Origin of the sequence: Stenotrophomonas terrae (assembly GCF_001431465.1) — a bacterium.
Lineage (GTDB): Bacteria > Pseudomonadota > Gammaproteobacteria > Xanthomonadales > Xanthomonadaceae > Stenotrophomonas > Stenotrophomonas terrae.
On sequence record NZ_LDJJ01000036.1, the window covers coordinates 1 to 115343 of the forward strand.

87 protein-coding genes, 1 tRNA gene and 3 pseudogenes (1 of these 91 running past the window's edge) are annotated in these 115343 nt (G+C 65.3%); 67 read left to right on the top strand and 24 right to left on the bottom strand.

Translation table 11 applies throughout. From position 1 onward, the window contains the following. Positions 1-218: 218 nt before the first annotated feature. The gene (locus ABB27_RS11055) at positions 219-1103 is read right to left on the bottom strand and encodes an outer membrane protein assembly factor BamD (protein WP_057628762.1); all 885 of its coding nucleotides are present in this window, start codon (positions 1101-1103) and stop codon (positions 219-221) included. Positions 1104-1220: 117 nt separating this feature from the next. On the opposite strand from ABB27_RS11055, the gene rluD reads away from it, so the two are divergent. The 4 genes from rluD to ABB27_RS11075 are packed head-to-tail and all read left to right on the top strand — an operon-like array spanning position 1221 to position 3919. Further along, positions 1221-2210 carry a 23S rRNA pseudouridine(1911/1915/1917) synthase RluD gene (rluD, locus tag ABB27_RS11060; RefSeq protein ID WP_057628763.1) on the top strand — a complete coding sequence of 330 codons (990 nt, stop codon included), beginning with the start codon at positions 1221-1223 and terminating at the stop codon, positions 2208-2210. Continuing rightward, positions 2210-2989: a peptidoglycan editing factor PgeF gene (gene pgeF / locus ABB27_RS11065; RefSeq protein ID WP_057628764.1), complete on the top strand. Its 780-nt coding sequence runs from the start codon at positions 2210-2212 to the stop codon at positions 2987-2989. Before rluD ends, pgeF begins: the two co-directional genes overlap by 1 nt. Then, entirely contained in the window at positions 2986-3525 is a 540-nt protein-coding gene (locus tag ABB27_RS11070) for a DUF4166 domain-containing protein (RefSeq protein ID WP_057628765.1), read from the top strand. The genes pgeF and ABB27_RS11070 overlap by 4 nt, the downstream gene beginning before the upstream one ends. Next, positions 3488-3919 (top strand): thiol-disulfide oxidoreductase DCC family protein, encoded by a 432-nt coding sequence (locus tag ABB27_RS11075; RefSeq protein WP_057628766.1) that lies wholly within the window; start codon positions 3488-3490, stop codon positions 3917-3919. Before ABB27_RS11070 ends, ABB27_RS11075 begins: the two co-directional genes overlap by 38 nt. A 165-nt stretch (positions 3920-4084) precedes the next feature. Here ABB27_RS11075 and otsA read toward each other — a convergent pair whose 3' ends face one another. The 5 genes and pseudogenes from otsA to ABB27_RS11100 all read right to left on the bottom strand — a co-directional run bounded on the left by otsA (position 4085) and on the right by ABB27_RS11100 (position 12370). Continuing rightward, positions 4085-5452 (bottom strand): alpha,alpha-trehalose-phosphate synthase (UDP-forming), encoded by a 1368-nt coding sequence (otsA, locus tag ABB27_RS11080; protein ID WP_057628767.1) that lies wholly within the window; start codon positions 5450-5452, stop codon positions 4085-4087. Beyond that, a pseudogene (locus ABB27_RS11085) lies at positions 5449-7254 on the bottom strand (glycoside hydrolase family 15 protein); the annotation flags it as partial. The pseudogene ABB27_RS11085 and the gene otsA, both read right to left, overlap by 4 nt. A gap of 27 nt (positions 7255-7281) precedes the next feature. After that, a complete protein-coding gene (gene otsB / locus ABB27_RS11090; protein ID WP_057628769.1) occupies positions 7282-8034 on the bottom strand; it encodes a trehalose-phosphatase in 753 nt (250 codons plus the stop codon). Positions 8035-8345: 311 nt separating this feature from the next. Further along, a complete protein-coding gene (locus ABB27_RS11095) occupies positions 8346-9677 on the bottom strand; it encodes an OmpA family protein (protein ID WP_057628770.1) in 1332 nt (443 codons plus the stop codon). Positions 9678-9937: 260 nt separating this feature from the next. After that, positions 9938-12370 carry a TonB-dependent receptor plug domain-containing protein gene (locus ABB27_RS11100; RefSeq protein ID WP_057628771.1) on the bottom strand — a complete coding sequence of 811 codons (2433 nt, stop codon included), beginning with the start codon at positions 12368-12370 and terminating at the stop codon, positions 9938-9940. 183 nt (positions 12371-12553) lie between these two features. On the opposite strand from ABB27_RS11100, the gene ABB27_RS11105 reads away from it, so the two are divergent. The 6 genes from ABB27_RS11105 (at position 12554) to ABB27_RS11130 (ending at position 20862) form a co-directional block, all read left to right on the top strand. After that, complete coding sequence (locus tag ABB27_RS11105; RefSeq protein ID WP_057628772.1) at positions 12554-13027, top strand: DUF3574 domain-containing protein; 474 nt, start codon at positions 12554-12556, stop codon at positions 13025-13027. A 55-nt stretch (positions 13028-13082) separates the two neighbouring features. Then, on the top strand, positions 13083-13976 hold the full coding sequence (locus tag ABB27_RS11110) for an XAC2610-related protein (protein ID WP_152984540.1): 894 nt from the start codon (positions 13083-13085) through the stop codon (positions 13974-13976). A 64-nt stretch (positions 13977-14040) separates the two neighbouring features. Further along, positions 14041-15618, top strand: coding sequence for a hypothetical protein (locus ABB27_RS11115; protein WP_057628774.1), 1578 nt, complete (start codon positions 14041-14043; stop codon positions 15616-15618). 109 nt (positions 15619-15727) lie between these two features. After that, positions 15728-16540 (top strand): DUF3014 domain-containing protein, encoded by an 813-nt coding sequence (locus ABB27_RS11120; protein ID WP_057628842.1) that lies wholly within the window; start codon positions 15728-15730, stop codon positions 16538-16540. Between the two features lie 177 nt (positions 16541-16717). Further along, a complete protein-coding gene (gene clpB, locus ABB27_RS11125) occupies positions 16718-19306 on the top strand; it encodes an ATP-dependent chaperone ClpB (protein WP_057628775.1) in 2589 nt (862 codons plus the stop codon). Positions 19307-19575: 269 nt separating this feature from the next. After that, positions 19576-20862, top strand: a complete 1287-nt coding sequence (locus tag ABB27_RS11130; RefSeq protein WP_057628776.1) for an O-acetylhomoserine aminocarboxypropyltransferase/cysteine synthase family protein — start codon at positions 19576-19578, stop codon at positions 20860-20862. A gap of 157 nt (positions 20863-21019) precedes the next feature. On the opposite strand, the gene ABB27_RS11135 is transcribed toward ABB27_RS11130, so the two are convergent. Continuing rightward, positions 21020-21670 (bottom strand): NAD(P)-dependent oxidoreductase, encoded by a 651-nt coding sequence (locus tag ABB27_RS11135; protein ID WP_057628843.1) that lies wholly within the window; start codon positions 21668-21670, stop codon positions 21020-21022. Positions 21671-21791: 121 nt separating this feature from the next. On the opposite strand from ABB27_RS11135, the gene ABB27_RS11140 reads away from it, so the two are divergent. Then, the gene (locus ABB27_RS11140; RefSeq protein ID WP_057628777.1) at positions 21792-22718 is read left to right on the top strand and encodes a LysR family transcriptional regulator; all 927 of its coding nucleotides are present in this window, start codon (positions 21792-21794) and stop codon (positions 22716-22718) included. Between the two features lie 43 nt (positions 22719-22761). Then, a complete protein-coding gene (locus ABB27_RS11145) occupies positions 22762-23640 on the top strand; it encodes an AraC family transcriptional regulator (protein WP_057628778.1) in 879 nt (292 codons plus the stop codon). Here the strand turns inward: ABB27_RS11145 and ybaL are convergent. Further along, positions 23616-25328, bottom strand: coding sequence for a YbaL family putative K(+) efflux transporter (gene ybaL / locus ABB27_RS11150; RefSeq protein ID WP_057628779.1), 1713 nt, complete (start codon positions 25326-25328; stop codon positions 23616-23618). The two genes, ABB27_RS11145 and ybaL, sit on opposite strands and share 25 nt — an antisense overlap. 514 nt (positions 25329-25842) lie before the next feature. Continuing rightward, a complete protein-coding gene (locus ABB27_RS11155) occupies positions 25843-28221 on the bottom strand; it encodes a TonB-dependent receptor plug domain-containing protein (protein WP_057628844.1) in 2379 nt (792 codons plus the stop codon). Positions 28222-28533: 312 nt separating this feature from the next. On the opposite strand from ABB27_RS11155, the gene ABB27_RS11160 reads away from it, so the two are divergent. Continuing rightward, on the top strand, positions 28534-30408 hold the full coding sequence (locus ABB27_RS11160) for an ABC-F family ATP-binding cassette domain-containing protein (RefSeq protein ID WP_057628780.1): 1875 nt from the start codon (positions 28534-28536) through the stop codon (positions 30406-30408). A 436-nt stretch (positions 30409-30844) separates the two neighbouring features. Here the strand turns inward: ABB27_RS11160 and ABB27_RS11165 are convergent, their stop codons facing one another. Next, positions 30845-31720 (bottom strand): LysR family transcriptional regulator, encoded by an 876-nt coding sequence (locus ABB27_RS11165; protein ID WP_057628845.1) that lies wholly within the window; start codon positions 31718-31720, stop codon positions 30845-30847. A gap of 183 nt (positions 31721-31903) precedes the next feature. Between ABB27_RS11165 and blaCESS the strand changes: the two genes are divergently transcribed. The 4 genes from blaCESS (at position 31904) to ABB27_RS11185 (ending at position 37507) form a co-directional block, all read left to right on the top strand. Beyond that, the gene (gene blaCESS / locus ABB27_RS11170) at positions 31904-32797 is read left to right on the top strand and encodes a CESS family extended-spectrum class A beta-lactamase (protein WP_057628781.1); all 894 of its coding nucleotides are present in this window, start codon (positions 31904-31906) and stop codon (positions 32795-32797) included. A gap of 73 nt (positions 32798-32870) precedes the next feature. Beyond that, entirely contained in the window at positions 32871-34118 is a 1248-nt protein-coding gene (locus tag ABB27_RS11175) for a cation:proton antiporter (RefSeq protein ID WP_057628846.1), read from the top strand. A 66-nt stretch (positions 34119-34184) separates the two neighbouring features. Beyond that, positions 34185-36833, top strand: a complete 2649-nt coding sequence (locus tag ABB27_RS11180) for a protein kinase domain-containing protein (RefSeq protein ID WP_057628782.1) — start codon at positions 34185-34187, stop codon at positions 36831-36833. Positions 36834-36934: 101 nt separating this feature from the next. Beyond that, positions 36935-37507, top strand: coding sequence for a hypothetical protein (locus tag ABB27_RS11185; RefSeq protein WP_057628783.1), 573 nt, complete (start codon positions 36935-36937; stop codon positions 37505-37507). A gap of 51 nt (positions 37508-37558) precedes the next feature. Here ABB27_RS11185 and ABB27_RS11190 read toward each other — a convergent pair whose 3' ends face one another. Continuing rightward, a complete protein-coding gene (locus ABB27_RS11190) occupies positions 37559-38545 on the bottom strand; it encodes a DUF3011 domain-containing protein (protein ID WP_057628784.1) in 987 nt (328 codons plus the stop codon). Positions 38546-38700: 155 nt separating this feature from the next. Between ABB27_RS11190 and aspS the strand changes: the two genes are divergently transcribed. From aspS to ABB27_RS19955, 3 genes are all read left to right on the top strand, one after another. Continuing rightward, positions 38701-40452 (top strand): aspartate--tRNA ligase, encoded by a 1752-nt coding sequence (aspS, locus tag ABB27_RS11195; RefSeq protein WP_057628785.1) that lies wholly within the window; start codon positions 38701-38703, stop codon positions 40450-40452. 132 nt (positions 40453-40584) lie between these two features. Beyond that, positions 40585-41100: a GNAT family N-acetyltransferase gene (locus ABB27_RS11200; RefSeq protein ID WP_057628786.1), complete on the top strand. Its 516-nt coding sequence runs from the start codon at positions 40585-40587 to the stop codon at positions 41098-41100. Between the two features lie 327 nt (positions 41101-41427). Beyond that, positions 41428-41691 carry a transposase gene (locus ABB27_RS19955; protein WP_057628787.1) on the top strand — a complete coding sequence of 88 codons (264 nt, stop codon included), beginning with the start codon at positions 41428-41430 and terminating at the stop codon, positions 41689-41691. A 39-nt stretch (positions 41692-41730) separates the two neighbouring features. Here ABB27_RS19955 and ABB27_RS11210 read toward each other — a convergent pair whose 3' ends face one another. Next, complete coding sequence (locus tag ABB27_RS11210; RefSeq protein WP_083491272.1) at positions 41731-42741, bottom strand: FecR family protein; 1011 nt, start codon at positions 42739-42741, stop codon at positions 41731-41733. After that, positions 42738-43220 carry an RNA polymerase sigma factor gene (locus ABB27_RS11215; protein ID WP_161809644.1) on the bottom strand — a complete coding sequence of 161 codons (483 nt, stop codon included), beginning with the start codon at positions 43218-43220 and terminating at the stop codon, positions 42738-42740. Before ABB27_RS11215 ends, ABB27_RS11210 begins: the two co-directional genes overlap by 4 nt. Positions 43221-43421: 201 nt before the next feature. On the opposite strand from ABB27_RS11215, the gene ABB27_RS11220 reads away from it, so the two are divergent. The 17 genes from ABB27_RS11220 to ABB27_RS11300 all read left to right on the top strand — a co-directional run bounded on the left by ABB27_RS11220 (position 43422) and on the right by ABB27_RS11300 (position 59444). Beyond that, positions 43422-46472: a TonB-dependent receptor gene (locus tag ABB27_RS11220; protein ID WP_057628790.1), complete on the top strand. Its 3051-nt coding sequence runs from the start codon at positions 43422-43424 to the stop codon at positions 46470-46472. Between the two features lie 54 nt (positions 46473-46526). After that, positions 46527-47174, top strand: a complete 648-nt coding sequence (locus tag ABB27_RS11225) for an esterase/lipase family protein (RefSeq protein WP_057628847.1) — start codon at positions 46527-46529, stop codon at positions 47172-47174. 67 nt (positions 47175-47241) lie between these two features. Beyond that, a complete protein-coding gene (locus ABB27_RS11230; RefSeq protein ID WP_057628791.1) occupies positions 47242-47973 on the top strand; it encodes a YebC/PmpR family DNA-binding transcriptional regulator in 732 nt (243 codons plus the stop codon). Between the two features lie 73 nt (positions 47974-48046). Next, a complete protein-coding gene (ruvC, locus tag ABB27_RS11235; RefSeq protein WP_057628792.1) occupies positions 48047-48568 on the top strand; it encodes a crossover junction endodeoxyribonuclease RuvC in 522 nt (173 codons plus the stop codon). Positions 48569-48578: 10 nt separating this feature from the next. Next, the gene (ruvA, locus tag ABB27_RS11240; protein WP_057628793.1) at positions 48579-49166 is read left to right on the top strand and encodes a Holliday junction branch migration protein RuvA; all 588 of its coding nucleotides are present in this window, start codon (positions 48579-48581) and stop codon (positions 49164-49166) included. A 35-nt stretch (positions 49167-49201) separates the two neighbouring features. Then, on the top strand, positions 49202-51127 hold the full coding sequence (locus tag ABB27_RS11245) for a potassium transporter Kup (RefSeq protein ID WP_057628794.1): 1926 nt from the start codon (positions 49202-49204) through the stop codon (positions 51125-51127). Between the two features lie 33 nt (positions 51128-51160). Next, positions 51161-52207: a Holliday junction branch migration DNA helicase RuvB gene (gene ruvB, locus ABB27_RS11250; protein ID WP_057628795.1), complete on the top strand. Its 1047-nt coding sequence runs from the start codon at positions 51161-51163 to the stop codon at positions 52205-52207. Next, a complete protein-coding gene (gene ybgC, locus ABB27_RS11255; RefSeq protein WP_057628796.1) occupies positions 52197-52622 on the top strand; it encodes a tol-pal system-associated acyl-CoA thioesterase in 426 nt (141 codons plus the stop codon). The genes ruvB and ybgC overlap by 11 nt, the downstream gene beginning before the upstream one ends. A 20-nt stretch (positions 52623-52642) precedes the next feature. Further along, the gene (tolQ, locus tag ABB27_RS11260; protein ID WP_057628797.1) at positions 52643-53425 is read left to right on the top strand and encodes a protein TolQ; all 783 of its coding nucleotides are present in this window, start codon (positions 52643-52645) and stop codon (positions 53423-53425) included. A 38-nt stretch (positions 53426-53463) separates the two neighbouring features. Beyond that, complete coding sequence (gene tolR / locus ABB27_RS11265) at positions 53464-53892, top strand: protein TolR (protein WP_057628798.1); 429 nt, start codon at positions 53464-53466, stop codon at positions 53890-53892. After that, positions 53882-54955: a cell envelope integrity protein TolA gene (gene tolA / locus ABB27_RS11270; protein ID WP_057628799.1), complete on the top strand. Its 1074-nt coding sequence runs from the start codon at positions 53882-53884 to the stop codon at positions 54953-54955. Before tolR ends, tolA begins: the two co-directional genes overlap by 11 nt. 167 nt (positions 54956-55122) lie before the next feature. Continuing rightward, on the top strand, positions 55123-56442 hold the full coding sequence (gene tolB / locus ABB27_RS11275; protein WP_057628848.1) for a Tol-Pal system beta propeller repeat protein TolB: 1320 nt from the start codon (positions 55123-55125) through the stop codon (positions 56440-56442). Between the two features lie 61 nt (positions 56443-56503). Continuing rightward, entirely contained in the window at positions 56504-57022 is a 519-nt protein-coding gene (gene pal, locus ABB27_RS11280) for a peptidoglycan-associated lipoprotein Pal (RefSeq protein ID WP_057628800.1), read from the top strand. 3 nt (positions 57023-57025) lie between these two features. Continuing rightward, positions 57026-57835 carry a tol-pal system protein YbgF gene (gene ybgF / locus ABB27_RS11285; RefSeq protein WP_057628801.1) on the top strand — a complete coding sequence of 270 codons (810 nt, stop codon included), beginning with the start codon at positions 57026-57028 and terminating at the stop codon, positions 57833-57835. A 33-nt stretch (positions 57836-57868) separates the two neighbouring features. Continuing rightward, positions 57869-58558 (top strand): 7-carboxy-7-deazaguanine synthase QueE, encoded by a 690-nt coding sequence (gene queE, locus ABB27_RS11290; protein ID WP_057628802.1) that lies wholly within the window; start codon positions 57869-57871, stop codon positions 58556-58558. Positions 58559-58636: 78 nt separating this feature from the next. Beyond that, positions 58637-59308: a 7-cyano-7-deazaguanine synthase QueC gene (queC, locus tag ABB27_RS11295; protein ID WP_057628803.1), complete on the top strand. Its 672-nt coding sequence runs from the start codon at positions 58637-58639 to the stop codon at positions 59306-59308. Between the two features lie 60 nt (positions 59309-59368). Continuing rightward, positions 59369-59444, top strand: a tRNA-Lys gene (locus ABB27_RS11300). A gap of 252 nt (positions 59445-59696) precedes the next feature. Here the strand turns inward: ABB27_RS11300 and ABB27_RS11305 are convergent. Continuing rightward, positions 59697-60797, bottom strand: a complete 1101-nt coding sequence (locus tag ABB27_RS11305; RefSeq protein ID WP_244479215.1) for a DUF5694 domain-containing protein — start codon at positions 60795-60797, stop codon at positions 59697-59699. A gap of 376 nt (positions 60798-61173) precedes the next feature. Here ABB27_RS11305 and ABB27_RS11310 point away from each other — a divergent pair, with 376 nt between their 5' ends. Then, a complete protein-coding gene (locus ABB27_RS11310) occupies positions 61174-61725 on the top strand; it encodes an ECF-type sigma factor (RefSeq protein WP_152984543.1) in 552 nt (183 codons plus the stop codon). A 23-nt stretch (positions 61726-61748) separates the two neighbouring features. Continuing rightward, a complete protein-coding gene (locus ABB27_RS11315; protein WP_057628805.1) occupies positions 61749-64502 on the top strand; it encodes a protein kinase domain-containing protein in 2754 nt (917 codons plus the stop codon). Positions 64503-64525: 23 nt separating this feature from the next. Here the strand turns inward: ABB27_RS11315 and recQ are convergent, their stop codons facing one another. Both recQ and ABB27_RS11325 read right to left on the bottom strand, forming a co-directional pair. Beyond that, positions 64526-66328: a DNA helicase RecQ gene (gene recQ / locus ABB27_RS11320; protein WP_057628806.1), complete on the bottom strand. Its 1803-nt coding sequence runs from the start codon at positions 66326-66328 to the stop codon at positions 64526-64528. A gap of 557 nt (positions 66329-66885) precedes the next feature. Beyond that, entirely contained in the window at positions 66886-67401 is a 516-nt protein-coding gene (locus tag ABB27_RS11325; RefSeq protein WP_152984545.1) for a Dps family protein, read from the bottom strand. Positions 67402-67570: 169 nt separating this feature from the next. Here ABB27_RS11325 and hrpA point away from each other — a divergent pair. Then, a pseudogene (gene hrpA / locus ABB27_RS20520) lies at positions 67571-69446 on the top strand (ATP-dependent RNA helicase HrpA); the annotation flags it as partial. 236 nt (positions 69447-69682) lie between these two features. Further along, positions 69683-71773: pseudogene (locus ABB27_RS20525) on the top strand (DUF3418 domain-containing protein); the annotation flags it as partial. A gap of 9 nt (positions 71774-71782) precedes the next feature. Here ABB27_RS20525 and ABB27_RS11335 read toward each other — a convergent pair. After that, positions 71783-72316, bottom strand: a complete 534-nt coding sequence (locus ABB27_RS11335; RefSeq protein WP_057628809.1) for a DUF4124 domain-containing protein — start codon at positions 72314-72316, stop codon at positions 71783-71785. A gap of 87 nt (positions 72317-72403) precedes the next feature. Continuing rightward, on the bottom strand, positions 72404-72919 hold the full coding sequence (locus tag ABB27_RS11340) for a hypothetical protein (RefSeq protein WP_057628810.1): 516 nt from the start codon (positions 72917-72919) through the stop codon (positions 72404-72406). 52 nt (positions 72920-72971) lie between these two features. Here ABB27_RS11340 and ABB27_RS11345 point away from each other — a divergent pair, with 52 nt between their 5' ends. Both ABB27_RS11345 and ABB27_RS11350 read left to right on the top strand, forming a co-directional pair. Further along, positions 72972-75137: a RelA/SpoT family protein gene (locus ABB27_RS11345; RefSeq protein ID WP_425477533.1), complete on the top strand. Its 2166-nt coding sequence runs from the start codon at positions 72972-72974 to the stop codon at positions 75135-75137. A 13-nt stretch (positions 75138-75150) separates the two neighbouring features. Further along, positions 75151-76698 carry a hypothetical protein gene (locus tag ABB27_RS11350; protein WP_244479216.1) on the top strand — a complete coding sequence of 516 codons (1548 nt, stop codon included), beginning with the start codon at positions 75151-75153 and terminating at the stop codon, positions 76696-76698. A 161-nt stretch (positions 76699-76859) separates the two neighbouring features. Here the strand turns inward: ABB27_RS11350 and ABB27_RS11355 are convergent, their stop codons facing one another. After that, positions 76860-78962, bottom strand: a complete 2103-nt coding sequence (locus ABB27_RS11355; RefSeq protein WP_057628812.1) for a glycosyltransferase — start codon at positions 78960-78962, stop codon at positions 76860-76862. A gap of 96 nt (positions 78963-79058) precedes the next feature. Between ABB27_RS11355 and mrcB the strand changes: the two genes are divergently transcribed. The 4 genes from mrcB to tsaB all read left to right on the top strand — a co-directional run bounded on the left by mrcB (position 79059) and on the right by tsaB (position 85003). Beyond that, positions 79059-81485: a penicillin-binding protein 1B gene (gene mrcB, locus ABB27_RS11360; RefSeq protein ID WP_057628813.1), complete on the top strand. Its 2427-nt coding sequence runs from the start codon at positions 79059-79061 to the stop codon at positions 81483-81485. An 8-nt stretch (positions 81486-81493) separates the two neighbouring features. Then, positions 81494-82027 carry a hypothetical protein gene (locus tag ABB27_RS11365; RefSeq protein ID WP_057628814.1) on the top strand — a complete coding sequence of 178 codons (534 nt, stop codon included), beginning with the start codon at positions 81494-81496 and terminating at the stop codon, positions 82025-82027. A 148-nt stretch (positions 82028-82175) separates the two neighbouring features. Beyond that, positions 82176-84287, top strand: coding sequence for a DNA repair helicase YoaA (gene yoaA, locus ABB27_RS11370; protein WP_057628815.1), 2112 nt, complete (start codon positions 82176-82178; stop codon positions 84285-84287). 8 nt (positions 84288-84295) lie between these two features. After that, the gene (gene tsaB, locus ABB27_RS11375) at positions 84296-85003 is read left to right on the top strand and encodes a tRNA (adenosine(37)-N6)-threonylcarbamoyltransferase complex dimerization subunit type 1 TsaB (protein WP_057628816.1); all 708 of its coding nucleotides are present in this window, start codon (positions 84296-84298) and stop codon (positions 85001-85003) included. 265 nt (positions 85004-85268) lie between these two features. Here the strand turns inward: tsaB and ABB27_RS11380 are convergent, their stop codons facing one another. Together ABB27_RS11380 and gshB are read right to left on the bottom strand one after the other, a co-directional pair. Continuing rightward, positions 85269-86159: an energy transducer TonB family protein gene (locus tag ABB27_RS11380; protein ID WP_057628817.1), complete on the bottom strand. Its 891-nt coding sequence runs from the start codon at positions 86157-86159 to the stop codon at positions 85269-85271. Further along, complete coding sequence (gene gshB / locus ABB27_RS11385; protein WP_057628818.1) at positions 86159-87106, bottom strand: glutathione synthase; 948 nt, start codon at positions 87104-87106, stop codon at positions 86159-86161. The genes ABB27_RS11380 and gshB overlap by 1 nt, the downstream gene beginning before the upstream one ends. A gap of 241 nt (positions 87107-87347) precedes the next feature. Between gshB and pilG the strand changes: the two genes are divergently transcribed. The 7 genes from pilG to ABB27_RS11420 all read left to right on the top strand — a co-directional run bounded on the left by pilG (position 87348) and on the right by ABB27_RS11420 (position 99594). Then, positions 87348-87749: a twitching motility response regulator PilG gene (pilG, locus tag ABB27_RS11390; protein ID WP_057628851.1), complete on the top strand. Its 402-nt coding sequence runs from the start codon at positions 87348-87350 to the stop codon at positions 87747-87749. A 19-nt stretch (positions 87750-87768) separates the two neighbouring features. Beyond that, complete coding sequence (locus tag ABB27_RS11395; protein WP_057628819.1) at positions 87769-88131, top strand: response regulator; 363 nt, start codon at positions 87769-87771, stop codon at positions 88129-88131. Next, the gene (locus tag ABB27_RS11400; RefSeq protein ID WP_057628820.1) at positions 88131-88661 is read left to right on the top strand and encodes a chemotaxis protein CheW; all 531 of its coding nucleotides are present in this window, start codon (positions 88131-88133) and stop codon (positions 88659-88661) included. The genes ABB27_RS11395 and ABB27_RS11400 overlap by 1 nt, the downstream gene beginning before the upstream one ends. 41 nt (positions 88662-88702) lie before the next feature. Then, entirely contained in the window at positions 88703-90739 is a 2037-nt protein-coding gene (locus tag ABB27_RS11405; protein WP_057628821.1) for a methyl-accepting chemotaxis protein, read from the top strand. A 108-nt stretch (positions 90740-90847) separates the two neighbouring features. Continuing rightward, positions 90848-97768 carry an Hpt domain-containing protein gene (locus ABB27_RS11410; protein ID WP_057628822.1) on the top strand — a complete coding sequence of 2307 codons (6921 nt, stop codon included), beginning with the start codon at positions 90848-90850 and terminating at the stop codon, positions 97766-97768. Then, complete coding sequence (locus tag ABB27_RS11415; protein ID WP_152984544.1) at positions 97755-99092, top strand: chemotaxis protein CheB; 1338 nt, start codon at positions 97755-97757, stop codon at positions 99090-99092. The genes ABB27_RS11410 and ABB27_RS11415 overlap by 14 nt, the downstream gene beginning before the upstream one ends. Before the next feature lie 25 nt (positions 99093-99117). Beyond that, complete coding sequence (locus tag ABB27_RS11420) at positions 99118-99594, top strand: chemotaxis protein CheW (protein WP_057628824.1); 477 nt, start codon at positions 99118-99120, stop codon at positions 99592-99594. 240 nt (positions 99595-99834) lie between these two features. Here ABB27_RS11420 and ABB27_RS11425 read toward each other — a convergent pair whose 3' ends face one another. Continuing rightward, the gene (locus ABB27_RS11425; protein ID WP_057628825.1) at positions 99835-100569 is read right to left on the bottom strand and encodes a 16S rRNA (uracil(1498)-N(3))-methyltransferase; all 735 of its coding nucleotides are present in this window, start codon (positions 100567-100569) and stop codon (positions 99835-99837) included. A 124-nt stretch (positions 100570-100693) separates the two neighbouring features. On the opposite strand from ABB27_RS11425, the gene nudE reads away from it, so the two are divergent. The 10 genes from nudE to ABB27_RS11475 all read left to right on the top strand — a co-directional run bounded on the left by nudE (position 100694) and on the right by ABB27_RS11475 (position 108157). Further along, the gene (gene nudE, locus ABB27_RS11430; RefSeq protein WP_057628826.1) at positions 100694-101242 is read left to right on the top strand and encodes an ADP compounds hydrolase NudE; all 549 of its coding nucleotides are present in this window, start codon (positions 100694-100696) and stop codon (positions 101240-101242) included. Next, on the top strand, positions 101239-102048 hold the full coding sequence (gene cysQ, locus ABB27_RS11435) for a 3'(2'),5'-bisphosphate nucleotidase CysQ (RefSeq protein ID WP_057628827.1): 810 nt from the start codon (positions 101239-101241) through the stop codon (positions 102046-102048). Before nudE ends, cysQ begins: the two co-directional genes overlap by 4 nt. Before the next feature lie 78 nt (positions 102049-102126). Further along, positions 102127-102948, top strand: coding sequence for a nucleoside triphosphate pyrophosphohydrolase (gene mazG / locus ABB27_RS11440; protein ID WP_057628828.1), 822 nt, complete (start codon positions 102127-102129; stop codon positions 102946-102948). Further along, entirely contained in the window at positions 102945-103268 is a 324-nt protein-coding gene (locus ABB27_RS11445; protein ID WP_057628829.1) for a YnfA family protein, read from the top strand. The genes mazG and ABB27_RS11445 overlap by 4 nt, the downstream gene beginning before the upstream one ends. Positions 103269-103307: 39 nt before the next feature. Further along, entirely contained in the window at positions 103308-103610 is a 303-nt protein-coding gene (locus tag ABB27_RS11450) for an Mpo1-like protein (protein WP_057628830.1), read from the top strand. Between the two features lie 66 nt (positions 103611-103676). Beyond that, positions 103677-104645 (top strand): SPFH domain-containing protein, encoded by a 969-nt coding sequence (locus tag ABB27_RS11455; protein ID WP_057628831.1) that lies wholly within the window; start codon positions 103677-103679, stop codon positions 104643-104645. Between the two features lie 3 nt (positions 104646-104648). Next, positions 104649-105080, top strand: a complete 432-nt coding sequence (locus ABB27_RS11460; RefSeq protein WP_057628832.1) for an NfeD family protein — start codon at positions 104649-104651, stop codon at positions 105078-105080. 88 nt (positions 105081-105168) lie between these two features. Beyond that, the gene (gene gcvT / locus ABB27_RS11465; RefSeq protein ID WP_057628833.1) at positions 105169-106290 is read left to right on the top strand and encodes a glycine cleavage system aminomethyltransferase GcvT; all 1122 of its coding nucleotides are present in this window, start codon (positions 105169-105171) and stop codon (positions 106288-106290) included. Positions 106291-106376: 86 nt separating this feature from the next. Then, a complete protein-coding gene (gene gcvH / locus ABB27_RS11470; protein ID WP_057628834.1) occupies positions 106377-106772 on the top strand; it encodes a glycine cleavage system protein GcvH in 396 nt (131 codons plus the stop codon). A 791-nt stretch (positions 106773-107563) separates the two neighbouring features. Beyond that, positions 107564-108157 carry a hypothetical protein gene (locus ABB27_RS11475; protein ID WP_057628835.1) on the top strand — a complete coding sequence of 198 codons (594 nt, stop codon included), beginning with the start codon at positions 107564-107566 and terminating at the stop codon, positions 108155-108157. 790 nt (positions 108158-108947) lie between these two features. On the opposite strand, the gene ABB27_RS11480 is transcribed toward ABB27_RS11475, so the two are convergent. Continuing rightward, positions 108948-110363: a serine hydrolase domain-containing protein gene (locus ABB27_RS11480; RefSeq protein WP_057628836.1), complete on the bottom strand. Its 1416-nt coding sequence runs from the start codon at positions 110361-110363 to the stop codon at positions 108948-108950. Between the two features lie 79 nt (positions 110364-110442). Here ABB27_RS11480 and ABB27_RS11485 point away from each other — a divergent pair, with 79 nt between their 5' ends. Together ABB27_RS11485 and ABB27_RS11490 are read left to right on the top strand one after the other, a co-directional pair. Beyond that, entirely contained in the window at positions 110443-111048 is a 606-nt protein-coding gene (locus ABB27_RS11485; RefSeq protein ID WP_057628837.1) for a LemA family protein, read from the top strand. A gap of 30 nt (positions 111049-111078) precedes the next feature. Beyond that, the gene (locus ABB27_RS11490; RefSeq protein ID WP_057628838.1) at positions 111079-113007 is read left to right on the top strand and encodes a M48 family metallopeptidase; all 1929 of its coding nucleotides are present in this window, start codon (positions 111079-111081) and stop codon (positions 113005-113007) included. Between the two features lie 100 nt (positions 113008-113107). Here ABB27_RS11490 and ABB27_RS11495 read toward each other — a convergent pair whose 3' ends face one another. Next, positions 113108-114709 carry a GMC family oxidoreductase gene (locus ABB27_RS11495; RefSeq protein ID WP_057628839.1) on the bottom strand — a complete coding sequence of 534 codons (1602 nt, stop codon included), beginning with the start codon at positions 114707-114709 and terminating at the stop codon, positions 113108-113110. Between the two features lie 147 nt (positions 114710-114856). On the opposite strand from ABB27_RS11495, the gene ABB27_RS11500 reads away from it, so the two are divergent. Further along, positions 114857-115343 carry the beginning of an NTP/NDP exchange transporter gene (locus tag ABB27_RS11500; RefSeq protein WP_057628840.1) on the top strand. 839 nt of this gene lie beyond the right edge of the window, so 487 of the gene's 1326 nt are visible here — the first part of the coding sequence; its start codon is at positions 114857-114859; its stop codon lies off the right edge, out of view.

A 115343-nucleotide genomic window follows, 5' to 3' on the forward strand; every position in this document is an offset into this window, starting at 1 on the left:
CCAAGGCCCCAAGCTCCAAAGCCCAAAGCCCAAAGCCCAAAGCCCAAAGCCCAAAGCTCCCCCCATCCGCCCTTCGGGCACCTCCCCCCGCAGGCGGGAGAAGGGAATGCCCAAGCAAGAGCCCAACAAGAGCTCAAGCTCAAACCCAGAGCCAAAACCCCGGAAACAAGAAAGGGGCCCAAAGGCCCCTTTCCACTCACCAGCAATGTCGCAACCGCTTACTTGCCGCGGTTCATCGTGGCGTTGCTCTGGCCGGTGGCCACCGAACGCTCACCAGCAAACGGGTTGAGCTTGCGGATCATCCACGGGTACTTCGGCCAGTTGCCGGCCAGCCACGGGTGCTCCGGTTGGTTCAGCTGCAGCACGCGGCGGGCGTCGTCGGCCAGGGTCTTGTTGCCCAGGTGGGTATAGGCCTCGCCCAGCAGCGCTACCGCGTCGTACTGGAAAGCACTCTGCGGGTAGGTCTCCAGCAGGTAGTTGGCGCGGCCAACCACGGACACCCAGGCGCCACGGCGGGCGTAGTACAGAGCATCGTCCAGCTCATGCTGGGCGAAGATGTCGCGCAGTTCGACCATGCGCTGGCGCGCATCGGCGGCGTAGCGGCTGTTCGGGTAGCGCTCGGTGACGATGTTGAAATCGGCATAGGCCTGGCGCGGGGTCGACAGATCGCGGCGGCTCGGGTCCAGCGACCATACGCGACGGAGGAAAACCGTATCGCGATTGCCGTTGGCCAGACCACGCAGGTAGTACAGGTAGGCGATGTTGCGGTGGGTCGGGTAGGTGCGGATGAAGCGGTCGATGCTCGACACGGCGTCATCGTTCTTGCCGGCCTTGTACTGGGCATAGGCGCTTTCGATCATCGCCTGCTCGGTGTACGGGCCGTACGGATACTGCGCAATCAAGCGCTTGAAGCTGTTTTCGGCGCCGGACCAGTTGCCGCCCTCCATCAGCTTGTGGCTCTTTTCGAACAGTTGTTCGACCGGCGCGCCTTCGTCGGCGTCCTTCTTGGCGCCGCGGTGGCAGCCAGTGGCGACGAAGACCAAAACCAGCAGCAGGGCGGTGAGGCGGACGGGCGCGGACAGCAGCGAGGAGCGTCGGATCATGGGTTCAGGGCAGGACGCGGCAGGAATACGAAGGGGCGATGATAGCCTAGTGGCCTGTCCTGCGACTGACTGTTGTCGTTTGGACCCCATAATTTCGTCTTTAGCCGGTCTTTGCCCATGTCCGAGAACACCTCTTCCAGCCCGCGCCACGCGCAGGTTCCCGATTCCGCCGCCGGTCGTCGCTTCGACGCGGTCCTGGCCGAATTGTTCCCCGAATTCTCCCGCTCACGCCTGACCGAATGGATCAAATCCGGCGCAGTTCTGCTCGATGGCGAGCCGGTACGGCCCCGTGACCCGGTCCGTGGCGGCGAGATCGCCACCCTGAATGCAGTGCTGGAGGTCGAAGTCCATGCCCTGCCCGAGGACATCCCGCTGTCGGTCCTGTACGAGGACGAGCATGTCTTCGTGATCGACAAGCCGGCCGGCCTGGTGGTCCACCCGGGCGCCGGCAACCCCAGCGGCACCCTGCTCAACGCGCTGCTGTTCCGTGACCCGGAGATCGCCAAGGTGCCGCGCGCTGGCGTGGTCCACCGCCTGGACAAGGACACCAGCGGGGTGATGGTGGTGGCGCGTACGGTGCAGGCGCAGACCGCATTGGTCGAGCAGCTGTCCGCACGTGAAGTGCACCGCCAGTACCTGGCGGTGGTGGTGGGCGCGCTGGTCGCCGGTGGCACGGCTGACGCCCCGATCGACCGCCATGCGCGCGACCGCCTGAAGATGGGCGTGCGCGAGGACGGCAAGGAGGCGGTCACCCATTACCGTCTGCGCGAGCGTTTCCGCGCCCATACCGCACTGGAATGCCGCCTGGAAACCGGCCGTACCCACCAGATCCGCGTGCACATGGCGCACCTCAAGCACGCCATCGTCGGTGACCCGCTGTACGGCGGCTCGCTGAAGCTGCCCAAGGGCGCCACCGATGAGCTGGTCGCGCAGCTGCGCGGCTTCAAGCGGCAGGCCCTGCACGCCGAGACGCTGGAGTTCCAGCACCCGATCACCGGCGAGACCATCAGCAATACCGCGCCGGTGCCGGCCGACCTGCTGGCGCTGATGAAGGCGCTGCGCGAGGACTCCAAGGCCTTCGCCGAGCGCGAACGAGGCCGCTGGTAATGGCGCAGGCGGGTCCGTTGTGGCTGGCCGACTGGCCCGCACCCCCGGGGGTGCAGGCCTTCACCACCACGCGCTACGGCGCCGGCGGCTCGCAGCCCCCGTTTGACAGTTTCAACCTGGGCAACCGGACCGCCGCCGATGGCGACGATCCAGCCCAGGTGCAGCGCAACCGCGATGAACTGCAGCAGTTGGCAGACCTGCCATCGGCTGCGCATTGGCTGCGCCAGGTGCACAGCAGCGACGTCGTACGCTTCGATGCGCCGCCGCAGGCCCAGGGGCTGGACGCTGAGCTGACCGCCGATGCGGCGGTGACCTCGGTGCCGGGGGTGGTCCTGGCCATCCTCACCGCGGATTGCCTGCCGGTGGTGTTCGCCGCCCGTGACGGCAGCGAGGTAGCCGCTGCGCATGCGGGCTGGGGCGGGCTGGCGCGCGGCATGCTGGAAAACACCCTGGCTGCCATGCACACGCCTGCTGAGGCGCTGGTGGCATGGATAGGCCCTGCGGCCGGGCCAGCCCTGTACGAGGTCGGCGTGGACGTGCGCGAGGCCTTCCTGGCGCATTCCAGCGCCGCTGAGCAGCATTTCGTCGCCACCCGGCCCGGTCACTGGAAGGTGGACCTGCCCGGGCTGGCCCGGCAGCGGCTGGTGGCAGCTGGCATGCGGCCGGCGGCAATCCACGGCGGCGACCTGTGCACCATGGCCGATCCGCAGCGCTGGTTCTCGCACCGGCGTGATCGCCGCAGCGGGCGCATCGCCACCCTGGTGTGGATGGCGCCATGAGCACGCCGCTGTTCGCGCAGGTGCTTGGCCCTGCGTTTGAACAGTTGGCCCCGCAGGTTCGTGCGCTGCACTCGATTCCGGCACGGCAACATTGGAGCGGGCAGGGTGAGGTTCTGCGCGGTACGCATTGGCTGGTAGCGCCCTGCGCCTGGCTGGCGCGGCTGCCGCCCAGCTCAAGCGTGCCGGTGACGGTGGAATTCGTGGTTGACGCCAATGGCGAACGTTGGAACCGGCAGTTCGGCCTTGCGCGCATGGCCTCGCGGCTGTGGCAGCGTGAGGGCCGCCTGTTCGAGCAACTGGGCGCGCTGCGTTTCCGCTTTGGCCTGCGCGAAGAAGACGGGCAGATCCTGTGGCGGGCGGAACGTGCCTGGGCGTTCGGGGTGTTGCCGTTGCCGGCGCGCTGGTTGGCGCAGGTGCACTGCCGCGAGCGCGAACATGCCGGCCGCTATGAATTTCTGGTGGACGTGTCGATGCCCTTGATCGGGCGGCTGATCCGTTATGAAGGCTGGCTGCTGCCGGAGCCGCCGCATGGCTGAGCCGGCGGTGATCGTGTTTGATGGCGTCTGCGCGCTGTGCAGCCGCTGGGTGCATTTCCTGCTGCGCTTTGATCGGGCAGGGCGCTACCGGTTCGCGGCAATGCAGGGCGGGCAGGGGCGTGCGCTGTTGGCCACGCACGGGTTGGACCTGGATGACCCGTTGTCGTTCCTGTTGGTGGCCGAGGGTGTGGCGTATACCGACACGGACGCGATCCTGCGGGTGGTGACAGGCTTGGGCGGGGCTTGGCGTTTGGCGTGGCTTGCGCGGGTGTTGCCGGCTTCGCTGCGGGATTCGGCCTATCGCTGGTTGGCGCGGAACCGGTATCGCTGGTTTGGGCGGCATGACAGCTGTTTTCTGCCTACGGCGGAGCAGCGCGGGCGGTTTTTGGATTGAGTGGGGTGGTTTGGGGTTTGCTTGTTTGAAGCCTCCCCTCACCCCAACCCCTCTCCCGTGAACGGGAGAGGGGCTAGTGCATAGCGAGCGCAAGCAATCCGAGCCCCTCTCCCGCACGCGGGAGAGGGGTTGGGGTGAGGGCAAGCTCTTGCCGTTGCTTTCGCTCTAAGCCCCCTCCAACGCCAACAGATAATCCCGCCGCCAGCGATGAATATCGTGCGTACGCAGGTGCTCCATCATCGCCCGCCAACGCTCGATGCGTTCCGCGCGCGGCATGTTGGCGGCTGTCGCAATCGCGTCGGCTACGCCATCCAGGTCATGCGGATTGACCAGCAGCGCCTGCTTCAACTCATCGGCCGCGCCGGCCAACAGCGATAGCACCAACATGCCCGGGTTCTCCGGATCCTGCGCAGCAATGTATTCCTTGGCAACCAGGTTCATGCCGTCGCGCAACGGTGTCACCAGACCCACCGCTGCCTGCCGATAGAACCCGGTCAGCGTGCTGTGGGCGTAGTTCTGGTTGACGTAGCGCAGCGGTGTCCAGTCGGCCTCGGCATGACCGCCGTTGATGTGCCCGGCCAGCCGCTCCAGGTCGCCGCGCAGCTTGCGGTACTCGTTGACGCTGCCACGTGATACCGGCGCGATCTGCAGGAAGGTCATGTCGCCTTTCTGCTGCGGATAGCGCTGCAGATAACGCTCGAAACCGTGGAAGCGTTCCGGCAGACCCTTGGAGTAGTCCAGCCGGTCCACGCCGATGGCCAGCTTGCGGTGCTGCAGGCTTTGCCGCAGGTCGCGCACGGCCTTGTTGCTTGCCGCGCTGCGGGCCTGGCGGGCGATGTGTTCGGTATCGATACCGATGGGGAAGGCGGCGGTGCGTACACGGCGGCCATCCGGTGTGCGGATCCAGTCGCCGTCGATCAGTTGGCCGCCGCCGAACAGACGCACGTATGACTGGAAGCGGTCCACGTCGCGGCGGGTCTGGAAACCAAGCAGGTCGTAGGAATACAGCGCCGAAAACAAGGAACGATGATCGGGCAATGCCTGCATCAGGTCAGCCGAGGGCACCGGCACGTGCAGGAAGAAACCAATCCGGCAGCCGACGCCGCGTTCGCGCAGCAAGGCCGCCAGCGGAATCAGGTGATAGTCATGGATCCAGACCGTGTCGTCGTCGCGCAGCAACGGCGCCAGCGTGTCGGCGAACAAGCTGTTGACCTTCCAATAGCCCTCACGCTTGCGCCGGTCATAGTCGACCAGGTCCAGGCGGAAATGCAGCAGCGGCCACAGCGCCCGGTTGGCGAAGCCGTTGTAGTAATTGTCCAGATCGGTCTTGGACAGATCCATGGTCAGGTAGCGGATGGCGCCGTCCTGCGCCTCATGCAGCGCGCCGCTGTCACCGCCCACGCTGCGCCCGCTCCAGCCAAACCACAGGCCGCCACGTTCGCTCAGTGCCGCCAGCAGACCGGTTGCCAGGCCGCCGGCGCGGGTTTCGCCAGGCAGGGCGACCCGGTTGGAGACCACAACCAATCGGCTCACGAGGCCTCCTGCCAGCTGCGCGACAAGCGCATCGCGGCAATCACCAGCCCAACATGCGAATAGGTCTGCGGGAAGTTGCCCCAGGCTTGCCCGTCGAAGCTGAGGTCTTCGGACAGCAGGCCCAGATGATTGCGTTGCTTGAGCAGGGTCTCGAACATCTCGCGGGCTTCGTCCATGCGCCCGATCGCGGCCAGCGCGTCGATGTACCAGAACGTGCAGATGGTGAAGCTGGTCTCCGGTGTGCCGAAATCATCCGGGGCGGTATAGCGGTACAAAGCGTTGCCATGCTTCAGGTCGCGGCCGATGGCTTCGACCGTGGCGATGAAGCGCGCATTGTTGGCGTCGATCAGGCCGATGTCGGCGAGCAGCAGCAGCGAGGCATCCAGCCGGTGACCGGCGAAGGTATCGGTGAAGTGGCCGAGCTGTTCGCTCCAGGATTCGTGCATGATCCGCGCGTGGATCTGGTTGGCGCGTTCGCGCCAGTAGATCGCCCTGCCATCGAGCTTCAGGCGTGTCGCAATCTTGGACAGCCGATCACAGGCGGCCCAGCACATCGCACTGGTATAGGTGTGCACCTCCGTGCGGCCACGGAATTCCCACAGCCCGGCATCGGGTACATCGTGCAGGGCGAAGGCCTGTTCGCCCAGCGGCTCCAACCGCGCGAAGGTATGCGCATCGCCCGGGTCCTGCAGGCGCTGGTCGAAGAACAACTGGGTGGATGCCAGTACCACGCTGCCATAGACATCGTGCTGGCGCTGCACCCAGGCGAGGTTGCCGCGTCGTACCGGGCCCATCCCGCAGTAGCCGGACAGCGTGGCGACCTCGTCCTCGTCCAGCTTGGCCTCGAAACCGATGCCGTACAGCGGTTGCAGGCTGCCATCGTGGGTGGCCAGATTGAAGATATAGCCCAGGAACTGTTCCATCGTACGGGTAGCACCGAGCCGGTTGAGCGCGCGCACCACGAAGGCGGCATCGCGCAGCCAGCAGTAACGGTAGTCCCAATTGCGGCTGCTGCCGGGTGCCTCCGGAATGGAGGTGGTCATTGCCGCGATGATGGCGCCGCTGTCTTCGTACTGACACAGCTTCAAGGTGATGGCACTGCGGATCACCGCGTCCTGCCACTCCAGCGGTACCGACAGATAGCGCACCCATTCGCGCCAGTAGTCGCGGGTGCGCTGCATGGCTTCCTGCACGTAGCCATTGAGCGAACGGTTGAGCGACTCGTCCACGCCCAGTACCAGATGCACGCGATGATTCAGCACGAAGGGCAGGGCATCGCGGACGAAGCGTACCGGTACATCGGTGGTCAGGCGCAGGACCAGGTCCGGCAACAGCCAGCGGATGTGGTTGCTGCCCCAGGTGGTTTCCGGTTGCCGCGCGCCCCATTCGGCCAGTGGCCGTGCGCGCACCACGATACGTGGGTTGCCCGATAGCGGCGTGACCTGGCGGATCAGGCTGACCGGCCGATAGAAACGACCGTTCTGGCGCCAGCGCGGGGCGAAATCGATGATCTCCACCGCACCGCCATGCGTGTCACGCAGTACCGTGCGCAGGATGGCGGTATTGGTCAGGTAGGACTGCTCGCTGTCGAGGAAATCCTCCAACTCGATGCCGAAGTCCCCTCCGGGGTGCTGGTTGGGGTTGAGCAGGGCGCAGAAGGCCGGGTCGCCATCGAAGCTGGGCAGGCAGCTCCAGACCACACGTGCCTGTTTGTCGATCAGTGCGCCGAAACTGCCGTTGCCAACTACGCCAAGGTCGAGGGTGGCGTCTTGCATTGCGTTCTCCTTGTTGCGCGAACGCCACTGGCGCCGCTGTTTCCTCCGGGTGGGTCAGGTAATGGCTGCACGCAGCCAAGCATGTACGGCGTTGATGTCGGGCAGGGCACAGTTGGCCTGGCTGTTTTCGCGCTGGCCGACCAGTACGCCGATACCGCCGAGTTGCTGGGCGGCAGCAAAGCCATGCTCATCGGTGAGGTCGTCGCCGACAAACAAAGGGCGGCGGCCCTTGAACGGCGCCCGCTGCATCAGTGTTTGAAGAGCGCGGCCCTTGTCGTGGCCGCTGCCGACAAATTCGATGACATGGTTGCCCGGCTGCAGGCGTACGCCAGACAGCTGCGGCAACTGTGCCTTGGCAAATGCGATCACGGCCTGCCCAGCTTGCGGCGCGTTGCGCCAGTGCAGGGCCAGCGCCTGGCCCTTGTTTTCGATCAGTACGCCAGGATGCGCATGTAGCAGCTGCATCGCGCGCTGATGCAGTGCATGCAACCAGACAGCGGTGTCGGAGTCAGAGTCGGCGAACTGCGCATTGGGCGTGGCCAACAGCTGCGCACCATGCAGGCCCGCCATCGGCAGGCGCAGCGGTGCGAACATGGCTTGCAGTTGGCTGACGGGGCGGCCGCTGAGCAGCGCCAGGGCACCATCAAGGCGTTGCTGCACGCTGGCCAGCAGCGTGAGCAGGGACGGGTCGGGCGCTACCTTGTCCGGGTGGTCGGCAAAGGCAAGCAGGGTGCCATCAACGTCGAGAAACAGTGCGTCGTCAGCTGCCAGCGCCGGAGGTGGCGGTCGCTGTAGGTCATCAAGCATGCGGCCACTATGCCGCAGGGATTGTTAGAGGAAAGTCATTTGGGGTGAAGCGTTTGGGTGTATGTGCTTTTGGGTTTACTTGCTTCAGAGCTGCCCTCACCCCAACCCCCGCTCCGCGCCCCGGCCCTTGCGCCGGCGCAAGGGTGCTCGAGTGAGCGCGAACCAATGGTTCGCAAGCGCTCGCTCTCCCCCCGTAAAGGGAGAGGGGCTCACATTGCTTGCGCTCGTAGTGCACTAGCCCCTCTCCCGCGTGCGGGAGAGGGGTTGGGGTGAGGGCGCTCTGAAAGCAAGCAACCCCACCCGCGCAAACATCACTTGCTAACCGAAAACTCAATCCGACGGTTCTGCGCACGGCCTTCGTCGGTGTCATTGCTGGCACGCGGCTTTTCCTGGCCATAGCCCTTGCTCGTCAGTCCATCGGCAGCAACGCCCAGCTCCGTCAGTTTGGCAACCACCGCATCGGCACGTTGCTGGCTCAAGGTCACGTTGGCAGCGGCGTCACCGGTGTTGTCGGTGTGCCCGCCCACTTCGATCTTTGTCCCTGCAGGTGCCTGCTTGATCGCATTGGCGGCGCTGGTCAGTGTTTCCATGCTGTCGCGGGTGATGGTGGCCGAGCCTGTGTCGAAGTAGATGTTCATCAGGTTCAAGGCCTTGACCAGGTCATCGCCGCTGAAGCCGGCTTCGAGTCCTGACAATGCCGCTGCCGCCCGATCCCACAGACCGCTGATTTCAAAGCCACCGAACAGGCTGCGCAGTTTGTCACTGACGCTGAAGCGATCCGCTTCGGACATGCCGCTGGTGTCGACGCTGAGCTTGTCGCCATCGAAGCCGAACTTCAGGCCCTTGGCCTTCAGCTCCGGCAGCGCGGCGATCAGCTTGTCCATCCAGCCTGCCGGCAGGGTTGCCGCATCAACATTGATGTTGCCGGACAGATTGCTTTCACCGAAGTTGGCTTTCAGTGCATCCCATAGACGGGTCTTGTCGGCGTCGGTGGCAACTTGGCCGCTGACGGTGACCTTGCCGTCCACGTTCTCGAAGCCGAAGCGCGGATTGGCCTGGGCCACCGGTGCTGCCGGTTGCATGGTGGTGGCTGGTTGCGTTGGCGCCGGAGCGACCGCTTCTTCCTTCTTGCAGCTGCGGAACAGCAGGAATGCGGCAAGCAGCAGAATCAGCGGAATCAGCCATTTCCAGAAACCGCCCGAGGCCTTGGCCGGCACCGTGCTGCCACCGCTGTATCCGGCAGTGGGGGTGGTGGTGCCGAACCAGCGCTCGTAGTCGGCAGGGCGGGTGGTGGGTATGCGACCGCCCGGCGTCAGTTGGCCGATGATCTTGGGCAGCAGCCACGCGCCGGCCATGTTGACCGCTGCTGCGGGGATGCCGAGTTTGCTGGCAATACCGCCGGCGAGGTTCTGGCCGAAGCCGGCACTGAATTGATCTGGTTGCAGGACATTGTCACCGGGCGTGCTGCCTATCCATGAAGAAAACAGGCTGTCGAGTCCGGCATCGGCAAAGCGTTTTTGCAGGCCGGCGAAGCCGCCGGTAGCTGAATCGAAAATGACATCGACAAGCTGGCGCACGAGGCGCCCAGCGTTGTCGCCGAGGTGAAAGCGGGTGGCCGCTTCGCGAATCAACGACTCGAACATATACGCCTCCGCAAGGGATGAACCGGGCTGGAATGAGCCGGCAGGCGTAAGGAGCGCCTAGCGCTGTTAAAGCTGGATGAATTCGGGGTTTTGGGGGGCTACTAGCGAGGAGCTTCCCCTCACCCCAACCCCTCTCCCGTGAACGGGAGAGGGGCTCGTATCGCTAGCGCTCGTAGTGAATTAGCCCCTCTCCCGTTCACGGGAGAGGGGTTGGGGTGAGGGCAAGCTCTAAGCAAGCAATCCCCCCGAAAAACACCAAATCAGAACGTAAACCGCACCCGCCCGTACCAATACGCGCCGTTGCTGCCAATCGGCGACAGCACGTCATAGGGCAGGTTGCCGAAGTAGTAGATGTCCTCGTTCGACTTGTCCGGGTAGTTGTCGGTCAGGTTCTGGCCACCGACGGCAACACTCCACTGCGGGGTGATGCGGTATTCCACTTCTGCATCCAGCTGCCATTCGGCCTGGTAGGTCTGGGTGGGCACATAGCCGTCGCCGAAATCGAACACGCGCTTGGCGCTGCCGTGGCGGCTGAGCCGGCTGCTCAACGACCAGTCGTCATTGGCCCAGCTGGCGGCAAACTGCGCACGCGTGCGCGGTGCCGCATCGGTCAGCGTATTGCTCTCTTCCACCCCGAACAGCACGTAGTCCGGGTCCAATGCCAGCAGCTGCGCCGGGGTTGCCAGCACATTCTTCAGCTCGGTCTTGGCGTAGCTCCAGGTGCCGGTCAGCAGCAGTTCGCCATCGCCCAGTGATTGCCGCCAGTTGCCGACAAACTCGGCGCCACGGGTGCGGGTGTCGGCAGCGTTGACGAAGTAATGCGCGCTCTCCAGCCCGCTGACGCCGAACTGCTGCTGCACGAAGTCGGTCAGCGCGTCGCCGGTGATGCTCTCCGACAAGGCGATGCGGTCATCGATATCGATCTGGAACAGGTCCAGCGACAGATCGAAGTGGCTGCCGATCTGGCTGGTGAAGCCCAGGCTGTAGTTGATCGACTTTTCCGGCTTCAGGTCGGTGGCGCCGAGGGCACGCGCGATCGGATTGTTGACCGACAGCAGACGCCCCTGCACCAGCTGGCCGCCCGCGGTGTAACCGGTCGAGGTGGACTCGTAGCCGATCTGGCTCAGCGACGGCGCGTGGAAGTTGTTGGAGATCGAGCCACGCAGGGCGAAGGCCGGCGCAAACGCGTAGCGCGCGCCGATCTTGCCGGTCAGCTCACCGCCGAAATCCTGGTAGTGCTCGTAGCGTGCGGCGATATCGGTGGAGAATTTCTCGCCGAAAGTGGAAGACAGGCTGGTGTAAGCACTGATCACATCGCGCGACAGATCGGCCTCGTCCTGCGGGGTCAAACCACCACCGGCCTGCGAGCCGGTCGGGCGGTCGGTATACGGCCCTGCAGCGTAGCTGGCCGGGTCGCCGGCACGGGTTTCATAGCGCTCGTGGCGGCCTTCAATGCCGAAGCCCAGGCTGTGGCTGTCGTTCTCGCGGACGAAGATGCGGCCGACGTCGAGGTTGGCCACGGTCTGGGCGAAGCTGAAATCACCGGTCTTGAAGCGGGTAGGGCTGGTCGGGCCCAGCGAGGCATTGAGCGAGTCGCGCAGGCGGTAGGTGAACTCATTGCGTCCGTGGTCGAGGCTGGCGTCGTAGTTCCATTCGGCCCATTGGCCACGCGCGCCGGCAACCAGTTGCACGTCCAGGTTCTCGCCTTCGGAAATCGGGCGGTAGCCGTTGGGATACAGCGCCGTCCAGTTGGCCTCGCCATCGGGGTAGCGGAAGTAGTTGGCGCCTTCGGTATCCCGCTGGTTGTAGGTGCCGAAGGCATAGGCCTTGGAGGTTGCGCCGAACGGAATCTCGGCATTGAACCAGGCATTGAGGTCCTTGCTGGCGCCATCGCCCAGCGAGTAATTGCGCTTGCCGGCCAGCGCCAGATTGTCCGGGGTCTGCGCTTCCCACGGCGGGATCTGGTCGAAACCGGCGCGATTGGTGGCTTCGCGGTTCTTCAGTTCCAGGCCGACGCGCAGGAAGCCGCCCTCGTCGCTCAGGGCGGTGCCCACCTTGGCGCTGAAGTAGCTGGTCTGGCCATCGGTGAGAGTGCGATCGATCGGCTTGAGGTCGGTGTGGTGTGCGCCAAAGCTGGCCTCGATGGCGCCGCCTTCCGGCGCGTCGTCGAGGATCACGTTGATCACCCCAGCCACTGCATCGGAGCCATACAGCGCACCGGCGCCGTCGCGCAGCACTTCGATGCGCTTGATCGCGCTGACCGGGATGGCATTGAAATCGACCGGCGTGGTGCCCTTGCCGATCTTGCTGTCGGTATTGACCAGCGCGCTGTTGTGGCGGCGCTTGCCGTTGATCAGCACCAGCACCTGGTCCGGCGACAGGCCGCGCAGCTGCGCGGCGCGCACGTGGTCGGCGCCGCCGGAGTTGGACTGACGCGGGAAGTTGAACGAGGGCAGCAAGGCCTGCAGCGCGCTGCCGAGCTCACCGTTGACCACGCCGGCCTTGCGGATGTCCTCGGCGCTGAGCACGTCCACCGGCGCGGTGGATTCCAGCACGGTGCGGTCGACGGCGCGGGTGCCGGTGACGATCACCGTGTCCAGGTTGGTTGCCTGCGGGGTGTCCTGGGCAAAGGCGGGGGAAGACAGCGCCAGCGCGATGGCCAGGCCGAGCGGGGCCGAGGTGGGGCGGGACATGGAAGCTCCGGAACAGATAGGGGGGAGGAGGTTGCACTTACATCCATCCGGATGAAGCGATATATTATCTTCGCGTTAACACCGCTGCCGGCGCAAGTCCTGCTGGCAATCGGCTGATAACCAAACGCGATATCCCCTGCGGTGCCTTGGATGCCACCGTGTTGCCTTGCCCGGAGGTTTTCCATGAAGTTGCACGCTGTCCTGTTGCCCCTGCTGTTTGCCGTTGCCGCCAGCGTCCACGCTGCCCCGCCTGCCTCCGAACCGGCGCCCAGTGCGCAGCTGCACGGCGATGCCGCGCGCCCGGCCGAAGCCGGTGGCTGGGTGCGCAGCGAGCTGTATTTCGGGGTGGGCGAAGAGAGCGGCCCGTCGGCGCGCGCGCAGACCGACGTGATCAGTGAGGCGCAGTGGCGCGCCTTTCTCGACAAGGAAGTGACGCCGCGCTTTCCGGATGGCCTGACCGTGTTCGACGCCTACGGCCAGTGGCTGTTCCGTGGCGCGCCCGAGCCGAACCGGCTGCGCACCAAGGTGCTGGTGATCCTGCATGAGGATAGCCCGCAGCGCCGCAACGATATCGAAGCCATCCGCCTAGCCTGGAAGCAGGCCACCAGGCACCAATCAGTGCTGTGGTCGCGGCAGCCGGTCGAGGTTTCGTTCTGAGCAGCGTGGGATCGGCTAGCCTGCGGGCAGCTTCCAACCGCAGATGAGCTTCTCGATGATGTCAGTGATATCCACCTCCCGCTGCCGTTTTGCCGCCCATGGCTTGCTGATTGCAGTGGTTTCGCTGCTGGCAGCGCCGGCATTTGCGGCAGATGACAGCCAGATCCGCTTCGAGGTCGCAGCCGGCGTGAGCGCGCATGCGCGGTTGCTGGGCGACGGCAGCGTGGAGGTGGGCACCAGCCGCTCACCAGCCCGGCAGGTGCTGCCGGCGTCCACGGACGAGGACGGTGGCGGCACGCGTCTTGGCCACGCCGACTACAACTTCGACGGTTACCAGGACCTGGATACCAGTGCGACGCTGGGCCAGGTCAACGAATCTGTCACGGTTTATCTGTACGAGCCGGCCAGTGGCCAGTTCCGTGCGTTGGCCGCACCCGAGGCCCCGGAGATCAGCTGCGAAGGTTTCTGGTCACTGACCCCGGACCCGGCCACACGGACGTTGAGCAGCAGCTGCCGCAGTGGGCCCATGTGGTACAGCGATGTCTATCGCTTTGCGGGCGACAGGGTCTACCTGTACCGGTCGATGCGCGGTGCGTTGCTCGAAACCGCAAATCTGGCGCGGATTCTGGACCTCGGGCTATCCGAGGATTCGGAGATCCTCGCTGTCTGGAGCACCTGGGACATTGCAGGCAAACGTCTTGAGACCGCCATCTGGAATGCCTTCGATCCACCACTGAGGGATGCCCTGATGCCGGGCCGCAGCGCATCGGTGGTGCCGGAAAAACTGCTGCTGTACAGCAAGGCCGGTGACACTTCGACCAAGCGCTACCTGCTCAAGGGCGACCGCGTCGAGCTGCTGGACGAAGCCGATGGCTGGTTGCAGTTGCGTTACCGCAATCCCAGTCGTGGTCCGGTGCTGGGCTGGGTGAGGCTGCCCACGAACGAATGATCTGTTCTACTCGCACGCATTTTCCCGGCGTTACCATCGCCCCGCTTTCCTGACGATACTCCCCATGAATTCTTCCGCTTCACCCTCACAACCGCGCTGGTTCGTTGCCGGCGATCTCAATGGCTTCTTCGGTCTGGTGGTCGACAACCTGTCGATCCTGGGCTTCATCGCGATGGCCTTGATCGGCATCTTCCAGTTTCCGGCCGAGGTGGTGTTTGGGCGCATGTTCCCCGGCACCGCTTTTGGCGTGCTGATCGGCAACCTGATGTACACCGTGATGGCGCGGCGCCTGGCCGCACGCACTGGCCGCGATGACGTCACCGCGATGCCGCTGGGCCTGGATGCACCGACCAGCATCGGCATGGCGCTGCTGGTATTGGGCCCGGCCTTCGTCGGCTTCAAGCAGCTGGGCATGGACCCGCAGGCAGCGGCGATGGCCACCTGGAAGCTGGGCATGGCCTCGCTGGTGGTAATGGGCCTGCTCAAGCTGGTGCTGTCCTTCGTCGGCGATGCGGTCACCCGCCACGTGCCGCGTGCGGCGCTGCTGGGTTCCATCGGCGGCGCGGCGCTGACCCTGCTGGGCTTCCTGCCGCTGATCGAAAGCATGCGCCAGCCGCTGGTCGGCCTGGTCACGGTGGGGGTGCTGCTGTACGTGTTGGTCGCGCGCGGCGTGGTGCCGCTGCGCTTGCCGGGCGTGCTGTTCGCGCTGTTGGTGGGCGTTGCGTTGTATTACGGGTTGGGCGCTGCAGGTGCTTTGACCGGCTTCCAATGGCCGCCGGCGATTTCCTTTGCGGTGGCCCTGCCGCTGCCGTCGCTGGGCTTTGTCGAAGGCCTGCCGCTGACCGTGCCGTATCTGTCGCTGCTGCTGCCGTTCGGCCTGCTGATGATCGTCGGCGGCATCAATGTGGCGGAAAGCGCACGCGCTGCCGGTGACGACTACCGCACCCGCGACATCCTGCTGGTCGAGGCCATCGCCACGCTGGTGGCTGGCGTCTGCGGCGGTGTGGCACAGACCACGCCGTATATCGGCCAGCCGGCTTACAAGCGGCTGGGTGCACGCACCGGTTACACGCTGCTGACCGGCCTGTTCATCGGCATCGGCGGCATGCTTGGCGTGGTTGCCGGGCTGGTGCAGTGGCTGCCGGTGGCAGTGCTGGCGCCGATCATCGTTTTCGTGGGCCTGGACATCACCGTGCAGGCCTTCCAGCAGACCAAGCGCGAGCATGCCATCGCGGTGGCGCTGGCCTTCCTGCCGGCCATCGCATACCTGATCAACATCAAGTTCGGTACCTGGGTGGCGCCGGATGCCGCAGCGGCGCTGTATGCCGCTGTCGACGGCCATGGCCTGTCGGATGTGGCCACGCTGCAGCTGCTGGGCAATGGCTTCATCATCACCGCGATGTTGTGGGCAGCGGCGCTGGTGGCCTTGATCGAGCGTCGCCCCGGTGTGGCGGTGGGCCTGCTGTTTGTGGCCGCGGCGCTGAGCGCCTTTGGCGTGATCCACTCCACCGATCCGCGCGGTGGCATCTATCTGCCGTGGCAGCTGGAAGGCCTGCGCCAGGCAATCACCCTGCAGGTGACGGCGGCCTATGCGGTGCTGGCGGTGGTGATCGGCCTGATGTCGCTGCAGAAACAGCGTTGATGTAGCGGGCCCGGCTTTAGCGAGCCCGGTTTTAGCGAGCTTGAACCGGCAGGGGAACCTGCCGGGATTGTCGGGGTCACACCATCACATGCAATTGAAGGTGCAAGTGATGCAGAAGCGCAAAGCAGTGTGGCCCTGGGTAGTGGTTGGCGTCGTCGCGGTTGGCGGCGCTGGCTGGTGGTTGTTCGCAGATGAGGTGGCGCAGCTGCGTCAGCCCGCGCCGGCAGCCATAGCGCCGGCTGACGCCGTCCCGGCGCCGGCCATCCAGCCGCCAGCGGCGGCGGAACAGGCCGCCCCGGCGAAGTATCCGCTGGCCGCTGCCGCCGATCCGGCCTTGCCGGCATTGGCCGACAGCGACGAGGCCGGCTGGCAGGCCTTGAGCGGTTTGTTCCCCGCACAAACCCTGACGCTGTTGCTGCGTGAGCATCTGATCCAGCGCGCGGTGGTGCACGTGGACAACCTCACCCAGCCCAGCCTGCCGAGTTCGGCGATGGCGCTGCGGCCGCTGCCGGGTACGCTGCTGGTCGAGCAGGGCAGTGCGGGCGGCGAACAGCTCGCCGCCGCCAATGCCGCACGCTATGCACCATTCGTGGATGCCTTTACCCGTGCCGATACGGCGGCGTTGGCGGCGGCTTACAGCCGTTTCTATCCCTTGCTGCAGCAGGCCTATCGTGACATCGGCCACCCGGACGGGCATTTCAATGACAGATTGGTGGCAGTGATCGATCACCTGTTGCAGGCCCCCGAGCCAGCCCGGCCGCTGGCGCTGGAGCCTGATGGCAAGGGCCGCTATCGCTTCGTCGACCCGGCCCTGCAATCGCTGTCGGTCGGCCAGAAAGCCCTGCTGCGCATGGATGCGGCGCAGCAGCAGGCGGTAAAGCAGCAGCTGCGGGCATTGCGGGCTGCCATCACCCACGGCTGAGAACAGCGGCCGCTTGCGTTGGATCAAGGACGCGGGCACGGCGGCTGGCGATATTGGCCTTGGAGTGCGATTGCAGCTGAACAAGGAAGCTGTTTACCCTTGAATCACACCGTTGCAACCGCATCTGACTCAATATCGCCAGCAATGCTGGCCTCCCAACTTTGAGGAAGAAGACCCATGCGGATGGATAAGCTCACCTCCAATTTCCAGAAAGCCTTGGCAGATGCCCAGTCGCTGGCGGTTGGCCGTGATAACAACATCATCGAGCCGGTGCACGTGCTCAGCGCGCTGCTCGATCAGCCCGGTGGCAGCAGCCGGCCCTTGCTGGCCCAGGCCGGCGTCAACGTGCCGGTGCTGCGCGAGCGGCTGACCGAAGCACTGGATGCGTTGCCCAAGGTGTCCGGCCAGGCCGGCAGCCTGTCGATGGGCAATGATCTCAATCGTCTGCTCAACAACACCGACAAGCTGGCCCAGCAGCACAACGACCAGTTCATCGCCAGCGAGTGGTTCCTGCTGGCGGCGGTGGACGATGGTGGCCCGGCCGGCATGGCCCTGCGCGCCGCCGGTGCCGACAAGAACAAAGTGAAAGCCGCCATCGACAAGCTGCGCGGCGGAGAAACCGTGCAAAGCGAAAACGCCGAAGAGCAGCGCCAGGCGCTGGAGAAGTACACCATCGACCTGACCGCGCGTGCCGAAAGCGGCAAGCTCGACCCGGTGATTGGCCGCGACGAGGAAATCCGCCGCACCATCCAGGTGCTGCAGCGCCGTACCAAGAACAACCCGGTGCTGATCGGTGAGCCTGGCGTGGGCAAGACCGCCATTGTCGAAGGCCTGGCCCAGCGCATCATCAACGACGAAGTGCCCGAGGGCCTGCGCGGCAAGCGCGTGCTGTCGCTGGACATGGGCGCGCTGATTGCCGGTGCCAAGTTCCGTGGCGAGTTCGAAGAGCGGCTGAAGGCCGTGCTCAATGACCTGTCCAAGAACGAAGGCCAGATCATTCTGTTCATCGACGAACTGCACACCATGGTCGGCGCCGGCAAGGGCGAGGGCGCGATGGATGCGGGCAATATGCTCAAGCCGGCGCTTGCGCGCGGCGAGCTGCATTGCATCGGCGCTACCACGCTGGACGAATACCGCCAGTACATCGAGAAGGACGCCGCGCTGGAGCGCCGCTTCCAGAAGGTGTTCGTCGGTGAGCCGACGGTCGAGGACACCATCGCCATCCTGCGTGGCTTGAAAGAACGCTACGCGGTGCACCATGGCGTGGAAATCACCGACCCGGCCGTGGTCGCAGCGGCGACGCTGTCGAACCGCTACATCACCGACCGGCAGTTGCCGGATAAGGCCATCGACCTGATGGACGAGGCAGCCTCGCGCATCCGCATGGAGATCGACTCCAAGCCGGAGGAGCTTGACCGTCTGGAACGCCGTCTGATCCAGCTCAAGATCCAGCGCGAGATGCTGAAGAAGGAGAAGGACGACGCCTCGCGCAAACGCCTGGCCGATCTGGAAGCGGATATCGACACGCTGGAGCGTGAGTTCTCCGACCTCAACGAAATCTGGAAGTCGGAGAAGGCAGCGCTGCAGGGCGCTACCAAGATCAAGGAGCAGGTTGAAAAGGCGAAGCTCGACCTGGAGGCCGCACAGCGCCGCCAGGATTTCGCCAAGATGAGCGAGATCCAGTACGGCCTGCTGCCGAATCTTGAGAAGCAGCTGGCTGCGGCGCAGGAAGTGGACCGCAAGGACTTCCGGCTGGTGCAGGACAAGGTGACCGACGAGGAAATCGCCGAGGTCGTCTCGCGCTGGACCGGTATCCCGGTCAGCAAGATGCTCGAAGGCGAGCGTGACAAGCTGCTGCGCATGGAAGACATGCTGCACAACCGCGTGGTTGGGCAGGAAGAAGCGATCCGCGTGGTCTCCGATGCGGTGCGGCGCTCGCGTGCCGGCCTGTCCGATCCAAACCGGCCGAGTGGCTCGTTCCTGTTCCTCGGCCCGACCGGTGTGGGCAAGACCGAGCTGACCAAGGCGCTGGCCGACTTCCTGTTCGACTCGCCCGACGCGATGGTGCGCATCGACATGAGTGAATTCATGGAGAAGCACAGCGTGTCGCGCCTGATCGGTGCGCCCCCGGGTTATGTGGGCTACGAAGAAGGTGGCTACCTGACCGAGGCGGTGCGCCGCCGCCCGTACAGCGTGATCCTGCTGGACGAGGTGGAGAAGGCGCATCCGGATGTGTTCAACATCCTGCTGCAGGTGCTGGATGACGGTCGTCTGACCGACGGCCAGGGCCGCACCGTGGACTTCCGCAACACCGTCATCGTGATGACCTCGAACCTGGGCTCGCACCAGATCCAGGACATGAGCGGCGACGACAGCCCGGAAGCCTATATGCAGATGAAGGCCGCGGTGATGGGCGTGGTGCAGGCGCACTTCCGTCCGGAGTTCATCAACCGGCTGGACGATATTGTTGTGTTCCACCCGCTGGACAAGCAGCAGATCAAGCAGATCGCACGCATCCAGATGCGTGGTCTGGAGAAGCGGCTTGGCGAGCGCGGCCTGCGCTTGGAGGTATCGGATTCGGCCTTCGATGTGCTCAGCAATGTCGGCTTCGATCCGGTGTATGGCGCGCGTCCGTTGAAGCGTGCGATCCAGGCCCAGCTGGAAAACCCGCTGGCGCAGAAGATCCTGTCCGGCGAGTTCGTCAGCGGCGACACCATCAAGGTGGAAGCCGGCGGCGGTGGCCAGTTGCAGTTTGGCAAGGGCTGAGAGCCGGAGCCAAAGGCAAAGCGTCAAGAGCTTTAAAGCTGCCCTCACCCCAACCCCTCTCCCGCAAGCGGGAGAGGGGCTCGGATCGTGTCGGCGGCTAGTGCGCTAGCCCCTCTCCCGTTTACGGGAGAGGGGTTGGGGTGAGGGGAAGCTTCTAGCTGAAAATGCATCAGAAGATTCCATCCCCTCACAAGTAACCCCTGCAACCGTCCATCGGTTGCCATCAATCCTCGGCTATCGTCAGCGGTCACTCCTTAGCGAGCACTCCGATGACTGATCCGCAGTGGAAGCCTGAAACCATCGCCGTGCACGGCGGCTATTCGCCCGATCCGACCACCCGTGCGGTCGCGGTGCCGATCTACCAGACCGTTGCCTACGCCTTCGACGACACCCAGCACGGAGCCGATCTGTTCGACCTCAAGGTGCAGGGCAATATCTATACCCGCATCATGAACCCCACCACCGATGTGCTGGAAAAGCGCATTGCGGCATTGGAAGGCGGCATCGGCGCGCTGGCGCTGGCCTCCGGCCAGGCAGCCATCACCTACGCGATCCAGACCATTGCCGAGGCCGGTGACAACATCCTTGCCTCCAGTGCGCTGTATGGCGGCACCTACAATCTGTTCGCGCATACGCTGCCGCAGTTCGGCATCCAGACCCGCTTCGCCGACTACCGTGATCCGCAGGCCTTCGCCGCCTTGATCGACGAGCGCACCAAGGCGGTCTTCGTCGAATCCATCGGCAATCCGCGCGGCAACATCACCGATATCGAAGCCATCGCCAAGATCGCGCATGCGCATGGTGTGCCGGTGATTGTCGACAACACCGTGGCCACGCCGTATCTGCAGCGCTCCTTCGATTTTGGCGCCGATATCGTGGTGCATTCGCTGACCAAGTATCTCGGCGGCCATGGCACCAGCCTTGGCGGTGCCATCGTCGATTCCGGGCGTTTCCCGTGGGCTGAGCACAAGCAGCGCTTCCCGCGCCTCAATACGCCGGATGTGAGTTACCACGGTGTGGTCTATACCGAAGCGCTGGGCCCGGCGGCCTTCATCGGCCGTGCGCGGGTGGTGCCGCTGCGCAACATGGGCGCGGCGATTTCACCGTTCAACGCGTTCCAGATCCTGCAGGGCATCGAGACGCTGGCGCTGCGCATGGACCGCATCAACAGCAACACGCTGGCGGTGGCCAACTTCCTGCAGAAGCACGCGAAGGTCGCCTGGGTGAACTACGCCGCATTGCCGGACCATCCGGAACACGCGTTGGTGCAGAAGTATCTGCGCGGGCACGGCTCGGGTGTGCTGACCTTTGGTCTGCCCGGTGGCCGCGAAGCCGGCGCACGTTTCCTGGATGCGCTGCAGTTGTTCACGCGATTGGTGAATCTGGGTGATGCCAAGTCCTTGGCGACGCATCCGGCTTCCACTACGCATAGGCAGTTGGATGAGGCCGAGCTGGAGAAGGCGGGAGTGACGCTGGATACCGTGCGGCTGTCGGTGGGCATCGAGCATATCGATGACTTGTTGGCGGATCTGGAACAGGCCTTGGCTGGGGCTTGAGGAGCAGATCAAGAACTTTAAAGGCAGATCAAGAGCTGCCCTCACCCCAACCCCTCTCCCGCACGCGGGAGAGGGGCTAGTGCACTGGCAGCCGACGCTATCCGAGCCCCTCTCCCGCGTGCGGGAGAGGGGTTGGGGTGAGGGCAGCTTTAAGCTTTTACCAAGCAACCGTAAACCGCTTGCCAATATGCTGCGGCGCTTCCAGCTCATCCACTACCGCCACCGCCAGATCAGCGGCACTGATCGTGCCCGGGCCGTCGCCGGTGCTCAGCGGAGTATCGCTGCCGACGCGGTACTTGCCGGTGCGCTCGGTGGGGCTGCCCGGATGGAAGGCCACCGGCGGGCTCAGCTGGGTCCAGGCAAGCGAGATCTCATTGCGCAGTTCGGTCAACGCATCACGCGCCGCACTCGCGCCGGGATAGATCGCAGCCGGAAAGTTCGGTGAATCCACCAGCTGGGTGCCGTCCGGCGCATACAGGCTGCCGGCGCCACCGATCACGATGTAACGCTTCACGCCTGCAGCCTTGGTGCCTGCAACGATCGCACGGGTACCACGCAGGAATTCGTTGTACAGATCCGGGTTGGCCCAGCCGGCGTTGTAGGCGCTGATCACCGTGTCAGTGCCGGCGACGGCGTTGCGTACTTCGTCGGCATTGAGTACATCGGCCTTGACCACCTGCAGCTGCGGGCGGGCTTCAAGCTTGGCCGGGTCGCGTGCCAGCGCGGTCACGTCGTGGCCGCGGGCCAGCAGTTCTTCGAGCAGGGCCTTGCCGACAAAGCCGGTGGCACCAATCAGGGCAACTTTCATGGGAACGTCCTTGGGGGTGGGGAATGAGGCCAGTGTCCGCCGATCCCGGCGCAGGCGGCAGTCGCAAAAAATCACAATCACCTTGAAGCTGTGCTTCACAATGACGGCACGGAGGTAAGCCATGGACAGCGTCAAACGGATGGCCCTGTTTGCCCAGGTGGTGCAGCACGGCTCAATGAGTGCGGCAGCGCGGGCGATGGGCATGAGCACCTCGGCGGTGAGCCAGCAACTGCGCGCGCTGGAACAGGACGCCGGGGTTGCGCTGCTGCATCGTTCGACCCGACGGCTGGCGCTGACCGACGTCGGCAGCCGCTATTACGCCGCCTGTGCGCGCTTGCTCGATGCCGCCGGCGAGGCCGAGGCTGAACTGTCGGCCGCCCGCCACGCGCCCAGCGGCGAGTTGCGCCTGTCCGCGCCCTTGGGCATGGCGGCGCATATCGGCCCGGCGCTGGGCGGCTGGTTGCAGGAAAACCCGCAACTGCGGCTGCATCTGTTCTTTGATGATGGCTGGACCGACCTGCTGCAGGCGCGCATCGATCTGGCGCTGCGCTTCGGTCAGTTGCCGGACAGTGACTGGATGGCGCAGCGCCTGGGCAGCCTGCAGCGCTGGCCGTGCGCGGCGCCGACATGGCTGCAGCGGCATGGTGTGCCCGGCGATCCCTTGCAGGTGCCGGCTGCCGAATGGCTGGGCATGCCGCAGGTTCCGGGCCTGGTCTGGCGCCACCAAGACAGCGGCCAGGAACGTCTGGTGCCGGCGCATCCGCGTATCGCCAGCCAGAACCAGCCGGCGGTGCTGCGCCTGTGCGAGGCGGGATTGGGCGTGGCGGTGCTGACCAGTCTGGATGCCGCGCCCTTGCTGGAGGCCGGCAGCCTGCAGCGGCTGTTGCCGGAATGGGAAGTGCCGGAGCTGCCGGTGTGGGCGGTCACCCCGCATCGGCAGACCCAGCCGGCCAAGGTGCGGCAGGCCATCGTGTTGCTGCAGGATCACCTGGCGCGTCTGCCCGGTGCCGAAGGCGAGGCTGCGCAAGATCGGAAACGCCAGCGTTGAGCGCGAGCGCTGTAATGGCCTCACTTCCCACGGAGATGCCGCAATGAAAGCCAATGTCGCGCAGTTGCCACGGCTGGACCGGGTCATCAGCTGCCTGCAGCAAAGCATCGATGTCGGCGGGCCCTTGCCTGACCTGGATGCACTGGCCGCCATCGCGCATTACTCGCCGTTCCATTTCCATCGCGTATATCGCGCGCTGACCGGCGAAACCATCGGCCGTACGGTGCAGCGTCTGCGCGTGGTCAAGGCCTTGCAGCGGCTGGCGCACAGCGATGCCAGTGTCACCGAGATCGCCTTGCTGGCCGGCTACGACACGCCGCAGGCATTGGCGCGGGTGCTGCGCGATACCGTCGATGCCAGCGCCAGCGAATTGCGGATGGATCCGCAGCGCATGGCGAACAGTATCGAGCAGCTGTCACGGCCGCTGCCATTGGCCGAGCAGACGGCGCCGTTGAGCGTGGAAGTCATCACCCTGGAACCGTTCGAAGTGGTGGCGCTGCGTGCGCAGGGTGCCTTCGATGATCTGGACGCTGTGTTTGGCGAGCTGTTCGGCTGGGCGGCCGAGCAGGGCCTGGTCGAACAGCTGCAGCAGCTGATCGGGATGCCGCTGGGCGATCACCGTGAGCTGCCGGCCGACGAACTGCTGTTTGATTGCGCGCTGGCCTTCGACGCCGAATTGCCGGCACTGCCGGCCTCGCTGCAGCGCCAGGTGCTGGGTGGCGGGCGCATGGCGCGGCTGCGCCATGTCGGCAGCTACTCGCTGCTGGAAGATGCCACCGATCAGCTGTTGCGTGACTGGTTGCCCGGCAGCGGCCACGCCCTGCGTGATGCGCCACTGCATTATCACTTCCTGGACGACCCCGAGGACGTGCCCGAGGCCATCCTGCGTGCGGATATCTACGTGCCGCTGGCCGCCGGCTGAGGCATGCCCGGGCGCAGGCTGCGGTAGGGCGGGGTGGACATGATCATCTCCGCCAGCGAATACGCCAGCTCGCGCTCGGCCATCACCGTGCCATCGGCACCGTGGGCAAGCAGGTGCTTCACTTCGGCATCGCTGTGGGCGCGGGCCAGCAGGGTCAGGTTGGGGTTGATGGCGCGCAGCTTGGCCAGCACTTCGCCGGATTCCAGCGGTTGCGGGATGGCCAGCACGGCGATGGTGGCGCGCTCGGGATGGGCCTCGGCCAGCACCTTGTCCGATGCGGCGCTGCCGCGGATGCCGGGAATGCCGGCCGCGTGCGCGCGCTCCACGTGTTCGCGGTTGTCGTCGATCACCAGCACCGGCACACCGCGGTCGCGCAATACCTGCGCCAGTTCACTGCCGACGCGGCCATAGCCGACCACGATGGCGTGGTCCTGCAGGTCCAGCGACGGGCCCGGCGGGATATCCGGCACTTCCGGCACCGGCGCGATTTCCTTGTGGCGTGCCTGCCAGCGGTCGAGCAGGCCGAACACCACCGGGTTGAGCATGATCGACACCAGCGCGCCGGCCAGTACCAGCGACTGCCCGGTCGGCGGCAGGATCTTCAGCGCCACGCCCAGCCCGGCAATGATGAAGGCGAACTCGCCGATCTGCGCCAGCGAGGCGGAAATGGTCAGTGCAGTGCTCTTGGAATGGCCGAACGCGCGCACGATGAAGAAGGCCGCAGCCGACTTGCCGAACATGATGATCACCACCGTCGCCAGCACCTGCCAGGGGTGCTCGACGATGATCATCGGATTGAACAACATGCCCACCGAAACGAAGAACAGCACCGCGAAGGCGTCGCGCAGCGGCAGCGAATCGTGTGCCGCCTTATGGCTGAGCTCGGATTCGTTGAGCATCATGCCGGCGAAGAATGCGCCCAGCGCGAACGACACACCGAACAACTCGGCCGCGCCAAACGCCACGCCCAAGGCGATGGCCAGCACACACAGGGTGAACAGCTCGCGTGAACCGGTGCCGGCAACGCGTTCAAGCACCCAGGGAATCACCCGCCGGCCGACCACCAGCATCACCGCCACGAACAGGCCCAACTGCACGAAGGTCCAGCCGATCGAGGCCAGCAGGCCGCTGATCGACAGTTCCTTGCCGCTTGCATCCGGGCCGAACACCTCGGCGATCACCGGCATCATCACCAGTGCCAGCACACAGGCCAGGTCCTCGACGATCAACCAGCCCACCGCGATCTTGCCGCGGGTGGTTTCCAGCAGGCGGCGCTCCTCCATCGCCCGCAGCAGCACCACGGTGGAGGCGGTGGCCAGCGAGAAGCCGAAGATGACACCGTGCAGCACCGGCCAGCCCATCAGCGTGGCCACGCCCCAGCCCAGCAGGGTGGCGACCAGGATCTGGCCGATGGCGCCGGGGATGGCGATGGCCTTGACCGCCATCAGATCCTTCAGCGAGAAATGCAGGCCGACGCCGAACATCAGCAGCATCACCCCGATCTCGGCCAGCTGGTTGGCCAGCGCCTGGTCGGCGACAAAGCCCGGCGTGAACGGCCCGACGATGACACCGGCCAGCAGATAGCCCACCAGCGGCGACAGCCGCAGCTTGTTGGCCAGGGCGCCAAGCACGAAGGCCAGGCCCAAACCAATGGCAATCATGTTGATCAGGGCGGTGTCATGGTGCATCAGGGCTCGATGGGTCGGGTGGGGGATGCCCCGATTCTAAAGGTGCCACCGGTACACCAGTGCGGAAATGTCGGAAAAATCTGACATTTCTACGAAACAGTGCGTATCTGCGTGATGTCAGGTACCGACGTGGAATGGATGGGAGCGCCGAGCCAGGCTCGGTTTGGTGGCTGTCGGGAGAGCTTCTGCCGAGCATGGCTCGGCACTACATGCAGGTGGCTTCGCCGGACAGCGCCGTAGCCCGGGTAAGCGCAGCGCACCCGGGGTTCTTCGCGCGGGGCTCTTGGTAGCTCTGAGCCATGCTGGGTTGGGGTTATCGGGAAAGCCTCTGCCGAGCATGGCTCGGCACTACCGGTTGGTGGCTTCGCCGGACAGCACCGTAGCCCGGGTAAGCGCAGCGCACCCGGGGTTCTTCGCGCGGGCCGGGGGCGGTTGTCGTTTTGGACCCCAGAGAGCAAAGAAGAAAATGCCCCGGTTTCCCGGGGCACCTTCCTTTCACGACGTCAAACCGGGCTTACCAGGTGTAGCTGATGCGGCCGTAGACGTAGGCGCCGTTGAAGCCGAACGGCGAGTAGTTGCTGTACGGCATCATCCCGTAGGTGGAGTTCAGCGCGTTCTCGACGCGGTCCGGGTATTCGTCCAGCACGTTGTCGGCACCGACGGTGAGCTTCCAGTTCTCGCTGGGCTTGAAGCTGGCCGAAGCGTCGACGATCCACTTGGCATCGTAGGTCTGGTCGCGGCTGGCACTGGCCGAGTTGCGCACGGTGAAGCTGCCGTAACGGGTGGCCGACAGGCCCAGCTCCCAACGGTCCGAACGCCAGGTGCCGCTGAGGATACCCTTGTCGCTGGGGAAGCTGTCCTCGATGCGGCCGATTTCATCGCGGCCGATCAGCGACTGGGTGATGCCCAGCGCCGAGAACACCGCCGGCGAGGCGCTGAACTTCTTCACTTCGGTTTCGTTGTAGCTGTAGGCCGCGGTCAGTTCCAGGCTGCTGGCGCTGAACGGGATGGTGTAGCTGGAAACGAAGTCCACGCCACGGGTGCGGGTGTCCAGGCCGTTGGTGAAGTAGGCGAACTGGGTAACCTGCTGCAGGCCGAGATCGGACAGCAGCGCGGCAGCGGCCGGGGTGGTGTTGATGTTGGAGGACAGCACGATGCGGTCGTCGATGTCGATCTGGTAGGCATCGACGGTGACGTACAGGCGATCCACCGGCTGCAGCACCAGGCCCACGCTGTAGGAGGTGGACGACTCGGCCTTCAGCGGTGCCGCACCCAGGGCCTGGGCAGCGGTGCTGGTGGTCGGGAAGGTGCCCTTTTCATAGAACACGCCATCGGTGATGGAGCTGGTAACCGCCTGGTAGCTCTGCTGCGCCAGCGACGGCGCACGGAAACCGCTGGAAGCGGTGGCACGCAGCGCGACCTTGTCGGTGAAGGCATAGCGGGCCGACAACTTGCCGGAGAACTTGTCGCCGAAGTCCGAATAGTCTTCGTAACGGCCGGTGAGGCCGGCAGAGAACTTGTCGGTGAGGTCGGCTTCAAGGCCGGCGTATACCGCGTAGTTGTGGCGATCCTGGTGGACCTCGTTGTTCGGGGTGAAGCCGCCAAAGCCCTGCGCGCCGCTGCCGGTATAGGAGTTCAGTTCGCCGGCGGTCTGTTCCCACTTCTCGCGGCGGTATTCACCACCGAAGGACAGGGTGACCGGGTAGGCCAGGCCCCAATCCAGCGACTTGGTGATGTCGGCGTTGAAGATGTCCTGCTGGTACTTCAGCGTGCCGTCGTAGAACGAGCTCGGGCTGGTCGCGCCCAGGCTGTAGTTGAGGCTGTTGCGGGTGTGGAAATCCAGGGTGTTTTCACCGTGGTTGACACTGACGTCCCAGGTCCAGCCGCTTTCGGTATTGCCCTTGACGCCGGCAACCACGGAGCGGTCCTTGGAGTACTGGTTGATCTGCGGCACGTAGCCGTTCGGGTAGAGCTGGGCCAGCAGGGCGCTCTGGCCGCTGTGGTTGGGCGAGCGGTAGAACGCGAACGAGGTGATGTCGCGGTTGCTCAGCAGGGCGTTGGCATAGCCGGTGACCTTGTCGCTGAAATTGAAGTTCAGGTTGGCCGAGGCGGCGGTGGCATCCACGCGCGGGTCGCCGACCACGAAGGTCTTCTCGCCGATGTCGGGGAAGTTGCCGGTATTGGGTGCGGTGCCCTGGTAGGGGCCGGCGCGGTTGCTTTCGTCCTGCTGGCTGATCTGGCCGGCCAGGTGCAGGCTGCCGCGGCCGTCGGCGAAGCTGACGCCGGTGTCGCCGGAGAGCTGGTACTTGTTGCCGTCGCCGGCCGAGTACTGGCCGTAGTCCACGGCCAGGCTGCCGCCCTTGCCGCTGCCCTTGAGCACGATGTTGATCACGCCGGCGATGGCGTCGGAGCCGTACTGGGCCGAGGCACCGTCACGCAGCACTTCCACGCGCTCGATGGCGGCGATCGGAATGGCGTTGATGTCCACCGCCGAAGCGCCACGGCCGATGCTGCCGTTGACGTTGATCATGGCCGAGGTATGGCGGCGCTTGCCATTGACCAGCACCAGCACCTGGTCCGGGGACAAGCCACGCAGCTGCGCCGGGCGGATGCCGCTGGTGCCATCGGTCAGGGCCGGGCGCGGGAAATTCAGCGAGGGCAGGGCACGCGACAGCGCGGTGGCCAGCTCGGAGGTGCCGGTGGATTGCAGGATTTCGGGGGTGATGATGTCGATCGGCGACTGCGATTCGGCCACGGTACGGTCGGCCACGCGGGTACCGGTAACGATCACTGTATCCAGGGTATTGGCGCTGGACTGGGCCAGGGCGGGGAGCGCCGGGGCGCCAAGGACGAGGGCAATTGCGACGGCGAGGGTGCTGGACTTGCGGTTCATCAGGTTGCAGCTCCGGTATTGAGTGGCGGCATCGCTGGCGCTTTGGGGGTCGCCGCTGTTGCGGTGCGCCACTACGAGTTAATGGAATTTTTACCTCGTGTCAAACCGGATGGTTAGGCTAAATTGTTGCTTTCGAAAGCTTTTTTCAATTCAACAACGCGATTTGGCAATTCGGGTACTTGCTTCCTGTCAGGCAACGCCGTTCAGGCGCGTGCGATATCAGGAGGTGAGTCAAGTATTGGTTACCGTTAGAATTGCGTCGCAGGAATGCTGCTCACATGCACATTCCTTTTCGTTATAACGGACCCATTCATGATTTCCCTTCGTAATTTCGCCCTCCGCCGGGGCGAGCGCCTGCTGTTGTCCAACGTAGACCTCACCCTGCATGCCGGCTATCGCGTAGGCGTGGTGGGCCGTAATGGCGCAGGCAAATCCAGCCTGTTCGCCGCCGTGCGTGGTGAACTGGAAGCCGACAAGGGCGACGTATCGCTGCCCGGCAAGATCCGCATCGCCGATGTGGCCCAGGAAACCCCGGCGCTGGCCGACCGCGCCATCGACTATGTGCTCGGTGGTGACGACGTGGTCGCCGCCGTGCTGCAGGAAGAAGCGGCCGCCGCTGCACGCGAGGACTGGGAGGCCGTTGCCAACGCCCACCAGAAGATGGCCGAGCTCAATGCTTATGACGCCGAAGCGCGCGCCGGCAAGCTGCTGCACGGCCTGGGCTTCCCCGCTGATACCCATGAGCGCCCGGTGGCGGCGTTCTCCGGTGGCTGGCGTGCGCGCTTGAACCTTGCCCGCGCGCTGATGATGCCCAGCGACCTGCTGCTGCTCGACGAACCGACCAACCACTTGGATCTGGACGCGGTGTACTGGCTGGAACAGTGGCTGCTGAAATACCCGGGCACGCTGCTGCTGATCTCGCATGACCGCGAGTTCCTGGACAACGTGGCCACGCATACGCTGCACCTGCACAGCGGCACCGCCAAGCTTTACCCGGGTGGCTACACCGACTTCGAGCGCCAGCGTGCCGAGCACCTGCGCCAGCAGCAGATCACCCACGAGAAGGAACAGGCCGAGCGCGCGCATCTGCAGAGCTTCATCGACCGCTTCAAGGCCCAGGCCAGCAAGGCCACCCAGGCGCAGAGCCGGATGAAGCGTCTGGCCAAGATGGCTGGTACCGAAGCGGTGCGCGCCGAGCGCGAGTTCCGCATCGAGTTCTCGCCGCCGGCCAAGCTGCCGTTCTCGCTGATCCGCCTCAACGATGTGACTGCCGGTTATGGCCCGGATGCGGTGATCCTGGACAACGTCGGCTTTGGTCTGGAAGCCGGCCAGCGTGTCGGCCTGCTCGGCCCGAACGGCGCCGGCAAGACCACGCTGGTGAAATCGCTTGTGGGCGACCTGCCGTTGTTGGCCGGTGACCGCATGGCGCACCCGGACCTGCAGATCGGCTACTTCGCCCAGCACACGGTAGAGTCGCTGCACGCCGGCATGACGCCGATGGATCACTTCCGTGAGATCGCCCCGGATGGCGTGAACCAGTCGTTCCGCGATTTCCTCGGCAAGTGGAATTTCCCGGGCGACCGTGCGTTCGAGACCGTGGATGGTTTCTCTGGTGGCGAGCGTGCGCGTCTGGCGCTGGCGCTGATCGCTTGGCAGCAGCCGAACGTGCTGCTGCTCGACGAACCGACCAACCACCTTGATCTTGAGATGCGTGAGGCCCTGGCCGAAGCGCTGGCGCTGTTTGAAGGCGCGATCGTGATGGTCTCGCATGATCGCCATTTGATCGGTCTGGTCTGCGACACGTTCTGGCGCGTGGCCGATGGCGTGGTTGAGCCGTTTGCCGGTGACCTGGACGAATACGCACAGTGGTTGCGCACCCGCGCCAGCGCGCAGGGTGCACGCACCAAGAGCGATCGCCAGGAAAAGCCGGTCGCTGCACCGGTGGCGCAGGTGGCCCCGGCCAAGCCGGCCTCGATCAAGAAGCCGGTCAACCCGCACAAGCTGGAAGCGGCCGAAAAGAAGGTGGAACAGCTGGGTGCATCGTTGGCGGAGGTGGATGCGCAGCTGGCCGATTCGGGCAACTACGCGGACGCAGCCAAGATGGCCAAGCTGGGCAGTGAGCGCGAAGTGCTGGCACAGCAGCTGGAGCAGGCCGAGGCAACGTGGATGGAGATGTTGGAGGACTGAGTCTTGTGGGAGCGGCGTAAGCCGCGAAGCTGACGGTGCCGGAATCACCAAGGTAGAGCCGAGCCATGCTCGGCTGAGGCTCTACCGGTGAAGCCCCTGCCGAGCATGGCTCGGCACTACAGGGCCGCGTTGCTCTGTTTGTAGGAGCGGCGTAAGCCGCGAAGCTGACGATGCCGGAATCCTCACGGTAGAGCCGAGCCATGCTCGGCTGAGGCTCTACCGGTGATGCCCCTGCCGAGCATGGCTCGGCACTACAGGGCCGCTCCGCTCTGTTTGTGGGAGCGGCGTAAGCCGCGAAGCCGGCAATGCCGGAATCCCCACTGTAGAGCCGAGCCATGCTCGGCTGAGGCGTTACCGGTGATGCTCCTGCCGAGCATGGCTCGGCACTACAGGGTGCTCTTGCCGAGCATGGCTCGGCACTACAATCCAGGCCGGCCTACAAATCCAGACCGCCCTGCGCCTGCAGCCATAGCCGGAACCGCTTCAAGACCGCGCGCTCCTGCCGCGAGCGCAGGCGGGTCAGCCAATACCTGCCCAATGACAGGGTCTGAGTGAACGGCTGCAACAGCCGCCCTTCGGCCAGATCCTGCTCGAACATGCGCAGCGGCAGCAGCGCCACGCCGGCACCGGCGGCCGCTGCACTGGCCAGTGTCAGCGAGGAGTCAAATACCGCTCCGCGCGCTTCCACCCCGTTGACCCCGGCCAGCTGCAGCCAGCGCGGCCATTCGTCATTGCGATAGGAACGCAGCAGCGGCACGTTGCCCAGATCACGTGGCTGCCGCAAACGCCGCGCTACCGCAGGTGCGCACAGCGGTGCGAACGGGGTATCGACGATCGGCACGCAGTCCTGGCCCTGCCAGTCGCCGTCGCCAAAGCGGATCGCCAGATCCAGGCCTTCGCCGGCCAGATCGATGCGGTTGTTGTGGGTCTGCACGCGCAGTTCGATATCCGGATGTGCGGACTCGAAGGCGGCCAGCCGCGGCAGCAGCCAGCCGGTGGCAAAGGTGCCGACCACGCCCACGGTGAGCACTTCGCGGAAGCGGCCACCGGTAAAGCGGTCCAGCGCGATCGCCATGCGGTCGAAGCTTTCGGTCAATACCGGAAACAGCGCCGCGCCCTCGTCGGTAAGGGCCACGCCGCGTGGCAGCCGATGGAACAGGCTGACCTGCAGTCTGTCCTCCAGTCCGCGGATCTGATGACTCAAGGCCGCCTGGCTGACGCACAGCTCCAGCGCCGCCCGAGTGAAGTTGAGATGGCGGGCGGCAGCCTCGAAGGCGCGCAGGGCGTTCAGCGGTAGCTGGGGGCGGATCATCGCGGAGTCATGATGAAAGTTGATGGTCTGCCGCATTATTTCCGCTGTGGCGGCGAAATTGGCGACTTTGCTACAAATAAATCTAATGGCTTCCGATGAATCTTCGTGATGGTCGTCAGCGCCCGGAGGCGCCAAGATCAGCCCAGACCACCCGTGCAGCGCCGCTGCGCACAAGGAGATCCCATGTTTGCTCGTCGTCAGTTCCTCATGCTCGGTGGCGCCGCGCTGGCCAGCACGCTGCTGCCAGCCGTGCTGGCGAAAACCGCACAGGCGGCTACGCCAGCACCGGCCAATGGCACCGACTTCGCCGCGCTGGAAAAGGCCAGTGGCGGCCGCCTGGGGGTGTGCTTGTGGCATCCGGCCAGTGGCGCGCGCTATGGCCATCGCATGGATGAGCGGTTCCCGATGTGCAGCACGGTCAAATTCCCGTTGGCCGCAGCCATCCTGCACCGCGTCGATGCAGGCAAGTTGTCGCTGGACCAGCGGGTGGCGGTGCGACAAGGCGACATCATCAGCCACTCGCCTTTCACCGGGCGGCATGTCGGCAAGGACATGACGGTGCGCGATCTGTGCCGGGCGACCCTGATCATCAGTGACAACGCCGCCGCCAACCTGCTGCTGCCATTGATCGGCGGCCCCGCAGGGCTCACTGCCTTCCTGCGTGAGCACGGCGACCGCATCACCGTGAGCGCGCGCAATGAGCCCGAACTCAACCGCTTTGCGCCTGGCGATCCGCGCGATACCACCAGCCCGGCGGCGATGGCGGGCAACCTGCAGCGCTTCCTGCTTGGCGACGTGCTCAGCCCGGCCTCGCGGCAGCAGCTGGCCGATTGGCTGATCGACAACCAGACCGGCGACGCGCGCCTGCGTGCCGGCCTGCCGCAGGGTTGGCGGGTGGGTGACAAGACCGGCAGCAATGGCCAGGACACCAGCAACGATATCGCCGTGCTGTGGCCCTTGGCCGGTGGCCCGGCGTGGCTGCTGAGCTGCTACCTGCAGGGTTCTGCACTGGACGATGACGGCAGGGATGGCATCCTGCGCCAGGTTGGGGAGCTGGCTGGCGCCCGCCTGGGCTGACGGTTGCACCGTCGGCGCGGCGGTTGCTGGTGCGCGCGGCCCCGTGCATCCGTTCAAAGAGGACACCCGCGCCATGAGCAGGGAAGTGATCTATCTGCTGTTGATCTTCGCGTTGCTGGTGATCCCGCGCGCGCTGCAGCGCTTCAGCATTCCCGCGCCGCTGACCTGCCTGGTGTTCGGCATTGCCGCGATGCTGTGGTTGGGCGACGGCTCGCATGATCCGGTAGTCAACCTGCTCGCCACCTTGGGCATTTCCTCGCTGTTCCTGTTTGCCGGCCTGGAAGTGGACATCGCCGACCTGCGCAAGGGCATGTGGCCACTGCTCACCCATCTGCTGATCCGCAGCGCCACGCTTGCCGGCATGGCCTGGCTGGCCTGGCATTACGCCGGTCTGCAGTGGCAGGCCGCGGCGTTGCTGGCCTTGGCGCTGCTGACGCCGTCCACCGGTTTCATCATGGATTCCCTGTCCCAGCTCGGGCTTGATGATGCCGAACGCTTCTGGGTCAGCAGCAAGGCCATTGCCGGCGAGCTGCTGGCCCTGGCGGCCTTGTTCGTGGTGCTGCAGGCCGGCGATCCGGTGCACATGGCGCTGTCGAGCTTTGCCCTGCTCGCGATGATGGTGGGTTTGCCGCTGTTGTTCGTCGGCTTGGGGCGCTGGGTGGCGCCGCATGCGCCGGGCTCGGAGTTCTCGCTGCTGGTGATGGTGGGCATGCTGGCCGCCTACATCACCTACGGCCTGGGTGTGTATTACCTGGTCGGTGCATTCATCGCCGGGCTGGTGGCGCGCCTGCTGCAGCAGCGCATGCCCTTGCTGGCATCGCATGAAAACCTGCATGCGCTGCGCCTGTTCGCCTCGTTCTTCGTGCCGTTCTACTTCTTCAACGCGGGCACCAAGGTGCCGGCCGAAGCCTTGAGCTTTGAAGCGCTCGGGCTGGGCCTGCTGATCACCCTGGTAGTGCTGCCGCTGCGCATCGCGGTGATCTGGCTGCAGCGCCGCCTGATGTTCGGCGAGAGCTTCCGCACCAGTCTGCGGGTGGCCTTGGCGTTGTCGCCAACCTTGATCTTCACCCTGGTACTGGCGGCGATCATGCGCGAGCGTTTTGCGATATCGCCAGTGCTGTTTGGCGCGCTGCTGCTGTACGCGGCCTTGACCACGCTGCTGCCGTCGCTGGTGTTCCGCCGGCCCATGGATGTTGACCCGCTGAGCAACGAAGCTACGCCGCCCATCGATCCAGAGGTCGTAAGAGATGAGGGCGCTGCCGCTGAGGATCCAGCGCCCGCGTCGCCCTCTGCATCCGGCTCTTACGTACCCCAGCGCTGAGCGGCGCTTATCATCCCCGCACCGGCACGACCTCCTGAAGGTGGGTGCGCGGCAAAGGGGATGTAGGTGGATCGAGAAAACTGGCAGCAGGTACGTGAGCTCTTTGATGCGGTGTGTGAGCTGGAGCCGTCGCAATGGCGGACCGAGCTTGCGCGCCTGAGCGCCAATCCGGCAGTCATTGCTGAAACCCTGGAGCTGCTGCAGGCGCAGACCTGCGACCTCGGCCGCGCCCGTGAACCAATGGCGCAACTGTTCGCAGCTTCCGCGCCATCGGAGCTTGGCGAAGGCGACTGCATCGGGCCGTGGCGCCTGTGCGAGCGCTTGGCCAGTGGCGGCATGGGCATCGTGTTCCGCGCCGAGCGCGCAGATGGCCTGTATGCACAGGAAGTGGCAATCAAGTTCCTGCTCGGCAAACCCGGCGCACGTGTTGCCGAGCGGCTGGCCGCCGAGCGGCGCATCCTTGCCAGCCTGCAGCACCCCAACATCGCGCGCCTGTACGACGGTGGTAGTACGCCGGGCGGCCACCCCTACCTGGTGATGGAGTACGTACGTGGCGAGCCGCTGGATGTGTACTGCGCGCGCCGTCAGCTGGATCTTCGCCAGCGCCTGCAGCTGTTCCTGAAGGTATGCAGCGCAGTGCAGGCCGCGCATGCGCGCTTGGTGCTGCATTGCGACCTGAAGCCGTCGAACATCCTGGTCCGCGAGGATGGTGAACCGGTATTGCTCGACTTCGGGGTGTCGCGGCTGTTGGACGATACCTCCAGCGAATCGGCGGCGCAGTTCTTCACTCCCGCCTATGCGGCACCGGAGCTGCAATCGGGGCAGCCAGCAGGTGTCAGCAGTGACGTTTTCAGTCTTGCCGCGGTGTTGAGCGAACTGCTGGCGGGCAAGGGCGGCCGACGTGGCGCTGGCGATGCGGGTGTCGCGGTGAGCGCGCCCAGCCAGGTGGCACAGGCCGATTGCGCTTGGAAGCGGGCCCTGCGCGGTGATCTGGATGCCATTGTGGTGCGCGCCGGTGCGTTGCCCCCGGAGCAGCGTTATCCGTCGGTGGAAGCACTGGCGGCTGATGTGCAGCGCTACCTGCAGCACCGTCCGGTGCAGGCGCGCCGGGGCGGCCGCGGCTATCGTGCGGGGCGTTGGTTGCGGCGCAACTGGAAGGGCGCAGGGCTGCTGCTGTTGGTGCTGCTGCTTGCGGCCTGGTTTGTGTGGCGCCTGGCTGCCGAGCGTGCCGCCGCCGAGCGCGAGGCGAAGATCGCCGAGCAGGTCAGCGGCTTTCTGGTGGAAATGTTCCAGGCGGCGGATCCACGCGAAAAAGGCGTCCGCGGCGGCGAGGACATCAGCGCCCGCGAAGTGCTGGACCGTGCTGCGGCACAGGTGGACGAGCAGTTGGACGCCTCGGCCGAAGTACAGGCGCGCTTGAAGGGCGTGATTGGTCTGGCTTACCGCAATACCGGCGATCTGCGTCGTGCCAATCCGATGATGCTGCAGGCGGCCGAAGCCTTGGCCGCTGCAGGCGGCGAGAAGAATCTGGACGAGGCCGCACGCCTGTTCAACCTGTTGGCAGGCAGCTATGCCAACAACCGCAATGGCGTGGAAGGCGCCAACATGGCCCGGCGCGCGCTGGGCTTGCTGGGCAAGCAGCCGGCAGACAGCTTCCGCGTCGCCCAGTCCTATAATTCGCTGGGGCTGTCGCTGCTGTCCGAACAGCGCTATGACGATGCCGAAGCCGCGTTCAAGCAGGCCCTGCAGCGCCATCAGGCCGGCAAGCGCGAAAAGTACATCGGGGTGAGCCTGGACAACCTCGGCATGATGTACCGGCGCAAAGGTGATCTGGCCGCATCGGCGGCGGCCTTTGACCAGTCCACGCCGATGTTCCTGCGCACCCTGGGTGAGATGTCGTACGACTACTGGGCCAGCAATACCGAGCGGACGCTGATGCTGATGGACCGCGGCGACCTGGATGAGGCCATTGCCGCGTTCGAGGCAAACCTGGTGCGTGCGCCGAAGATCTTCGGGCCGCGCAGCATCTATGTGGTCAGCGAGAACAACCGCCTGGCGTTGGCGTTGATGCGCAAGGGCGAATATGCACGCGCGCAGCCCTTTGTTGAAACCGCGGTGAGCTTGTCGGCACAGGTGCTGGGCAAGGACAGCTACAACTATTCGCTGGTCACCGAAACCGCCGCGCAGCTGGCGCAGGCGCAGGGCGATCTGGCCGGCGCCGAAAGCGCTTACCGGCAAGCGCTGGCCATACGCAGCGCAGCCATAGGTCGGGATCACCCCGACAGCCTGGACCTGGAACTGCAGCTTGGCCTGTTGCTGGCTGCCCAGGGCAAGGATGCCGGCGATGCCCTGGTGCAGCGCGCGCATGCAATGTGGTTGCCGCGAATTCCTGCCAGCAGTGCCAACGGCATACGCCTGCAGCAGAGCTGGGCCGAATGGTTGCTGGCCAAACAGCGATTGGTGGCGGCCGGGCAGGCGCTGGACGCGGTGGAGCCGCTGCTTGGGCATGGCCCTTATGCGGCGGTACGCCAGCAGGTGCTGCGTGCGCGCTGGGCGCAAGCGCGCGGCAATCGCGGTGAGGCCGTGCAGCATTGGCAGCGCGCCGTGGCGGCGGCCACCCCTTTGTACGGCGAAGATTCGGCGGTCACCGCGCAATGGCGCAGTGCCCTGCAGGCGGCGCAAAGCGATGCACACGCCGCTGGCGCGTTGCCTTGAGCTGACCGGTAGGCGAGGATCGGGGAATGAAAACCTCTTCCTTCTCAGTTCTTTTCAGCGCGCTGGCCTTGGCCAGTGCGGCCATTCTTCCTGCTTCGGCAATGGCCGATGCTGGCGGCAATGCGGCCACGGCGGCGGTCGCGCCGGCCGATCAGTTCCTCGCTGGTTTGGCGCAGTACTGCGGCCAGGCCTTCGCCGGGCGCGTCATCGCCAATCAGCCGCAGTCCAGCGCGCCGGACCCGTTCGACGGCAAAATCCTGGTGATGCATGTGCGTGGTTGTGACAGCCCGCAACAGGAGCTGCGGGTGCCGTTCCATGTGGGCGATGACCATTCGCGGACCTGGGTGATCAGCCGTACCGATAGCGGCCTGCGCTTGAAGCACGATCATCGCCATGCCGACGGCAGCCCGGATGCGGTGACGATGTATGGCGGTGATACCGCGCAGGCCGGCAGCGCCGGGCGCCAGGAGTTCCCGGTCGATGCGGCCTCCGTGGCGATGTTCAGCGCGCATGGCATGACGGCCTCGCTGCGCAATACCTGGGCGATGGAGCTGGTGCCCGGCCAGCGTTTTGTCTATGAACTGGCGCGGCCGGACGGGCGCTTGTTCCAGGTGGAGTTCGACCTGAGCACGCCGGTACAGCTGCCGCCGGCACCGTGGGGCAGCGAAGCCTGAAAGACGGAGGGCGCCGTTGCCGGCGCCCTCTGGTCTGCTTGAGTTGGAGGCTCAGCGGCCGCTGAAGCGTGCGCGGCAGCCGCCGTTTACCCAGATGCTGTTGCCGTTGTAGCCCCAGTTGCGGCCTTCCACGCAGCGCGTATCGGACAGCTGCTGGACGATGACCGGGCGGCCCTGGCGGCGATCCCAGGCGCAGGTATTGGGCCGGTTGCTGCTGCTGGCGCATTCCACCAGGTAGTTGTTGTTGCCGCCGTTGTTCCAGCCGCTGCCACCGCCGCGGCCTTCGCCGAATTCGCCACGGCAACCACCGTTGACCCAGACCGTACCGTTGCTGCTGCCCCAGTTGCGGCCTTCCACGCAGCGCGTATCGGAGATCTGCCGGACCAGCACCGCGCTGCGCCAGCCGGTGTTGCAGACCACGTGGCGGTTGCTGTTGCTGTCACAGCGGATGGTGCGGTTGCCATTGCCATTGCCGTTCCAGCCACCCTGGCCGTTGCCATTGCCACCGGCCCAGTTGCCGCGGCCTTCGGCGAACTCGGCCCGGCAGCCGCCGCTGACCCAGACGCTGCCGTTGTTGCTGCCCCAGTTGCGGCCCTCGATGCAGCGCGTATCGGAGATCTGGCGGACCAGCACCGCGTTGCGCCAGCCGGTGTTGCAGACCTGCTGGCGGTTGCCGTTGCTGTCGCAGCGGATGGTGCGGTTGCCATTGCCATTGCCGTTCCAGCCACCCTGGCCGTTGCCGCCGGCCCAGTTGCCGCGGGCTTCGGCAAACTCGGCCCGGCAGCCGCCGCTGACCCAGACGCTGCCATTGTTGCTGCCCCAGTTGCGGCCTTCGGTACAGCGCGTATCGGAGACCTGGCGCACCAGCACGGCGCTGCGCCAGCCGGTATTGCAGACCTGTTGGCGGTTGCTGTTGCTGTCACAGCGGATGGTGCCGTTCTGGCTGCCCGGGAAGCCGGCTTGGGCAGCGGCCGGGGAGGAGCTCATGGCCAGGCCCAACAGGGCTGCCAGGCCGGCGAGCAGGAAAGAGTGGTTCATGGCGGCTGCCCTGTTCAGGTTTGGTGGCCGAACTATAGGGCGAATCTCACTTAAGGCGGCGTGACTGGGAGACAAATTTGCTCCAGCCCCCGCTGAGCGCCAAAATACGGGGCTACCCGGCACCGTTTCGTGCCGGGCCCCCTGCGGAGCTTTCCATGCGTACCCATTTCTGCGGCCTGGTCGACGAGACCCTGATCGGCCAAACCGTGACCCTCGCCGGCTGGACCGACGTTGCCCGTAACCTCGGCGGCGTCTGTTTCATCGATCTGCGTGATCACGAAGGCATCGTCCAGGTCACGGTCGAGCCGGACAACGCGGAGGTGTTTGCCGTCGCCGCCAGCCTCGGTTACGAGGACGTGCTGCAGGTCGAGGGCGTGGTTCGCGCGCGTCATGCGGTCAACGACAAGATCCGCAGCGGCAAGGTGGAAGTGATCGCCACCCGCATCACCATCCTCAACAAGGCCGCGCCGCTGCCGTTCCATGCGCACGAGAACCCAGGCGAGGAAACCCGCCTGAAGTACCGTTACCTGGACCTGCGTCGCCCGGAAATGCAGCGCATGCAGCGCACCCGCATCAAGCTGGTGCAGGCGCTGCGCCGCCATCTGGACGAGCGTGGCTTCCAGGACATCGAGACCCCGATCCTGACCAAGGCCACCCCGGAAGGCGCCCGCGACTTCCTGGTGCCGGCGCGCATGCACCCGGGCGAGTTCTACGCCCTGCCGCAGAGCCCGCAGCTGTTCAAGCAGATCCTGATGGTGGCCGGCTTTGACCGCTACTACCAGGTGGCACGCTGCTTCCGCGATGAAGCCCTGCGCGCCGACCGCCAGCTGGAATTCACCCAGCTGGACATGGAATTCGCCTTCGTCCGCGAGAGCGACATCCAGGATTTCGTCGAAAACATGATCCGCGCCATCTTCAAGGAAGTGGTGGACGTGGAACTGGCGGCGCAGTTCCCGCGCATGACCTGGGCCGAGGCGATGCGTCGCTTTGGTTCGGACAAGCCGGACCTGCGCATCGCGCTGGAACTGGTGGACGTGGCCGAGCTGGTCAAGACCAGCGAGTTCCCTGTGTTCACCGCCGCTGCCAATGACGCCGACGGCCGCGTGGCCGCGCTTCGCATCCCGGGCGGTGCCACCCTCAGCCGCAAGCAGATCGACGAATACGCTGCCCATGCCGCCAAGTACGGCGCCAAGGGCCTGGCCTATATCAAGATCGCCGAGAACGGGGAGATCAGCTCGCCGATCCAGAAGTTCTTCGCCGAAGACGCCTTCGCCGCGCTGCTCAAGCACGTTGGCGCCGGCAATGGCGACATCGTGTTCTTCGGTGCCGGCGGTTACAACAAGGTCTCCGACTTCATGGGCGCGCTGCGCCTGAAGGCCGGCAAGGACTTCGGCCTGGTTGCCAATAGCTGGGCGCCGCTGTGGGTCACCGACTTCCCGATGTTCGAGTGGGACGAGGAAGAGCAGCGTTACGTCGCCCTGCATCACCCCTTCACCGCGCCGGCGGTGGACGATGTGGCCGAGCTGCGCGCCCACGCCAAGACCGCGGTATCGCGCGGTTACGACATGGTGCTCAACGGCAACGAGATCGGTGGCGGTTCCATCCGTATCCATCGCCCGGAAATGCAGAGTGCGGTGTTCGAGCTGCTCGGCATTGGTGCCGAAGAAGCCCGCGCCAAGTTCGGCTTCCTGCTGGATGCGCTGAACTACGGCGCACCGCCGCACGGCGGCATCGCCTTCGGTATCGACCGTATTGCCGCGCTGATGGCCGGCACCGAGTCCATCCGTGACGTGATCCCGTTCCCGAAGACCACCGGTGCGCAGTGCCTGATGACCGACGCCCCATCGCCGATCGCCGATGCTCAGCTGGCTGAAGTGCACGTGCAGGTACGGCCCAAGAGCCCGTAACCAACGGCCAGGAACCAGGAACCAGAGAGCGCGTCAGGCCTTCTTTGGTTCCTGGTTTTTTGTTTGGGACATTGCCTGGATGCCCAGGCTCGCCTCTACGTTGCTGGTTTCCCATCTCTGGTTCCTGGCCTTATGACTATCCGCCGCGCCACTCCCGCAGATGCCGCACTGCTGTGCGCGTTGGCCGAACGTACCTTTGTGGAAACGTTCGGACACCTGTATCCGCCTGAGGATCTGGCCGGCTATCTGGCCACGGCCTATCCGCTGGAACTGCAGCGGCAACAGCTGCAGTCCGGTGACTATGCGGCGTGGCTGTTGGACGTGCAGGGCGAGGCGGTGGGTTTCGCCTTTGCCGGCCCCTGCGGGCTGCCGCATCCGCAGGCCACGGCGGCCGATGGCGAGTTGAAGCGCCTGTATGTGTTGCGCGAACACCAGGGTGGCGGCCGCGGTGGCCAGTTGTTCGAGGCGGCTCTGCAATGGCTGCAGACCCCGGGACGGACGCTGTGGATCGGCGTGTGGTCGGAGAATTTTGGTGCGCAGCGCTTCTATGCGCGGCACGGTTTCGAGCAGGCCGGCGAGTACGAATTCCCGGTTGGAAACACCCGCGACAAGGAATTCATCCTGCGCAGGGTTGCTGCCGCGGATTGATTGTTCCGAGCTCCATTGACCGTCAGCCACGCTGCTTCCGCGAATTCCGCCGGTTTACGCTGGCCGGTATTGCGCCGGTCTGATGATTTCTCCTCACAAATCTGGTGGCGCGCACCGACTGCGCCGCCCGTTGCCGTGCGCATGTTGCAAAGCGTGTACTGCATCACTGTGGATGCTGCGTGCCTGCCGCGTCTATTGAGCATGGGAGCCGGATTTCTGCGGTGTGCGCAGATCGGACTCCTGCATGGCGGATCTGGCGGCGTGTTGTTTGTGCGGCGCAGGTGCGGATCCACGGGTGATACGAAGGATGACAGCGCGGAAGCAGGCATGAAGAAACGTTTTGACCAGGTGCAGGTGATCGAATTCCTGCGTGAGGTGGATGCCGCAGCGAGCCTGCGCGCGCTATGCCGCGAGCACGGTTTCAATGACGCGGCGCAGGCCTTGCTGCGGCGTACCTGCGGTGCCATGCGCTCACCGCAGGCGCGCCAGCTGCGCCAGTTGCAGCAGGAGAATCAGCGGTTGCGGGCACTGTTGGCGCTGCAGCAGCGGGAACGCGAGCGTATCAAGCAGGCCCTGCGGCAGGCGTTCTAAACACCACGTGCTGCACGGCCCTGTTCGCGGCGTGCCGCCTCAGCGCTGCAGTTCGGTTTCGCCGGCGGCATTTTTGTGCGCTGAAATGCCGTGCAGGGCAGTGAGCGCTTCAACAAAGCCGGCACTGTCATTGCTGCGGAAAACCCCGGAGATGCGTAGTTCCCCCAGGTCCGCATCGCCGACCCGCAGTGGCGGGCCGCCATAGCGGTTGAACTCCTCGATCGCCAAGCGCAGTGGCAGGTCGTTGAACACCAGCTGCCCCTGCAGCCATGCCGGTGCGCTGCCGCCCTGGAATGTCTGCACCTGCAGACGCTGCCCCACGGCCAGATGCGCGCGCTGGCCGGGGATGAGGGTGGCAAGTGCTGCGGTACTGTCATCGACTGTGGCCGCGCGCAGCTGTACCTTGCCTTCGAACAAGGTGACATCCAGCGCATCGGCGCGACTATAGACCTCGAACTCGGTGCCGACGGCGCGCACGCTGCCCTGCGCGGTATCCACCGTCAGTGGGCGTGCGGTATCGGGCGCCACCCTGAAGAAGGCCCGCCCCTGATCCAGGCTGATGCGGCGCTGTTGCGCGCTGTAGCGCACGCGCACCTGGGTGCCGGTGTCCAGCTCGAGCTGGGTGCCGTCTTCCAGTGTGATGCTGCGGTGTTCGCCCACCGCGCTGGCATAGCGCAGCTCGCTTGCCGGTGCCGGAACGAGCAGGCGCCAGCCAATGACCACAGCGGTCATGGCCGCCGCGCAGGCCACCAGCCAGCGCACGGGCCCTGGCCTGCGGCGGAGTTGCGGCGCCGGTTGCGGCGTGGCTGCAGGGATTGCCGCCAGCCGCTGGCTGATTTCCGGCGTGGCCGAAAAGTCGCTCAGCATCCTCCAGGTGCGCTCGATACGCTCGTGCGCCTGCCGGTGCGCGGGATCGGCGTCCAGCCAGGCCTGATGTTCGGCCTGTTCGGCCTCGCTCACCTCATCATCGTGCAGGCGCGCGAACCAGGCAGCCGCCTGGGTGCGGATCGGGTCGGCGTCTTCCACCATATTCAATGGGTTCTGTTTCATGGTTGCTCCAGCCGCGTGCCGAAGTGGAGCAGGGCACGCATCATTTGTTTTTCGACGGCGCTGACGCTGATGCCCAGCTGGCTGGCAATCGCGCGGTAGGTGAGGCCTTCATAGCGGTGCAGCAGGAATACCTGCTGGCAGCGCGGCGGCAGGTCATCGAGCACCTTGAGGAAGTTCTGCAGGCGTTCGCGGTCCTGGTAGACGCGCTCGCCGCAGACAGTTTCGGCAGGCCAGTCCTCGGTCGATTCGTCCAGGGATACGTGTTGGCCGGTATGGCGGGTACGGTCGCGGCGGTAGCGGTCGCGCAACAGGTTGCCAGCGATGGTCATCAGATAGGCTTCGACATTATTGACCTTGTCGGCCTGCGGATCCCGCATCATCCGCACCAGGGTTTCCTGGGTGAGATCCTCTGCATCTTCAACCGAACCCAGATGATTCCTGAAGTAGCGCATCAAGCGTGGGCGGTACTGTTGAGCCATGCTGCCCGTATCCCGGACAGTGTCGGGAGGCGGCTGGGTGGGCGGCGGGGCGGCGGTCATTGGCAGGCGTTGACAGTCTGAATCGGCACGCGCAGCTTGGGCTAGTGCCAGCGATTCTGCCAGATGAGGTGTTTTGCCGGTGCTGCGTCTGTACACCGGGTTGGGATCGCCACGCCAGCCGGATTGCTACTTGGAGAGGGGATGATTGCCGGTACAGATGACCCGCAGAATCCAAGGCACAGGTGGCGTTGCTGGCTGGCTGCTGGACTGCTGTGCCTGCTGCTGGTCGGCGTCCCGGCGTGGGCACAGACGCCAGCGCGGCTGCAGGTGTATCAGCTGCCCCGGCAGCCACTGGAACAGTCGCTGGCCCAGCTGGCCACGGTATCGAACCTGCAGATCCTGATGGCCCCGCAGATGCTGCGCGGCAAAACCGCGCCGGCCTTGAGCGGGCGTTATAGCGTCGCCGAAGCCTTGCAGCGGCTATTGGCCGGCAGCGGGCTGAGTTACCGGCTCACCGAGGGCGGGGTTGTCACCATTGTCGCGGCGGCCCAGCCGCTGCCCGTACCTGCAGCAAAACCGGCACAGCCACGGCTGCTGCCGCAGGTGGCAACCTCGTTGGGGGCGCTGCAGGTCACCGGCTCGCGGATCCGCCGCAGTGAGTTCGAGGGTGCGGCACCGCTGACGGTGATCAGCGCCGAGCAGATGGAGCGCGAGGGTCGGTTTTCATTGGCCGAGGTATTGGCCATCAATGGCATGAGTGTCTATGGCGCCGAGTCGCAGGGCGGTGGCGGTCGGTTCTCGGCCAACGCGCAGCCGGTGAACCTGCGCGGTCTGGGCGCCGGGCGCGCGCTGATCCTGGTCGACGGCCGGCGTGTGCCGGACTATCCCTTTCCGTCCAATGGGCGCAGCAACTTCCAGAGCCTGGGCAGCATCCCGCTGGCCGGCGTCGACAGGGTCGAGGTGATGACAGGTGGCGCATCGGCGGTATACGGCGCCGATGCGATCGCCGGGGTGATCAACATCGTGCTCAAACAACCGCGCGATGGTCATCAGTTGAAGGTGCGCGCCGGGACCAGTAGCCAGGGCGGCGCCGACCAGGTGGATCTGCAATGGTCGGCGGGCTTCAGCGGGGCTGACTGGCGCGCCGACTATGTGCTGCAGTACGCGCAGGGCGAGCAGCTGCGTGGCTACCAACGCGACATCCAGATGCCGGCGCAAACCGCTGCCGGGCCGCAGCCCGCACTTGGGCTGGGGTTGCAGGGAGAGGGCGGGGTACTGCAGCCCTTGTCGGCCGGTGTCTGTGAGCGTTGGGGCACGGACTTCGTTGATTGGAACTACGCCGCAGCACCGGGCCAGATACACGGTCCGGGTTGTGGTACGTGGCACAACGCCGGCTACGCCTCACTCGCTGATGCGCGGCAGGAAGTATCCGCGCGCCTGCATGCCGAGCGTGACCTGCCCGCCGATATCCAGCTGTGGACGACAGTGCAGCTCTGGCACGCGCGCAGCGAGATTGCGGCCGTGCCTGAAACCATCACCGGCCCACACAGCATCCGTACTGGCAGGGTGAGCCAGGTGCAGGATCCGCAACTGGGCCTGGTTTCGCCACTGCGGGTGTTGACCCCGCAGGAGATGGGCGGACTGGCAGCGATGAATGATCGCTATGCCGAACAGATGGCCGATCTGGCGCTGGGGCTGCGCGGCTACGCGTGGAAAGGCATGGAGTGGAACCTTGCGCTCGGCCATTCCGACTATCGGGTGCAACGCGATTTCCGGCGGCTGCTGGGCGCGCAGGTCAACGCATTTTTCTTCGGCCCGGCGCAGGGCTTCACTGATGAGGGTGTCCTCATCCAGCCGCTCAGGCTCGATCACTGGTATCGCCCGCTCACCGCGGAGGAGTACCGCGCGATGTCGACGACCGTGCAGTACCGCGCACACAGCCAGGTGGACAGCGCCAGCTACGTGCTGTCGGGAGACATCGCCGAACTGAAGAGCGGAAAGCTAGGTGTGGCACTGGTGCTGGAGGCCAGCCACCAGAGTTACGCGCTGCGCAACCGGCCCTCGGTGTTGCCGTTGCAGCTTGAACTGTATGACCTGACCGGCAGCGTCGGTGCCGGCGGACGCAGTCGCTATGCACTGGGGGGCGAGACGCGGATACCACTGACCAGTACGCTCAAGCTCAGTCTTGCCGGGCGCTGGGACAAATACGATGACAGCACTTCATTGGGCATCGCGCCGACCTGGAGTGCGGGCTTGGAGTGGCGTCCGTTGGCGGGACTTCTGTTGCGCGCCAGTCATGCCACCAGCTTCAAGGTGCCGGACATGCACTGGGCGCATACCGACGGCGGCGGTAGTTTTGGAACTGCAGTGGACGTGCTGCGCTGCATGCAGGTCGGTGCAAACCCTGATTGCGGAGCGTTTACCTCGGTGTTCCTGACCAGGACATCGCGAAACCCCGAACTGGGGGCCGAGTCCGGGGTGTCCAGTACGCTGGGCGTGGTCTGGGATGCTGCCGAGATGATGTCGATGAGCCTGGATTACTGGGACGTCCGCAGCGAGCAGGGAATTGGCCGCATAGCGCCGGTTGTGCTGCTGCGTGACGAGGCCGAATGCCGCACCGGAATGAAGCTGGACGGTAGTCCTTCGAGCGCGGATCTGCGCTCGTGGGAGTGTCGCAAGGCGCGGGCCAGGGTGGTGCGCAGTGGCGACGATGGCCTGGGCCGCATTGTCATGGTCGAATCGATGGCGGCCAACCAATCCAATGAGCGTGTGCGCGGCATCGATGCGGTAGTGGACGCGCGTATGGACACCGCTGCCGGTCAGTTCGCCCTGCATACGGCGTGGTCGCGCATGTTGCATGCCAGTCGGCGTGTACGTGCACCCGGAACCCTGCATGAGCAGTGGCGGCAGGTGCCTTGGCAATCCGGCGAGAACCGTGCCTTTCGCAGCAATTTCAGTACCAGCCTCGGCTGGCAGGGGAGCACGGGCTGGTCCGCCAACCTGTTTGGCATCCGTTACGGCAGCCTGCCCCGGGTAGACGGCAATGGGCGCCTGCGGCCGCTGTTCCTGTTGAATGCCAACATCGGCAAACGCCTCACCGAACAGGCGGCTGTGACACTGTTCGTCAACAACGTGTTCAATACGCCGCCGCCGCGCGACAGCAGCAATACCGAGTTCCCGTACTACTACGACGAGGTCTACAGCGCGGTGGGAAGACAGCTTGCCGTACAGCTGGATTACAACTTCGACTAAAGGCGGTGTGCGTGCCCGTTGTGGTGGACAAGGCCGATGACGGAAACTGCGCGCATGTCCCTGCAGAATTCCCCGCGTTCCCGAGTACTGATACTGCACGGTATCTGGAACACCCGCTCCTGGTTGTTGCCGCTGGCATGGCGCCTGCGCAGCCAGGGCTTCGTGGTGGATACGTTTGGCTACGCCAGCGTGTTCGGCGGTCCGGAGCAGGCGGTGCCACAACTGGTGCAGCGGCTGCAACGGCTCGGGCCGGTATCGCTGGTCGGTCACAGCCTGGGCGGCCTAGTGGCGCTGGAGGCGCTGCGCCGTTCGCCGGCACTGCAGGTACCGCGGGTGGTCTGCCTGGGTTCGCCGCTATGCGGCAGCGGCACCGCCCGTTCCATGGCCGAGCATGGTTGGTCGGCAGCGCTGGGGCGTAGCGGCGACCTGCTGCTGCACGGCCTGCCGGACTGGCAGGGGCAAGCCGAGGTCGGGCTGATCGCCGGCTCGGTGGCGCATGGGCTGGGGGCGATGATGGGCGCGCTGGAAGGCGAATCCGATGGCACCGTGGGGCTGGCCGAAACCCGCCTGCCGGGCCTGGCCGACCATTGCGTGGTGCCGGTCAGCCACAGCGGGCTGGTGCTGTCGCCGGAGGTGGCCACGCTCACTGCCGGCTTCCTGCGCCAGGGGCGCTTCCCGACGGTTGCCGCCGCAATGGGCTGATGACGGGGGCTGGGCGGGGGATCAGGTAGAATTGCCGTCCTGTTCCTGACAGATGTACGGTATTCCCATGGGTCGAGGTCCTTCCATCGAAGGCCGCAAAAACGCGAATGACGCGAAGCGCGGCAAGATTTTCACCAAAATCATCCGGGAGATCAGCGTTGCTGCCCGTGGTGGCGGAGGCGACCCAAACAACAACCCACGTCTGCGCACCGCGATGGACAAGGGCCTGAGCGCGAACATGACCAAGGATGTCATCGAGCGCGCAATCAAGAAGGCCACCGGTGAGCTGGAAGGCGTCGAGTACGAGGAAGTGCGCTACGAGGGCTATGCCCCGGGCGGCATCGCCGTGATCGTCGACTGCCTGACCGACAACCGCGTGCGTACCGTGGCCGACGTGCGCCATGCCTTCAGCAAGTGCGGCGGCAACATGGGCACCGAAGGCTCGGTCTCGTTCATGTTCAAGCGGCTCGGCGTGCTGAGCTTCGCCCCCGGTGCGGATGAGGAAACCATCACCGAGGCCGCGATCGAGGCCGGTGCCGACGACATCGCGGTCTATCCGGAGGATGGTTCGATCGACGTGATTACCGCCCCGGAAGCCTTCCAGTCGGTGAAAGCTGCGATGGCAGCGGCCAAGCTGGAGCCGGATCACAGCGAAATCACCTTCCGTGCCGACAATGACGTGGCCGTCGATGCCGACACCGCGGTGCAGGTGAAAAAGCTGCTGGACATGCTCGAAGACCTGGACGACGTGCAGGACGTGTATTCCAACGTTGACCAGGCGAGCCTGGAGCGGGTCTGACGACCCGCCCGGTCCCACCGGGTGAGACGGCGTCCGGCCATGCTGGGCGCCGTTTTTTACTGGTAGAGGCACTATGACCCGCATCCTTGGCATTGATCCCGGTTCGCAGCGCACCGGCGTCGGCATCATCGACATCGACGCCAATGGCCGTGCCCGTCACGTCCATCACGCGCCGCTGGTGCTGCTGGGGGCGGCGGATTTCCCGCAGCGGCTGCGCCTGCTGGCGCATGGCCTGCATGCCTTGATCGAGGAATTCCAGCCGCAGGAAGTGGCGATCGAGCGGGTGTTCATGGCCAAGAATGCCGATTCGGCCCTGAAGCTGGGGCAGGCGCGCGGCGCGGCGGTGTGTGCGGTGGTGATGCGCGACCTGCCAGTCAGCGAATACGCCGCCACCGAGATCAAGCTGGCCGTGGTTGGTCGCGGCGGCGCGGAAAAACAACAGGTGCAGCATATGGTGGGTTTGATGCTGAACCTGCAGGGCAAATTACAGGCTGACGCCGCCGATGCACTGGCGGTGGCCATTACCCACGCGCATGTCCGCGCCACCGCCAATCGGCTGGGGGTGGATGTGCGGCAGGCTTGGAGTCGGAAATGAGGTTCTTCGAATGATCGGTCGTCTGCGCGGCATCCTCGCCCACAAGGCACCCCCGTGGCTGGTGATCGACGTCAATGGCGTGGGCTATGAGCTGGAAGCGCCGATGAGCACCTTTTACGACCTGCCCGATGTCGGTCGCGAGGTCATCCTGTTCACCCATTACGCGCAGAAGGAAGACAGCGTCTCGCTGTACGGCTTCCTGCGCGAGGGCGAGCGGCGGCTGTTCCGCGACGTGCAGAAGGTCTCGGGCATCGGCGCCAAGATCGCGCTGGCTGTACTGTCCGGTGCCAGCGTGGATGAGTTCGCGCGCTTGATCCAGACCGGTGATGTCACCGCGCTGACCCGCATCCCCGGTATAGGCAAGAAGACTGCCGAGCGTATGGTGGTGGAACTGCGCGACCGCGCGGCCAACTTCACCGGCGGCGGCGCGCCCATTGCCGGCCAGTTGGGCACCGATGCGGTGTCCGAGGCGACGGTGGCGTTGCAGCAACTGGGCTATAAACCGGCAGAGGCCGCCAAGATGGCGCGTGATGCCGGTGCCGAGGGCGATGATGTCGCCACGGTCATCCGTAAAGCGCTGCAAGCGGCGCTGCGTTAAACCCTTCGGCAGCATGACGCCAACCTGAGATCGCCATGTCCCACGCTTCTTCCACTCCTGAATCTTCCACCCACGGCCATGGCCACGGTCACGGCGGTGCCGCCGGCGGCATGGCGCTGGTCGTCGGTGCCATCGGCGTGGTGTTCGGTGACATCGGCACCAGCCCGCTGTACACCTTGAAGGAAGCGTTCTCGCCGCATTACGGGCTCAGCAGCGACCACGACACCGTGCTGGGCGTGCTGTCGCTGGCGTTCTGGGCCTTGAACATGGTTGTCACGCTCAAGTACGTGACCATCATCATGCGCGCCGACAACGACGGCGAGGGCGGCATCATGGCCTTGATGGCGCTGGCCCAGCGCACCCTGCGCAATGGTTCGCGCTCGGCCTACGTGGTAGGCATCCTCGGCATCTTCGGCGCCTCGCTGTTCTTTGGCGACGGGGTGATCACCCCGGCCATCTCGGTGCTGGGTGCGGTCGAGGGCCTGGAAGTCGCGGCACCGGGGTTGGGGCACTTCGTGGTGCCGATCACCCTGGTGGTGCTGGCAGCGGTATTTGCCGCGCAGCGCTTTGGCACCGAGAAGGTGGGCAAGGTATTCGGCCCGGTGATGACCATCTGGTTCCTGTCGCTGGCGGCAATCGGCATCTGGAACGTGATCGCCGCACCGGAAGTGCTCAAGGCCTTCAACCCGCTGTGGGCGGCCCGCTTCTTCATGGAACACGGCTGGCACGGCATCTTCATCCTCGGCGCGGTGGTGCTGGCGGTGACCGGTGGTGAGGCGCTGTATGCGGACATGGGCCACTTCGGTGCGCCGCCGATCCGCCATGCCTGGTATTTCTTTGTGTTGCCGTGTCTGGTGCTCAATTACCTGGGGCAGGGCGCGCTGGTGCTGCAACGCCCGGACGCGGTGGCCAACCCGTTCTTCGAGGCGGTGCCGGAGTGGGCGCTGATTCCGATGATCCTGCTGGCAACGATGGCGGCGGTGATCGCCAGCCAGTCGGTCATCACCGGTGCGTTCTCGGTCTCGCGGCAGGCCATGCAGCTGGGTTACATCCCGCGCATGCGCATCCTGCATACCTCGCACGACACCATCGGCCAGATCTACATCCCCGGCATCAACTGGGGCCTGGCGGTGATGGTGTTCGGGCTGGTATTGGCGTTCCGCAGCTCCAGCAACCTGGCCGTGGCCTACGGTATTTCGGTGTCCGGCACGATGCTGATCGATACCCTGTTGCTGGCGCTGGTGGCGCGGGTGCTGTGGCCGCGGGCGCGCCACGCGATCGTCGCCTTGTGCGTGGTGTTCCTGTTCATCGATCTTGGGTTCGTGATCGCCAATGGCGCCAAGCTGCTGCAGGGCGCCTGGTTCCCGCTGGTGCTTGGGCTGGTGCTGTTCACGATGATGCGCACCTGGCGGCGTGGCCGCGAGCTGCTGCGCGACGAGATCCGCAAGGACGGTATCCGCCTCGATACGTTTTTGCCCGGTTTGATGCTGGCACCGCCGGTGCGGGTGCCGGGCACGGCGGTGTTCCTGACCGCTGACCCGACCGTGGTCCCGCATGCGCTGATGCACAACCTCAAGCACAACAAGGTGCTGCACGAGCGCAATGTGTTCCTGCACGTGGAAACCCTGCCGATGCCATATGCGGCCGATGGCCAGCGCCTGCGCATCGATTCGGTCGGCGATGAGTTCTACCGTGTCTATGTGCGCTACGGCTTCATGGAGACACCGGACATCCCGCTGGCGCTGATGCGTTCCTGCGACCATGGCGGCATCTATTTCGACCCGATGGACACCACCTTCTTCGCCAGCCGCGAGACCATCGTGGCCAGCGCCAACCGTGGCATGCCGATCTGGCGCGACAAGCTGTTCGCCTTCATGCATCGCAACGCGGCACCAGCCACCGGTTTCTTCCGGATTCCGGGCAACCGGCTCGTCGAGCTGGGTGCGCAGGTTGAAATCTGATCGCATGCGCCGTGCTTGGCGCATAATTGCGAAATGACTGACGACCGCATCATCGGCGCCGGCGCCACCCGTGAGGATGACGCCGCCGACGCCAGCATCCGCCCGCGCAGCCTTGCCGATTACCTCGGCCAGGCGCCGGTGCGTGAGCAGATGGATATCTATATCCAGGCCGCCAAAGCGCGCCACGAGGCGCTGGATCATGTGCTGATCTTCGGCCCGCCCGGGCTGGGCAAGACCACGCTCAGCCATGTCATCGCCAATGAGCTGGGGGTTGCGCTGCGCGTCACCTCCGGCCCGGTGATCGAAAAAGCCGGTGATCTGGCCGCGCTGCTGACCAATCTGCAGCCGCACGATGTGTTGTTCATCGACGAAATCCACCGCCTCTCGCCCGTGGTCGAGGAAGTGCTGTACCCGGCGATGGAGGATTTCCAGATCGACATCATGATCGGCGACGGCCCGGCCGCACGCTCGATCAAGCTCGATCTGCCACCGTTCACCCTGATTGGTGCTACCACCCGCGCCGGCCTGCTGACCGCGCCGTTGCGCGACCGGTTCGGCATCGTGCAGCGGCTGGAGTTCTATTCGGCCGATGAACTGACCCGCATCGTGCGGCGTTCGGCGGCCATTCTCGGCATCGATTGCAGTGCCGAGGGCGCCGGCGAGATCGCGCGGCGTTCGCGCGGCACCCCGCGTATTGCCAACCGCTTGCTGCGGCGGGTGCGTGATTACGCCCAGGTCAAGGCGGCCGGGCATATCGACCAGGACGTGGCGCAGGCTGCCATGCAGATGCTGAAGGTCGACCCGGAAGGCTTCGACGAGCTGGATCGGCGCATGCTGCGCACCCTGGTGGAGTATTTCGATGGCGGCCCGGTCGGGGTCGAGTCGATGGCCGCGGCGCTTTCCGAGGAACGCGGCACCCTGGAAGACGTGGTCGAGCCCTTCCTGATCCAGCAGGGCTTCCTGGTGCGTACCGCACGCGGGCGCATGGCCACCAACAAGGCCTACCGCCATCTTGGCCTCAAACCCAAGGCTGCACCGGCGCCGGTTGACCTGTTTGCGGAGCAGCGCGATGAAGAATGAGTCTCGGTTCAGTTGGCCGACACGCATTTACTGGGAAGATACCGACGCTGGCGGCGTGGTGTACCACGCCCGCTACGTGGCCTTCATGGAGAGGGCACGGACCGAATGGATGCGGGCCCTGGGTTACGGACAGGCGTCCCTGCGCGAAGGCGATGGGCAGATGTTCGTGGTCCGGGCGATGACGCTGGATTTCTTCAAGCCGGCCAAGCTCGACGATGTACTGACCACCACGGTGGAACTGGTGCAATGCCGGCGGGCCAGCTTGTTGATGGCGCAGGCGGTGCTGCGCGATGACCAGGTACTGGTCAGCGCCCAGGTCCGGCTTGCCGCCGTCGGGGCTGCGGATTTCCGTCCACAGCCCATCGATGACACGCTGTACGCAGTGCTTAAACCCCTTCAAACACAACACGCTTAAGCAACACTGAGGAAGATCGGATGATCGCTTTGCTTCTGGCCCTGCAGGCCACCGTGACCGAGGCCCTGCCGGCCGATGTCAGCGCCGCAGCCGCGCAGACCGTGGCGCAGGCCAGCCATGGCGGCGGCATCAATTACCTGGACCTGATGATCAAGGCCAGTATCCCGGTCAAGCTGATCGTGCTGCTGCTGTTGGCCGGCTCGTTCATCAGCTGGGTGATCATTTTCCGCAAGGCGCGCGTGTTCAAGGCCGCCGACAACGAGGCCAGCGAGTTCGAGAACCGCTTCTGGTCCGGTGCCGACCTGGGCAAGCTGTACGCCTCGGCCACCGACCGCAACCGCCAGGTGGATGGCCTGGAAGCGATCTTCGAGGCTGGTTTCCGCGAGTATTCGCGCCTGCAGGGCCGCCGTGCGTTCGATGGCCGCACCCAGCTGGAAGGCGCGCAGCGCGCCATGCGCACCACGTATGCCCGCGAAGTTGACGGCCTGGACCGCAACCTGGAACTGTTGGCCAATATTGGCTCCACCGCCCCGTACGTGGGCCTGGTCGGCACAGTGTTCGGCATCATGGTGACCATGCACGACATGATCAGCAGCGGCGAGCAGGCCGGTATCGCCTCGGTCGCGCCGGGTATCTCCGAAGCCCTGTTCGCCACCGCCATCGGCCTGTTCGTGGCCATCCCGGCGGTATGGGCCTACAACCGCTTCACCACCCGCGTCGAGCGGCTGTCGGTGCGCTATGAAACCTTCGCCGAGGAGTTCAGCTCCATCCTGCAGCGCCAGCAGAGCGGCAGTGACGAGTAAGTGCGCCAGCGCCTTCCTCTGACCGCAGGAGTCCACCGATGACCGCCGCCATTCCCCGCCGCAAGCGCCGCAAGCTCAAGTCCGAGATCAACGTCGTGCCGTATATCGACGTGATGCTCGTGCTGCTGATCATCTTCATGGTGACCGCGCCGCTGCTGACCCTCAGTTTTGAAGTCGACCTGCCCAGTTCCACCGCCAAGGCGCTGGAAAGCAAGCAGGACCCGATCGTGGTCTCGGTCCGTGCCGATGGCCAGATGAGCCTGAAACTGCCCGAAGCCAAGGACCCGCAGGCCATGGACGCCGCTGCGCTGCAGGCGCAGCTGGGCGCGCTGGCCTCGCAGGACAAGGAACTGCGGGTGATCGTGGCCGCCGACAAGAGCGTGGCCTATGAAAAGGTCATGGATGCGATGGACGTGATCAAGGCCGCGAAGATCGAAAAGGTGGGTCTGGCGACCGATGCACGCTGACGCACTGCCACCGCCGCACGACAAACGCAACGAGTGGGGCCTGCCGGTCGTATTGGCCCTGCTGGTGCACCTGCTGGTAGCGGCTGTCTTCATTTTTGCCTGGCTGTGGTCGCCCTCGCGCAACACCGAGGCTGCCGCCGGTGATCCGGCGCTGGAAGCCAATATGCAGCTGTCCGCCGCCGAAGCCTCGGCCGCGCGGCAGGCCCTGCGTGCCTCGGAAAAACTGCCGGACCTGCCCGAGCCGCCGCCGGAAGACGTGCCGCCCGAGCCAGTGCCGGAAGATACCGTGCCGCCGCCGCAACCCATTCCCGAGCCCAAGCCGCAGGATGCGCCGACCCCGCAGCAGCACAACGCCCAGGAACGCATTGCCCAACCGGACACTGTCGACCAGGAGCGGGTCAGCGCATTGGCCATCTCGCAGGAAAAGGCCAAGCAGGAACAGGAAGCCAAGCGCCGCCAGGAGCAGATCGACCTGACCGAGCGCAAGCGCGTGGAAGAGGCCGAGCAGAAGCTGCGGCTGGCCAAGCAGCAGGAAGAGGCCGACCGCAAGAAGCTCGCCGACCAGCAGCGTCAGGCCAATGAAACCCAGGCCGAGCAGGAACGTCAGCAGAAGATCGCCGAAATCCGCCGCAAGCGTGAGCAGGCCGAGCGTGAGGCCAAACTGGCCGAGCAGCGCCTGCGCCAGGTGGCCGATGCCCGTGCCCGCGCGCAGGCCGCGTCGACCAGCAGTGGCAGCAGCGGTGCCAGTACGCCGTCGCCGGGGCAGGGTGGTACCAGCAATGACCTGACCGCCAAGTACGCCGCCGCGATCCAGCAGGCCGTGCTCAACCAGTGGATACGCCCGGATTCGATCCCGCGTGGCCAACGCTGCCGCCTGACCATCCGTCAGCTGCCCGGCGGTGAGGTGATGGATGTCGAGTTCGCGCCCGGTTGCCCCTATGACGAAGCCGGCAAGCGCTCGGTCGAGGCCGCCGTGCGGCGCGCCCAGCCGTTGCCTTACCGTGGCTTCGAGTCCGTGTTCCAGCGCAACCTGAATTTCAACTTCGAGGCGCAGGATCGCTGAGTTGCCGGGCTTCTGCGGGAGCTGGCGATTTCATCGGAAACTTTTTCGTCAAGGGTGGTTTAAGGGCTGATCGAGGAATTTCACGCAATAGTTCGTTCATGATTGCGAAAGTATTCATCTGCCTGCTGCTATCCCTTTTTTACTTCGCCCGTACTGTTGAGCGCCTCATGAAGAAAATGCCTCGTTGGCTGGTTGCCCTCACTGCCCTGTTGTTGCCGCTTGCGGCGATGGCACAGCAGAAGGGACTGGAAATCGACATCATCGGTGGCAACGCATCGGCCACGCCGATCGCGGTTGTGCCGATGGCCTACCAGGGCTCGGCCGGTGCGCCGCAGACCGACGTCGCCGCGGTGGTGCGCGCTGATCTGGACCGTTCCGGCCAGTTCCGCAATCTGCCCGAAGCGCAGATCACCGAGCGGCCCAGCCGTGGCAGCGAGGTGCAGTACCCTACCTGGCGCGCGCTGAAACAGGACTTCCTGGTGGTGGGCCGGGTGCAGGACGCCGGTGCCGGCGCCTACCGGGTGGAATACGAACTGTTCGACGTGGCCAAGGGCGAGCGCATGCTTGGCCTGGCAATGACCGCCCGCTCCAGCGCGATGCGTGACGTCGCCCACCAGATGGCCGATGCCATCTACGAAAAGATCACCGGCGTGCGCGGCGCATTCTGGACCCGCATCGCCTACATCACCGCCAGCGGCAGCGGCGCCAACATGCGTTATGCGCTGATGGTGGCCGATTCCGATGGCTACAGCCCGCAGACCATCGTGCGCTCGGCCGAGCCGCTGCTGTCGCCGAGCTGGAGCCCGGACGGCCGCAAGCTGGCCTATGTCAGCTTCGAGCGTGGCAATTCCTCCATCTATGTGCAGGACATCGCCACCGGTGGCCGTGAGCTGCTGACCAGCTTCCGCGGCATCAACAGCGCGCCCTCGTTCTCGCCGGATGGCCGCCGCCTGGCGCTGGCCCTGTCGCGCAGCGGCAACCCGGAAATCTACGTGATGGACCTGGGCAGCAAGCAGCTGACCCAGTTGACCAACCATTTCGGCATCGACACCGAGCCGACCTGGTCGGCCGATGGCAGCTCGGTCTACTTCACCTCCGACCGTGGCGGCCGCCCGCAGATCTACCAGGTCTCCTCCAGTGGCGGCAGCGCCAGCCGGGTGACCTTCCAGGGCAATTACAACGCCAAGGCCAGCGTTTCCTTCGACGGCAAGAAGATTGCTGTTGCGCAGGGCGCCGGCAGCAGCTACAAGATCGCAATGATGGACAGCAGCCTGGGGTCGGCGCGCTGGAGCACGCTGTCGCCGGGTTCGCTGGACGAATCGCCGAGTTTTGCGCCCAATGCGAGCATGGTGCTGTACGCCGCTCGTGAAGGTGGGCGTGGTGTGTTGTATGAAGTGTCCGCCGACGGTCGGGTGCGCCAGCGCCTGGTTCTGGCCGATGGCGACGTGCGCGAACCGGCATGGGGTCCGTACCGCACTGCGCGTTGATAAAATGTTAATCTCTGCAAGCATTAATCCCAACATTGGCCAGGAGCCACTAGGTATAGCCATGAACAAGTCAACTCGTGTTTTGCTCGTTTCGCTGCTGTCTGTAGCCGCGCTTGCTGGCTGCTCGAAGAAGGTCAAGGAACAGCCGGCGCAGCCGCCGGTTGATACCGGTTCGACCACCCAGCCGACCGCACCGTCCACCTCCGGCCTGTACGGCCCGGGCGACCTGGACACCGACGCTTGCCTGCGTCAGCGCGTCGTCTACTTCGACCTGGACCAGGATTCGGTCAAGCCGGAGTTCCAGGCCATCATGGCTTGCCACGCCAAGTACCTGCGTGACCGTCCGTCCTCGCGCATCACCCTGCAGGGCAACACCGACGAACGCGGCAGCCGCGCTTACAACCAGGCCCTGGGCGAGCGTCGTGGTAACGGCGTGAACTCGGCTCTGCAGGCCAACGGTGGTTCGGCTTCGCAGCTGACCGTCGTTTCCTACGGTGAAGAGCGTCCGGTGTGCACCGATTCGAACGAGTCCTGCTGGTCGCAGAACCGTCGCGTCGAAATCGTCTACACCGCGCAGTAATCGATGCGCATCAGTCTCAAACTGATGCTCTTGGTCGCGGCAGCCCTGGTGGCTGCCGCGCCCGCGTATGCACAGCGGGCAAGTTTGGCTGACCGGGTTGGCGTGCTGGAAACGCAGGTCAACAACAGTCAGGCCAATACCGACATGCTCAATCAACTGCAGCAGCTGCGTACTGAAATGCAGGCGTTGCAGGGCACGATCGAGCAGCTTCAGCATGAGAACGAACAGCTGAAGCAGCGTAATCGTGATCAGTACCTGGACCTGGACGGTCGCCTCAATCGCCTTGAAGGCGGTGCAGGTGCACCGGTCACTCCGGCCACTGGCGCGGTGACGCCCGCCGCTGCGGCCGCAAAGCCGACAGCGGCTGCTGCCGAACGTCCGCCGACGGTACGTGGTGACGCCGGCACACTGGCCTCGGCCGGTGACGAGCGCGCTGCCTACAATGTCGCGTTCGACGCATTGAAGGCTGGCAACTATGCCGACTCGGCGCAGTTGTTCCAGAGCTTCCTGGAGCTGTACCCGAACGCTGCTTACACCCCCAATGCCTTGTATTGGCTGGGTGAGAGCTTTTACGCGACGCGTAATTTCAAGATGGCCGAAGTACAGTTCAGCGATCTGGTTGCCCGCTACCCCACCCACGACAAGGCCGCCGGCGGTTTGCTGAAGCTTGGCCTGTCGCAGTTTGGTGAAGGCAACAGCGCCCAGGCGCAACAGACCCTGGAGCAGGTTATCTCCCGTTTTCCCGGCAGTGATGCGGCCCGTACCGCCCAGGACCGACTGCAGTCGATCCGGCTCGGCCAGCAGCTGCGTTGATGTGGTGCCGCACCGACGGTGCGGCCAATGAATATGAACTCTCCCAGCGCCGCTGTTCCCAGCGAGATCGTGCAGTCGCCTTTGCCGCGATTGAAGATCACTGAAATTTTCCTGTCCCTGCAAGGCGAAGCCGACACCGCCGGCTGGCCGACCGTGTTCGTGCGCCTTACCGGCTGCCCGCTGCGTTGCCAGTATTGCGATACCGAGTACGCCTTCCATGGCGGTGACTGGTGGGACATCGACGACATCGTCGCCGAAGTGCTCAAGCAGGGCGTGCGCCATGTCTGCGTGACCGGCGGCGAGCCGCTGGCGCAGAAGCGCTGCCTGATCCTGCTGCAGAAGCTGTGCGATGCCGGCCTGGACGTGTCGCTGGAAACCTCCGGCGCGCTGGATATCGCCGCGGTCGACCCGCGCGTATCGCGTGTGGTGGACCTGAAAACCCCGGATTCACGCGAGATGGCGCGCAACCGGCTGGAGAACATCCCGCTGCTGAGCGCACGCGACCAGCTCAAGTTCGTGATCTGCAGCCGTGGCGACTACGAGTGGGCCAAGGCCATGCTCGCCGAGCATCGCTTGGCCGAACGCTGCATGGTGTTGTTCTCGCCGAGCAAGTCGCAGCTCAAGCCGCGCGAGTTGGCCGACTGGATCGTGGCAGACCGTCTGCCAGTGCGTTTCCAGATGCAGCTGCACAAATTGCTGTGGGACGACGCGCCGGGTTATTGAGCCGGCGACGTACCCTTCAATCGTTTACCCCGGCGCGGGACAGCGTGCTGGCTTTCCTCTCCCAACCGGATCATCCCCATGAAAAAGAAAGCAGTCGTGCTTCTTTCCGGCGGCATGGACTCAGCCGCCGTCGTCGCCATCGCCCAGGAACAGGGTTTCGAAGTACATGCCATGAGCGTGCGCTATGGCCAGCGCCATACCTCCGAGCTGGAGGCTGCCGCGCGCGTGGCCAGCGCCCTTGGCGTGGCCGGGCACAAGGTGGTCGCGGTCGACCTGCGCAGCATCGGCGGCTCGGCCCTGACCGACGACATCAACGTGCCCGATGCGGGCACGGGTGACGCTATTCCGGTCACCTATGTGCCGGCCCGCAACACCATCATGCTGTCACTGGCGCTGGGCTGGGCCGAAGTGCTGGGTGCCAATGACATCTTCTGCGGCGTCAACGCGGTGGACTATTCCGGCTACCCGGACTGTCGCCCGGAATTCATCGCCGCCTTCCAGGCACTGGCCAACCTGGCCACCAAGGCCGGCGTGGAAGGGGCAGGCATCCGCGTGCACGCACCGCTGCAGTACCTGAGCAAGGCGCAGATCGCGTTGGAAGGGCAGCGCCTGGGCGTGGACTTCGGTTTGACCGTGTCCTGCTACCAGGCGGATATGGACGGCAAGGCCTGCGGCCATTGCGATGCCTGCCAGCTGCGCGCCGATGGCTTTGCCGCCGCCGGCATGGCTGATCCGACCCAATACGCCTGATGTTGTTTTTGCGTTTATTGCGTTAGAATACGCACCCCGGCTACGGCCGGGTCTTTGTTTGGGCCGTTAGCTCAGTTGGTAGAGCAGAAGACTTTTAATCTTTTGGTCGATGGTTCGAATCCATCACGGCCCACCAAAACAGGCACTTAGCGCGAGCTAGGTGCTTTTTTTTGTGCTGGCCTTTGCCACTCGGTGGCGCATCCACGCGGGTTGCACTGCTGCAGCGCTGCCGGGGTCAGTTGTGTAGCCCGGGTAAGCGCGGCGCACCCGGGGTTGCCGGCGCAATATCGCCGGACGCCAGGGTGGTTCCTGCCTCCCGGGTGCGCTGCGCTTACCCGGGCTACGTTGAGGCTGACAAGGCCGCGGCTCTGGCCGCGGCCTTTGTGAGCTACTTCAGCAAGGTCTGCTGGACATCGACGATGCGCACGTCGTGCATCTGTTGCAGATAGGCATCCAGATAGGCTTTGTGCGAGGCACCAACCAGCACCAGCGTGCGCATGCCGGGGCTTGCGCCCATCAGGTCACGGATGTTCGCGGCCATGCGCAGGTTGCGGGTCTCCCAGGCGGTGACGTACATGCGTCCGTAACCTTCCGGCGAGGGTTCCTCCAACGTGGCGCCGTAGTCGCTCTCGAAGGCGGCCGGCGCGACGTCCGGACCGTTGTCGCGGCGATACATCGCCAGTGCGTTCTCCGGCGTGTCCAGCTGAGCTTCCAGTCCGCTGTACATGGCTGCCCGCCGCTTGGATGCCGGGTTGTCCCATGCCTTGCGGATCGCTGCGACATAGGCCTTGGGGTTGGGGCCGTAGCGATCAGCGCTGTGATCGTCGGTCGGCCATAGCCGTTCATGCCCCAAGCGCACCGCCAACTGTGCGGCGATCAGCGTGGTTTCATTGCGGCTGCTGCGCTGCTCTTCCAGGATGGCCACCAATTCCTGGTTCAGGCTGGCGTCCGCACGGCGTTCCGCCGCGGGCAGGCGTAGCCATTGCACCAGGGCCGATTCGGGTTCTCCGCCGGCCAGGAATTTGGCGGCCAGCTCCCGGCGCTGCGCTGGGGTTGGTTGCGCCGGCCATGCCGCCAGCATTTTGTCCGCTGCCGCATTGGCTGCTGCCACATCGAGCCCGGTTGCCTTTGCCGCTGCTGACAGGTCAGGGCAGTAATCATTCACCGTCAGTGCGTAACGGGCGGGGTAGCGGCGCATGGTGTCGCATTGCTGTCCGGATACCACCTCGATGGCGATGGCCTGCGGCTGCCATGCCGCCAACCGGTCGATCAGCGGGGCCAGTGAGGAAGAGTCGAATGTTTCCGGCAAGCTGGCCAGATGCATGGTGCCGAGCACCGCGACTTCGTTCTGCACGCCTTGCTGCGGCCCTTTGTGCGCACCTGGATCAAAGCGTTGTGCCTGCGCCGTCTGCGCCAGCATCGCCAGCGCCAACATGCTGCCGGTCAACACGCCTCGACCCCACATCCCCTGCATCAATCCGTGCTGCATATGTTCTGCCGAATTAGCGCCTGGTTGGCGCGAAGTCGCGCAGATTCCATCGCCGTCGAGGTGCTTGTCAATGATGGTGGGTGCCGAGGCAGTGGATCGTTCTGCGCTGGCTGGCGCGTGCGTCGGTAGAGCAGGGGCCACGAAAGAACCGGGCGCGCTGGAGGGCTTGCAACGCCACAGGGCAAGGCTTTCAGTGTGACGTAGACCCCTGTTTGCAGGTGGATGGCAGATACAACATGAGGGCGTGGCGGCGCATGACAGCTGCCGCCGGAACCGGCCGCGGCAAGCTGGTCTGGTTGGAACTGATGGGGGTAGGTCCTAATATGACGGATGCATCGTCGGTTGCCCGGTGGGCATCCAGGCACTGGGGACGGGATTGAGCAAGCAGATCACTCAACTACTGCATCGCTGGCAAAAAGGCGACATGGATGCGCGTGAGCACCTGTTCGAAGCGCTGTACTCGGACCTGATGCTGATTGCCCGCAACCGCCTGTCGCAGCAGACCAATGGCACCTTGCAGCCAGCCGCACTGGTCAACGAGTCGCTGATGCGTCTTCTCGGTGCCGACGCCGACTACAAGGATCGCACCCATTTTGTCGCGATAGCCGCGCTGAAGATGCGTTCGGTGCTGGTGGATCACCTGCGCGCGCGTGGTGCCGACAAGCGCGGCGGCGATGCCGAGCAACTGACCCTCTCGCATGCCGACCAAGTGCCGGACGAAGCCGGGATCGGCTATGACGTGCTGGCATTGCACCAGGCGCTCAATCAACTGGCCGAGCTGGAGCCGCGCGCGGCCAGCACCATCGAATTGACTTATTTCGGTGGCATGAGCCGCGATGAGATCGCCATGGTGCTGGATGTGTCCGCTCCCACTGTCGACCGCGACCTGCGTTTTGCGCGGGCCTGGTTGAACCGGCAATTGCGCTGAGCGTTGATGGGCAGGGCGCGATAGTGGGGGGCGAGCGTTGGCGGCAGGTCCGTGAGCTGTTTGACGCGATCTGCGAGTTGCCGTGCGAGCAGTGGCCGCAGGCAATCGCTGCCGGCAGTGCAGACCCGGTCGTACGCGAGGAAGTACTGCAGTTGCTGCGCTCGCAGACCGTGGGCTTGAGCCGGGTCAGCAATCGCCTGGACACCGCCCTGGCACGTGCATTGGCACCGGAGCTGGGGGTGGGGGAACGGTTGGGGCCGTGGCGGCTGACCGAGCGCATCGCGCATGGCGGCATGGGCACCGTGTTCAAGGCCGAACGTGCCGATGGCCTCTACCAGCGGACCGTGGCCATCAAACTGTTGCATGGCATGCCCGGTGCGACTGAGGTGGAATTGCTCGGCGCCGAGCGCCAGGTATTGGCCGACCTGCAGTTGGCCAATGTCGCGCGTCTCTACGATGGCGGCACCACGCCCGATGGTCACCCCTATCTGGTGATGGAGTACATCGACGGAGTGCCGCTGGACCGTTGGTGCGCCGAGCAGGGTTTGGGCCTGCAGGAGCGACTGACGCTGTTTCTGGAAGTCTGCAGCATCGTACGGTCGGCGCACGAACAGCTGGTGCTGCATTGCGATCTCAAGCCGCCCAACGTTCTGGTGCAGGCCAATGGCCAGCCGGTGCTGTTGGATTTCGGTCTGGCGCAGTTGCTAAACGAGGCGCGTGACAAGCGCGATTCCGGCTACTGCACGCCCGGTTATGCCAGCCCGGAACTGATTGCCGGACACAATGTCGGTGCCGCCAGTGATGTCTACAGCCTGGGCGTGATGCTGGTGGAGATACTTTCCACCCGTGCATGCACGCGCGAGGAGGGCAACGCAGCTGAGGCCGTGCCTGCAGCCAGCGCCTGCGCCCCGGCCGATCTGCCATGGCGGCGGCGGCTGCGCGGTGATCTGGATGCCATCGCCGCGCGTGCCTGCGCCAGTGACATCAGCCAGCGCTATCGCTCGGTGGAAGCCTTGATGGCTGACCTGCGCCGCTACCTTGAACTACAGCCGGTGCTCGCGCGCGACGGCGGGCGTCTATACCCACTGGGCAAGGCACTGCGCCGGAACTGGCAAGTGGTGGCGATCGTGATGGGGGTGAGCAGCTTGCTTGCGGTGTTCGTGCTGGGGTTGTGGCAGACCCGGCGACAGGCGCAGGAAGAGGCGGTCATCGCGCAGCAGGTCAGCAACTTCATGGTCGGCATGTTCGAAACCGCTGATCCGTTCCTGCGTACCGAGCGCGGTGCCGAGCAGTTGACCTCGCGGCAGCTGCTGGACAAGGCCACGCTGCAGGTCGCGCGCGACCTGTCCGATGCACCGGCGCAGTTGGCGCGGATGCGTGCAGTGCTCGGTGTCGCCTACCAGAATGCGGGGGCGTCGCATCAGGCCGACAGATTGTTGCAGCAGGCCTATGGTGGTTTCATGGACCCGCGGGTGGCGCGACCGATGGATGCGGCCAATGTGCTGGCTGATCTTTCCGTGCAGAAGACCCTGGATGGCGATGGTGAGCAAGGTATGCAGTTGGCAGCCCAGGGCCTGGACCTGGTTGGGCGCCGGGGGCCGGCCGTGGTGCAGGCACGTCTGTACAGCGCCAAAGGCCTGGCCTTGGTGAACCAGCAGCATTTTGATCTGGGTGAGGCCGAATTCGACAAGGCCATGGCGCTGTACCAGAACACCGCCGAGGTGGACGTGGCGGCCGAGATCAACGAGCTGTCCTACAACAAGGGTTTGATGTACCTGCGTTGGGGGCGGCAAGCGTCGGCGGAACGCGAGTTCCGGCAGATGCTGGGCAACCTGCACGGCAGGCGTACGACTCTTGGCCTGGCGGCCGAGATGCGCTTGGCGCAGATATTCCGTGAGCAGGGTGAATATGACCAGGCCTTGCCGCTGCTGCAGTCAGGCATGCAGCATGCCTTGGAGCTGTATGGCGCCGAGAGCAGTTTCGTGCGGCAGCAATACGATGGCCTGGCCGACCTGTATCGCGACTCCGGTGACTACTCGGCCGCGGAGTTGAATTACCAGAAACGCAATGCGTTGAGCGCGCGCCTGGATGGCCCGGATTCGGTCGAGTACTCGATGGGCTTGTTCAACTACGCCTCGTTGAAGGAGTTGCGTGGAGAGTTCGCCGCGGCGGAAGGCCTGTATCGACAGGCCTGGCTGATCCGCAAGCAGAAGCTGGGCGAGGACTCGCCGACCAGCCTGCGCGCGGAGACCGGGCTTGCCACGCTGCTGATGCGGCAGGGGCGGATGGGCGAGGCCGGGGCGATGCTGATGCACGCGGACAAGGGCTTGAGCCTGAGTCTGCCGGCAGATGCGCCAGGACGCGTGGAAGCGCATCTCAATCGGATCGACTGGCATGTGCGCAGCGGCCAGCTGGCGCAGGCGCAGGCGCTGCTGGACGCAATGCGTTCGCCGGCAGCGGAGGACCTGCAGCTGCGGCTGTTGAACATCCGCGCTGATCTGGCCGAACGGATGGGAGAAGGTGCGCAGACGCTGGCGCTGCGCAGGACGGCGCTTGAATTCGCCGGCGCCAGACAGGGCAGGAACAGCGCTGCGGTGGCGGCGGCTGGTTTGGCCTTGGCCGAATCCCTGCTGCAGCTCGGCCACGCCCAGCTTGCCAAGCAGGAACTGCAGCGTGTGCTACTGCTGATGGCGCGACTGCAGGTGTCCGGCTCGGCCGACCGTCGCAAGGTGGAAGGCCTGCTGCTGCTCGCCGAGCAGAACCTGCAAGGGCGTTGATGGTTGCCGGGAGGCGGGTTCGCTCAGCCCTGTTCGCGCACGATCTCGACCAGGCGCTGGCCATAGCGGGCCAGCCTGCTGCCGCCGATGCCGCCCACCTTGCCCAGCGCTTCGACGCTGGTCGGGCGCTGCTCGGCGATATTGCGCAGCGTGCTGTCGTGGAAGATCACAAAGGCCGGCACGTTTTGCTCACGCGCCAGTTCCGCGCGCAATCCGCGCAGCGCCTGGAACAGGCCCAGGTCGCCGGCCTGCACCGGCAGACCGGTGCGGGGGCCGCCGCGCTCGCGCTCACGCGTCGGGGTGGCGTCGCGGCGCATCATCATCTGCCGGCGGCCGGTGAGCACATCGCGGCTGGCATCGGTCAGGCGCAGGCCGCCGTGGCTTTCCGGGTCCACTTCCAGCAGGCTGGCGGCAACCAGTTGCCGGAACACGCCGCGCCAGGCGCGTGCATCCAGATCATTGCCGATCGCATAGGTGCTGAGTTTTTCGTGGCCGAGCTGGCGGATGCGCTCATTGTCGCTGCCGCGCAGGATGTCGATCAGATGGCCCACGCCGAAGCGTTGGCCGCTGCGATAGACGCAGCTCAATGCTTTCTGCGCGGGAATGGTGGCGTCCCAGGCGGCGGGCGGGGTAAGGCAGTTGTCGCAGTTGCCGCAGGGCTTGGGATAGGTTTCACCGAAGCCCGCCAGCAGCACCTGGCGGCGGCATTGCATGGACTCGCAATAGCCGAGCAGGTGATCGAGCTTGGCGCGTTCCAACTGCTTGCGTTCTTCGCCGGCCTCGGACTGCTCGATCATCTGCTTGAGCAACACCACATCGCCCAGGCCGTAGCACAGCCAGGCCTCGGCGGCCTCGCCGTCGCGGCCGGCACGGCCGGTTTCCTGGTAATAGCCTTCCATCGACTTGGGCAGGTCGGTATGTGCCACAAAGCGCACGTCCGGCTTGTCGATACCCATGCCGAAGGCGATGGTGGCGCACATCACGATGCCATCTTCGCGCAGGAATCGGCGCTGGTTGGCGGCGCGCACCTCCGCCGGCATGCCGGCGTGGTAGGGCAGCGCCTGCATGCCTTCGTCGCACAGGAACTGCGCGGTCTCCTCGACCTTGCGCCGCGACATGCAATAGACGATGCCGGCCTCGTCGCGGTGGTTGCGCAGGAAGCCCAGCAACTGGCGCTTGGCGTTGTCCTTCTGCACCACGGTGTAGCGGATGTTGGGGCGGTCGAACGAGCTGACGAAGTGCCGGGCAGTAGTCAGATCCAGGCGTTCAGCGATTTCGCGCTGGGTCGGCGGATCGGCAGTGGCGGTCAGGGCGATGCGCGGCACCTGTGGCCAGCGCTCATGCAGGACCGTCAGCTGCCGGTATTCGGGGCGGAAGTCATGTCCCCATTGCGATACGCAGTGGGCTTCATCGATGGCGAACAGGCCGATGTGCGCGCGGCTGAGTAGCGACAGGAAACGCCCGGTCAGCAGCCGCTCCGGGGCGACGTACAGCAATTGCAGCTCACCGGCCAGCAGCTCGCGCTCGACCCGTGCGGCGGTTTCGGCATCCAGCGTGGAGTTGAGGAATTCAGCGCGGACGCCGACCTGGTGCAAGGCCTCCACCTGATCCTGCATCAAGGCGATCAGCGGCGAGATGACGATGCCGCAGCCCTCGCGCAGCAGCGCCGGGATCTGGTAGCACAGCGACTTGCCGCCGCCGGTAGGCATCAACACCAGGGCATCGTTGCCATTTGCAACGTGTTCGACGATGGCCTGCTGGTCGCCGCGGAAACTGTCGTAACCGAAAACGCTGGAAAGCAGTTGCTGCGCGGGACTCTGGGGCATTGCCGTAGTTTAACCGTTGCCGGCCTGACCTGACGGATTGCTGCAGGGTCAGTCGCGCGGCCGCGCCTGTTTCAGGTTTGCCCGGGTACCCCTGTAGAGCCGAGCCATGCTCGGCTGAGCTTTACCGGGCAAGCCCCTGCCGAGCATGGCTCGGCACTACAGGGCTGCGGCTTTTTTGTGTAGAGCCGAGCCATGCTCGGCTGGAGCTTTACCGGGCAAGCCCCTTGCCGAGCATGGCTCGGCAAGGGGCTGCGGCTTTTTTGTGTAGAGCCGAGCCATGCTCGGCTGGAGCTTTACCGGGCAAGCCCCTTGCCGAGCATGGCTCGGCACTACGGGGCTGCGGCTTTTTTGTGTAGAGCCGAGCCATGCTCGGCTGGAACTTTACCGGGCTAGCCCCTTGCCGAGCATGGCTCGGCACTACAGAAAAGCGCTGGAGCAAGGCCCCCTTGATAAAGGGGGCGCGCTGTAGGCGGGGGGATCTGGCCGGCAGATCAAGCAGGGTCCAGGTTTCCGTTCACGGAAACCTGGAAAATCCGCCGGTGTGAAGCTCTACGGGGTTACTGCAGCAGCGAACGCAGCATCCATGCGTACTTTTCATGGATCTGCAGGCGCTGGGTCAGCAGGTCTTCGCTGGGAGCGTCGTCGGCGTCATCGGCCTGGTCAAGTACCTTGCGGGCGGTACGGCACACGGCCTCGTTGCCGACCACCAGCTGGCGTACCATCTCGCGCCAATCAGCGCTGTCGTTCAGGCCCGGCTCCTCGGGGATCGAGGTCAGCGCGGCGAACTCGCGGTACGAACCGGGGGCATTGAAGCCCAGGGCGCGGATGCGCTCGGCGATCTCGTCCAGCGCGTTCCACTGTTCGGTGTACTGGTCCATGAACATGTTGTGCAGCGAGTTGAACATCGACCCGGTGACGTTCCAATGGAAATTGTGGGTCTTCAGATACAGCGTGTAGGCATCGGCCAGGAAGTGTGAAAGGCCATCGGCGACCTTCTTGCGATCGCTGTCCTTGATCCCGATATCAACACCGGGCGCTGAAGGTGCGGCGGCTGCCAGCTTCTTCTTGCCCATTTCCGTCTTGCTGCCGGTCGCTGCGGCTGCCAGCTTCTTCTTTCCGGCTTCTGGTTTGTTGCTGTTCTTGGCCTTGGCCATGACGCTTTTCTCCGTGGCGGGTTGAATGGCTTCACAATAGCGCTATGGGCACCATACCTGCATTTCAAGTTTTCACGTTGAACGATTGATGAGCACTATCGAAAAAGATCCATCGGCGCGCCTGCGCGCTGCCCGCGCAGCGGTTGACGGGGCGATGAGCCGTGACCGTGGCCGTCTGCTCGGGCTGCTGTCGCGCTGGCAGGGCAAGCCGACCGATGCCGCCGCCGAGCAGGCCTTCCAGCTGCTGCTGGAGCGTTCGCGGGCGCAGCGGCAGCAGCGCGCTGCACGGCCGATAGCGATCAGCATGGACGAAGCGCTGCCGATCGCGCGCGAGGCCGAGCAGATCAGCGGGCTGATCCGGGCCCACCAGGTGGTGGTCATCGCTGGCGAAACAGGCTCCGGCAAGACCACCCAGCTGCCCAAGCTGTGCCTGGCCGCCGGCCGCGGTGAAGCCGGCATGATCGGCTGCACCCAGCCACGCCGTATCGCCGCCCGTGCGGTGGCCGCGCGCGTGGCCGAGGAATTGCAGACCGAGCTGGGCACGGTGGTCGGCTACCAGGTGCGCTTCACCGACAAGGTCGGTGAGGACAGCCGCATCAAGTTCATGACCGACGGCATCCTGCTGGCCGAGATCGCCTCGGACCGCTGGTTGTCGCGCTATGACACCTTGATCATCGACGAGGCGCACGAACGCAGCCTCAATATCGACTTCCTGCTCGGCTACCTGAAGCAACTGCTGCGCAAACGCCCCGATCTGAAGCTGATCGTTACCTCGGCCACCATCGATACCGAGCGTTTCTCGCGCCACTTCGACAATGCGCCCGTGGTCAATGTCGAAGGCCGCACCTATCCGGTGGAAGTGCGTTACCGGCCGCTGGATGAGATCGGGCAGAGTGCGCAAAGCGCCGCTGCACCGGCACGCGGCAAGCGGGTGGAGGCGGACAGCGAGTCGGCGATGGATCCGGTGTCGGCCATCGTTGCTGCGGTCGATGAAATCACTCGTAGCGATGCGCGCGGCGACGTGCTGATCTTCCTGCCGGGTGAACGCGAGATCCGCGATACCCACCAGGCGCTGGAACGCCGCAAATACCGCGAAACCGAAGTGCTGCCGCTGTATGCGCGGCTGTCGGCCAAGGACCAGGACCGGGTATTCAACCCGGGCCCGAAACGCCGCGTGGTGCTGACCACCAACGTCGCCGAAACCTCGCTGACCGTGCCGCGGATCCGCTATGTGGTGGATCCCGGTTACGCGCGTATCAAGCGCTATAGCCCACGGCAGAAGCTAGACCGTCTGCATATCGAGCCGGTATCGCAGGCCAGTGCCAACCAGCGCAAAGGCCGCTGCGGGCGTATTTCCGAGGGCGTGTGTTACCGGTTGTATTCGGAAGCGGACTTCCTGAGCCGGCCGGAATTCACCGATCCGGAAATCCGTCGCTCTTCGCTGTCCGGCGTGATCCTGCGCATGTTGCAGCTGGGCCTGGGCAGCATCGACGACTTCCCGTTCCTGGAAGCGCCGGACGAACGTGCGGTGGCCGACGGCTGGCAACAGCTGGTCGAGCTCGGTGCGATTGACGAGGAGCGCAAGCTCACCGCCATCGGCAAGCAGATGGCGCGTTTGCCGGTGGATGTGAAGCTGGCGCGCATGCTGGTGGCCGCGCAGAAGAGCGGTTGCCTGCGCGAAATGCTGGTGATCGCTTCGTTCCTCGGTATCCAGGATCCGCGCGAGCGGCCACCGGAGGCGCGCGAGGCGGCTGACAACGCGCATGCCTTGTTTGCCGATGCGCGTTCCGAATTCATTGGCATCCTGCGGTTGTGGAATGCCTACCGCGATGCCCACGAAGAACTCACTCAGTCCAAGCTGCGCGATTGGTGCGGGCGGCACTTCCTTGGTTTCCTGCGCATGCGCGAATGGCGCGAGCTGCATCGCCAGCTACGGCTGCTGTGCGAGGAGCTGGGCTGGGCAATGGGCGAGGACGAGAATTTCGGCAAGGCGCTGCTGTCGGCACCACCGGCCTTGCCAGCAGGCGGCGACAGCGAAGCCAAGCGCAAGGCCACCCGTGGCGAGCAGCACAAGGCGGCGCGTTTGGCGCGTGAAGGGAAAGCGTCGGTGTCCGACGCCGTGCCTGCAGCGGCCGCAGCGCCTGCAAAGAACACGCGCAAACCCAATGCCGATCCAAGCGTGGCTTCGATCCCGGACAAGGTGCGCATAGCGGCCTACCAGACCCTGCACCGTGCGGTGTTGTCCGGCTTGCCGACCCAGGTGGGTCATCGCACCGAGAAGGGCGATTTCCAGGCCCCGCGCCAGCGCCGCTTCCATCTGTTCCCCGGCTCGGCACTGGCCAAGCGGCCGCCGCCGTGGGTGCTCAGTGCGACCTTGCTGGATACGCAGCGGGTCTGGGGCATGACCAATGCGTCGATCGAGCCGGACTGGGTGATTGCCGAGCTGCCGCACCTGCTGGCCCGCAAGCACTTCGATCCGCATTGGTCGCGTGCGCAGGGGCAGGTGCTGGCGTCCGAGCAGATCAGCCTGTTCGGGCTGGTGCTGGCGCCGAAGAAACCGGTGCATTACGGCCGTATCAATCCCGGCGAGGCCCACGACATCTTCGTGCGGCAGGCGCTGGTGACCGGCGAGATCAATACCCGTGCCGGCTTTGTCGCCGACAACATCAAGCTGCTGGAGCAGGCGCGCGAAGAGGAAGCCAAGCTGCGCCGCGCCGGCATTGTCGCCGACGAGGATTGGCAGGCGCGCTGGTACCTGGACCGGGTGCCCTCGCATATCCATTCGGCCAATCTGCTGGACGGCTGGTGGAAGGCTTTGCCGCCGGAACAACGACGCAGCCTGCACTGGTCGTTGACCGATCTGCTGCCGGGCGAGGGCAGCGAGCAGGACCGTTACCCGAAGTACTTCGCGCTGGGCGATGCACGGCTGGCCATGCACTACCGCTTCGAGCCGGGCAGCGAGGAGGACGGCGTCACCCTCGACGTGCCGCTGCATCTGCTCAATGCGCTGGATCCGGCGCGGCTGTCGTGGTTGGCACCGGGTTTTGTCGCGGACAAGGCCTCGGCCCTGATCCGCAGCCTGCCCAAGGCGATGCGCCGCAACTACGTGCCGGCCCCGGATTTCGGGCGCGCGTTCGCCGAGGCCTGGCCACAGCCTTCGGCCGATGACATCCGTGGTGAGTTGGCGCGGTTCCTGTCCAAGGCTACTGGTGCGGTGGTCGCGGCCACCGATTTCGACGTGGACGCGCTGGAACCGCACCTGCGCATGAACCTGCGTCTGTTCGAAGTGACAGCGGCGGCGTCAGGGCGCGGTAACGAAACTGCGTCCAGCGAAAAGGGCGGCATGAAGCTGCTGGCGATGTCGCGCGATCTGGACGCCTTGCGCGCCCGTTTTGGCGAGCGTGCCGGCAGTGCGTTCGCCGCGCGTGCGGGCGCGGCGTTGGCGGCCGAGGGGCTGCGCGAGTTTCCGGCCACCGCCATCCCCGAGCAGGTGCCGGGTGAAGCAGGCGTGCCGGCCTATCCGGCGCTGGTGGATACCGGCGATGCCGCTGCATTGCGCATCTTCGCCGACCGCAACGAAGCCGCGCTTGCACATCCACAGGGCGTGCGCCGGCTGCTGGAAATCGCCTTGGCCGACAAACTCAAGCAGGCGCGCAAGCAGCTGCCGGTATCGCCCAAGACCGGCCTGCTGTATGCAGCCATCGAGTCACAGGAGCGGCTGCGTGGCGACCTGGTGGATGCCGCGCTGAACGCGGTGCTGGCCGATGGCCTTGAAGCGATCCGCACACCGGAAGCCTTCCAGCTGCGCTGCGCCGATGCAGGCAAGCGCCTGTTTGGCGAGGCGATGGAGCGGCTCAAGCTGGCCGAAAGCATCCTCGGCCTGGTTGGCGAACTGAAGCCGCAGCTGGAATCGCCGCTGATGGGCTGGGCGCGCGGCAATCTGGACGATATGCAGGCGCAGTTGGCGGGCCTGGTGCATGCTGGCTTCCTGCGTGAGACACCGGCCGATGCACTGGCACAGTTCCCGCGCTACCTGAAGGCGATGATCCTGCGTGCGGAACGGGCCAAGCGTGATCCGCCTCGTGACCAGGCGCGCATGCTCGAACTCAAGCCCTTCGTTGATGCCTTGCAGGACGCGCGTGTGCAGGGCCTGGCCGAGCGTCCGCAATGGGCGGCCCTGCGTTGGGATATTGAAGAACTGCGGGTATCGCTGTTTGCCCAGGAGCTGGGCTTCCGTTCCGGTATTTCGGCCAAGAAGCTGGCGCAGCGGGTGGCGGCATTGCGCAGCTGAGGGCTGCGCTCAGCGGCTGATCGCCGCCTCCGGGCGGTGTTGCTGGATGCAGGCACGGCGGGCGGTGTTCATCTGCGTATGCGCCGAGGCGTGTTCGCGGCTGATGGCCTGGCGGAAGGTTGCCATCCGCTGCCGCAATGCCTGGCTGCGTTCGGCGTCCGTAGCCTGGGCCAGTTGTTCGTTGAGCGAGCTCATCTGCTGTTGCAGGGTGCCGACGCGGTCATTGGAAGAGCCGTAGATGGACGCGGTGGCCGTGCTGATGCAGCTGCGCTCCGCTTCAAGTGCTTCGGCGGGGCTGCCGCTGGCAGCCGGAGCCGGAGCCGGAGCCGCAGCCGCAGCCGCAGCCGGTTGGCTGTCTGCGCTGCTGGCCGAGTTTGCGGGAGTGGCGGCGGCCTGCTCGCGCAGCTTCATCGGTTCGGCACGGGCATCGCAGGGGTGCTCGGAATACATGGTTTCGCCGGACTTGCCCTTGCACTTGTAGACCTGTGCGGCAGCGCTGGCCGGGAGTAACAGCAACAACAGGGGCAGGACGAATACACGCATGGGGCAGCAGGCTCGCAAGTTCGATGGCGGGAGGCAACCGCCCCGGCGTTCATGACCGGGGCAGGGCAGGCGCGGTGGGGTGCGCGCTTACTTGGTGCGGCGAACCTTGGCGCGGGTATTGAGCTCATCGACCTGCAGGTACCACACGTTCATCAGCCCGGGAGTGATGCGCACGCTGGGGGCCTGCTTGCGCACGCCGCTGACGCTGGTGTCATCGGTCTGCTCCCAGATCTGGCCATTGCCCAGCGTGTACTGGCGGCCCTTGCTGAAGCCACGGAACTCGCCTTCCAGGGTGGCTTCGATCGGATCCTTGGAGCCGAAGTCGGAGAAGCCGCGGTTCTTGACGATCACTTCCTGGCGGCCTTCTTCGCGCGCCTGCTCCACGGCGATATTGGCGGCCTGTGCCACCTTGCCCTGCAGCCAGTTGTTGAGGGTGACCAGTTCTTCCGGGCTGAGCTTGTTCAGTCCGGCTGCGTTGAACTCGGCGGCGGACATCTGCTGCTGCAGATCGCCCTGCACCACGCGTTGGGCGTGGGCTTCGATGAAGGGGTACGACGACAAAGCGGTGGCGGCAAGCAGGACAGCAAGGCGAGGCAGCTTCATGAATATTGTTCCCAGAGAGGGTGGGCGCTAGTGTAGGGGCATCTGCCTGTAATTGAATGCTGTGAACAGTTCCCCCACCCCCGGTCTGGATGCGCTGCTGCAGCGCGCCTCAACCCGTGCCCTGTCCGAGCCGCTGCGTCAGGCCCTGCTGGCCTGCTGGCAGCAGCCGGACATGGATGTGTCACCGCGCCTGCCTTGGCCGGTACTTGCCGATACCCTGGATTCGCTGGCGCTGCTGTCGGCGGACGAAAGCGTGATCGTCGCCGCCCTGCTGTTTGACCTGCCCGGCCTGCGTGCCCATATCGCCGAGTTGCCGCTGGGCCCGGCCGCGACGGCGGTGAACGGGCTGCTGGACGGGCAGGAGGCTGCTGACCAGGTATGGGCGCTGCACGCCGGGCGCGACGCCGGGCGCAACAGCGAAGGCCTGCGCCGTTTACTGCTGGCGATCATTCACGACCTGCGGGTGGTGCCGATCCTGTTGTCGCGGCAGCTTGCGTGCATGCGCGCGGCCGACAAACTGCCTGCCGAAGAGCGCCGCGCGCTGGCCCAGCTGACCCGCGACATCCACGCGCCGCTGGCCAACCGGCTGGGCATCTGGCAGCTGAAGTGGGAACTGGAAGATCTGGCGTTCCGCTTCCTGGACCCGGAGACCTACCGCCATATCGCCCGCGAGGTGGACGAAACCCGCATTGCCCGCGAACGCTATGTGGAGGCGGTGAAGAAGAAGCTGTCGGCAGCGCTGACCGAACAGGGCATCCGTGCCGAGGTCAGCGGCCGGCCCAAGCACATCTACAGCATCTGGCGGAAAATGCAGAAAAAGCAGCTGGCCTTCGAGCAGCTGTACGACCTGCGCGCGGTGCGGGTGATGGTTGATGATGTAGGCGCCTGCTACGCCACCCTGGGCGTGGTGCATGCGCTGTGGACACCCATTCCCAGCGAGTTCGACGATTACATCGCGCGGCCCAAGGCCAATGATTATCGCTCGCTGCATACGGCGGTGATCGGCCCGGAAGGGCGCACCATCGAGGTACAGATCCGTACCCACGAAATGCATGCCCAGGCCGAGTTGGGCGTGGCCGCGCACTGGAAGTACAAGGAAGGCGGCAAGGGCGGTGAGAAGGCCTTCGATCGCAAGATCACCTGGATGCGGCAACTGCTGGAGCAGGCCCAGGAGCCGGGCAGCCCGGACGACCTGGCCGGTGCGCTGGACGCCGCGCTGGTCGAAGACCGGGTCTATGCGCTGAGCCCCAAAGGCGAGGTGATGGACCTGCCGGCCGGTGCCACGCCGCTGGATTTCGCCTACCACGTGCACACCATGGTCGGGCACCGTTGCCGCGGCGCAAAGATCAACGGCCGCATCGTGCCCTTGACCTACCGTCTGCGCAGTGGCGACCGCGTCGAGATCCTCACCGGCAAGGAAGCGGATCCCCGCCGCGACTGGCTGCTGCTGTCCAATGGCTTCCTGGCCAGCGGCCGCTCGCGCGAAAAGGTGCGCAACTGGTTCCACAAACTGGACCGGGCACGCAATGTGCTGGCGGGCCGCGAGCTGCTGGACCGCGAACTGAAGCGCCTGGGCCTGCAGCAGTCCGACCTGATGGTGGCCGCGCGCAAATTCCATGCCGACAGCGTGGACGATCTGTACATCCAGGTGGCGCTGGGCGATACCGGCCCCAACCAGGTCAGCCGTGCCCTGCTGGAGGCTGAAAAAGCCGCTTCGCAGCCGGCCGCGCCGGTATTGCCGCGGCCGACCGCGCGCCGTGGCAGCATCGGCAAGTCCGATTTCACCGTGCAGGGCGTGGGCAACCTGCTGGTACAGCTTGCGCGCTGCTGCCAGCCGGTGGCGGGTGAGCCGATCACCGGCTATCTCACCCGCACCCGTGGCGTCACCGTGCACCGCATGGATTGCGCGGCGCTGGCGCGTTTGTCGGCGGCGCACCCGGAGCGGGTGTTGCCAGTGGAGTGGGGGCGTACCGGCTCCGGCTACGAAGTGGATGTGATGGTGCGCGCGGTGGACCGGCGCTGGTTGCTGAAGGACATCACCAACCTGATCGCGCAGGAAGATGCCTATGTGCTGGAGATCAACAGCGACAACCTGCGTGAAAGCGGGCGCGTGCAGTTGCGCCTGCGTTTGAAGGTCAATGACTACGGCCAGCTGTCCACCCTGCTTGGAAAACTCGATGCGTTGCCCGGCGTAGACGATGCGCGAAGGCTGGGATAGGTAAGCTTGGCGCATGGAGAACTGGCGTCAGCGCGGCCAACAGGGATTGGAGACATTCGGCGACAAGCTGCGGCTGTACGGGCGCTGGTGGGTGACGCGTGGCTGGAACAGCCCGCGCGCCTGGCGTTCGATCGCCATCGGTGTGGCGGTTCTGGCGCTGGTATTGGCCTTGTTTCGGCAGCCGCTGGCCGATTGGTTGTGGCCGGAGACCAGGATCCAGAAGCTGCTCGATGATGGCCGCTCGGCGCTGCGCGAAGGGCGTTTGAGTGCCACCGATGGTCGCGGTGCCCGTGAGTTGTTCGAGGCGGCTGCTGCGCTGGATCCGGATCGCAGTGACATCCGCAACGCCTTGGCGCAAACCGCGCAGGCGGCATTGGAGCAGGCGCGCAGGCAGTTGGCGGCCGGTGATCGTGAGGCTGCCACGCGCAGCCTGGCGTTGGCCCGGCAGCTGCAGGCCCCGTCGGCCGATATTGATCCGCTCGCCGCCAAACTGCAGCAGGCGGTGCGCGGACCGGATGGTATCGATCAGCTGCTGCAGCAGGCCGAGGCGGCGCAGGCGCAGGGTCGGCTGGACGATGCGGCGGACGCGGCCTTGCCCTTGTATCAGCGTGTGCTGGCGCTGCAGCCGGACAAGATGCAGGCCCTGGAAGGACGCGACGAGGTGTTGTCGGACCTGCTGACCCAGGCGACGCGCGCAGCCGACCGGGGCGAGCTGGCCGCTGCGGCGGCGTTGTTGCAGCGGGTGGAGCGTTATGACGCTGGCCATGCCAACTTGCCGGCGGTCAAGGCAGTCATGAATGCCGCATTGGAGCAGCGCCTGCGACAGGGTGAGCGCGATCTTGCGCGCGGTCGCCTGCAGCGTGCAGCCGACGCATTCGAGCAGGTGCTGGCGGCCGGCGAGGACCCGGCGGCCCGTCAGGGCCTGCAGCGCATCGCCCATGCACAGGTGCAGGAGGCCCTGCGGCTGACGGCGGATTTTCAGTTTGAACCGGCCGAACGCGCCCTGCAGCACGCGCGCGAACTGGCCCCGGACAGTGCCGAAGTCGGTGCGGCCGAGCAGGTGCTGCAACGCACCCGTCAGGCCCGCCAGGCGATGGAAGCACCAGGTACCGGCGCCGAGCGCGAGCGCCGTCTGAAGGTGCTGCTCAAACAACTGGACGAGGCCGAAGCCCGGCAGGAATGGCTGTTGCCACCGGGCAGCAGCGCCTATGACCGCTTCAAGGCCGCGCAGGCATTGGCGCCGCAGGACGCGCGGGTCAAGCGGGCCGCGGCGCGGATTCTTCCGGCCGCACGCAGCTGCCTGGACGACAACCTGCGCGGCAACCGCCTGCGTGCGGCGCGCACCTGTCTGGATGCCTGGCAGGCACTGGCCCCGACCGATCCGGCGCTGGCCCCGGCGCGGCGCCGGCTGGCCCAGCGTTGGCTCGCCGTTGGCAGCGAACGCCTGGGCGGCGGTGATACCGCCTTTGCCCAGCAGGCCCTGGCACAGGCACGGCAGATAGATCCGGCCACGCCGGAAATCGCCAGCTTCAACGAGCGCGTGCGCAACGCTCTGCGCTGATAGCGCTGAACTCACCATCGGCCACTATCGGCGCTGCACCCTGGGCCGTGGCAGATGTGGTGTTGAGCGCAGCGTGGCCGGATCAGCCAATCGCGGCGGGTCCAGCAAGAATCGCTGCCGGACTGTGCGTGCTTGAACGCAGCTGGGGCAGGCTGCGGCTGCTATTTGGCGAAAAACACCCGTTGCACGGCCTGCTTTGCGGCATCCATCGAGAAGTGCCTGCTGATGTTGGCCAAGCCGTTGTCGGATAAGCGCTGCCAGAGTTCGGCGTCGTCATACAGACGCAGCACGGCGTCGGCGAAGGCCTGTGCGCCGTCGGCAACCAGCACGTCCTGGCCGTGCTGCAGGTGCATGCCTTCCACGCCGCAGGTGGTGGCCACTACCGGCTGGCCGTGGGCCATGCTCAGGTTGACCTTGCCCTTGACCCCTGCGCCGAAACGGAGCGGGGCCACGGCAACGCGCATGCCGGTCATGAAGGGAACCACATCCGGTACATAGCCATGCACCTGTACACCGGGCCGGGTGGCAGCCAGAGTGTGGATGCTGGCGGGTACATCGGCACCGATGCAGTGGAAACCGATATCCGGGCGCTGCGCATGGATGAGCGGAAACACCTCGCCGATGAACCAGGTCATCGCATCCAGATTCGGTGGGTGGCGAAAGCCGCCGACGAATACAAGATCATGCCGTTGCGCCCAGGGTTCTCCTGCGCCGGCGATCTCATGCAGGTTGGATAGCAGCTCCACCCGTACCTGCGGTGCATCCGTGGCGAGTTGTTCCTTTTCCGCAGCGCTGACCAGCAAGGTCACATCGGTTGCTGCCATCACCGCCAGTTCGCTGGTGCGGGTGCGCTCGGCGCTGCGCAGCAGGCGTTGGTCGCGGGCCAGCTCCGCGCCACGGCGCTCGCGCAGATAGTGCAGGTCGACGGTGTCGAACACAGTTCGCGCCTGCGCTGCGAACTGCTTGAGCAGGGGCAGGCATTCGTTGGCGACGTGGTAGCGCACCAACATGACCACGGCGAAACGTTTGCCGTTGTCACGCAGCCAACTGCCGACGCGGTCGAGGAAGGGCGCATGCCAGACTTCCACGCCGATCGCCTGTAGGGCCTCGGTGGCACGGCTGGCCGGTTCGCCGCGGGTCGGCAGGAACACCACATGGGCGCCTTCGGCCAGCAACATGCGGATCAGGTTGAACTGGCGCAGCGAGGCCGAGTCACGGTCGGGCTGCGGCACGCACTCGTCGATGATCAGGATCTGCCGCTGGTGGCGGTGCAGCAGGGCAGGCGACGGCACGCTGCCCGGTGCGGGCTGCGCGGCAAGCGCGTCCTGCCAGGCGCTGGCGAACACGGCCTGGTTGCGGACCTGGTAGGCCTTGACCCCACTGCTGGTATCGGTGCCATTGCTGGTGCCCTCATCGTGCACGACGCGGCTGGCAGGCTGCACCAGCACGCGGCGTCCGGCGGCGCGCACCTTGAATGCCAGGTCGGTGTCTTCGTAGTAGGCCGGCGCATAGCGGCTGTCCAGCCCGCCCAGTTCCTCAAACAACAGCCGCGGGATGGCCAGGGCGGCGCCGGAGCAGTAGTCGGCATCGCGCAATGCGCTGTAGCGCGGGTCTTCGGCAGATTCAAAGCGGCCGTAGCTCCAGCAGCTGCCATCGGCAAAGACCACGCCGCCGGATTCCTGCAGGCGGCCATCGGGATACAACAGCTGGGCGCCGACCAGGCCGGCGTCGGGTACCTGCGCGAAAGTGGCCAGCAGCGCATCCAGCCAACCGGGCTGGGGGATGGTGTCGTTGTTCAGCAGCACCACGTGGTCGCCGCGGCTGAGCCGCAGGCCATCATTGCAGGCGGCGATGAAACCGCCGTTGCTTGCGCGCAGGTGGTAGCGCAGTCCGTCGATCTGCTGCATCCACTCGCGGGTGCTGTCGCTGCTGCCATCGTCGATGACCAGGATCTCGCAGCTGCTGGCAGGCGGATGCGCGGCCAGGGCGCGCAGGCAGGCCAGGGTATGGGCGCAGTGGTTGTATACCGGGATGACGATGCTGGCTGCCGGTTGCTCGCTGCGCGGCACGCTGAACGGAACGAACGGGCCGTTGTCAGGGAAATACAGCGGCTCACGCTGCGCGGGCGGCTGGCGCCGGGTATGCACACCCACCCGGTGCAGGGTGGCGCGCCAGCCACGGGTGCGCAGGCTGGCCAGGCCGCGACGGGCCAGGCCGATGATGCGATTGACGGCGTAGCGCACATCGGCCAGCGAAATCGACATTCCTTTGGAACTCCAGCTTAAGCAGGGAACAAGCAGCCAACGCCCCCCGGGATGCGGCTGCGTTAGACTCAGTGCAACTCACATTCTCGCATCCCTGTGCCACGACGCCACGATTCCGACGAGTTCGACGACGATACCGACGGCAACAGCCCAGTGTGGCGCAGCCGCTTGATCACCTGGGGATTGGCCGCAGCCGCATTGGGGCTGGGTTTCATGATCCCCTATACGCTGTACCTGAACAGTCAGGTCAGCCAGCGCTTCGGTGAGCTGCGCTGGCAGATCCCAACCCGGGTGTACGCGCGGCCGTTGGTGCTGAGCGCAGGCACGGCGATGAACGCCAATACGCTCAAGACCGAGCTGGCGGCCTCCGGCTACCGCGATGACGGTGCCGGCAGCAGCCCGGGCACCTATCGTGTGCAGGGCGGCAGTTTCACCATTTCCAGTCGTGGCTATGTCGACGTGGACGGCAACGTCGCCCCACGCAAGGTCGATGTGGTGGTATCTGGCGGCCAGGTCGCCTCGTTGCGCGAGGCGGGCAGCCGCAAGGCGCTGAAGGCGGCGCGGCTGGATCCGGCGCGTATCGCCACCTTGTATGGTCAGAAGCAGGAAGAACGGCGGCTGGTGCGGGTGCGCGAAGTGCCCGAACTGCTGGTGACCGGCCTGCAGGCGGTGGAGGACAAGGATTTCGCGCGCCATCACGGCATCGACCTGAGCGGCATCGCGCGGGCGGTCTGGGTGACCGTGCGCAGCGGCGGTGAAACCCGCCAGGGCGCAAGTACCTTGACCCAGCAGTTGGCCCGCAGCGGCCTGCTAGGTATCGGCAAGGAACAGACCCTCACCCGTAAATTCAACGAGGTGCTGTACGCCCTGATCATGGAGGCGCGCTACGACAAGGCCACCATCCTGGAGGCCTATCTCAACCAGGTCTATCTGGGCCAGCGCGGCAAGCAGGCCATCCATGGTGTCTCGTCCGGCGCCGAGTTCTGGTTTGGCCGCGACCTCAATTCGCTGAGCAGCGAGCAGATCGCGCTGCTGATCGGTCTGGTCAAGGGGCCGTCGTACTACGACCCGCGGCGCAATCCTGAGAACGCGCTGGACCGTCGCAACTTCGTGCTGGGCAAGCTGCTTGAAAACAAGCTGATCGACGAAGCCGAGTATCAACGCGCGATCAAGGCACCGCTGGGCGTGTCCAAGAACGCCGGCATCGCTGCAGCCAACCGCTTCCCGGCCTATGTCGATCTGGTGCGCCGCCAGTTGGGCAATGACTATCCGGAAAACGTGCTGCAGGGCGCGGGCTTGAATGTGTTCACCGGCATGTCGCCCTCGGCCCAGGCCTATGCCGAGGGTGCGGTGGCGCACACCATCAAGGCGCTGGAAAACAAGCGCCGCCCGGAGCTGCAGACCGGCCTGGTGGTGACCGACGTACACAACGGTGATGTGCTGGCGGTGGTTGGCAGCCGCGATGTTTCCGAGCCGGGCTTCAACCGTGCCATCGAAGCGCACCGCCAGGTCGGCTCGTTGCTCAAGCCCTTCGTCTACCTGCTTGCATTGGCCCAGCCGGATCGCTTCTCGCTGGCCAGCTGGGTGGATGACTCGCCGGTAACGGTCAAGCTCAGCCGCGGCCGCAACTGGACGCCGGGCAATGCCGACAACCGCAGCCACGGCACGGTGCGGCTGATCGATGCCCTGGCCCGTTCCTACAACCAGGCCACGGTGCGGATTGGCATGCAGGTCGGGCCGGAACGGCTGACCCAGCTGATGAACGTGCTGGCCGGGCTCAAGGCCGAATCCAATCCGGCGGTGATCCTCGGTTCCACCGACCAGAGCCCTTATGGCATGGCCCAGCTGTATCAGTTCCTGGCCTCTGGCGGCGAAATCCAACCCTTGCACGCGGTACGAGGCGTGGTGGATGCGCAGGGCAAGCTGCTCAAGCGTTACGACAAGAGCCCGGCGCCAGCGCAGGAAGGCGATTCAATTGCTGCCAACCTGATCAGCGTTGGCCTGCAGCAGGTGGTTTCCAGCGGCACCGCGTCGGGGCTGAATGCCGACGGTCTGTCGCGGCTGCAGGCGGCCGGCAAGACCGGTACCTCCAACGATGGCCGCGACAGCTGGTATGCCGGCTATACCGGTGACCATCTGGCGGTGATCTGGATGGGTAACGACCAGAACGAACAGACCGGCTTGTTTGGTGCCTCCGGCGCGATGCGGGTGTGGTCGGGCATCTTCCGCAACCTGCCCAGCAAGGCCTTGCATGTGAACAACAAGGGCCTGGACTGGCAGTACGTGGAAGCGGCAGGCAGCAATGCCACCGATGAATCCTGCCCGGGCGCGCGCCGTTTCCCGTTTGTGGTGGGCTATGCACCGCCGTACGTGCCGTGCGCACTGCCGCCGGAAGTGCCGCTGCAGGAGGGTGCCGAGGGTACGCAGGAGCAATCAGGCGGTGGCTGGCGTGGTTGGTTGGGCCTGGACCGCAAGGAACCTGAACCGGCTGCGGCCCCCGCTGCGCAGACGCCTGCGCGATAATCCTGCTTATGAAGACGACGTATCTGATCCGCTCCGCGCTGGTTGCTGCTGCAGCCGTTCTGTCACTTGCAGGCTGTGTCAGCTCACCACCGGTGGCGCCGCGCGCGGCCGTTGATAACACCACGCCGGCACAACGGTTGGCAGCGGTGGATGCGATTGCCGGTGCCGATGATACCGAGCTGTCGGTGCAGCCGCTGCGCGATGCGCAGGTGGACGATCTGCGCCAGACCGCCATTGCCCAGCGCAAGGCTGGTGACCTGGCTGCCGCCGCGGAAGCCTTGAACCAGGCCCTGCTGCTGGTCAACGATGACCCGGGCATCCTGCAGGAGCGTGCCGATATCGCCTTGCTGCAGGCCGACTGGGTGCGTGCCGAGACGCTGTCCAAGAAGGCCCTGGACCTGGGCTCGCGCACCGGCCCGTTGTGCCGCCGCCATTGGGCAACCATCGAGCAATCGCGCCTGGCCCGTGGGGAAACACAGAACGCCGTCTCCGCGCATGCGCAGATCGAAGGCTGCACGGTGCCGGGGATCAAGCGTTTTTGATGTGAGCAGGGCATCGGGCGCAGGGAATCGACAACGCGAATGCGGCAACGCGTGGCGTGAAGCAGGCTGGGTTTTCACCGGCCCAGCGCCCGTTGCTGTGATTGCCGGCCGATGCCCTTGTCCATTGCCTGTTGCCGGCCGCTGAAACATGTCCAGCCTAGTCACCGCCAGCTGCGAAGCACTCAGTGAAGGCGGCGCGCTTGCGCGCCAGCTCGATGCCTTCGTGCCGCGGCCGGCCCAGCTGCGGCTGACTGGCGCCATCGCCGAGACCTTCCAGCAGCGCGATGTGCTGCTGGCCGAGGCCGGTACCGGCACCGGCAAGACCTATGCCTATCTGGTGCCGGCGCTGCTGTCCGGTTTGAAGACGATAGTCTCCACCGGCACCCGCGCGCTGCAGGATCAGCTGTACCACCGCGATCTGCCGCGGGTGCGCGCCGCATTGGGTGTTGGCCATCGCGCCGCCTTGTTGAAGGGGCGGGCGAATTATCTGTGTCGCTACCGGCTGGACCAGGCGCGCGGCGAACCGCGCTTCACTTCAACCGAGCAGGTGGCGCAGTTCCAGCGCATCCTCGCCTGGTCCGGGCGCACCCAGTACGGCGACATGGCCGAACTCGATGGCCTGGCCGATGACTCGCCGTTGCTGCCGATGGTGACCTCGACGGTGGACAACTGCCTGGGCACCGATTGCCCGTTCTGGGGCGATTGCTTCGTGGTGCAGGCGCGGCAGCGGGCGCAGGAAGCGGATCTGGTGGTGGTCAATCATCATCTGCTGCTGGCCGACCTGGCACTGAAGCAGGAAGGTTTCGGCGAGATCCTGCCGGGTGCGCAGGCCTTCGTCATCGACGAGGCACACCAGTTGCCCGAACTTGCCGCCAACTTCTTCGGTGAAGGCTTTGGCATGCGTCCGTGGCAGGAACTGGCCCGTGACTGCCTGGCCGAATGCCGCAGCGTTGCCGGTGCGCAGGCAACACTGCAGCAACCGGTGGCGACGCTGGAGCTGGCGCTGCGTGAACTGCGCGAGGCGATGGAAAAATTGCCGCAGCGTGGCACCCGCTGGCGTGCCTTGGCGGTGCCGGCGGTTGCCGAAGGCTTTGATGCGGTTGCGGCGGCGATGGCGCAGCTGCGCGATGCGCTCAGCCTTGTGCGCGAAACCTCGCCAGGGCTGGATGCCTGCCACGCGCGCGCGCTCGAAGGCGTGTCACGGCTTTCGCGCTGGCTCGACGATGGCGATGCTGGCGCCGTCGATGCATGGGATATCGATGATGCGCCGGTGGCAGCGGACGATGCCGCTGCCGAGCCATCACCAACCGCTGGCGATTCTCTGTTTCCTGCCGACGATGGCAACGATGTGCTGTGGTACGAGCTGACCCCGCGCGGCTTCCGTTGCCAGCGCACGCCGATGGACGTGTCCGGCCCGCTGCGCGAGCACCGCCTGCGTTCGATGGCAGCATGGGTGTTCACCTCGGCCACCTTGACCGTCGACGGTGGCTTCGAACATCTGGCCAAACGGCTGGGCCTGGATGATCCGGATACCTTGGTCCAGCCCAGTCCGTTTGACTGGCAGCAGCAGGCCTTGTGCTACCTGCCGCAGCAGTTGCCCGACCCAGCGGCGCGCGGCTATGGCGCGGCGCTGATCGCGACCCTGCGGCCGGTACTGGAGGCCTCGCAGGGCAGGGCATTCCTGTTGTTCGCCTCGCACCGTGCCTTGCGTGAGGCCGCTGAAGCGCTGCGTGACGGGCCCTGGCCGCTGTTCGTACAGGGCGAGGCGCCGCGCGCCAGTCTGCTGCAGCGTTTCCGCGAGTCCGGCAATGGCGTGCTGCTGGGCGCGGCCAGCTTCCGCGAAGGTGTGGACGTGGTCGGCGATGCGCTGAGCGTGGTGGTGATCGACAAGCTGCCGTTCGCCGCCCCCGATGACCCGGTATTCGAAGCGCGGCTGGATGCGATCCGCCGTCAAGGCGGTAATCCGTTCCGCGACGAACAGTTGCCGCAGGCGGTGATCGCCCTCAAGCAGGGGGTAGGCCGGCTGATCCGCAGCGAGACCGACCGTGGCGTGCTGGTGCTGTGCGACCCGCGCCTGCTGTCGCGCAGCTATGGGCGGGTCTTTCTTGATTCACTGCCGCCATTCCGGCGTACCCGTGCACTGGCCGATGTGCAGGCGTTCTTTGCGCGACAATGGGCGCCGGAGCACGGGCCGCCGCCAGCGGCTGAAGAGCCATCCGTCGATGCGGATACCGCTGCGCCCCCCTTTTCCTTGTCGTGATTGTCGCCATGAAGCTGCTTGCCTTTGAAACCGCCACCGAAGCCTGTTCCGTCGCCCTGTATGTGGATGGGCAGGTATTGGAGCGGTTTGAGGTCGCGCCGCGCCGGCACGCCGAGTTGAGCCTGCCCTGGGCCGAGCAGTTGCTGGCCGAAGCCGGCATTGCCCGCAGCCAGCTGGATGCCATCGCGCTCAGCCGTGGGCCCGGCGCCTTCACCGGCGTGCGCCTGGCCATCGCCATCGCGCAGGGCATTGCCCTGGCGCTGGACCGGCCCTTGCTGCCGGTATCCACCCTGCAGACGCTGGCGCTGCGCGCGCCGGCAGATGCACCGCGGGTGCTGGCCTGCATCGATGCGCGGATGGGGGAGCTGTACGCAGCACGCTACCTGCGCGATGCCAGTGGCGAGTTGCAGTTGCAGGAGCGCGAGTTGCTGGTCGCTCCCGATGCGGTGCAGCTGCCGGCCGATGACAGCATATGGGCCGGCGTTGGTACCGGCTTTGCGGCGGGCGAGGGTGTGTTGAGCACGCGCCTGCAGTCGCGCCTGGGCAGCGTGGATGCACAGGCATTGCCGCGTGCCGCCGACGTGCTGAAGATCGCCGTGCCGGCGATGCTGCGTGGCGAAGCGATCGCCCCGGAGCTGGTGCAGCCCGCCTATCTGCGCGACAACGTCGCGTTGACCCTGGTCGAGCAACAGGCGCTGCGCGATTCCAAGCGCTGAAGCAGCGGTGAGGTTTGATGCTTTTGTGGGAGCGGTGTAAACCGCGAAGCTCACGTGCACTCAGATCGCAGGATGCCGATTGTTCGAATAACGCCAGTTTCGCGGTTTACACCGCTCCCACAACAACACGGCAGTAACACCGCCCCCTTGTAGGAGCGGCGTCAGCCGCGAAGCTCGTACGTTCCCAGATAGCGATCAGACCGGTGGCTCAGATGGCACCAGCTTCGCGGCTTATGCCGCTCCCACAAGACCAGCACAAAGCGGCTCAACGATCGTCGTGCAGCTGGCCGCCGGGCAGGAACATCCAGGTGCGGGTGACCTGCAGGATGTCGATGTCGTCGCTGGTCTCGGGCAGGGCCGGGAATGGCTGCGCCTGTTCGATCACGCGCAGCGCGGTGGCGTCCAGCAAGGGTACGCCACTGCTGCGCAGGATGCGGCTGCTTTCAACGCTGCCGTCGCGGCGTACACCGACGGTGATCACCACCTGGCCGCCGAGCCGGCGCTGGCGCGCCTCATCGGGGTAGTTGAGGTTGCCCACCCGTTCGGCGCGGTCAACCCAGGCGCGCAGGTAGTTGGCATAGGCGTATTCGCGGGTGCTGGCCGAGACGAATTTGCGGTTCGGACGCTTGGCGTATTGCTCGGAACGTAGATGCACCTCGGCCGCCAGCCGCGCCATCGCCGCATCGCGCTGCTCGCGCGCGTTCATCGGTGCATTGGCGTCGGGACGGTCCGGCAAGGGCTGGGTCTGCGCGCTGGCCACCGTGTCCTTGCCCTGGCTGCTGGTGATGATGCGGGCCTGCGGTGGTGGCGGTGCTGCCGCACTCTGCGCCTGCAGCGGCACCGGGGCCAGCCCGTTCTGAACCTGCGGCACAATGCCGGCCTGCGCATCGCGCGGGCGCTGGGCGGTGTCGTGGTCGCCGCCGCCCTGCTGGTTGGCCTGGGCCAGGAAATCAGCCTGCTTGGGCGTAAGCGGGGTGCTGGTCTGACTGAAGATCACATCCAGGGTGGGCACCAGTGGGGCGTTGTCGCTCACTGCAAAGCCCACCCCGAGGATCAACAGGCCATGCACCAGCGTGGACAGCACCAGGGTGGCGGTCAGGCGTTGCTGTTCGCTGACCCGCGGGGCGGCGGGCAGGACCTCAGGCTGCGAATACATCAGGCCAGGCCAGCCTCGATGGCATCGAACAGCTGGCCGGCGATGTTCAGGCCGAACTGGGCATCGAGTTCGCGCACGCAGGTGGGGCTGGTGACGTTGACCTCGGTCAGGTAGTCACCAATCACGTCCAGGCCGACGAAGCGCATGCCGCGGCGCTTCATTTCCGGGCCCACCTGGGCGGCGATCCAGCGGTCGCGCTCGCTCAGCGGGCGGCCTTCGCCGCGGCCGCCGGCAGCCAGGTTGCCGCGGAACTCATCACCCTGCGGGATCCGCGCCAGGCAATAGTCCACCGGCACGCCGTCGATCAGCAGGATGCGTTTGTCGCCCGCCGTGATGTCGGGGATGAAGCGCTGCGCCAGCGCCAGGTGCTGGCCGCCGTCGGTCAGCGTCTCCAGGATCACGTTGAGGTTGGGGTCGCCGGTGCCGCTGCGGAAGATCGAGCGCCCGCCCATGCCGTCCAGCGGCTTCAATACGGCCTGCCCATGCTCCAGCACGAAGGCCTTCAGCTCGCGCGCGTTGCGGCTGACCAGGGTCGGCGGGCAGCATTGCGGGAACAGCAGGGCCGCCAGCTTCTCGTTGAAATCGCGCAGCCCCTGCGGATCGTTGACCACGCAGGCACCGGCCTGCTGGGCGATGCTCAGCACGTGGGTGTCGTACAGGTACTCGCCATCGAACGGCGGGTCCTTGCGCATCAGCACGATCTGCCCCGGGCCGAATGCCAGGGGGGCGAACTCGCCCAAACTGAACCAGCCGGCCTTGTCGTCACGGACCTGCAGCGGTGCCACCTCGGCCTGGGCCTGACCGCCGTGCAGCGACAAGCCGCCGGGGCGTACATAGTGCAGCCGGTGGCCACGGCGCTGGGCTTCCAGCAGCATGGCAAAGGTGGTGTCCTTGGCGATCTTGATGTTGGCGATGGGGTCCATCACCACGATGACGTCTAAAGGCATGTCTTGAATCCGGCAGATCTGGAGGAGGATGTTAGCGGTTCGCGGCGGGGTCGCACAGCGCGGAAAGCGGAACGCTGAGGCTGAATGGCGTTGCGCTTTTATTGCGAACTAGGTCACATTATCTTGACAATCAGTCAAGTCCTGCAGGCATCGCTTGACAGTTTGCGGCTGGGCTGGGATATAGATGCGCTTTCGCGGCAGCATCGCGTTCGGTGCCGGTCGCGCGTTCGGGGAACAACAAATGGTTGAAAACATGGCTGCGGGTGGGGAACTCGCAGGGCTGAAGGTGATGGTCATCGATGACTCGAAGACCATCCGGCGTACGGCTGAAACACTGCTCAAGCGTGAAGGTTGCGAAGTGGTCACCGCCACTGACGGTTTCGAGGCATTGGCCAAGATTGCCGACCAGCAACCGCAGATCATCTTCGTCGACATCATGATGCCGCGTCTGGATGGCTATCAGACCTGTGCGTTGATCAAGGGCAACCAGCTCTTCAAGTCGACGCCGGTGATCATGCTGTCATCCAAGGATGGCCTGTTCGATAAGGCCCGGGGCCGCATCGTCGGTTCCGAGCAATACCTCACCAAGCCATTTACCCGCGACGAACTGCTAGGTGCCATCCGCACATACGTCAACGCCTGACCAGGGGGGAAAGGCAAAAATGGCTCGAATTCTTTTGATCGAGGACTCACCGACCGACAGGGCGGTGTTTACACAGTGGTTGCTCAAGGCTGGGCACGAGGTGCTGTCGGCAGACAATGCCGAGGACGGCCTGCAGATTGCCCGTGAGCAAGGCCCGCAGCTGGTGCTGATGGACGTGGTGTTGCCGGGGATGAGTGGTTTCCAGGCAACCCGCGCGCTGTCGCGTGACGAGGCTACGCGTGACATCCCGGTGTTGATCGTCAGCACCAAGGGCATGGAAACCGACAAGGCCTGGGGCATGCGGCAAGGTGCCAGCGACTACATCGTCAAGCCGCCGCGCGAGGATGATCTGATCGCGCGGATCAACAAACTGGTGGGTTGATGCGTTCTCCATTCGACATCCTTGAAGCCTACGAACGCCGCAGTCTGGCGCACGCGGTACAGCTGCCTGAGCGGAGCTTTTCGCAGGATGTCTGGCGTGGCGTGGGTTACCGCGTTGGCAGCCGGTATCTGGTCTCCGATTTCCGCGAAGTGGTGGAAATCGTGCCGATGCCGCCGGTTACCCCGGTACCCGGCGCACAACCGTGGTTGCTGGGCGTGGGCAACCTGCGCGGCAACCTGTTCCCGGTGGTGGACCTGAAGAACTTCCTGGAAGGCGAGCGCACCGCACCGCAGGAAGGCCAGCGCGTGTTGATCATGCGCCAGAGCGGCGGCGACGTAGCCCTGGTGATCGACGAACTGTACGGCCAGCGCAGCTTCGAAGCGCCGATGCAGGTGCCTGCCGGCGACATCGCGCAGGGGCGCTATGCGCACTTCGTCGAACGCGCCTTCCATGATGAAGGCCGTGACTGGGGCGTGTTCTCGCTGTCGCTGCTTTCCCGCACTCCTGAATTCCGGCAAGCGGCCGCCTGAACGGCGCGCTTGCCTCTTCGTATTGAGACCGAGGTCGAACGATGAGTACTGCTCCTGAAGCCGCCAAGGCAGGCAAGCTTGGCAACGTAAGCACCAACTTCTGGTTGGGCTTGTTGGTGCTCTCGATGGTCGTGTTCGGTGCCAACACCGGCGTGGCCACCTGGCAGGGCAGCCGCCTGGCCGGTGCCAGTACCGGCGCTGCCGACCTGCAGGTGCTGTCACAGCAGCTGGCCAACCAGGGCCGTGAAGCCGTGGCCGGTAGCCGCGAAAGCTACGCAGCGTTCAAGGACACGCGCAGCAAGGTGGAAAGTACCGTCAGCGAGTTGCAGGGCCGTTACGGCAACGAGACCGGCGTGTCCGGTCCGTTGGGCGCACTGGTTGATACCTGGAAGCCGCTGTCCAAGAACGCCGAGCAGATCGTCGCTTCCGAGCCGGCGGTACTGGCCCTGGCCGGTAACGCTGACAGCTTCGTCGGCGCGGTGCCGCAGCTGCAGGCACAGTTGAACGAAGTGGTGCGGGCGATGACCGCCGGTGGCGCCCAGTCCTCGCAGGTCTACAACGGCCTGCAGCAGGTGGTGGTGGTAGGCACCATGGCCCGTCGCGTGACCGAAATCCGTGCCGGTGGTGCCGGTGCAAGCGGCGCCGGTGACGCGCTGGCGCGCGACATGGTGGTGTTCACCCAGGTGCTGGAAGGCCTGCGCAACGGCAATGAAGAAATGGGCATCGCCGCCGTACGCAATGCCAATGCACAGGTTGCGCTGGAACAGTCGGCCAACCAGTGGGCCAAGATGAAGAAGGATGCCGACGCCATTCTGGCCAGCTCGCGCAACCTGTTTGCTGCGCAGTCCTCGGCGGCCGCACTGGCCACCGGCTCGGACAAGATGCTGGAGCGCAGCCGCAAGCTGTTCGACGCGTTCTCGGCCTTCGGTTCGGCCCGCGATACCCGCATCTTCCCGAACTTCTGGTGGAGTGTGATCTTCGGCGGCCTGTCGGTGCTGTCGATCATTGGCTTCGTCTGGAGCACGGTGCGTACCCGTTCGCGCGAGCAGGACGTGCGTTACCAGACCCAGGTGGAATTCAACAGCCGCAACCAGCAGGCAATTATGCGTCTGCTGGACGAAATCAGCTCGCTCGGTGAAGGTGACCTGACGGTAAAGGCCTCGGTGACCGAGGACATGACCGGCGCCATCGCCGACGCTATCAACTACGCCGTGGACGAACTGCGCCACCTGGTGACCACCATCAACGACATCTCCTCGAAGGTGGCGGTGTCGGCACAGGAAACCCAGGCAACGGCAATGCAGCTGGCCGAGGCCGCCGGCCACCAGGCCGACGAGATCACCAGCGCCTCGGACCGTATCGGCGAAATCGCAACCTCCATTGAGCAGGTGTCGCGCAACTCGACCGAGTCGGCCGAAGTGGCACAGCGCTCGGTGGTGATCGCGACCGAAGGTGCCGGCGTGGTGCGCCAGACCATCCAGGGCATGGACCAGATCCGCGACCAGATCCAGGAAACCTCCAAGCGCATCAAGCGCCTGGGTGAGTCCTCGCAGGAGATCGGCTCGATCGTGGAACTGATCAACGACATTTCCGAGCAGACCAACATCCTGGCATTGAACGCGGCCGTGCAGGCAGCGTCGGCCGGTGAGGCCGGCCGCGGTTTCGCTGTGGTGGCCGACGAAGTGCAGCGACTGGCAGAACGTACCTCCGGCGCAACGCGTCGAATCGAAGGTCTGGTGCAGGCCATTCAGGCCGATACCAACGAAGCGGTTACCTCGATGGAACAGACCACCGCCGAAGTGGTATCCGGTGCACGTCTGGCCGAAGACGCCGGTACCGCACTGACCGAAATCGAGCGCGTGTCCAACGCGCTCAACAACTTGATCAAAAGCATCTCCATCGCCGCCAACCAGCAGGCCTCGGCAGCTACCGACATCACCCAGACGATGGGTGTCATTCGGCAGATTACCGGCCAGACCTCGCAGGGCGCCGGGCAGACCGCCGACTCGCTGGGTCAGTTGAACCAGTTGGCGGCAGAGCTGCGCCGTTCGGTGGCCGACTTCAAGTTGCCGGCCTGAACGGACTGATCGGGCGGGGATGCAAAGGAATCAGCAGATGAAGTTTCGTCACAAACCAACGCAGGGCCGCCCGGACGGCATGCAATTGATGCTGCACGGGGGAGTGCGATGAGTACCTTGCGCGATGCGATGAGCCACGCAGCTCTGGGTTGGGTGAAACCCGAGCTGGACGAGACCCTGCGCCAGGTGCGCAATGAGGTCGAGGCTTACGTCGAAGAACCCAGCGACAGCAGCCGCATGCGCTTCTGCGCCGGCTACCTGCACCAGGTGCAGGGCACGCTGCGCATGGTCGAGCTGTACGCCCCGGCGATGGTCGCCGAGGAGCTGGAGCTGCTCGCCAATGCGGTACGCGATGGCGCCATCCCGGACCGCGACGAAGCCTGCGCCACGCTGATGCGTGGCACCGTTCTGCTGCCCGATTACCTGGAACGCCTGCAGAACGGCCACCGCGATATTCCCATCGTGCTGCTGCCGCTGCTCAATGACATCCGCGCCGCGCGCGGCGCTGAAGGCATCAACGAAAGCGTGTTGTTCGCTTTCAACCCCGATGCCAGCAACGCCAGCGCCGATGAGCTGGAGCACGCCCGCGGCAGCTTGAGCGGGCGCAACCGCGAGCTGCTCGACACCGTCGGCAGTGCGGTCAAGGAAGAACTGATGCGCATCAAGGATGCGCTCGATCTGCATATGCGCATGGACGGCAATCCGGCCGACCTGCAGGTGCAGGTCAACGAGCTGGGCGCCGTTTCCGACACGCTCGGCGTGATGGGCCTGGGCGTTGCCCGTGGCATCGTCGCGCAGCAGCGTGATGCCCTGCGCGAAGTGGTCAACGGCAGTCGCCAGATCGACGACAACCTGTTGCTGGATATCGCCGGCGCGTTGCTCTATGTGGACGCATCACTGGATGACCAGGTGGCGCACCTCGGCGCCAATGTCTCCGGCGACGACGATCCGGGCTCGGTGGAAACCCGCCGCACGGTGGAGGTGCTGGCGCACGAAGCCATTGCCAACTTCACCGCTGCGCGCGAATCGTTCGTGGCCTTCATCGAGACCAATTGGGATCACGCACGGCTGGCCGAAGTGCCACGTCTGCTGGGCGAAGTGTCCGGTGCCCTGCGCATGCTGGAACTGCCGGTGCCGGCAGACTATCTGCAGGCCGTGCGCCAGTACATCGATGTCGAACTGATCGCGCGTCAACGCGTTCCCAGTGGGCGTCAGCTCGACACCCTGGCCGATGCGATGGCCAGCCTGGAATACTTCCTGGAAGCCCTGCGCGATCGCCGTCCCGGCCGCGAGGAAATCCTCGACATCACCCGCACCAGCCTGGAAACCCTGCGTTACTGGCCGATCCCGGCCTTGCAGGCTGGCGTTGAAGCCGGCGGTGCGCCGTTCGTGGGCGGGACTGCCCCCGCAGCGCCCGTCGATGTCGCCGCAACGCCGTGGGCGGCTGCGGCAAACGAACCGCTGGCGGCCGATCCGGCGCCCGTGCCGGCCGTTGCCATCGTCGAAGAAGCCGCGCGTGCAGAAGACGCAGTAGCGTCCGATGTCGTGCCAGTCGCCGAGCAGGCGCCGGTCAGCGTCGCGCCGGTGATGCCGCCGCCATTGCCGCCGGTTGAGCTGGAGGACAAGCCGCAGGCAGCAGCTGCCGAATACCCGTTGGTGTTTGGCGCGGCCATCAATGCCGTGGCCACGCCGGTGCATCCGCTGCAGGTGCCGAATGTGTCGGGGCCGTTCGCCCCGGCCGAGCCTGCCGCTGCGGAGATATCCGCATTTGATCCGGTTGCCGCCGAGGGCACGCTGTCCGAGGACAGCAGCTTCGAGCTGGCGCCGTTGGCGCTCGAAGGGCAGGAAACCAGCAGTGCTTCCGAATCTGCGCCGGCATCGTTTGCCGCAGCGTTCGATCCGGTCGCGGCCGAGGACCTCGCTGTAGGCGACGCTGGCGACACCTACCGTTTTGATGATTCCCTGCTGACCCTGGACGGCACCGACGCTGCAGCGCTGCAGGCAGCCGATCTGGCCAAGGTCGAGCTTGCCGATGGCGACGTCTTCTTCAGCGCCGAGCTGGAAGCGGTTGCCCCGGCGTTCGATGCCGACGCACAGACGGTTGCACAGACCGCCAACAGCTGGGAGCTGGATACCGCGCCGGCAGCACTCGCTGATGCTGGCATTGCCAGCGATGCGCTGACGCTGGGGACGACGCCTGCCGACAGCCTGGAAGCCGCCTCGATCGAGCCGGTTTCCGAGCTGGCTGAGCCGGTGTCCAAGCTCGATACGGAAACCGCCGCGTTCATGGCGCAGCTCGATGCTGCCGCCGAAGCCTTCGATCCGTTTGCATTGCCGGAATCCCTGCAGGCCGAGCTGGTCACCGCCGACGTGGCCGACGCTGCGATCAATGGTGCGGCGCCCGCAAAGCACGCAGCGCCGGTACACCAGCTTGAAGGTGGCTTCATCGATGGCGGCGACGTCATCGATCAGGACATCCGCGAAGTCTTCATCGAAGAGTTCGACGAAGAACTGGAGAATCTGGGCAACCTGTTGCCGGCATGGCGTGCGGCACCGGCCAATATGGAACGCCTGCGCCCGGTGCGCCGCGTATTCCATACGCTCAAGGGCAGTGGTCGCCTGGTTGGCGCGCGCACCCTGGGTGAGTTCAGCTGGAAGATCGAGAGCATGCTCAACCGCGTGCTTGATGGCAGCCGTCCCGCCAGCCCTGCGGTACTTGCCGCGGTAACCCTGGCGTATGAAGTATTGCCGGAACTGAATGCCGCCCTGCGCGGTGCGGGCAGTATCCACTCCGATCTGCTTGGCATACAGGACGTGGCTGATCGCGTCGCCGCAGGCGAAGAAGCGTTCTACGTCGCCGGTGTCAGCGCAGTTGCCGACGCCGCCCCGGTGCAGGATGTCGCCCCGGCGGCAGATGTCGCCGAACCGGTTGTGCCGGCCGAGCCCGAGCTTGTCGCAGCTGACGAAGACAACGATGCAGCCGGCACCCCGGCCTCGGTCGACGAGGTGCTGCGCGAAATCCTGGAAGCCGAGATCGGTGCCCATCTGGACACGGTCAACACCTGGCTGGCCGGATCCGTGGCGCAGCCACAGCCGGTCTCCGAAGACCTGTTGCGCGCCGTGCACACCATGAGTGGCGCCTTCGCAATGACCGATGTGCCGGTGATCACCCAGATCACCAGCCCGGCGGAAACCTTCGTCAAGCGTTCGCTGGCAGCGGCGGTCACGCCGACCCCGGCGGGCGTGGATGCACTGGCGCAGATGGCCTCGGCCGTGCACACCACCATCACCGCGCTGCGCGCTGCTTCGCCACGCATTCCGGCATTCCCGGGTGTGGCCGAGCGCCTGCAGTCGCTGGTCGATGCCTTGCCTGATGCCAAATGGCCGCCGATGGCCGCCGAGGATGAGCTGGTCATCGTCGATTCGATCGACACAGATGCAGCGCAGGCTCCGCTGTCGGCAGGCAACGACGTGAGCGCCGAACTGGTTGGCGTCGAAGACCTGTCGGCTTACTTCGACTCCAGCTTGTTGGATGAAACCCCGGGTGACGCCGTATCGGTGGTCGCCGCTGAACCGCCGATTGCCGCGTTTGAGCCGGAAATCGTCCTGCCGACCGGCCTGGACGAGCACGCGACTGCGGTCACCCTGGCGGAAGCGCCGGAATCCGCAGAAGCTGTCGAAACCGAAACGTCGTCGGTCGCGTTTGCAGCCGATGCCGCTGTTGAAGCCGAGCCGGCAACGGCTGCTTTTGCTGACGAAGTGCATGCGCAGGAAGACGCTGCCGCGGCAGACGCCTCGCAGCTGGCGGTGGATGCGGTAGACGGTTACGACGCAGTCCGGGCTTCGACCTGGGGCCTCGCATCCGATGCCGTTGAGCCGACGCAGGCCGTGGAAAGCACCGACGCGCCGCTGGCGGTCGAAGCTTCCGGGTCTGCTACCGAATCCGTCATTGCTGCAGATGCCGAGACGGCGTCTGACGATGCAGTGGCCAAGCAGATTGAAAACAATCAGGACGACGCACCGGCTGCTGCCGAAGTTTCCGCCCACGCCGATGATCACGATAGCGTCATTGCGCGCGCCCTGGCCATCGCCACTGGTGCCGGTGCACTGGCTGCTGGCGTGGCCTATGCAGGCACGACCGATGCCGATGCTGAAGCATCGGAGCTGGCAGCGCAGAGCGAACAGGACGCACAGCCGCTGACGCAGGCCGTTGAGGCGCCGCAGGTTGTCGAGACTGCGCAGAGCGCTGAACAGTACGAACAAGACATTGCCGGCAACGCCGAGCAGGCAGCGGCGGATGTTGTGCAGCTGGACGAAGATGCGGTGGCTGCGACTGCCGAAGCTCCCGTGTCCGAGCTGGAGTCCGTTGATCCGCTGGATGCGTCTGCAACTGTCGCAGCGCAGATCGAACAGGACGAGCCGGTAGACGAAGCTGCCGCAACCGAAGACGCGGCATCGCTCGAAGACGCCGCCCAGCTTGAAGTTGTCGAAGCCGTCGAAGCAGTTGAAGCGGTCGAAGCCGTCGAGATTGTCGATCCGGCTGCGTTCGAGTCCGTCGTCGTTGCGAAGGCCACGCTGGCACCACTGACCGCAGCTCTGCCGGAGCCGGTGGAGGCGCCTGCCGCCGCTGCTGCCGTCCACGAACTGGACGCCGGCCCGCTGAACTTCGCCGACCTGGATCGTGAGCTGGTCGATATCTTTGTCGAGGAAGGCAAGGATCTGCTCGACCATTGCGATGGTCTGATCAATGACATGCGCGCTGCGCCGGAAGATCGCGAAGCGCTGGCTGGCCTGCAGCGTGATCTGCACACCCTCAAGGGTGGCGCACGCATGGCCGGCATCAACGCCATCGGCGACCTCGGCCATGGCATCGAATCGCTGCTGGAAGCCGTTGCGGCCAATCGCACCGAGATCACCCGCGGCGATGTGCAGCTGCTGGAGCGCGGCTTCGACCGTCTGCACCAGCTGCTGATCCGTACCGGCGAGCACCGTGCGGTGCTGATGCCGACGGATCTGATCGAAGCCTTTGAGGCCCGTACCGACGGCCGTGCCGAAGCCGCACAGGCACCGGTCGAGGCGGCCATCACGGCATCCGATGCGGTTGCTGTCGAGGCCGTGGAGGAATCGGTGCAGCCGCAGCCGCTGGCACATATCGAGCCCTTGTCCGCACCGTTGCGCGAAGAACAGGCCGGTGCCGAAGAAGAAGGCGCACCGCGCGGACAGGAACAGGTGCGTGTACGCGCCGACCTGCTCGACAGCCTGGTCAACCACGCCGGCGAAGTGGCGATCTACCGTTCGCGCCTGGAACAGCAGCTCGGTGCCTTCCGTGGCGCCATGGCCGAATTGGATCGCACCAACGCCCGTCTGCGCGACCAGCTGCGTCGTCTGGATCTGGAAACCGAAGCGCAGATCGTGGCCCGTTACCGCCGCGAGCACGAACAGGCCGACCAGACCTTCGATCCGCTGGAACTGGACCGTTTCTCCACCCTGCAGCAGCTCAGCCGTGCGCTGAACGAATCGGCAGCCGACTTGGGCGGTCTGCAAGGTGTGCTCGACGATCTGTCGCGCAACTACGACACGCTGCTGCAACAGCAGTCGCGTGTGAGCTCGGAACTGCAGGACGGCTTGATGCGTGCGCGCATGGTGCCGTTCGATGGCCTGGTGCCGCGCCTGCGTCGCGTGGTGCGCCAAGCCGCGCAGGAAACCGAAAAGCAGGTGCACCTGAAGCTGGAAGGCACCCACGGCGAACTCGATCGCAACGTGCTTGATCGCATGGTCGCGCCGCTGGAGCACATGCTGCGCAACTCGGTTGCCCATGGTCTGGAGCAGCCGGCTGCACGTACTGCCGCAGGCAAGCCGGAAGAAGGCGAAATCGCCCTGCGTCTGCGCCGCGAAGGCTCGGAAATCGTGCTGGAAGTCGGCGATGACGGTGCCGGCCTGGACCGCGAGGCGATCCGTCGCCGTGCCGAGCAGCGTGGCCTGCTGGGTGCCGGCGAGCAGATCGACGATACCCAGCTGGACCAGATGATCTTTGCATCGGGCTTCAGCACCAGCGAGCAGGTCAGCCAGCTGTCCGGGCGTGGTGTCGGCATGGACGTGGTGCGCAACGAAGTGCGTCAGCTTGGCGGCTCGGTGGACATCCACTCGGTGCGTGGCCAGGGTGCGACCTTCACCTTGCGCCTGCCGCAGACGCTGGCGGTCACCCAGGCGGTGTTCGTGCGTATCGGCGAAACCACTTACGCGGTGCCGGTGGCATCGGTCAGCGGTATCGGCCGCATCTCCCGCCAGCGTTTCGAGTCGGGGCAGGGCGGTTACCACTACAACGGCGAAGACTTCAGCCTGTACAACCTGGGCACCCTGGTGGGCCAGGTTGCCGCCAAGGCCGAAGGCCAGACCGAGATCCCGTTGCTGCTGGTGCGCTCCGGCGACCTGCGTGCAGCGGTGGCGATCGACCAGGTGCTGGGCAACCGCGAAGTCGTGGTCAAGCCGGTCGGCCTGCAGATTGCCTCGGTACCGGGCATCTACGGTGCCACCATCACCGGCGAAGGCAATGTGGTGGTGATCCTGGACGTGGCACCGCTGGTGCGTCGTCATCTGACCCAGCCGCAGCAGACGGTGGAAGTGATCGAGGCCAGCAGCCAGCGCCATGTGCCGCTGGTGATGGTGGTCGACGACTCGCTGACCATGCGCAAGGTCACCGGCCGCGTGCTGGAGCGTCACAACCTGGATGTGGTCGCCGCACGCGACGGCGTGGAAGCGTTGGAGCAGCTGGAAGAGCGCATCCCGGACCTGATGTTGCTGGATATCGAAATGCCGCGCATGGACGGCTACGAGCTGGCCACCGCGATGCGTGCCGATCCGCGTTACAAGAACATTCCGATCGTGATGATCACCTCGCGCAGTGGCGACAAGCATCGCCAGCGCGCATTCGAGATCGGCGTGCAACGCTATCTCGGCAAGCCGTACCAGGAGTTGGATTTGATGCGCAATGTCTACGACCTGCTGGGGATCGCCCGTGCACGCGACTGACGACACTGCCAAGCCGGTTGCCCTGCTGGCCCGTGCCGGCGCCGCCCGCGATCGCCTGCGCGAAGCACTGATCGCTGCCGGTGGCCGCATCGTGCTGGAGGAAGACCCCAACCAGCTGGAGCCCGCCACGCTGACCTCGGCTGCGCCGCAGGTGGTGCTGGTCGCGCTGGAGCCGGCGGTCGAGGACGCGCTGGAACGGCTGGAATCGGTGCTGGAAACCCCGGAGCTGTCCTTGTTGTTCGAGGAAGCCGAACTGGCCGCGCGTCGCGAAGGCTGGGAGGCGCAGCGTTGGATCCGTCACCTGGCGGCCAAGCTGCAGGGCCATGGCAATGTACTGCCGCCGGGTCTGGAGCATGAAGACGCCGAGCCCGCCATCACCCTGGAACCCGGCCTGCCGCCGCGTCCGGCCGATGGCCATGTGGATGCGCCGCTGCAGTTCCATCTGGATGAGGCGCAGGTGCAGGCCTATGACCTGCCCGCCGATGAAATCTACGAGGTGCCGGCGAGTGCGCGTGAGCCGCATGCGCAGGTGCTGTCGTTCGAGGAACTGATTGCCGGTGCCGCACAGCCGTCGCCAGTCGAAACCGTGCCGCCGCCGCTGCCGCCGGAACCGGTTGCTTCGGTCGATCCTGCGGCCAAGGTCGCAGTGGCGCCGATCGGGGATTTCAGCAGCTGGTCCTTGCTGGACGAGGATGGCTATGAGACGGCGCCCGCCGCGCCGGTAGCCGCCGAGCCGCCGCCGGCACTGGCCAGCCTGCTCAACAGCGAGCTGTCCCTGGTGGACCTGGATGAAGGTGCTGCCGAGGGCAATGGCGCGGTGTTGTTGATTGCCGGCATTGGTGGTCCGGATGCGGTGCGCCGCGTGCTGGCCGGCCTGCCGGAAGATTTCTCGCGCCCGGTGCTGGTGCAGCTGCGCCTGGACGGTGGCCGCTACGCCAACCTGGTCAAGCAGATGGCACGGGCAACGCCGCTGCCGGTCAGCCTGGCCGATCCCGGTCAGGGCCTGAACCCGGGCGAGGTCTATATTCTTCCCGACCTCATCGGCCTGGAATCCGCCGCTGGCGGCCTGCGCTTCTGCGCCGAAGCCAACGATCTGCTGCAGGCCCTGCAAGCAGACCGCAGCGCGGTGCTGATGCTCAGTGGTGCCGATGTGGCGATGGTCGCGCCGGTGCTGGAATTCGCTGGCAAGGGTGGCTGGGTGGCAGGGCAGATCGGTGAGGGTTGCTATGACCCGGCCGCTGCCAGCCAGTTGGCTGTTGCTGGCATGAGCGCCGGTGATCCGGAATACCTCGCCGCCGAATTGGCTGTGCATTGCGCGGCGTGACCGCAGCGCGACCCAGGAACTGACGATGAGCTACGCAAACAACGATGAAGTCCGTGGGGTACTGATACAGGCCGGTACCGAGCGCGTGCTGCTGCCCAACGCGACGGTGGCGGAAATGATGTCCCGCGTGGCGGTCGAGCCGATTGCCAATGCGCCGGCCTGGCTGGTCGGGCAGATCGCGTGGCATGGCTGGAGCGTACCGCTGCTGTCCTACGCCGGGCTCAGTGGCCATGGTCATGAAATGGTCGGCAGCAACAACAAGGTGGTGGTGCTCAAGGCCTTGGGCGGCAACCCGGACCTGCCGTATTTCGCCTTGCTGACCCAGTCCTTCCCGCAGTTGATCGCGGTGCCGCGCGACGGCCTGCTGGCCGATGCCTCGGAAGAGAGCCTGCCGGTAGGCGTGCATATGCGCGTGCTGCTGGGCGAACAGAGCGCCCTGCTGCCGGATCTGGACGCGGTTGAAAGCGCGGTGATCCTGGCCCTGGCCGAAGCCGCAGGCTGATCGACGCCGCAACGTGTGGTTGCAGCGGTAAGGCCCAGCCGAGCATGGCTCGGCAGAGGCTTTCCCGGCGGTCCTGAAACTGGCGACTCTGAAGATTGTGGGAGCGGCGTAAGCCGCGAAGCCCGCAGCCCATCAGATTGCGAACCTCTTGAGTGGTGCAACCATCCCCAGCTTCGCGGCTGACGCCGCTCCCACAGTGTGGGTTGCGACACCAACGCCCCAGCCGAGCATGGCTAGGCGCTACAGATCGCCCAGACGCGCCTGCAGGGCCGCGATGGCGGCCAGGCCTGCGGTCTCGGTGCGCAGGATGCGCGGGCCCAGCTGCAGGCCCTGGAAGCCCGCCTCGCCCAGTTGCTGGCGGTCGCGCGGGGACCAGCCGCCTTCCGGGCCAATCGCGATGACCACGCCGTTGGTCGGTGCGGCCGGCAACGAGGCCAGGCGATGTTCGCCCAAGGGATCCAGGGTCAGCCGCAGGGTCTGCTCCGGCAACGCAGCGACAGCGGCGGCCAGCGCCTGCGGGTTGCCAATCGACGGAATGCGGGCACGCCCGGATTGTCCGCAGGCCGAGCCAACCACATTGCGCCAATGGGCGATGCGCTTCTCCGCGCGCGCCGCATCCAGCTTGACCTCGGTACGTTCGGCGTTGACCGGGATGATGCGGCTGACCCCCAGTTCGGTGGCTTTCTGCAGGATCAGGTCCATCTTCTCGCCGCGCGCGATGCCCTGCAGCAAGGTGATGGCCAGTGGTGATTCGTTGTCGATGGCCTGCGCGCTGTCGATATGCACCTGCACGTCGCGCTTGCTGATGGCGCTGAGCGTGGCCGCATAGTCATGGCCGTCGCCATTGAAAAGAACGCAGCCGTCACCCTCGCGCAGGCGCATTACCCGCACCAGGTGATTGGCTACCTCCTCGGGGAGGGACAGGGTCTGGCCGGCGGCAAGTGGCAGTTCAATCGGGCAACGGGTAAGACGCATCGGTGATCTCGCAAAGGCGGTGCCGCATGGGGGGCGGCTGGGTCTGCTAGCATTTCAACGTCATGAGAACGTATCTGCCAATGCGCATTCTATCGGTCTACCGTCCTTTTGCCCGGAGTGGCGCATGAGCCGCCGGCTTCCACAGATCCACAACGTGGTCGAAGAACACATCGGTCCATTCCGTCAGCAACAGCTGGATCTGGAGTTTTCCAACGGCGAACGCCGACACTTCCAGCGCCTGGTCAGTGGCGGGCATGGTGCGGTGGTGGTGGTGCCGATGCTCGACGACGAGACCGTTCTGCTGGTGCGTGAATACGCTGCCGGCCTGCACCGTTACGAGCTGGGCCTGGTCAAGGGCCGCATCGACGCGGGCGAGAGCCCGATCGAGGCCGCCGACCGTGAGCTCAAGGAAGAGGCCGGTTACGGCGCGCACTCGCTCGATGTGCTGCGCAGCCTGAGCCTTGCACCTACTTATATGAGTCACCAGTCCTGGCTGGTGGTTGCGCGGCAGTTGTATCCGCAGCGGCTGCCGGGCGATGAGCCCGAGGAGCTGGAGGTGGTGCCGTGGAAGCTGGCCGAGCTGGACCAGCTGATGCTGCGCGAGGATTTTTCCGAAGGACGCTCGTTGGCGGCCCTGTTCATTGCCCGTGAGTGGCTGCGAGGTGGCGCATGAAAGCTTCAATCGATGCGGCGCTGCGCGAAGGCGTGCTGCAGATCGCCCAGCAGGCCGGCGCGGCGATCATGCAGGTCTACGCCAATGGTTTTGATATCGAGCACAAGGCCGACGACAGCCCGGTGACCAGCGCCGATCTGGCCGCACATCGATTGATCGTGGATGGGCTGACCCAGCTGACCCCGGATATCCCGGTGCTGTCCGAAGAGTCGGCGCAGCTGCCCTGGGAGACGCGACGCCAGTGGCAGCGTTACTGGTTGGTGGATCCCCTGGATGGCACCCGTGAGTTCATCAAGCGCAATGGCGAATTCAGCGTCAACATCGCGCTGATCGAGCACGGCGTGTCGGTGTTTGGCGTCGTGCAGGCGCCGGTGACCGAGGTCATCTGGCACGCCGAGCGCGGTGGCGGGGCATGGCGTCGCACGGGCCAGCAGCAGGATGCGATCAGCACCCGGGTGCCGCCGGCGTCGCCGTTGCGGGTGGCGGCCAGCCGCTCGCATGCCAGTGCGCGTACCGCAGCCTTGCTGGCACGGATGGGCGAGATCGAGCTGGTCGCACAGGGCTCGTCGCTGAAATTCTGCCGCATCGCCGAGGGCACGCTGGACGTGTACCCGCGGCTGGGGCCGACCAGTGAATGGGACACAGCGGCCGGCCAGTGCGTGCTGGAAGCAGCAGGTGGCGTGGTATTGGCTGCAGATGACGGTGTGCCGTTTGCCTACAACCAGCGCCCGCGTCTGCTCAATGGCGACTTTGTCGCATTGGGCGATGCCTCGCTGCCGTGGCAGGACTGGGTGGCCGGGCTGTGATGGCTGCGCTTGAGCACTGATCAACAACCCCCAAACGCCGGCGTCTGCCGGCGTCGTCGTCATGAAGAAGGTGTACGCATGTCCGAGTTGAACGATATCCAGACGCTGTTGCAGATCATGGCGCGGCTGCGCGATCCCAAGGGTGGTTGCCCATGGGACCTGGAGCAGGATTTCGCCAGCATCGCGCCGTATACGGTGGAAGAGGCCTACGAGGTCGCCGATGCGATTGACCGCAATGACCTGCCGGAATTGAAGGACGAACTCGGCGACCTGCTGCTGCAGGTGGTGTTCCATGCGCAGATGGCCAGCGAGCAGGGCGCCTTCGATTTCGGCGATGTAGTGGCGTCGATCAGCAACAAGATGATCCGCCGTCACCCGCATATCTTCGGCGACACCGAGGTCAGCGATTCGGACGAAGTGCTGGCCAACTGGGATGAGATCAAGCGCAGCGAACGCGCGGCCAAGGGCGAGCAGGACGGCTCGGCATTGGCGGGTATCTCACGCGGTCTGCCGGAGTGGTTGCGTGCCACCAAACTGCAGTCGCGCGCCGCCCGCACCGGCTTTGACTGGCCGAGCCCGGCGCCGGTGCTGGACAAGCTGCGCGAGGAGATCGACGAGCTGCAGGCCGAGTTCGAGATCGCCGCCAGTGGCCAGGACAACCAGGCGCGGCTGCAGGAAGAGCTGGGTGATGTGCTGTTTGTCTGCGCCAACCTGGCGCGCCATGCCAAGGTGGATGTCGGCACCGCCTTGCGCCACGCCAACCACAAGTTCGAGCGCCGCTTCCGTGCGATGGAAGCCTTGGCAGTGGCCCAGGCAACGCCTATGTCGGCACTGGATCTGGCCGCGCAGGAAGCACTTTGGCAGGCGGTGAAACAGCAGGAAAAGGATGCGGCGCGGTGAAGACCTTCGCCTTGTTCCTGCTCACCGCGCTGGCGGAAATTGTCGGCTGCTACCTGCCCTGGCTATGGCTGCGGCAGCAGGGCAGCCCCTGGCTGCTGTTGCCGGCCGCCGCCAGCCTGGCCTTGTTCGCATGGTTGTTGACCCTGCACCCTGCCGCCAGTGGCCGCGTCTATGCCGCCTATGGCGGCGTCTACGTCTGCACGGCATTGCTGTGGCTGTGGCTGGTGGATTCGGTCAAACCCACCCGTTGGGACCTGCTCGGCGGTGGCCTGTGCCTGCTCGGCATGGCAGTGATCATGTTCGCCCCACGCAGCAACTGAAACGCCTATGCTGGCCGCATCCGCCCAAGGGTGCCGGCCATGTCGCGTTTCAGCAGCTTCCGCCAGTTCTATCCGTACTATCTGAGCGAACACAGCAACCACATCAGTCGCCGCCTGCATTTCATCGGCAGCTGGGGCGTGCTGGCCTGTGTGGCAATGGCGCTGTGGAGTGGCCATGGCCGCTGGTTATGGCTGGCGTTGTTGTGCGGTTATGGCTTTGCCTGGGTCGGGCACTTTTTCTTCGAGAAGAACCGGCCGGCCACCTTCCGTCATCCCTTCTATTCATTTGCCGGCGACTGGGTGATGTTCGTCGATATTCTGCGTGGGCGGGTGCGGCTGTAGGCGGGCACCTGATCCTTCCGGGGCTGTGGCTATACTCGGCCCATCCATCATCACGAGGAGTGGGCAATGGGCAGCGGAACCGGGGTGTTGGCGCTGGTGGTGGTCATCGCTGGTGTCATCGTGTTGTTCAAGACGGTGCGGATGGTGCCGCAGGGCTACGAATGGACGGTGGAACGCTTCGGCAAGTACACGCATACGATGAGCCCGGGCCTGCATTTCCTGTTTCCGATTGTGTATGGCGTCGGCCGCAAGGTGAACATGATGGAGCAGGTGCTGGACGTGCCGAGCCAGGATGTGATCACCAAGGACAACGCGGTGGTGCGCGTGGATGGGGTGGTGTTCTTCCAGGTGCTGGACGCGGCCAAGGCGGCCTATGAAGTGGCCAACCTGGAAGTGGCGATGATCGCGCTGGTGCAGACCAATATCCGCACCGTGATCGGCTCGATGGACCTGGACGAATCACTGAGCCAGCGCGAAACCATCAACGCCAAGCTGCTCAACGTGGTCGACCACGCCACCAACCCGTGGGGGGTGAAAGTCACCCGCATCGAGATCAAGGACATCCAGCCGCCGGCCAACCTGGTGCAGTCGATGCAGCAGCAGAAAATGGCCGAGCAGAACAAGCGCGCCGCGGTGCTGGAATCCGAAGGCATCCGCCAGTCGGAGATCCTGCGTGCCGAGGGCCAGAAACAGGCGGCGGTGCTGGAAGCGGAGGGCCGCAAGGAGGCCGCGTTCCGTGACGCCGAAGCTCGTGAACGCTTGGCCGAAGCCGAGGCCAAGGCGACCACCATGGTCTCCGATGCCATCGCCAACGGCAGCGTGCAGGCGATCAACTACTTCATCGCACAGAAATATGTGGAGGCCTTCAGTGAGCTGGCCAGCTCGCCCAACCAGAAACTGGTGCTGATGCCGATGGAAACCAGCGGCGTGATCGGCTCGATTGCCGGCATTGCTGAATTGGCCAAGGAAGCATTCGCCAAGCAAGGCGAGCCCAAGCAGCCCGCACGCGGCAACCCGCCGCCACTGGGGCGCTGAGCCATGCGCTGGGAAGTAGTCATCTGGGCCGCGCTGGCGGTGCTGCTGTTCGCTGCCGAGGCGCTGGTGCCGGGCGCCTTCATGTTGTGGATGGGAATCGCCGCCGCAGCGGTGTTTCTCACCGTCTGGGCTATCGACGGCATGACCCTGCTGCTGCAGGTGATCCTGTTCGTGGTGCTGAGCTTTGTCTCAATTCAGGTCTACCGCACCTGGTTCCGCCAGCGTGCGCGGCCCAGCGACCAACCCCTGCTCAACCGCCGCGCCGAACAACTGGTGGGGCGCGTGGTGACGCTGGAACAGGCCATCAATGCCGGCGTCGGCCGGGCCAAGGTGGATGATGCGTTCTGGGTGGTGGCCGGCCCCGACCTGCCGCAGGGCAGTGCGGTGCGGGTGGTCGCCGTGGACGGCATGACCCTCAAGGTGCAGCCGGTCTGAAGCCGTCGCGGCACTGCGTTGTGGCAGTGCCGCAGGTTTTAAAAGTAACCATCTGGGATAATGGCGGACCCCTTTGTGTGGAACGGCCATGACCCTGAAAACCCTGCTCAACGAAACCCACCGCTCACTCGGCGCCAAGATGGTCGACTTTGGCGGCTGGGACATGCCGATCCACTACGGCTCGCAGATCGATGAGCATCATCTGGTCCGCAATGCCGCGGGCATGTTCGACGTCAGCCACATGACCGTGGTCGATCTGAAGGGCGCGCGTACCCGCGAATTCCTGCGCCAGCTGCTGGCCAACTCCATCGACAAGCTCAAGGTGAAGGGCAAGGCTCTTTACTCCTGCATGCTCAATGCGCAGGGTGGGGTGATCGACGACCTGATCGTCTACTTCCTGGCCGATGACATGTTCCGCATGGTGGTCAACGCCTCCACCCGCGAAAAAGACCTGGCCTGGATCCGCCAGCATGCCGAAGCCTTTGGCGTGGAAGTGATCGAACGCGAAGACCTGGCCATCATCGCCGTGCAGGGTCCGCAGGCGCGTGCGCTGGTCGCCGGCCTGGTGGCGGCCGATGATCGTGCCGCGCTGGACAAGCTGGCGCGCTTCGCCGGCCTGGATGTGACCTCCGCCGATGGCGTGCCACTGTTTGTTGCGCGCACCGGTTACACCGGCGAAGACGGCTACGAAGTACTGCTGCCGCAGACGGCGGTGGTCGCATTCTGGAATGCGTTGCTGGCCGCCGGTGTAAAGCCGGCCGGTCTGGGCGCGCGCGATACGCTGCGCCTGGAAGCCGGCATGAATCTCTACGGCCAGGACATGGACGAAACCATCACCCCTTACGAAGCGGCACTGGCGTGGACGGTTGCGCTGGATGACCAGGCCGACGGCACGCCGCGCGGCTTCACTGGCCGTGCGGTGCTGGAGGCACAGAAGGCAGCCGGCAATGCGCGGCAGATGATCGGCCTGGTGATGGACGAGAAGGGCGTGCTGCGCCACGGCCAGAAGGTACTCACCGCCAATGGCGAGGGCGAGATCCTGTCCGGTACCTTCTCGCCGACGCTGGGCAAGGCGATCGCCTTCGCCCGCGTACCCGCCGGTGCACCGGGCGAGGTGCGCGTGGATATCCGCGGCAAGGAAGTGCCGGTGCGTATCGTGAAGTTTCCGTTTGTGCGTGACGGCCAGGCACAGGCCGGCATCAATCTTTGACCTGCAGGACCGGGCCGGAAGCGACCTCGCTTCCGGTTCGTTAAACTAGCGCTTCTTCCCGACCACCGTTTTTCCGGAGTAGTTCCATGAGCGAGATCCCTGGCGACCTCAAGTTCCTCAAGTCCCACGAATGGGCCCGTGTCGAAGGCAATGGCCGCGTCACCGTTGGTATTTCCGATCACGCCCAAGGTTTGCTGGGTGACCTGGTCTACGTCGAACTGCCGGCTGTCGGTGACAGCGTGCAGGCTGGCGTTGGCGCAGCGGTGGTCGAGTCGGTGAAGGCTGCCTCCGACGTCTACAGCCCGGTGTCCGGCACCGTTGTCGAAGTCAACGAAGCGGTGACCGACAAGCCGGAAACCATCAACGAAGATGCCTACGGCGACGGCTGGCTGTATGTGGTGGAGCTGTCCGAACCGGAACAGTTGAACGAGCTGCTCGGCCCGGACGACTACGCCGAGATGCTGGAGAACGAGGACCACTGAGTCCTGTCGTCTTCGGAAAAACGGCCGCCATCAGCGGCCGTTTTTTTTTACGTCGATGTCAGCATCAGGTGATGATCGGCGGTGATGAGGGACGGCATCAGAGTGGCGCGACCGTTGCTCGGTGGGTGCGAAGTGGTGTCGATGGGCGTCGTTGCGAACTGCGAAACGGTTCAAAAAGTTTGCGCAAATTGATCCAACGCCGCTGCAAAGCGCAGCCTTCGGCAAACTTTTTTTCGGGTGTCGGAACCGGCCTTTGGCGGGCGTCGGTCGCATGCTTTGAGATGCGCCTGGTGTAGTGCCGACGCAGTGGCATGTGCCAGGCTTTGAAAAGAATAGTGCGCTTTTACCGATGTTTTTTTACTTTGTGTTTTTTTGGGCGGGCATTGTGGCTGTGTTGCCGGTGAGCAAAGAGCGGCGTCGGCGGCGAGCACGCGGGTGCGGAAGGCTGAAGGCTTCCGAAAAATATTTCGGCAAGATAGTTGACAGTAAAAAAAACCGTGATTAGGTTTCGCCCAGCAGACCTTTCCTGCGGAAGCGAGTGAGCCGGATCAACATTCAGACGCGAAGCACAACTTGGACGTCCGCCAGGATTCTCTTGATGGTGGAGCAGGAGCCGCTTCCTTCCGCGAAACACCCCCCTGATTTCAATATGGCACCCGCAGCGGGAACCGTCGCGGGTGTTTCTGTATCCGTCACGATGCGCTAGACGCGTCGTCGGTCCTCCGCCGAACACCGCGGATTTGCTTCAACTGGGCATTTCAATTCCATAGATCACTGACGAGGAACAAACCATGGCTACGAAGAAAGCTGCTAAAAAGCCGGCCGCCAAGAAGGCGGTAAAGAAAGTCGCCAAGAAGGCTGCCGTGAAGAAGGTTGCCAAGAAGGCAACCGCCAAGAAGGCAGTGAAGAAGGTTGCCAAGAAGGCTGTTGCCAAGAAGGCCGTCAAGAAGGCTGTGAAGAAGGTTGCCAAGAAGGCAACTGCCAAGAAGGCCGTGAAGAAGGTTGCCAAGAAGGCAACTGCCAAGAAGGCCGTGAAGAAGGTTGCCAAGAAGGCAACTGCCAAGAAGGCCGTGAAGAAGGTTGCCAAGAAGGCAGCTGCCAAGAAGACCGTAAAGAAGGTTGCCAAGAAGGCAACTGCCAAGAAGGCCGTAAAGAAGGTTGCCAAGAAGGCAACTGCCAAGAAAGCCGCCAAGAAGGTAGTCAAGAAGGCCGTAAAGAAGGTTGCCAAGAAGGCAGCTGCCAAGAAGGTCGTAAAGAAGACTGCCAAGAAGGTTGCCGCCAAGAAGCCGGCCGCCAAGAAGGTTGCTGCGAAGAAGAAGCCGGCCGCTCGCAAGAAGAAGGCCGCTCCGGTTGCGCTGCCGGCCACCCCGGCGCCGCTGATCTGATCCAGCTCCACTAGCTGTACCTGAAACTCCTTCCCCGACTGCCCAGCGGGGAGGGAGTTTTTTTATGCGCGTCTGCCAGGCAACACCGCTTCTTGTAGGAGCGGCGTAAGCCGCGAAGCCGGCCGCGCATCCGACCAGGCAATGCCGCCTCTTTTGTGGGAGCGGCGTAAGCCGCGAAGCCAATGGCTTATCCGATCAGGCGATATCTGTTCGCCGAAGGGGCAGGCCTGTTCGCCACGCTTCCCTGCGCCCAGACCATCAGGGCCACTCACGCATCGCCAGCTTCGCGGCTGACGCCGCTCCCACAAGGTCGGTGCTGCCGTCATGGATGCGGGCAATGCCCCTGCCGAGCATGGCTCGGCACTACACGGCTGCCGGCGCAAAAGGAAAGGCTGCAATCAGCCGCCTTTCAAGTACAGCTGCAGAACCGCGGCAAACCAATCGCACGATCCAGGATGGTCGGCATCATGCCGCTGGGCAGGCTGCTCTCGCCGTTCCACATGATGGCGATCTTTTGTGGGAGCGGCGTCAGCCGCGAAGCCAGTGGCGCATCCGATCAGGCGATGTCTGTTCGTAGAAGGATCCGGCCTGTTCGACCCTCCTCCCTGCGACCAGACGATCAGGGTTGCTCATACATCGCCAGCTTCGCGGCTGACGCCGCTCCCACAAGATCGGGGCTGGCGTCATGGTTGTACGGGTAATGCCCTTGCCGAGCACAGCTCGGCACTACGCAAAAGGAAAGGCGGCCATCGGCCGCCTTTCGGGTACTGCTGCAGAACCGCGTTGCGACTCAGCGTGGTGAGGCCACCGCGCGATCGGAGGACGCGCCCTTCTTGCCGCCGCGTGCCGGCGCGGCATCTTCGGCCATCAGGTTGTCGGTGCCAAAATCGGTGTCCACATCCAGCCAGCGCTGCGTCGGCAAACCAATCGCGCGGTCCAGGATGGTCGGCATCATGCCGCTGGGCAGGCTGCTCTCGCCGTTCCACATGATGGCAATGCCCAGATCGCGTTCCGGCAGCAGCGCCACCAGGCCGCGATAACCCTGCACCGCACCGGCGTGGAAGACCACCTGGTGGCCGGAATAATCGAACACTCGCCAACCCAGCGCGTAACCGGCCGAGTCAAGCCGCTGGTGGCGCCAGCCCGAGCGCATTTCGCCCGGGGTGTTGATCAACGGCGCGTGCAGCGTTGCCAGCAACGGCGCAGGCAATACATCCGGACGGTGGCCGGTGTGAGCCAGCAACCATTGCGCCATGTCACTGGCACTGGCGTTGACGCCGGCGGCGGGGGCGACGCGGTAATAGGTGGGCTTGGGCGTCAGCGACACCCAGCCGTTACGGCTGCGCACATGCGGGCGCGCCCAGCGCGAGCTGGCCTGGATGCCGGCCAGGCCGAGGCTGGCGTCGTTCATGCCCAGCGGCTTGAGGATGCGCTTCTCGACAGCCTGCTCATAGAAACTGCCCGAGGCCGCGAACACCACATCACCGACCAGGCTGAAGGCGACGTTCTGATAGGAATAGCATTCGCCGGGCGCACACTTGAGCGGTGCGCTGGCCAGCTTCTGGGTCAGCGAGTAGTAGTCGGCATTGGCCTCGACATCGCGGTCATAGGCATTGCTGGTCAGGCCGACGCGTTGGCTCAGTACGTCGGCCACGGTCAGCTTGTCGGTCGCTTCGGGGGTGGACAGGCGGAAGCCGGGCACGTAATCGGTGACCTTGCTGTCCCAGCGCAGGGTGCCATCGTTGACCAGCAGCCCGGCCATGGTGCCGGCAAAGGCCTTGGACAGCGACGCAAGCCGGAACACGGTGTGCGCGTCGACCTGCTGTGGGTTGCTGATGTCGGTGACGCCATAGCCACGTGCCGACAGCACCCGCCCGTTCTGGACGATGGCCATGGCCATGCCGGGGACGCGGTTGCCGTAGGTCAGCTGTTCGGCCAGTGACTCGATGGCGGCGACATTGAAGTCGGCCGGCAAGGCTTGCACCTGGTCCGGGCGCAGCGCGGTGCGATAAGGCATCGGTTGCGTCGGCGACTGGCTGGGCGCGTTCTCCAGGTTCACCGGCAACACCGTGGCGGCCGGTGCGGCGGCTGGCAGGGTGGTGTGGGTTGGAGTCTGCGCGGTAGACGACAATGCGAAGGGCATCAACACCCCCAGCAATCCCGATGCCACCGGACGAATGTACCGGCGCGTGCTCTTGTCTTTCATCGTGATCGGTGCCTGTAAGCTACTGCTGTCGGCGATTCTAGCGCCGCTTTTCATCAATGCACAAACGGGGAGAGAATGAATGGGCATCGCGTTGATATTGCTGGTCTTTCTTGTGGTGGTTGTCGCAGTTGTCGCGGCCGGCGTGGGGATCTACAACGGGCTGGTACGGGCCCGCAACGGCTACAAGAACGCATTTGCGCAGATCGACGTGCAGTTGCAGCGGCGTTTTGACCTGATTCCGAACCTGGTGGAGACCGCCAAGGCCTATATGGGCCATGAGCGGCAGACGCTGGAGGCGGTGATCGCCGCGCGCAGTGCCGCGCAGTCAGGTCTGGCCGCGGCCAAGGCCGATCCGGGCGATGCGGCGGCAATGGCGCAGCTGGCCGCCTCACAGGGGCAGTTGAACGGTGTCTTGGGCCGCTTGATGGCGGTGGCCGAGGCCTACCCGGAGCTGAAAGCCAATCAGAACATGATGCAGCTCAGTGAAGAACTCGCCAGCACCGAGAACAAGGTGGCGTTCGCGCGCCAGGCTTACAACGATGCGGTGATGGGTTACAACAATCGTCGCGAGACCTTCCCGGCCAATATCTTTGCCGACATGTTCAATTTCTCGACCGCGGCCTTGCTGGACATCCCGCTGGAGAAGCGCGAGCAGGTGCGTGAGGCGCCCAAGGTGCAGTTCTGAATCTGACGCGGGCGTGACAGGGGGCGCGGGATGAACTTCTTCGAACACCAGGCACAGGCGCGGCGCAATTCCGCGCGGCTGGTGCTGTTGTTCGCCTTGGCGGTGACCGCCATCGTGGCGATGGTGGATGTGCTGGTGTGGTTGAGCACCGGCAGTCCGCGCATGGTGCTGTGGAGCAGCCTGCTGACGCTGGCGGTGATCGGCCTGGCGTCGCTGTACCGGATCCACTCGCTGCGTGCTGGCGGTGAGGTGGTGGCGGTGCAGCTGGGTGGCACCGAGGTTACCGCCGATACCCGCGACCCCGGCCTGCGGCGCCTGCGCAACGTGGTGGAAGAGATCGCCATCGCCTCCGGCGTGCCGATGCCGCGCCTGTATGTTTTGGAACAGGACGCCGGCATCAATGCTTTCGCTGCTGGCTATTCGCCGGCTGACGCGACCATTGCGGTCACCCGTGGCGCCTTGCAGCGGCTCAACCGCGACGAGCTGCAGGGGGTGATCGCGCATGAGTTCAGCCACATCCTCAATGGCGACATGCGCTTGAACATCCGCCTGATGGGCGTGCTGTTCGGCATCCTCATGCTCAGCGTGATCGGCAAGCGGGTACTGATGCATACGGGCGGCGGCAGTCGGGTGCGGCTCGGGCGCGTCGGCGCACCGGTGCTGGTGCTGCTGGCGATCGCGCTGGCAGGCATTGCCATCGGCAGCATCGGGGTGTTCTTCGGGCGGCTGATCAAGGCAGCGGTGTCGCGCCAGCGCGAAATCCTGGCCGATGCCTCGGCGGTACAGTTCACCCGCCAGACCGAAGGCCTGGCCGGTGCATTGAAGAAGATCGGCGGGCTGGACGAGGGCTCGCACCTGGCCGACCGCGCCGGTGCCGAGGAGGTCAGCCATATGCTGTTTAGCGAAGGGCTGCGTCTGTCCAGCTGGTTTGCCACGCATCCGCCCTTGCTGGATCGCATCCAACGCCTGCAGCCCGGCTTCCGCGCCGAACAGCTGCAGACACTGCGCGGCAGCTGGTTCAGTGCGCCGCCCGATGGCCTTGCCGAAGATCGCGCGCTCGGCCTGGCCGGGCATGACGTGGCCAGCGTCGATGCGCTGTTGCCGACCCTGCCGGGGATGCCGCACCAAGTGCGCGTGGATCCGGCACAGGTAGCCGCGCAGGTGGCCACACCAGCTGACGATGACTACCAGCAGGCGGTACGCCTCGCCGGCAGTCTGCCTGCGCCGCTGCGCGCGCTGGCTGGCGACCGTGCTGCGGCACAGCCCTTGTTGCTGGCAATGCTGCTGGATGCCGATGCAGCAGTTGTCGCGCAGCAGCGCGAGGCCGTGCGCAGACAGTTGGGTGAGGCGATGGCCGACAGCGTGATGCAGCTGGCAACAGGACCGTTGCGTGATCTGCAGGCGGCGCTGCGGCTGCCATTGGCGGCGCTGGCGTTCCCAACCCTGCGCAGCCTGCCGCGGCCGCAGCTGGATGCGTTCATGCGCTGCATTGAAGCGCTGACACATGCGGATGGCCGCATCTCCCTGTTCGAGTACTGTCTGTCGCGGCTGTTGCTGGTGCAGGTACAGGCGGCGTTGGATCCCTCGCGTCATCTGCACTTCGGCCGCCGCAAGACCACCAGCGTGCAGAAGGAGTTCGCCACGCTGCTGGCCGTGGTCGCGCGCGCCGGCAACCCCGGTGATGAGGCCTCGGCGCGCCGTGCCTACCTGGCCGGCCTGCAGCGCATCCTGCCGCAGGATCACCTGCCTTACGCGCCGCCCGCCAACGGTGTGCTGGCACTGGACGCGGTGTGGGGGCCGCTGGATTCGATGGATCCCTTGGCCAAGCAGCTGCTGGTGGAAGCGGTGACTGCAACCGTCAGCCACAACCAGCGCGTCAACGTCGCCGAGGCCGAGTTGCTGCGGACCATCTGCGCCACCTTGCATTGCCCGTTGCCGGCGATGCTGCAGGTGGCCTGAGGGTCGGCGTGTTTTCGCTTCGGCCGGTTTCTGTGCGGGCAGCCGACAGCAGCGCCGCGTGTGGGGAATGATTGCTTCCCCGCCTCAGGAACCCGGGTGTTTACCCCAGGATCAAGCTCGCCGCGCGCTCGGCGATCATGATGGTCGGCGCATTGGTGTTGCCACTGACCAGGGTCGGCATCACCGAGGCGTCGACAACCCGCAGGCCGTCGATGCCGCGCACCCGCAGCTGCGGGTCGACCACGGCAGCGTCGTCACTGCCCATCCGGCATGTGCCGATCGGGTGGTAGATGGTTTCGGCCTTGGCACGGATGAAGGCTTCCAGTCCGGCATCGTCCAACCGCTCATTTGCCGGGAACAACGGTGCCTTGCGCCAGGGGGCAAACGCCGCCTGCTGCAGGATGTCGCGGCTCAAGCGCGCGGCCTCGACCATCATCTTCATGTCGAAACCTTCGGCATCGCTCAGGTAATTGGCGTGGATGCGCGCCGGAGCGGCCGGGTCGGCGCTGTGCAGGCCGATGTGACCGCGGCTGCGCGGGTGCAGGTAGCAGGCATGCAAGGTGTAGCCGTCGCCGGGCAGGCGGTGACGGCCATGGTTGTCCAGCATCGCCGGGACGAAGTGGAACTGGATGTCGGCACGTTCGTCCGGCGCGAAGCGCGAGCGTACGAAACCACCGGCCTCGGCCACGTTGCTGGTGCCGGCGCCACGGTGGCCACGCAGGAAGTAGTTCAGGCCGATCATCACTTCGCTGGCGCGGTCGTAGCTGACGCCCGGCACCGTGCGGTACAGCGTGCAGATATCCAGATGGTCCTGCAGGTTGGCGCCGACGCCGGGTTGGTCCAACTGCACGTCGATGCCATGCGCGCGCAGCGCATCGGCCGGGCCAATGCCGGACAGCATCAGCAGCTGTGGTGAGTTGATCGCGCCGGCACTGAGCAGGACTTCGGCGGCGGCGCGGAACTGCTCGCGTTTGCCGCCCACGCGCAGATGCACGCCGGTAACGCGCCCTGCGTCGATCTGCAGCCGTTCCACCAAGGCTCCGGTGAGTACCTGCAGATTTGCACGCGCGCGCACTGGAGCGAGATACGCGGCCGCTGAGGAGCAACGCGCACCATTCTTCTGCGTGACCTGGTACAGGCCTACACCTTGGTGCTGGACGCCGTTGAAGTCGTTGTTGTGGTTGTAACCGGCCTGCTGCCCGGCGGCGATGAAGGCATGGCTGAGTGGATTGACGTAACGCAGGTCGGACACCTGCAAGGGACCGGCGGCGCCGTGCAGCGCATCGGCACCGCGCGCGTTGCCTTCGCTGTGACGGAACCACGGCAGCACGCTGTCCCAGTTCCAGCCGCTGGCGCCGGCCTGCGCCCAACGGTTGTAGTCGCCGGGCACGCCACGCACGTAGCACATCGCGTTGATCGAGCTTGAACCGCCCAGTACCTTGCCGCGCGGCCACCACAGACGCCGATTGCCCAGCGCCGGCTCGGGCTCGGTGTCGTAGCTCCAGTTGACGCGGCGGTTGTTGACCAGCCGGGCGATGCCGGCCGGCATGTGGATGAAGGGATGCCAGTCGCGCGGCCCCGCCTCGATCAGCAGTACCCGCAGTTGCGGATCGGCACTGAGCCGGTTGGCCAGCACGCAGCCGGCCGAGCCCGCGCCGACGATGATGTAGTCAAATTCCTTCACGGCTTTCCCCTTTCCCATGCTTGAGGATAGAACGGCACGTTGTGTGGGAGTAAGCCCTGGCGCACTGGCGATGTTGCAGTGCATTAGATAACGTACGCGCTCCGCCGAACCCCCGGAGTTTCCGATGCCGCCGTCCTCTCGCCACCCGCAGTGCCGGGGTGCCGCATGACCGCTATGCGCGGATCCGGTGCGCAGTCCCTGCTGCACGCGCTGCGCGGCTCACCGCCGCTGTGGTGGTCGTTCCTGTACTTCTTCTGCCTGCTCAGCGGCTACTACGTGCTGCGCCCGGTGCGCGAGGCGATGGCGGCCTCGTCCAACATGGATACCTTGTTCCCACCGGGATTGATTGCCTGGTTCGCGGCGCATGGCATGCCGTTGAAGGATTTCACCCTGCAGTTCCTGTTCTCCTGCGTATTCCTGATCATGCTGGTGCTGCAGCCACTGTACGGCTGGCTGGTCAGCCGCTACCCGCGGCGGGTGTTCCTGCCGCTGGTGTATGGCTTTTTCATCTTCACCCTGTTGGTCTTCTACGCGATGTTCAATGCCGGCGTGCCGGGGCGGGGCATGGCGTTCTTCTTCTGGATCACCGTTTTCAACCTGTTCGCGGTGGCGGTGTTCTGGAGCTTCATGGCCGACGTGTTCTCCAACGCGC

Excerpts from the sequence above, each read along its gene's own strand:
- ABB27_RS11055 (WP_057628762.1), bottom strand. The coding sequence starts at position 1,103 with ATGATCCGACGCTCCTCGCTGCTGTCCGCGCCCGTCCGCCTCACCGCC.
- rluD (WP_057628763.1), top strand. The coding sequence starts at position 1,221 with ATGTCCGAGAACACCTCTTCCAGCCCGCGCCACGCGCAGGTTCCCGAT.
- pgeF (WP_057628764.1), top strand. The coding sequence starts at position 2,210 with ATGGCGCAGGCGGGTCCGTTGTGGCTGGCCGACTGGCCCGCACCCCCG.
- ABB27_RS11070 (WP_057628765.1), top strand. The coding sequence starts at position 2,986 with ATGAGCACGCCGCTGTTCGCGCAGGTGCTTGGCCCTGCGTTTGAACAG.
- ABB27_RS11075 (WP_057628766.1), top strand. The coding sequence starts at position 3,488 with ATGAAGGCTGGCTGCTGCCGGAGCCGCCGCATGGCTGAGCCGGCGGTG.
- otsB (WP_057628769.1), bottom strand. The coding sequence starts at position 8,034 with ATGCTTGATGACCTACAGCGACCGCCACCTCCGGCGCTGGCAGCTGAC.
- ABB27_RS11095 (WP_057628770.1), bottom strand. The coding sequence starts at position 9,677 with ATGTTCGAGTCGTTGATTCGCGAAGCGGCCACCCGCTTTCACCTCGGC.
- ABB27_RS11100 (WP_057628771.1), bottom strand. The coding sequence starts at position 12,370 with ATGTCCCGCCCCACCTCGGCCCCGCTCGGCCTGGCCATCGCGCTGGCG.
- ABB27_RS11105 (WP_057628772.1), top strand. The coding sequence starts at position 12,554 with ATGAAGTTGCACGCTGTCCTGTTGCCCCTGCTGTTTGCCGTTGCCGCC.
- ABB27_RS11110 (WP_152984540.1), top strand. The coding sequence starts at position 13,083 with ATGATGTCAGTGATATCCACCTCCCGCTGCCGTTTTGCCGCCCATGGC.
- ABB27_RS11115 (WP_057628774.1), top strand. The coding sequence starts at position 14,041 with ATGAATTCTTCCGCTTCACCCTCACAACCGCGCTGGTTCGTTGCCGGC.
- ABB27_RS11120 (WP_057628842.1), top strand. The coding sequence starts at position 15,728 with ATGCAGAAGCGCAAAGCAGTGTGGCCCTGGGTAGTGGTTGGCGTCGTC.
- clpB (WP_057628775.1), top strand. The coding sequence starts at position 16,718 with ATGCGGATGGATAAGCTCACCTCCAATTTCCAGAAAGCCTTGGCAGAT.
- ABB27_RS11130 (WP_057628776.1), top strand. The coding sequence starts at position 19,576 with ATGACTGATCCGCAGTGGAAGCCTGAAACCATCGCCGTGCACGGCGGC.
- ABB27_RS11135 (WP_057628843.1), bottom strand. The coding sequence starts at position 21,670 with ATGAAAGTTGCCCTGATTGGTGCCACCGGCTTTGTCGGCAAGGCCCTG.
- ABB27_RS11140 (WP_057628777.1), top strand. The coding sequence starts at position 21,792 with ATGGACAGCGTCAAACGGATGGCCCTGTTTGCCCAGGTGGTGCAGCAC.
- ABB27_RS11145 (WP_057628778.1), top strand. The coding sequence starts at position 22,762 with ATGAAAGCCAATGTCGCGCAGTTGCCACGGCTGGACCGGGTCATCAGC.
- ybaL (WP_057628779.1), bottom strand. The coding sequence starts at position 25,328 with ATGCACCATGACACCGCCCTGATCAACATGATTGCCATTGGTTTGGGC.
- ABB27_RS11155 (WP_057628844.1), bottom strand. The coding sequence starts at position 28,221 with ATGAACCGCAAGTCCAGCACCCTCGCCGTCGCAATTGCCCTCGTCCTT.
- ABB27_RS11160 (WP_057628780.1), top strand. The coding sequence starts at position 28,534 with ATGATTTCCCTTCGTAATTTCGCCCTCCGCCGGGGCGAGCGCCTGCTG.
- ABB27_RS11165 (WP_057628845.1), bottom strand. The coding sequence starts at position 31,720 with ATGATCCGCCCCCAGCTACCGCTGAACGCCCTGCGCGCCTTCGAGGCT.
- blaCESS (WP_057628781.1), top strand. The coding sequence starts at position 31,904 with ATGTTTGCTCGTCGTCAGTTCCTCATGCTCGGTGGCGCCGCGCTGGCC.
- ABB27_RS11175 (WP_057628846.1), top strand. The coding sequence starts at position 32,871 with ATGAGCAGGGAAGTGATCTATCTGCTGTTGATCTTCGCGTTGCTGGTG.
- ABB27_RS11185 (WP_057628783.1), top strand. The coding sequence starts at position 36,935 with ATGGCCGATGCTGGCGGCAATGCGGCCACGGCGGCGGTCGCGCCGGCC.
- ABB27_RS11190 (WP_057628784.1), bottom strand. The coding sequence starts at position 38,545 with ATGAACCACTCTTTCCTGCTCGCCGGCCTGGCAGCCCTGTTGGGCCTG.
- aspS (WP_057628785.1), top strand. The coding sequence starts at position 38,701 with ATGCGTACCCATTTCTGCGGCCTGGTCGACGAGACCCTGATCGGCCAA.
- ABB27_RS11200 (WP_057628786.1), top strand. The coding sequence starts at position 40,585 with ATGACTATCCGCCGCGCCACTCCCGCAGATGCCGCACTGCTGTGCGCG.
- ABB27_RS19955 (WP_057628787.1), top strand. The coding sequence starts at position 41,428 with ATGAAGAAACGTTTTGACCAGGTGCAGGTGATCGAATTCCTGCGTGAG.
- ABB27_RS11210 (WP_083491272.1), bottom strand. The coding sequence starts at position 42,741 with ATGAAACAGAACCCATTGAATATGGTGGAAGACGCCGACCCGATCCGC.
- ABB27_RS11215 (WP_161809644.1), bottom strand. The coding sequence starts at position 43,220 with ATGGCTCAACAGTACCGCCCACGCTTGATGCGCTACTTCAGGAATCAT.
- ABB27_RS11220 (WP_057628790.1), top strand. The coding sequence starts at position 43,422 with ATGATTGCCGGTACAGATGACCCGCAGAATCCAAGGCACAGGTGGCGT.
- ABB27_RS11225 (WP_057628847.1), top strand. The coding sequence starts at position 46,527 with ATGTCCCTGCAGAATTCCCCGCGTTCCCGAGTACTGATACTGCACGGT.
- ABB27_RS11230 (WP_057628791.1), top strand. The coding sequence starts at position 47,242 with ATGGGTCGAGGTCCTTCCATCGAAGGCCGCAAAAACGCGAATGACGCG.
- ruvC (WP_057628792.1), top strand. The coding sequence starts at position 48,047 with ATGACCCGCATCCTTGGCATTGATCCCGGTTCGCAGCGCACCGGCGTC.
- ruvA (WP_057628793.1), top strand. The coding sequence starts at position 48,579 with ATGATCGGTCGTCTGCGCGGCATCCTCGCCCACAAGGCACCCCCGTGG.
- ABB27_RS11245 (WP_057628794.1), top strand. The coding sequence starts at position 49,202 with ATGTCCCACGCTTCTTCCACTCCTGAATCTTCCACCCACGGCCATGGC.
- ruvB (WP_057628795.1), top strand. The coding sequence starts at position 51,161 with ATGACTGACGACCGCATCATCGGCGCCGGCGCCACCCGTGAGGATGAC.
- ybgC (WP_057628796.1), top strand. The coding sequence starts at position 52,197 with ATGAAGAATGAGTCTCGGTTCAGTTGGCCGACACGCATTTACTGGGAA.
- tolQ (WP_057628797.1), top strand. The coding sequence starts at position 52,643 with ATGATCGCTTTGCTTCTGGCCCTGCAGGCCACCGTGACCGAGGCCCTG.
- tolR (WP_057628798.1), top strand. The coding sequence starts at position 53,464 with ATGACCGCCGCCATTCCCCGCCGCAAGCGCCGCAAGCTCAAGTCCGAG.
- tolA (WP_057628799.1), top strand. The coding sequence starts at position 53,882 with ATGCACGCTGACGCACTGCCACCGCCGCACGACAAACGCAACGAGTGG.
- tolB (WP_057628848.1), top strand. The coding sequence starts at position 55,123 with ATGAAGAAAATGCCTCGTTGGCTGGTTGCCCTCACTGCCCTGTTGTTG.
- pal (WP_057628800.1), top strand. The coding sequence starts at position 56,504 with ATGAACAAGTCAACTCGTGTTTTGCTCGTTTCGCTGCTGTCTGTAGCC.
- ybgF (WP_057628801.1), top strand. The coding sequence starts at position 57,026 with ATGCGCATCAGTCTCAAACTGATGCTCTTGGTCGCGGCAGCCCTGGTG.
- queE (WP_057628802.1), top strand. The coding sequence starts at position 57,869 with ATGAACTCTCCCAGCGCCGCTGTTCCCAGCGAGATCGTGCAGTCGCCT.
- queC (WP_057628803.1), top strand. The coding sequence starts at position 58,637 with ATGAAAAAGAAAGCAGTCGTGCTTCTTTCCGGCGGCATGGACTCAGCC.
- ABB27_RS11305 (WP_244479215.1), bottom strand. The coding sequence starts at position 60,797 with ATGCAGCACGGATTGATGCAGGGGATGTGGGGTCGAGGCGTGTTGACC.
- recQ (WP_057628806.1), bottom strand. The coding sequence starts at position 66,328 with ATGCCCCAGAGTCCCGCGCAGCAACTGCTTTCCAGCGTTTTCGGTTAC.
- ABB27_RS11325 (WP_152984545.1), bottom strand. The coding sequence starts at position 67,401 with ATGGGCAAGAAGAAGCTGGCAGCCGCCGCACCTTCAGCGCCCGGTGTT.
- ABB27_RS11335 (WP_057628809.1), bottom strand. The coding sequence starts at position 72,316 with ATGCGTGTATTCGTCCTGCCCCTGTTGTTGCTGTTACTCCCGGCCAGC.
- ABB27_RS11340 (WP_057628810.1), bottom strand. The coding sequence starts at position 72,919 with ATGAAGCTGCCTCGCCTTGCTGTCCTGCTTGCCGCCACCGCTTTGTCG.
- ABB27_RS11350 (WP_244479216.1), top strand. The coding sequence starts at position 75,151 with ATGGAGAACTGGCGTCAGCGCGGCCAACAGGGATTGGAGACATTCGGC.
- ABB27_RS11355 (WP_057628812.1), bottom strand. The coding sequence starts at position 78,962 with ATGTCGATTTCGCTGGCCGATGTGCGCTACGCCGTCAATCGCATCATC.
- ABB27_RS11365 (WP_057628814.1), top strand. The coding sequence starts at position 81,494 with ATGAAGACGACGTATCTGATCCGCTCCGCGCTGGTTGCTGCTGCAGCC.
- yoaA (WP_057628815.1), top strand. The coding sequence starts at position 82,176 with ATGTCCAGCCTAGTCACCGCCAGCTGCGAAGCACTCAGTGAAGGCGGC.
- tsaB (WP_057628816.1), top strand. The coding sequence starts at position 84,296 with ATGAAGCTGCTTGCCTTTGAAACCGCCACCGAAGCCTGTTCCGTCGCC.
- ABB27_RS11380 (WP_057628817.1), bottom strand. The coding sequence starts at position 86,159 with ATGTATTCGCAGCCTGAGGTCCTGCCCGCCGCCCCGCGGGTCAGCGAA.
- gshB (WP_057628818.1), bottom strand. The coding sequence starts at position 87,106 with ATGCCTTTAGACGTCATCGTGGTGATGGACCCCATCGCCAACATCAAG.
- pilG (WP_057628851.1), top strand. The coding sequence starts at position 87,348 with ATGGTTGAAAACATGGCTGCGGGTGGGGAACTCGCAGGGCTGAAGGTG.
- ABB27_RS11395 (WP_057628819.1), top strand. The coding sequence starts at position 87,769 with ATGGCTCGAATTCTTTTGATCGAGGACTCACCGACCGACAGGGCGGTG.
- ABB27_RS11400 (WP_057628820.1), top strand. The coding sequence starts at position 88,131 with ATGCGTTCTCCATTCGACATCCTTGAAGCCTACGAACGCCGCAGTCTG.
- ABB27_RS11405 (WP_057628821.1), top strand. The coding sequence starts at position 88,703 with ATGAGTACTGCTCCTGAAGCCGCCAAGGCAGGCAAGCTTGGCAACGTA.
- ABB27_RS11410 (WP_057628822.1), top strand. The coding sequence starts at position 90,848 with ATGAGTACCTTGCGCGATGCGATGAGCCACGCAGCTCTGGGTTGGGTG.
- ABB27_RS11420 (WP_057628824.1), top strand. The coding sequence starts at position 99,118 with ATGAGCTACGCAAACAACGATGAAGTCCGTGGGGTACTGATACAGGCC.
- ABB27_RS11425 (WP_057628825.1), bottom strand. The coding sequence starts at position 100,569 with ATGCGTCTTACCCGTTGCCCGATTGAACTGCCACTTGCCGCCGGCCAG.
- nudE (WP_057628826.1), top strand. The coding sequence starts at position 100,694 with ATGAGCCGCCGGCTTCCACAGATCCACAACGTGGTCGAAGAACACATC.
- cysQ (WP_057628827.1), top strand. The coding sequence starts at position 101,239 with ATGAAAGCTTCAATCGATGCGGCGCTGCGCGAAGGCGTGCTGCAGATC.
- mazG (WP_057628828.1), top strand. The coding sequence starts at position 102,127 with ATGTCCGAGTTGAACGATATCCAGACGCTGTTGCAGATCATGGCGCGG.
- ABB27_RS11450 (WP_057628830.1), top strand. The coding sequence starts at position 103,308 with ATGTCGCGTTTCAGCAGCTTCCGCCAGTTCTATCCGTACTATCTGAGC.
- ABB27_RS11455 (WP_057628831.1), top strand. The coding sequence starts at position 103,677 with ATGGGCAGCGGAACCGGGGTGTTGGCGCTGGTGGTGGTCATCGCTGGT.
- ABB27_RS11460 (WP_057628832.1), top strand. The coding sequence starts at position 104,649 with ATGCGCTGGGAAGTAGTCATCTGGGCCGCGCTGGCGGTGCTGCTGTTC.
- gcvT (WP_057628833.1), top strand. The coding sequence starts at position 105,169 with ATGACCCTGAAAACCCTGCTCAACGAAACCCACCGCTCACTCGGCGCC.
- gcvH (WP_057628834.1), top strand. The coding sequence starts at position 106,377 with ATGAGCGAGATCCCTGGCGACCTCAAGTTCCTCAAGTCCCACGAATGG.
- ABB27_RS11475 (WP_057628835.1), top strand. The coding sequence starts at position 107,564 with ATGGCTACGAAGAAAGCTGCTAAAAAGCCGGCCGCCAAGAAGGCGGTA.
- ABB27_RS11480 (WP_057628836.1), bottom strand. The coding sequence starts at position 110,363 with ATGAAAGACAAGAGCACGCGCCGGTACATTCGTCCGGTGGCATCGGGA.
- ABB27_RS11485 (WP_057628837.1), top strand. The coding sequence starts at position 110,443 with ATGGGCATCGCGTTGATATTGCTGGTCTTTCTTGTGGTGGTTGTCGCA.
- ABB27_RS11490 (WP_057628838.1), top strand. The coding sequence starts at position 111,079 with ATGAACTTCTTCGAACACCAGGCACAGGCGCGGCGCAATTCCGCGCGG.
- ABB27_RS11495 (WP_057628839.1), bottom strand. The coding sequence starts at position 114,709 with ATGGGAAAGGGGAAAGCCGTGAAGGAATTTGACTACATCATCGTCGGC.